This window comes from Streptosporangium sp. CA-135522 (assembly GCF_050949235.1).
Taxonomy (GTDB): Bacteria; Actinomycetota; Actinomycetes; order Streptosporangiales; family Streptosporangiaceae; genus Streptosporangium.
This window is the reverse complement of record NZ_CP192026.1, coordinates 8,563,116-8,675,829: the sequence shown is the minus strand read 5'-3', so window position 1 is coordinate 8,675,829 and position 112,714 is coordinate 8,563,116. Positions and strand designations below refer to the sequence as shown.

At 70.2% G+C, this 112,714-nt stretch carries 103 protein-coding genes, 1 tRNA gene and 1 pseudogene (2 of these 105 only partly in view); 63 read left to right on the top strand and 42 right to left on the bottom strand.

The window, feature by feature from the left end:
* On the top strand, positions 1-588 hold the 3' portion of the coding sequence (locus ACQPYK_RS40880; protein WP_433244006.1) for an SGNH/GDSL hydrolase family protein. It extends 282 nt beyond the left edge of the window; the window shows 588 of its 870 coding nt (coding positions 283-870); its start codon lies off the left edge, out of view; its stop codon occupies positions 586-588.
* A gap of 70 nt (positions 589-658) precedes the next feature.
* Here ACQPYK_RS40880 and ACQPYK_RS40875 read toward each other — a convergent pair whose 3' ends face one another.
* Both ACQPYK_RS40875 and ACQPYK_RS40870 read right to left on the bottom strand, forming a co-directional pair.
* Complete coding sequence (locus ACQPYK_RS40875; protein WP_433244003.1) at positions 659-2,404, bottom strand: hypothetical protein; 1,746 nt, start codon at positions 2,402-2,404, stop codon at positions 659-661.
* A 51-nt stretch (positions 2,405-2,455) separates the two neighbouring features.
* Positions 2,456-3,172, bottom strand: a complete 717-nt coding sequence (locus tag ACQPYK_RS40870) for an IclR family transcriptional regulator (RefSeq protein WP_433244000.1) — start codon at positions 3,170-3,172, stop codon at positions 2,456-2,458.
* A gap of 70 nt (positions 3,173-3,242) precedes the next feature.
* On the opposite strand from ACQPYK_RS40870, the gene leuC reads away from it, so the two are divergent.
* The 4 genes from leuC to ACQPYK_RS40850 all read left to right on the top strand — a co-directional run bounded on the left by leuC (position 3,243) and on the right by ACQPYK_RS40850 (position 5,897).
* Positions 3,243-4,622 (top strand): 3-isopropylmalate dehydratase large subunit, encoded by a 1,380-nt coding sequence (gene leuC, locus ACQPYK_RS40865; RefSeq protein ID WP_433243997.1) that lies wholly within the window; start codon positions 3,243-3,245, stop codon positions 4,620-4,622.
* A 12-nt stretch (positions 4,623-4,634) separates the two neighbouring features.
* A complete protein-coding gene (gene leuD, locus ACQPYK_RS40860) occupies positions 4,635-5,222 on the top strand; it encodes a 3-isopropylmalate dehydratase small subunit (protein WP_433243994.1) in 588 nt (195 codons plus the stop codon).
* The gene (locus tag ACQPYK_RS40855) at positions 5,201-5,455 is read left to right on the top strand and encodes a hypothetical protein (RefSeq protein WP_433243991.1); all 255 of its coding nucleotides are present in this window, start codon (positions 5,201-5,203) and stop codon (positions 5,453-5,455) included. The genes leuD and ACQPYK_RS40855 overlap by 22 nt, the downstream gene beginning before the upstream one ends.
* A gap of 142 nt (positions 5,456-5,597) precedes the next feature.
* Positions 5,598-5,897, top strand: coding sequence for an HU family DNA-binding protein (locus ACQPYK_RS40850; RefSeq protein WP_306865021.1), 300 nt, complete (start codon positions 5,598-5,600; stop codon positions 5,895-5,897).
* A gap of 259 nt (positions 5,898-6,156) precedes the next feature.
* On the opposite strand, the gene ACQPYK_RS40845 is transcribed toward ACQPYK_RS40850, so the two are convergent.
* Positions 6,157-6,348 carry a hypothetical protein gene (locus ACQPYK_RS40845; protein ID WP_433243988.1) on the bottom strand — a complete coding sequence of 64 codons (192 nt, stop codon included), beginning with the start codon at positions 6,346-6,348 and terminating at the stop codon, positions 6,157-6,159.
* Between the two features lie 79 nt (positions 6,349-6,427).
* Between ACQPYK_RS40845 and ACQPYK_RS40840 the strand changes: the two genes are divergently transcribed.
* Positions 6,428-7,654 (top strand): MFS transporter, encoded by a 1,227-nt coding sequence (locus ACQPYK_RS40840; RefSeq protein WP_433243985.1) that lies wholly within the window; start codon positions 6,428-6,430, stop codon positions 7,652-7,654.
* On the opposite strand, the gene ACQPYK_RS40835 is transcribed toward ACQPYK_RS40840, so the two are convergent.
* Positions 7,602-8,375: a TetR/AcrR family transcriptional regulator gene (locus ACQPYK_RS40835; protein WP_433243982.1), complete on the bottom strand. Its 774-nt coding sequence runs from the start codon at positions 8,373-8,375 to the stop codon at positions 7,602-7,604. The two genes, ACQPYK_RS40840 and ACQPYK_RS40835, sit on opposite strands and share 53 nt — an antisense overlap.
* Positions 8,376-8,598: 223 nt before the next feature.
* Between ACQPYK_RS40835 and ACQPYK_RS40830 the strand changes: the two genes are divergently transcribed.
* Complete coding sequence (locus ACQPYK_RS40830; protein ID WP_433243979.1) at positions 8,599-10,044, top strand: MFS transporter; 1,446 nt, start codon at positions 8,599-8,601, stop codon at positions 10,042-10,044.
* A gap of 106 nt (positions 10,045-10,150) precedes the next feature.
* Here ACQPYK_RS40830 and cofC read toward each other — a convergent pair whose 3' ends face one another.
* Positions 10,151-10,822, bottom strand: a complete 672-nt coding sequence (cofC, locus tag ACQPYK_RS40825; RefSeq protein WP_433243976.1) for a 2-phospho-L-lactate guanylyltransferase — start codon at positions 10,820-10,822, stop codon at positions 10,151-10,153.
* Between the two features lie 78 nt (positions 10,823-10,900).
* On the opposite strand from cofC, the gene ACQPYK_RS40820 reads away from it, so the two are divergent.
* The 4 genes from ACQPYK_RS40820 to ACQPYK_RS40805 are packed head-to-tail and all read left to right on the top strand — an operon-like array spanning position 10,901 to position 15,023.
* A complete protein-coding gene (locus ACQPYK_RS40820) occupies positions 10,901-11,614 on the top strand; it encodes a lysophospholipid acyltransferase family protein (RefSeq protein WP_433243973.1) in 714 nt (237 codons plus the stop codon).
* Positions 11,615-11,634: 20 nt separating this feature from the next.
* Positions 11,635-12,645, top strand: coding sequence for an NAD(P)H-dependent glycerol-3-phosphate dehydrogenase (locus tag ACQPYK_RS40815; protein WP_433243970.1), 1,011 nt, complete (start codon positions 11,635-11,637; stop codon positions 12,643-12,645).
* Positions 12,642-13,862, top strand: coding sequence for a trans-sulfuration enzyme family protein (locus tag ACQPYK_RS40810; RefSeq protein ID WP_433243967.1), 1,221 nt, complete (start codon positions 12,642-12,644; stop codon positions 13,860-13,862). Before ACQPYK_RS40815 ends, ACQPYK_RS40810 begins: the two co-directional genes overlap by 4 nt.
* Before the next feature lie 51 nt (positions 13,863-13,913).
* On the top strand, positions 13,914-15,023 hold the full coding sequence (locus ACQPYK_RS40805) for a D-alanine--D-alanine ligase family protein (RefSeq protein ID WP_433243964.1): 1,110 nt from the start codon (positions 13,914-13,916) through the stop codon (positions 15,021-15,023).
* Here the strand turns inward: ACQPYK_RS40805 and ACQPYK_RS40800 are convergent.
* Together ACQPYK_RS40800 and ACQPYK_RS40795 are read right to left on the bottom strand one after the other, a co-directional pair.
* Positions 15,015-15,452: a DUF3515 domain-containing protein gene (locus ACQPYK_RS40800; RefSeq protein WP_433243961.1), complete on the bottom strand. Its 438-nt coding sequence runs from the start codon at positions 15,450-15,452 to the stop codon at positions 15,015-15,017. The genes ACQPYK_RS40805 and ACQPYK_RS40800 overlap by 9 nt on opposite strands.
* 17 nt (positions 15,453-15,469) lie before the next feature.
* The gene (locus ACQPYK_RS40795; protein WP_433243958.1) at positions 15,470-15,703 is read right to left on the bottom strand and encodes an Lrp/AsnC family transcriptional regulator; all 234 of its coding nucleotides are present in this window, start codon (positions 15,701-15,703) and stop codon (positions 15,470-15,472) included.
* A gap of 51 nt (positions 15,704-15,754) precedes the next feature.
* Between ACQPYK_RS40795 and ACQPYK_RS40790 the strand changes: the two genes are divergently transcribed.
* The 3 genes from ACQPYK_RS40790 (at position 15,755) to thiD (ending at position 18,663) form a co-directional block, all read left to right on the top strand.
* Positions 15,755-16,711 (top strand): thiamine-phosphate kinase, encoded by a 957-nt coding sequence (locus tag ACQPYK_RS40790; protein WP_433243955.1) that lies wholly within the window; start codon positions 15,755-15,757, stop codon positions 16,709-16,711.
* Between the two features lie 97 nt (positions 16,712-16,808).
* The gene (locus tag ACQPYK_RS40785; protein ID WP_433243952.1) at positions 16,809-17,834 is read left to right on the top strand and encodes a hypothetical protein; all 1,026 of its coding nucleotides are present in this window, start codon (positions 16,809-16,811) and stop codon (positions 17,832-17,834) included.
* A gap of 34 nt (positions 17,835-17,868) precedes the next feature.
* Positions 17,869-18,663 carry a bifunctional hydroxymethylpyrimidine kinase/phosphomethylpyrimidine kinase gene (gene thiD / locus ACQPYK_RS40780; RefSeq protein WP_433243949.1) on the top strand — a complete coding sequence of 265 codons (795 nt, stop codon included), beginning with the start codon at positions 17,869-17,871 and terminating at the stop codon, positions 18,661-18,663.
* Between the two features lie 114 nt (positions 18,664-18,777).
* Here thiD and rpmB read toward each other — a convergent pair whose 3' ends face one another.
* On the bottom strand, positions 18,778-18,963 hold the full coding sequence (rpmB, locus tag ACQPYK_RS40775) for a 50S ribosomal protein L28 (RefSeq protein WP_012894387.1): 186 nt from the start codon (positions 18,961-18,963) through the stop codon (positions 18,778-18,780).
* Positions 18,964-19,160: 197 nt separating this feature from the next.
* Between rpmB and ACQPYK_RS40770 the strand changes: the two genes are divergently transcribed.
* From ACQPYK_RS40770 to ACQPYK_RS40725, 10 genes are all read left to right on the top strand, one after another.
* Positions 19,161-20,726: a DAK2 domain-containing protein gene (locus tag ACQPYK_RS40770; protein WP_433243945.1), complete on the top strand. Its 1,566-nt coding sequence runs from the start codon at positions 19,161-19,163 to the stop codon at positions 20,724-20,726.
* A 95-nt stretch (positions 20,727-20,821) separates the two neighbouring features.
* Positions 20,822-22,993, top strand: a complete 2,172-nt coding sequence (recG, locus tag ACQPYK_RS40765) for an ATP-dependent DNA helicase RecG (RefSeq protein WP_433243942.1) — start codon at positions 20,822-20,824, stop codon at positions 22,991-22,993.
* Between the two features lie 542 nt (positions 22,994-23,535).
* Positions 23,536-24,105 (top strand): 16S rRNA (guanine(966)-N(2))-methyltransferase RsmD, encoded by a 570-nt coding sequence (gene rsmD, locus ACQPYK_RS40760; RefSeq protein ID WP_433243939.1) that lies wholly within the window; start codon positions 23,536-23,538, stop codon positions 24,103-24,105.
* Positions 24,106-24,120: 15 nt separating this feature from the next.
* Positions 24,121-24,597 (top strand): pantetheine-phosphate adenylyltransferase, encoded by a 477-nt coding sequence (gene coaD / locus ACQPYK_RS40755; RefSeq protein WP_433243936.1) that lies wholly within the window; start codon positions 24,121-24,123, stop codon positions 24,595-24,597.
* A 67-nt stretch (positions 24,598-24,664) separates the two neighbouring features.
* Positions 24,665-25,219, top strand: a complete 555-nt coding sequence (locus ACQPYK_RS40750; protein ID WP_433259064.1) for a YceD family protein — start codon at positions 24,665-24,667, stop codon at positions 25,217-25,219.
* A 1-nt stretch (position 25,220) separates the two neighbouring features.
* Complete coding sequence (rpmF, locus tag ACQPYK_RS40745) at positions 25,221-25,400, top strand: 50S ribosomal protein L32 (protein WP_068926486.1); 180 nt, start codon at positions 25,221-25,223, stop codon at positions 25,398-25,400.
* 259 nt (positions 25,401-25,659) lie between these two features.
* Complete coding sequence (gene rnc, locus ACQPYK_RS40740) at positions 25,660-26,343, top strand: ribonuclease III (protein WP_433259063.1); 684 nt, start codon at positions 25,660-25,662, stop codon at positions 26,341-26,343.
* 21 nt (positions 26,344-26,364) lie between these two features.
* Entirely contained in the window at positions 26,365-27,231 is an 867-nt protein-coding gene (gene mutM, locus ACQPYK_RS40735) for a bifunctional DNA-formamidopyrimidine glycosylase/DNA-(apurinic or apyrimidinic site) lyase (protein WP_433243932.1), read from the top strand.
* Positions 27,228-27,503 (top strand): acylphosphatase, encoded by a 276-nt coding sequence (locus tag ACQPYK_RS40730; RefSeq protein ID WP_433243929.1) that lies wholly within the window; start codon positions 27,228-27,230, stop codon positions 27,501-27,503. The genes mutM and ACQPYK_RS40730 overlap by 4 nt, the downstream gene beginning before the upstream one ends.
* Positions 27,504-27,691: 188 nt before the next feature.
* Positions 27,692-27,886, top strand: coding sequence for a hypothetical protein (locus tag ACQPYK_RS40725; RefSeq protein ID WP_433243926.1), 195 nt, complete (start codon positions 27,692-27,694; stop codon positions 27,884-27,886).
* 109 nt (positions 27,887-27,995) lie between these two features.
* On the opposite strand, the gene ACQPYK_RS40720 is transcribed toward ACQPYK_RS40725, so the two are convergent.
* Positions 27,996-28,790, bottom strand: a complete 795-nt coding sequence (locus ACQPYK_RS40720; protein ID WP_433243923.1) for a hypothetical protein — start codon at positions 28,788-28,790, stop codon at positions 27,996-27,998.
* A gap of 176 nt (positions 28,791-28,966) precedes the next feature.
* Between ACQPYK_RS40720 and smc the strand changes: the two genes are divergently transcribed.
* Entirely contained in the window at positions 28,967-32,650 is a 3,684-nt protein-coding gene (smc, locus tag ACQPYK_RS40715; RefSeq protein ID WP_433243920.1) for a chromosome segregation protein SMC, read from the top strand.
* Positions 32,651-32,701: 51 nt separating this feature from the next.
* The gene (ftsY, locus tag ACQPYK_RS40710; protein WP_433243917.1) at positions 32,702-33,886 is read left to right on the top strand and encodes a signal recognition particle-docking protein FtsY; all 1,185 of its coding nucleotides are present in this window, start codon (positions 32,702-32,704) and stop codon (positions 33,884-33,886) included.
* 139 nt (positions 33,887-34,025) lie between these two features.
* Here the strand turns inward: ftsY and ACQPYK_RS40705 are convergent, their stop codons facing one another.
* The 4 genes from ACQPYK_RS40705 to ACQPYK_RS40690 form a co-directional block, all read right to left on the bottom strand.
* Positions 34,026-36,056 (bottom strand): glycosyl hydrolase, encoded by a 2,031-nt coding sequence (locus tag ACQPYK_RS40705; RefSeq protein ID WP_433243914.1) that lies wholly within the window; start codon positions 36,054-36,056, stop codon positions 34,026-34,028.
* A gap of 221 nt (positions 36,057-36,277) precedes the next feature.
* Positions 36,278-37,060 (bottom strand): ABC transporter ATP-binding protein, encoded by a 783-nt coding sequence (locus ACQPYK_RS40700; RefSeq protein ID WP_433243911.1) that lies wholly within the window; start codon positions 37,058-37,060, stop codon positions 36,278-36,280.
* A complete protein-coding gene (locus ACQPYK_RS40695; RefSeq protein ID WP_433243908.1) occupies positions 37,057-38,142 on the bottom strand; it encodes a FecCD family ABC transporter permease in 1,086 nt (361 codons plus the stop codon). The genes ACQPYK_RS40700 and ACQPYK_RS40695 overlap by 4 nt, the downstream gene beginning before the upstream one ends.
* Positions 38,139-39,191 (bottom strand): FecCD family ABC transporter permease, encoded by a 1,053-nt coding sequence (locus ACQPYK_RS40690; protein WP_433243905.1) that lies wholly within the window; start codon positions 39,189-39,191, stop codon positions 38,139-38,141. Before ACQPYK_RS40690 ends, ACQPYK_RS40695 begins: the two co-directional genes overlap by 4 nt.
* 115 nt (positions 39,192-39,306) lie before the next feature.
* Between ACQPYK_RS40690 and ACQPYK_RS40685 the strand changes: the two genes are divergently transcribed.
* Entirely contained in the window at positions 39,307-40,296 is a 990-nt protein-coding gene (locus ACQPYK_RS40685; RefSeq protein ID WP_433243901.1) for an ABC transporter substrate-binding protein, read from the top strand.
* A gap of 425 nt (positions 40,297-40,721) precedes the next feature.
* Here the strand turns inward: ACQPYK_RS40685 and ACQPYK_RS40680 are convergent, their stop codons facing one another.
* A complete protein-coding gene (locus ACQPYK_RS40680; RefSeq protein WP_433243899.1) occupies positions 40,722-41,798 on the bottom strand; it encodes a PLP-dependent cysteine synthase family protein in 1,077 nt (358 codons plus the stop codon).
* A 278-nt stretch (positions 41,799-42,076) separates the two neighbouring features.
* On the opposite strand from ACQPYK_RS40680, the gene ACQPYK_RS40675 reads away from it, so the two are divergent.
* Entirely contained in the window at positions 42,077-42,664 is a 588-nt protein-coding gene (locus ACQPYK_RS40675) for a sigma-70 family RNA polymerase sigma factor (RefSeq protein WP_433259062.1), read from the top strand.
* A gap of 106 nt (positions 42,665-42,770) precedes the next feature.
* On the opposite strand, the gene ACQPYK_RS40670 is transcribed toward ACQPYK_RS40675, so the two are convergent.
* Positions 42,771-43,607, bottom strand: coding sequence for an EamA family transporter (locus ACQPYK_RS40670; RefSeq protein WP_433243896.1), 837 nt, complete (start codon positions 43,605-43,607; stop codon positions 42,771-42,773).
* 85 nt (positions 43,608-43,692) lie between these two features.
* Here ACQPYK_RS40670 and ACQPYK_RS40665 point away from each other — a divergent pair, with 85 nt between their 5' ends.
* The 3 genes and pseudogenes from ACQPYK_RS40665 to ACQPYK_RS40655 form a co-directional block, all read left to right on the top strand.
* On the top strand, positions 43,693-44,268 hold the full coding sequence (locus ACQPYK_RS40665; RefSeq protein ID WP_433243893.1) for a helix-turn-helix domain-containing protein: 576 nt from the start codon (positions 43,693-43,695) through the stop codon (positions 44,266-44,268).
* Positions 44,269-44,412: 144 nt separating this feature from the next.
* Complete coding sequence (locus tag ACQPYK_RS40660) at positions 44,413-44,718, top strand: hypothetical protein (RefSeq protein WP_433243890.1); 306 nt, start codon at positions 44,413-44,415, stop codon at positions 44,716-44,718.
* Positions 44,719-44,813: 95 nt separating this feature from the next.
* Positions 44,814-45,275: pseudogene (locus ACQPYK_RS40655) on the top strand (polysaccharide deacetylase family protein); the annotation flags it as partial.
* Here the strand turns inward: ACQPYK_RS40655 and ACQPYK_RS40650 are convergent.
* Positions 45,239-45,433, bottom strand: a complete 195-nt coding sequence (locus ACQPYK_RS40650; protein WP_433259148.1) for a hypothetical protein — start codon at positions 45,431-45,433, stop codon at positions 45,239-45,241. The pseudogene ACQPYK_RS40655 and the gene ACQPYK_RS40650 sit on opposite strands and share 37 nt — an antisense overlap.
* 173 nt (positions 45,434-45,606) lie before the next feature.
* Between ACQPYK_RS40650 and ACQPYK_RS40645 the strand changes: the two genes are divergently transcribed.
* Positions 45,607-46,344: a DUF2461 domain-containing protein gene (locus tag ACQPYK_RS40645; protein WP_433243887.1), complete on the top strand. Its 738-nt coding sequence runs from the start codon at positions 45,607-45,609 to the stop codon at positions 46,342-46,344.
* Positions 46,345-46,414: 70 nt separating this feature from the next.
* Here ACQPYK_RS40645 and ACQPYK_RS40640 read toward each other — a convergent pair whose 3' ends face one another.
* The 3 genes from ACQPYK_RS40640 to typA form a co-directional block, all read right to left on the bottom strand.
* Positions 46,415-47,869 carry a YncE family protein gene (locus ACQPYK_RS40640; protein ID WP_433243884.1) on the bottom strand — a complete coding sequence of 485 codons (1,455 nt, stop codon included), beginning with the start codon at positions 47,867-47,869 and terminating at the stop codon, positions 46,415-46,417.
* A gap of 174 nt (positions 47,870-48,043) precedes the next feature.
* Positions 48,044-48,370, bottom strand: a complete 327-nt coding sequence (locus ACQPYK_RS40635) for a DUF397 domain-containing protein (protein ID WP_433243881.1) — start codon at positions 48,368-48,370, stop codon at positions 48,044-48,046.
* A gap of 421 nt (positions 48,371-48,791) precedes the next feature.
* A complete protein-coding gene (typA, locus tag ACQPYK_RS40630; protein WP_433243878.1) occupies positions 48,792-50,645 on the bottom strand; it encodes a translational GTPase TypA in 1,854 nt (617 codons plus the stop codon).
* Positions 50,646-50,867: 222 nt separating this feature from the next.
* Here typA and ACQPYK_RS40625 point away from each other — a divergent pair, with 222 nt between their 5' ends.
* The 3 genes from ACQPYK_RS40625 to ACQPYK_RS40615 all read left to right on the top strand — a co-directional run bounded on the left by ACQPYK_RS40625 (position 50,868) and on the right by ACQPYK_RS40615 (position 54,904).
* Positions 50,868-51,659 (top strand): alpha/beta hydrolase, encoded by a 792-nt coding sequence (locus ACQPYK_RS40625; RefSeq protein WP_433243875.1) that lies wholly within the window; start codon positions 50,868-50,870, stop codon positions 51,657-51,659.
* A 69-nt stretch (positions 51,660-51,728) separates the two neighbouring features.
* Complete coding sequence (pta, locus tag ACQPYK_RS40620; RefSeq protein ID WP_433243872.1) at positions 51,729-53,771, top strand: phosphate acetyltransferase; 2,043 nt, start codon at positions 51,729-51,731, stop codon at positions 53,769-53,771.
* Positions 53,768-54,904, top strand: coding sequence for an acetate/propionate family kinase (locus ACQPYK_RS40615; RefSeq protein ID WP_433243869.1), 1,137 nt, complete (start codon positions 53,768-53,770; stop codon positions 54,902-54,904). The genes pta and ACQPYK_RS40615 overlap by 4 nt, the downstream gene beginning before the upstream one ends.
* Before the next feature lie 211 nt (positions 54,905-55,115).
* On the opposite strand, the gene ACQPYK_RS40610 is transcribed toward ACQPYK_RS40615, so the two are convergent.
* Positions 55,116-56,549, bottom strand: coding sequence for an aldehyde dehydrogenase (locus ACQPYK_RS40610; RefSeq protein WP_433243866.1), 1,434 nt, complete (start codon positions 56,547-56,549; stop codon positions 55,116-55,118).
* A gap of 300 nt (positions 56,550-56,849) precedes the next feature.
* Here ACQPYK_RS40610 and ACQPYK_RS40605 point away from each other — a divergent pair, with 300 nt between their 5' ends.
* Complete coding sequence (locus ACQPYK_RS40605) at positions 56,850-57,761, top strand: coiled-coil domain-containing protein (RefSeq protein WP_433243863.1); 912 nt, start codon at positions 56,850-56,852, stop codon at positions 57,759-57,761.
* 31 nt (positions 57,762-57,792) lie between these two features.
* Here the strand turns inward: ACQPYK_RS40605 and ACQPYK_RS40600 are convergent, their stop codons facing one another.
* Together ACQPYK_RS40600 and ACQPYK_RS40595 are read right to left on the bottom strand one after the other, a co-directional pair.
* Positions 57,793-58,026 carry an IS110 family transposase gene (locus tag ACQPYK_RS40600; RefSeq protein ID WP_433243860.1) on the bottom strand — a complete coding sequence of 78 codons (234 nt, stop codon included), beginning with the start codon at positions 58,024-58,026 and terminating at the stop codon, positions 57,793-57,795.
* Positions 58,023-58,172 carry a hypothetical protein gene (locus ACQPYK_RS40595; protein ID WP_433243857.1) on the bottom strand — a complete coding sequence of 50 codons (150 nt, stop codon included), beginning with the start codon at positions 58,170-58,172 and terminating at the stop codon, positions 58,023-58,025. The genes ACQPYK_RS40600 and ACQPYK_RS40595 overlap by 4 nt, the downstream gene beginning before the upstream one ends.
* Before the next feature lie 441 nt (positions 58,173-58,613).
* Here ACQPYK_RS40595 and ACQPYK_RS40590 point away from each other — a divergent pair, with 441 nt between their 5' ends.
* Both ACQPYK_RS40590 and prfH read left to right on the top strand, forming a co-directional pair.
* On the top strand, positions 58,614-59,804 hold the full coding sequence (locus ACQPYK_RS40590) for an RNA ligase RtcB family protein (protein WP_433243854.1): 1,191 nt from the start codon (positions 58,614-58,616) through the stop codon (positions 59,802-59,804).
* Positions 59,801-60,460 carry a peptide chain release factor H gene (prfH, locus tag ACQPYK_RS40585; RefSeq protein WP_433243851.1) on the top strand — a complete coding sequence of 220 codons (660 nt, stop codon included), beginning with the start codon at positions 59,801-59,803 and terminating at the stop codon, positions 60,458-60,460. The genes ACQPYK_RS40590 and prfH overlap by 4 nt, the downstream gene beginning before the upstream one ends.
* A gap of 357 nt (positions 60,461-60,817) precedes the next feature.
* On the opposite strand, the gene ACQPYK_RS40580 is transcribed toward prfH, so the two are convergent.
* The gene (locus ACQPYK_RS40580; protein ID WP_433243848.1) at positions 60,818-61,372 is read right to left on the bottom strand and encodes a YceI family protein; all 555 of its coding nucleotides are present in this window, start codon (positions 61,370-61,372) and stop codon (positions 60,818-60,820) included.
* 208 nt (positions 61,373-61,580) lie between these two features.
* Positions 61,581-62,795, bottom strand: a complete 1,215-nt coding sequence (locus ACQPYK_RS40575; protein ID WP_433243845.1) for an MFS transporter — start codon at positions 62,793-62,795, stop codon at positions 61,581-61,583.
* A gap of 85 nt (positions 62,796-62,880) precedes the next feature.
* On the opposite strand from ACQPYK_RS40575, the gene ACQPYK_RS40570 reads away from it, so the two are divergent.
* From ACQPYK_RS40570 to ACQPYK_RS40555, 4 genes are all read left to right on the top strand, one after another.
* Complete coding sequence (locus ACQPYK_RS40570; protein ID WP_433243842.1) at positions 62,881-63,903, top strand: DUF5937 family protein; 1,023 nt, start codon at positions 62,881-62,883, stop codon at positions 63,901-63,903.
* A gap of 903 nt (positions 63,904-64,806) precedes the next feature.
* On the top strand, positions 64,807-65,538 hold the full coding sequence (locus tag ACQPYK_RS40565; protein WP_433243839.1) for a DUF6531 domain-containing protein: 732 nt from the start codon (positions 64,807-64,809) through the stop codon (positions 65,536-65,538).
* A 332-nt stretch (positions 65,539-65,870) separates the two neighbouring features.
* A complete protein-coding gene (locus tag ACQPYK_RS40560; RefSeq protein WP_433243836.1) occupies positions 65,871-67,340 on the top strand; it encodes an AAA family ATPase in 1,470 nt (489 codons plus the stop codon).
* Between the two features lie 520 nt (positions 67,341-67,860).
* The gene (locus ACQPYK_RS40555; protein WP_433259061.1) at positions 67,861-68,646 is read left to right on the top strand and encodes an aldo/keto reductase; all 786 of its coding nucleotides are present in this window, start codon (positions 67,861-67,863) and stop codon (positions 68,644-68,646) included.
* 6 nt (positions 68,647-68,652) lie between these two features.
* On the opposite strand, the gene ACQPYK_RS40550 is transcribed toward ACQPYK_RS40555, so the two are convergent.
* On the bottom strand, positions 68,653-69,966 hold the full coding sequence (locus ACQPYK_RS40550; protein ID WP_433243833.1) for a GH1 family beta-glucosidase: 1,314 nt from the start codon (positions 69,964-69,966) through the stop codon (positions 68,653-68,655).
* Between the two features lie 71 nt (positions 69,967-70,037).
* On the opposite strand from ACQPYK_RS40550, the gene ACQPYK_RS40545 reads away from it, so the two are divergent.
* On the top strand, positions 70,038-70,694 hold the full coding sequence (locus ACQPYK_RS40545) for a TetR/AcrR family transcriptional regulator (protein ID WP_433243830.1): 657 nt from the start codon (positions 70,038-70,040) through the stop codon (positions 70,692-70,694).
* A gap of 302 nt (positions 70,695-70,996) precedes the next feature.
* Here the strand turns inward: ACQPYK_RS40545 and ACQPYK_RS40540 are convergent, their stop codons facing one another.
* Entirely contained in the window at positions 70,997-71,935 is a 939-nt protein-coding gene (locus ACQPYK_RS40540) for an aldo/keto reductase (RefSeq protein ID WP_433243827.1), read from the bottom strand.
* Between the two features lie 79 nt (positions 71,936-72,014).
* On the opposite strand from ACQPYK_RS40540, the gene ACQPYK_RS40535 reads away from it, so the two are divergent.
* Positions 72,015-72,389, top strand: coding sequence for a MerR family transcriptional regulator (locus ACQPYK_RS40535; RefSeq protein ID WP_433243824.1), 375 nt, complete (start codon positions 72,015-72,017; stop codon positions 72,387-72,389).
* 98 nt (positions 72,390-72,487) lie between these two features.
* Positions 72,488-73,954 (top strand): peptidoglycan D,D-transpeptidase FtsI family protein, encoded by a 1,467-nt coding sequence (locus ACQPYK_RS40530; RefSeq protein ID WP_433243821.1) that lies wholly within the window; start codon positions 72,488-72,490, stop codon positions 73,952-73,954.
* A 154-nt stretch (positions 73,955-74,108) separates the two neighbouring features.
* Here the strand turns inward: ACQPYK_RS40530 and ACQPYK_RS40525 are convergent, their stop codons facing one another.
* The gene (locus tag ACQPYK_RS40525) at positions 74,109-75,986 is read right to left on the bottom strand and encodes an ABC transporter ATP-binding protein (protein ID WP_433259059.1); all 1,878 of its coding nucleotides are present in this window, start codon (positions 75,984-75,986) and stop codon (positions 74,109-74,111) included.
* Positions 75,987-76,500: 514 nt separating this feature from the next.
* Between ACQPYK_RS40525 and ACQPYK_RS40520 the strand changes: the two genes are divergently transcribed.
* From ACQPYK_RS40520 to ACQPYK_RS40500, 5 genes are all read left to right on the top strand, one after another.
* Positions 76,501-78,975, top strand: a complete 2,475-nt coding sequence (locus ACQPYK_RS40520; RefSeq protein WP_433243818.1) for an ATP-binding protein — start codon at positions 76,501-76,503, stop codon at positions 78,973-78,975.
* A gap of 504 nt (positions 78,976-79,479) precedes the next feature.
* Positions 79,480-80,253 carry an AMP-binding protein gene (locus ACQPYK_RS40515; RefSeq protein ID WP_433243815.1) on the top strand — a complete coding sequence of 258 codons (774 nt, stop codon included), beginning with the start codon at positions 79,480-79,482 and terminating at the stop codon, positions 80,251-80,253.
* A gap of 346 nt (positions 80,254-80,599) precedes the next feature.
* Positions 80,600-81,889, top strand: coding sequence for an ABC transporter substrate-binding protein (locus tag ACQPYK_RS40510; protein WP_433243812.1), 1,290 nt, complete (start codon positions 80,600-80,602; stop codon positions 81,887-81,889).
* A 52-nt stretch (positions 81,890-81,941) separates the two neighbouring features.
* The gene (locus tag ACQPYK_RS40505; protein WP_433243809.1) at positions 81,942-82,829 is read left to right on the top strand and encodes a carbohydrate ABC transporter permease; all 888 of its coding nucleotides are present in this window, start codon (positions 81,942-81,944) and stop codon (positions 82,827-82,829) included.
* The gene (locus ACQPYK_RS40500; protein WP_433243806.1) at positions 82,826-83,743 is read left to right on the top strand and encodes a carbohydrate ABC transporter permease; all 918 of its coding nucleotides are present in this window, start codon (positions 82,826-82,828) and stop codon (positions 83,741-83,743) included. Before ACQPYK_RS40505 ends, ACQPYK_RS40500 begins: the two co-directional genes overlap by 4 nt.
* On the opposite strand, the gene ACQPYK_RS40495 is transcribed toward ACQPYK_RS40500, so the two are convergent.
* Complete coding sequence (locus ACQPYK_RS40495; protein ID WP_433243803.1) at positions 83,718-84,704, bottom strand: ArsR family transcriptional regulator; 987 nt, start codon at positions 84,702-84,704, stop codon at positions 83,718-83,720. The two genes, ACQPYK_RS40500 and ACQPYK_RS40495, sit on opposite strands and share 26 nt — an antisense overlap.
* Positions 84,705-84,770: 66 nt before the next feature.
* Here ACQPYK_RS40495 and ACQPYK_RS40490 point away from each other — a divergent pair, with 66 nt between their 5' ends.
* Complete coding sequence (locus tag ACQPYK_RS40490) at positions 84,771-85,988, top strand: MFS transporter (protein ID WP_433243800.1); 1,218 nt, start codon at positions 84,771-84,773, stop codon at positions 85,986-85,988.
* 166 nt (positions 85,989-86,154) lie between these two features.
* Here the strand turns inward: ACQPYK_RS40490 and ACQPYK_RS40485 are convergent, their stop codons facing one another.
* The 3 genes from ACQPYK_RS40485 to pcaB all read right to left on the bottom strand — a co-directional run bounded on the left by ACQPYK_RS40485 (position 86,155) and on the right by pcaB (position 89,162).
* Positions 86,155-87,114 carry a LacI family DNA-binding transcriptional regulator gene (locus ACQPYK_RS40485; RefSeq protein WP_433243797.1) on the bottom strand — a complete coding sequence of 320 codons (960 nt, stop codon included), beginning with the start codon at positions 87,112-87,114 and terminating at the stop codon, positions 86,155-86,157.
* 150 nt (positions 87,115-87,264) lie between these two features.
* On the bottom strand, positions 87,265-87,735 hold the full coding sequence (gene pcaC / locus ACQPYK_RS40480) for a 4-carboxymuconolactone decarboxylase (RefSeq protein WP_433243794.1): 471 nt from the start codon (positions 87,733-87,735) through the stop codon (positions 87,265-87,267).
* Positions 87,736-87,824: 89 nt separating this feature from the next.
* Positions 87,825-89,162, bottom strand: a complete 1,338-nt coding sequence (gene pcaB, locus ACQPYK_RS40475) for a 3-carboxy-cis,cis-muconate cycloisomerase (protein WP_433243791.1) — start codon at positions 89,160-89,162, stop codon at positions 87,825-87,827.
* Between the two features lie 338 nt (positions 89,163-89,500).
* Here pcaB and ACQPYK_RS40470 point away from each other — a divergent pair, with 338 nt between their 5' ends.
* Positions 89,501-90,712, top strand: coding sequence for a CynX/NimT family MFS transporter (locus tag ACQPYK_RS40470; RefSeq protein WP_433243788.1), 1,212 nt, complete (start codon positions 89,501-89,503; stop codon positions 90,710-90,712).
* A gap of 130 nt (positions 90,713-90,842) precedes the next feature.
* Positions 90,843-91,940 (top strand): glycerophosphodiester phosphodiesterase, encoded by a 1,098-nt coding sequence (locus ACQPYK_RS40465; protein WP_433243785.1) that lies wholly within the window; start codon positions 90,843-90,845, stop codon positions 91,938-91,940.
* A gap of 18 nt (positions 91,941-91,958) precedes the next feature.
* Here ACQPYK_RS40465 and ACQPYK_RS40460 read toward each other — a convergent pair whose 3' ends face one another.
* The 3 genes from ACQPYK_RS40460 to ACQPYK_RS40450 all read right to left on the bottom strand — a co-directional run bounded on the left by ACQPYK_RS40460 (position 91,959) and on the right by ACQPYK_RS40450 (position 94,909).
* Positions 91,959-93,248, bottom strand: coding sequence for an alkaline phosphatase (locus ACQPYK_RS40460; protein WP_433243782.1), 1,290 nt, complete (start codon positions 93,246-93,248; stop codon positions 91,959-91,961).
* 208 nt (positions 93,249-93,456) lie between these two features.
* Positions 93,457-93,966 carry a cysteine dioxygenase gene (locus ACQPYK_RS40455; protein ID WP_433243779.1) on the bottom strand — a complete coding sequence of 170 codons (510 nt, stop codon included), beginning with the start codon at positions 93,964-93,966 and terminating at the stop codon, positions 93,457-93,459.
* A 52-nt stretch (positions 93,967-94,018) separates the two neighbouring features.
* Positions 94,019-94,909: an amidohydrolase family protein gene (locus ACQPYK_RS40450; protein WP_433243776.1), complete on the bottom strand. Its 891-nt coding sequence runs from the start codon at positions 94,907-94,909 to the stop codon at positions 94,019-94,021.
* A gap of 228 nt (positions 94,910-95,137) precedes the next feature.
* On the opposite strand from ACQPYK_RS40450, the gene ACQPYK_RS40445 reads away from it, so the two are divergent.
* A complete protein-coding gene (locus ACQPYK_RS40445) occupies positions 95,138-96,091 on the top strand; it encodes a LacI family DNA-binding transcriptional regulator (protein WP_433243773.1) in 954 nt (317 codons plus the stop codon).
* 30 nt (positions 96,092-96,121) lie between these two features.
* Here ACQPYK_RS40445 and ACQPYK_RS40440 read toward each other — a convergent pair whose 3' ends face one another.
* The 8 genes from ACQPYK_RS40440 to ACQPYK_RS40405 form a co-directional block, all read right to left on the bottom strand.
* Positions 96,122-97,657, bottom strand: coding sequence for an aromatic amino acid lyase (locus ACQPYK_RS40440; protein ID WP_433243770.1), 1,536 nt, complete (start codon positions 97,655-97,657; stop codon positions 96,122-96,124).
* A 4-nt stretch (positions 97,658-97,661) separates the two neighbouring features.
* Positions 97,662-98,030: a phage holin family protein gene (locus ACQPYK_RS40435; RefSeq protein ID WP_433243767.1), complete on the bottom strand. Its 369-nt coding sequence runs from the start codon at positions 98,028-98,030 to the stop codon at positions 97,662-97,664.
* Between the two features lie 231 nt (positions 98,031-98,261).
* A complete protein-coding gene (locus tag ACQPYK_RS40430) occupies positions 98,262-98,990 on the bottom strand; it encodes an ABC transporter ATP-binding protein (RefSeq protein ID WP_433243764.1) in 729 nt (242 codons plus the stop codon).
* Positions 98,980-99,744 (bottom strand): ABC transporter ATP-binding protein, encoded by a 765-nt coding sequence (locus tag ACQPYK_RS40425; RefSeq protein WP_433258809.1) that lies wholly within the window; start codon positions 99,742-99,744, stop codon positions 98,980-98,982. The genes ACQPYK_RS40430 and ACQPYK_RS40425 overlap by 11 nt, the downstream gene beginning before the upstream one ends.
* An 80-nt stretch (positions 99,745-99,824) precedes the next feature.
* Positions 99,825-100,973, bottom strand: a complete 1,149-nt coding sequence (locus tag ACQPYK_RS40420) for a branched-chain amino acid ABC transporter permease (RefSeq protein WP_433243761.1) — start codon at positions 100,971-100,973, stop codon at positions 99,825-99,827.
* The gene (locus ACQPYK_RS40415; protein ID WP_433243758.1) at positions 100,970-101,938 is read right to left on the bottom strand and encodes a branched-chain amino acid ABC transporter permease; all 969 of its coding nucleotides are present in this window, start codon (positions 101,936-101,938) and stop codon (positions 100,970-100,972) included. The genes ACQPYK_RS40420 and ACQPYK_RS40415 overlap by 4 nt, the downstream gene beginning before the upstream one ends.
* An 84-nt stretch (positions 101,939-102,022) precedes the next feature.
* Entirely contained in the window at positions 102,023-103,207 is a 1,185-nt protein-coding gene (locus ACQPYK_RS40410) for a branched-chain amino acid ABC transporter substrate-binding protein (RefSeq protein ID WP_433243755.1), read from the bottom strand.
* 116 nt (positions 103,208-103,323) lie between these two features.
* Positions 103,324-104,526: an aminotransferase class V-fold PLP-dependent enzyme gene (locus ACQPYK_RS40405; protein WP_433243752.1), complete on the bottom strand. Its 1,203-nt coding sequence runs from the start codon at positions 104,524-104,526 to the stop codon at positions 103,324-103,326.
* A 49-nt stretch (positions 104,527-104,575) separates the two neighbouring features.
* Here ACQPYK_RS40405 and ACQPYK_RS40400 point away from each other — a divergent pair, with 49 nt between their 5' ends.
* The 9 genes from ACQPYK_RS40400 to ACQPYK_RS40360 form a co-directional block, all read left to right on the top strand.
* Positions 104,576-105,217 (top strand): GntR family transcriptional regulator, encoded by a 642-nt coding sequence (locus tag ACQPYK_RS40400; RefSeq protein ID WP_433243749.1) that lies wholly within the window; start codon positions 104,576-104,578, stop codon positions 105,215-105,217.
* A 194-nt stretch (positions 105,218-105,411) separates the two neighbouring features.
* Positions 105,412-106,461, top strand: a complete 1,050-nt coding sequence (locus ACQPYK_RS40395; RefSeq protein WP_433243746.1) for an NADP-dependent oxidoreductase — start codon at positions 105,412-105,414, stop codon at positions 106,459-106,461.
* 54 nt (positions 106,462-106,515) lie between these two features.
* The gene (locus ACQPYK_RS40390; protein ID WP_433243743.1) at positions 106,516-106,791 is read left to right on the top strand and encodes a hypothetical protein; all 276 of its coding nucleotides are present in this window, start codon (positions 106,516-106,518) and stop codon (positions 106,789-106,791) included.
* Positions 106,792-106,865: 74 nt separating this feature from the next.
* Positions 106,866-107,255: an OsmC family protein gene (locus ACQPYK_RS40385; protein ID WP_433243740.1), complete on the top strand. Its 390-nt coding sequence runs from the start codon at positions 106,866-106,868 to the stop codon at positions 107,253-107,255.
* Between the two features lie 522 nt (positions 107,256-107,777).
* Positions 107,778-107,851, top strand: a tRNA-Lys gene (locus tag ACQPYK_RS40380).
* A 278-nt stretch (positions 107,852-108,129) separates the two neighbouring features.
* Positions 108,130-109,491 (top strand): cytochrome ubiquinol oxidase subunit I, encoded by a 1,362-nt coding sequence (locus ACQPYK_RS40375; RefSeq protein WP_433243737.1) that lies wholly within the window; start codon positions 108,130-108,132, stop codon positions 109,489-109,491.
* Between the two features lie 4 nt (positions 109,492-109,495).
* A complete protein-coding gene (locus ACQPYK_RS40370; RefSeq protein ID WP_433243734.1) occupies positions 109,496-110,509 on the top strand; it encodes a cytochrome d ubiquinol oxidase subunit II in 1,014 nt (337 codons plus the stop codon).
* 380 nt (positions 110,510-110,889) lie between these two features.
* A complete protein-coding gene (locus ACQPYK_RS40365; RefSeq protein ID WP_433243731.1) occupies positions 110,890-111,456 on the top strand; it encodes a recombinase family protein in 567 nt (188 codons plus the stop codon).
* A gap of 357 nt (positions 111,457-111,813) precedes the next feature.
* Positions 111,814-112,714: the 5' portion of a family 16 glycosylhydrolase gene (locus ACQPYK_RS40360; RefSeq protein ID WP_433259057.1), read on the top strand. 164 nt of this gene lie beyond the right edge of the window; only the first 901 of its 1,065 coding nucleotides appear in the window; its start codon is at positions 111,814-111,816; the stop codon falls past the right edge of the window.

The window sequence follows — 112,714 nt, the reverse complement described above, 5'->3', positions numbered from 1 at the left end:
CTCGGTGAGTCGACCGCGGCGGGCGTGGGTGCCGCGACCCACGACGAGGGATTGGCCGGCCATCTCGCCCGGGCGGCGGCCGTACGGACGGCAGGGCCCGTGAGCTGGCAGGTGGTGGCCAGGAGCGGGATCAACACCCGGACCACCACCGCCGAACTGGTCCCCCTGCTGGAGCCCGCCGACGTGGTGGTGGTCGTGCTCGGGATCAACGAGCTGCTCGAACTCAACCGGCCGCCCCGGTTCGAGCGTGAGCTGCGCGAGCTGGTCGCGGCCGTGCGCGACAGGATCGCCGACGTGCCGATCCTGATGACGGGGATGCCGCCGGTGGACCGCTTCCCCGCGCTGCCGCAGCCGCTGCGGGCGGTCCTGGGCCTGCGCGCGCGGGCGCTCGACCGGGTGATGCGACACGTGGCGAACGACACCGCCGGTGCGACCCATGTGAGCGTGGACATCCCCCCGGGACGGGACGGGGTCTTCGCCGTGGACGGCTTCCACCCCTCGGCCGCGGGTTACGAAGCCTGGGCCGAGGGGCTGGTCGGCTCTCTGCCGGGCGTTTCGCCCGTCGGGTGGTCCGGACCCTTTCGGTGACGTCCGGCGCCCCAGCGCGGGTCGCGGCGGCGCCGGAGGGGGCCGCACGCCGCGCAGGGGCGGCGCGGCGTCAGTTGTGCGTGGAACGCGCCTTGAACAGGGCCCGCTTGGCGGCCTTGCCGACCTGCTTGTCCGGATGAGCCTCGCCGATCGCCTCCAGCAGCTCCTCCAGGTGCGGGTGCGGCACCTTCCAGATCACGTCGAGCAGGTTGATCAGGTTCGGCGCGTTTCCGATGTCGTCCAGGCTGCTGACGAACTCCGGTCGGCCGAGACCGGCGGAGATGGTGAGCATGTCGAGGATGAGCCAGTGCGTGTCGGCCTGGGTGGGCGGGGGAGTGTCGTCGATGCCGAGCTGGGCCAGGTGGGTGGCCGCGTAGGGGCGCAGGGACGGCTCGTCGAGGGCGTCCCGCCAGGCGGGCACCGCGACCTCGCCGAGCGAGCCGACCATGCTGGCCGCCTGGACCCGGACCAGGGCGTCGGCGTCGTCCTCGGCCGCCGCCTCCAGCAGCTCCTTGGCGGCCTGGTCCGGTTCACGCAGCTCCAGCCAGGCGGCGAACTCGGCGTCCGCCTCCTCCTCGGGCAGCTCCGCGCTGAAGGAGAGCAGGTCCAGGGCCGTCATGGCGTCGATGGCGGGCCGGGCGTCCAGCTCGATGTCGGCCTCGTCGGCCAGATGGACCACGCCCTCCATGCCGAGCGGCGTCAGCCGTACCTGGTCGTGCTCGACCTCGGCCATGCCGTATCCGGCCAGCCAGTTGAGCACGGGGCTGAGCGGGTCACCGTACTGCGCGGTGGCCGCGGCCCAGGCGTCGGCGCCCTGCTCGTCGTATTCGGCGGCGGCCTCCGCCAGCTCGGCGCGGAGCTCGGCAAGCGGCTTGGAGCCGGTCGCCAGCAGCACCCGGACCAGTAGCGCGCGGGTCAGTCCCGACAGCGCGATCGTGGCGTCCTCGTCGTCGAGCTCGGGGTCGCCGTAGTCGATCGACTGCAGGCCGGCCATCCAGACGTCGAGCGCGTCGTCGTCCTCCTCGAAGGGCCAGTCGGCGGTGTCGGCGTCGGCGCTGACGGTGTCCTCGCCCTCGGGCTGGAGGAAGTCCAGGTCGATCGCGAGGTTCCAGATGTTCCAGAGCGCGGGCACGGAGTCGGCCAGCGGCTTGCCGCCCGTCTCGGGCACGGGCAGTCCCAGAGCGCCGAGAGCCTCGACGATCTCGGCGTCGGTGAGCAGGCTCGTCTCGCCCACCTGCCGCTCGGACCCGACCCAGAGCGCGAGGTCGCGCGCCTTGGTGATCAGGGACGCGCTCCGGGTGGCCGTGGCCAGCTCGGCGTCGGGGCGCAGCCGGATCGTCGGCAACTCGGCCAGCTCGTCGGCGAACGGCTCGAAGTCGCCCAGCCCCTCGGCCTCCTCCTCCTCCTCCTCCTCGTCGTCGTATTCGTCCTGCTCGACGACGAGGTCCTCCATCGCATCGACGAAGTCGTCCTCGAGGTCGTCGAGCTCGGCGAGCAGATCCTTGAGCGAGGCGGAGCCCTTGACCAGCCGGTCGGTCTCCGACAGGAAGGTCAGGTAGGCGCGGACCGCGGGCACCATGCCGTCGGCGGCGGCGTCCGGGTCCTCCACCACCTGTGGCATCCGGTCGAGCAGCACCGCGCGCAGATCGGCCTGCCGCCACCGGCCGACGTCGTCGGAGGCGGTCAGCCGATGCCACAGGCTCACCGAACCGACCAGGTTGGAATCGCTGCCGGGCGCGTTCTCGCGTGCCCAGAGGATGAATTCTTGGAGCAGGGGACGCAGTTCAACGGCGGCTGCCTCGATGCGATCTGTCACCTACCCAGCCTAGGGGGCCGCAAGGGTGCTCGCCTCCCCATATCGCACGGTTCAGTTGGCCCGTCGCATCGACTCGGTGATCCGCTCGGCCGCGGTGACCACGGGGGCGGCGTGCAACCTGCCCGGCGTCCGGGTGAGTCGCTCGATCGGGCCGGAGACCGAGACCGCGGCGACCACCTTGCCGCCCGTGCCCCGGATCGGCGCCGAGACGCTGGCCACACCCTGCTCGCGCTCGCCGACGCTGTGCGCCCATCCCCTGCGCCGGACGCTCGCCAGCGTGGCCGCGGTGAACTTGGCCCCGCGCAGTCCGCGGTGCAGGCGGTCCGGCTCCTCCCAGGCCAGCAGGATCTGCGCCGCCGATCCGGCGAGCATGGGCAGGGCCGAGCCGACCGGCACGGTGTCGCGCAGCCCGCTGGAGCGCTCGGCGGCCGCCACGCACACCCGCTCGTCACCCTGGCGCCGGTAAAGTTGCGCGCTTTCCCCGGTGAGATCCCGGAGCTGGGCCAGCACCGGCGATGCCACGGCCAGCAGCCTGTCCTCCCCGGCCGCCGTGGACAACTCCGACAGCCGGGGACCCAGCACGAACCGGCCCTGCGTGTCGCGGGAGACGATGCGGTGATGCTCCAGGGCGACCGCGAGTCGATGGGCGGTGGGGCGTGCCAGACCGGTGGCCTGGACGAGCTGGGCGAGGGACGCCGGACCGGCTTCAAGGGCATTGAGCACGAGCACGGCCTTGTCGAGTACGCCGACTCCGCTAGAGTTGTCCATACACCGATACTGCCGTCTCGACATATGAGAAAGCAAGTGGGGTGCGGAATAGCGATCGCAAGGAGGCGACATGGGCCGCACGCTGGCGGAGAAGGTCTGGGAGCAGCACGTCGTGCGACGTGCCGATGGAGAACCTGATCTGCTCTACATCGACCTTCACCTCATTCACGAGGTGACCAGCCCGCAGGCGTTCGACGGCCTGCGCATGGCGGGTCGCCCCGTCCGGCGACCCGAACTCACGATCGCCACCGAAGATCACAACGTCCCGACCCTGCTCGGCCCGATCAAGGACCCCGTGTCACGGACCCAGGTCGAGACGCTGCGCAAGAACTGCGCCGAATTCGGCATCCGGCTGCACCCGATGGGCGACGCCGGCCAGGGCGTCGTGCACATCATCGGGCCGCAGTTCGGCCTCACCCAGCCGGGCATGACCATCGTCTGTGGCGATTCTCACACTTCCACCCACGGGGCCTTCGGAGGCATCGCCTTCGGCATCGGCACCTCCGAGGTCGAGCACGTGCTGGCCACCCAGACGCTGCCCGCCTACCGGCCCAAGACGATGGCCATCGAGGTCTCCGGCGAGCTGCCGGTCGGCGTCACGGCCAAGGACCTGATCCTGGCGATCATCGCCAAGATCGGCACCGGTGGCGGTCAGGGCTACATCGTCGAATACCGCGGCGAGGCCGTCCGCAAGCTCTCCATGGAGGGCCGGATGACCGTCTGCAACATGTCGATCGAGGCGGGCGCGCGGGCCGGCATGATCGCTCCTGACGAGACGACCTTCGAATACCTGAAGGGCCGTCCCCACGCGCCGACCGGCGCCGACTGGGACGCCGCGGTCGAATACTGGAAGTCGCTGACGACCGACGAGGACGCCGTCTTCGACACGGTCGTGGAGATCGACGCCACGACGCTGACCCCGTTCGTCACCTGGGGCACGAACCCCGGCCAGGGCGCTCCCCTGAGTGCGGCGGTGCCGGCTCCGCAGGACACCGACGACCCGGCCGCGGCCGAGCGCGCGCTGGAATACATGGGTCTGACCGCGGGCACCCCGCTGCGCGAGGTCGAGGTGGACACGGTCTTCGTCGGCTCCTGCACCAACGGGCGCCTGGAGGACCTGCGGGCCGTGGCCGAGGTACTGCGCGGACGCCAGGTCGTCACCCGCACGCTGATCGTCCCCGGCTCGATGCTGGTCAAGCTCCAGGCCGAGCAGGAGGGGCTGCACGAGGTGTTCAAGGCCGCGGGCGCCGAGTGGCGCGAGGCGGGCTGTTCGATGTGCCTGGGCATGAACCCCGACACCCTCGCCCCCGGCGAGCGCAGCGCCTCGACGTCCAACCGCAACTTCGAGGGGCGCCAGGGCAAGGGCGGCCGTACCCACCTGGTCTCCCCGCAGGTCGCCGCAGCGACCGCCGTCACCGGCAAACTGACCGCGCCCGCCGACCTGGTCTAGGAGATCCCGATCATGGAAGCTTTCACCAACCACACCGGCCGGGCCGTGCCGCTGCGCCGTAGCAACGTGGACACCGACCAGATCATCCCCGCGGTCTGGCTCAAGCAGGTCAGCCGGACCGGATTCGAGAAGGGCCTGTTCTCGGCCTGGCGTGAGGACCCGGCCTTCGTCCTGAACGACCCCGCCCACGAGGGCGCCTCGATTCTCGTCTCCGGACCCGATTTCGGCACCGGCTCCTCGCGCGAGCACGCGGTCTGGGCCTTGCAGCAGTACGGCTTCCGCGTCGTCATCGCGGCCCGTTTCGGCGACATCTTCCGTAATAATTCCACCAAGATGGGTCTGCTGCCCGTTGTCCTTCCGGCCGCCACGGTCGAGGCCCTGCAGACGGCGGTGGAGGCCGATTCCACCCTGGAAATCACCGTTGACCTGGGGGAACGCCAGGTTCGCTGGGCCGGGGAGATCGCCGAGTTCGAGATCGACGACTACACCCGCTGGCGTCTGATGGAGGGATTGGACGACATCGGGCTGACCCTGCGCAACGCCGATTCCGTCGCGGCGTACGAGAATGGTCGGCAGCCATGGCTGCCGACGACCGTCTGACGCGTTCAGAGAACGAGCTGGCGTGGCGGCTGCGCGATGCGCACCGCCGCGTCCGTTCGCTGCGCGTGTCCGTCGCGCAGAGGGAGCGCCTGGCCAGGCGCCTGCTTTCCATCTGTGATGTCGCCAAGCGTGATCTCAGCCATGCAGCGGGGCGTCTTGATTTATTCCTTCTAGACCTTGATGCTCTGGTTTCAGATACGCCGAGTGCTGGAAACATTGCGGAAGGTGATTGAGTCGCACGGCTCCGTCCCCTAATTTCAAGCGGGCAAGGGGTTTCTCGTTCTGTTGAGACCTCGTGCCGCGACAAATCGGGTGAGACGGGTTTTCTGCCTCATGACCCACTCCCAGACATCGGTAGCAGGGGGAGCAACCTTAATGAACAAGAAAGAACTCGTCGACGCGATCGCGGATCGGGTGGGCGACAAGAAGACGGCCACAGAGGCCGTGAACGCGGTGCTCGACGCCATTCAGAAAGCTGTCGCCGGCGGAGACAAGGTCTCCATCACGGGCTTCGGCGCCTTCGAGATGGTGCACAAGCCCGCTCGCACGGCTCGGAACCCTTCGACCGGCGCCGAGATCAAGGTCGCCGAAAGCTGGGGCCCGAAGTTCCGTCCCGGCTCGGACTTCAAGGAGCTCGTCAACGTGGAGGGAAAGAAGGCCGCGAAGAAAAAGTAGGGCTCCACACGGGCGGCCCGGATTCCCCTGGGGAGTCCGGGCGTCCGGATCGTCGGAGACGGGGGCGCGGATCGTCGGGGGACGGGACGCGCCGGGTGGCCGCCCCGCCCTGGGGCGGAGGTCTGCCCGGGGGAGGCGCCCACTTCGAGGTGCGGAGCCCGCTCCGAAAGCGGCAGCGCGGCCCGCGCTGCAAACGGAGCGCGAAGGCCCGCGCTGAAAGCGGGATGCCGGGCTCGTGCTGCAAACGGGGGCGCGCGGCCTACTGCGGCAGCGGGAAGGTCGACAGTGTGATGTAGGTGACGTGCCCGCCGTCCACGCTGATGTTCACCCGCTGGCCCGAGCGGAGCAGCCGCAGCGGGCCGGCGTCGAAGGCCGCCGCGCCGAACGGGATCTCGGTCCCGTCGTCCAGGAACACCGACCCCGACCGGGTCGCCGTGTCAAAGGTCCGCACCGTCGCCTGCACCCGCTCAGCGTAGCCCGCGCGAAAAGGGTTTGACCTTCCGGCCGGCCGGCCGACACGATCCCGGATCATGCGGGTTGAGGACAAGAGCGCCGGTATGTGGCGGGACCGATCGTTCCGCCTTTTTCTCGGCGCCGACGTGATCAGCCAGTTCGGCAGCCAGATCACGATCGTGGCGTTGCCGCTGGTCGCGGTGCTCACCCTCGACGCGGGCTTCCTGCAGATCGGCATCCTCACGGCGGCGGAGCTGGCCGCCTTCCTGCTCGTCGGGCTGCCCGCCGGCGTGTGGGTGGACCGGCTGCGCCGCCGTCCCATCCTGATCTGGAGCGATCTGCTCCGCGGCGTCGCGCTGCTGTCGGTTCCGCTCGCGGCCGCCCTGGACGCGCTGACGTTGCCCCACCTTTACGCGGTCGCGCTGCTCATGGGTCTCGGCGCGGTCTTCTTCGACGTCGCGCACATGAGCTTCCTGCCCTCGCTGGTCGGCAGGGACGAGGTGCTCAGGGGCAACGGCACCCTGGAGACGCTGCGCAACACCGCGGTGCTGTCGGGCCCGGCGCTGGGCGGATGGCTGGTGCACACGGTCACCGCGCCGGTCGCGCTACTCGCGGACGCGATCAGCTACCTGGCCTCGGCGCTGTTGCTCGGCGGTGTCCGCGCGCAGGAGACGGCCACGCCGGCCGCCCGGCGTCGCAGGCTCAGGGAGGAGATCGCCGAAGGGGTCCGCTACGTCGCGGGCCATCCGGTGCTGCGGCGCATCGCCATGACCGGCGCGCTCGTCATGCTGTTCAACGGCATCTGGTCCGTCGCCCAGCCGATCTTCATGCTCAAGGTCCTCCACGTCAACCCGGCGATCTACGGCCTGCTGCTCTCCGGCGGCGCCGTCGGCTCGCTGCTCGGTGCGGTCCTGGCTCCGCGCGTCGCGGCTCGTTTCGGAGTCGGCCGGGCCATGTACGGCGGAGCCGCCGTGGCCGCGCTGTCCATCCTGGTCGCCCCACTGGCCGCCGAGGGCCGGCTGCTGGCGTTGTTCCCGCTCGGTTGCGCCCTCAACGGCATCGGCGGCGCGGTCTTCAGCATCAACCAGCTCAGCTACCGTCAGCGGATCACCCCCGAGCATCTGCTCGGCCGGATGAACGCCAGCATGCGCTTTCTGATGTGGGGCGCGGCGCCGGTCGGCGGTCTGCTCGGCGGGGTGCTTGGAGAGGGGCTGGGCGCGCACGCCGCCATCTGGATCGGAGCGGCCGGCGTCACGGCCGCTCATCTGCCGGTTCTGACCTACCGGAAGGTTCTGAGCCTGTAGTCGCCCTGGCCTCCTCGGCGATGGAGGCCAGGCCGCGGACGATGATCTCCATGCCCAGCTCGAACCGGTCGTCGTTGGACCTGTCGACCAGGAAGTCCGAGAGCGCGACCAGGTTGGGGAAGCGGTCGGGCGGCAGGTCCTTGAAATAGCGTGTCATCGCGGTCTGGAGGTCTTTCCAGGTGCCCTCCTGCGACTCGCGGCGGCGGTCGTCCCACATGCTCTCCTCGTAGGCGAAGCCTTCGATGAAGGTGGAGATCACGTCGCCCGCGGCCCCGGCGACCCGGCTGGGGAGTCCCGCCGCGCGGAAGATGGCGAGGATCCGGTCCACCTGCGGCAGCACCTCGGGGTTGAAGGGCAGGACGCCCATGGAGATCCTGGCCATGTCGCGATGCTCGAGCAGTCGGGCCCGGCTTTTCCTGGCGAAGTCCATGATCTGCTCACGCCAGCGTCCGGGATCGGGGTCGGGCAGCTCCCATCCCTCGAACATCCGGATGTACATCAGCTCGAACAGCTCGTCCTTGCCGCTCACGTGGGCGTAGAGGGCCGAGACCGCGACGCCCAGCTCGGCCGCGACCTGGCGCATGCTCAGCTTGTCGTAACCCTCGCGGTCGAGCACCGTGTAGGCGGCGTCGACGATCCGGCCACGGGTGAGCGGGATGCGCGTGGAAGGCGTCCTGCGGCGTGACCGCTCCCAGGGCAGCGCGGGCAACTCGTCACTCATGACGTCAGTGTAACGCCGGAATGAACACTGATCACTCTGTAGAACGCCGCTCATTTTCGCGATATATCTTGTCCAATGGACAGATGCGACATATCTTAAGAACGACGCACGTTCGAGCGAACACTGTTCAGTGAGCGAACATCGTACCTGTAGCATGAACAGTGTTCACTCATGATGAGTGCCATCCCCGCAGACATATGAGGAGTCCCCCATGGCCTTGGACATGACAGCACCGGATCGACCGATCACGGAGCCGGCAGCCTATCGATGGCGCTGGGCCGCCCTGTTCGTGATCCTCGCCGCCGAGGTGATGGACCTGTTGGACGCCATGGTCACCAATATCGCCGCGCCCACCATCCAGGCCGAGCTCGGCGGCACCGCCGCCACGATCCAGTGGCTCGGCGCCGCCTACACGCTCTCGATGGCCGTGGGACTGATCACCGGAGGGCGGCTGGGCGACATCTTCGGCCGCAAGCGGATGTTCCTCATCGGCGCGGCCGGTTTCACCGTGGGCTCGCTGCTGTGCGCCGTGGCCCAGTCTCCCGAACTGCTCGTCGGCGCACGGGTGGTACAGGGCCTGTTCGGCGCGGTCATGCTGCCGCAGGGGCTGGGAATGATCAAGGAGATGTTCCCGCCGAAGGAGATGGGCGCGGCGTTCGGCATGTTCGGGCCCGTCATGGGCCTGTCCTCGGTGGGCGGCCCGATCCTGGCCGGATGGCTGATCGACGCCGACTTCTTCGGCACCGGCTGGCGCATGATCTTCCTGATCAACCTGCCGCTCGGCCTGGCCGCCTTCGTCGCAGGGCTGCGCTTCCTGCCCGAGTCGCGCTCGCCGCACCCGCTCAAGCTCGACGTCCCCGGTGTGATCCTGGCCTCCGCCGCCGGACTCCTGCTGGTCTTCCCGCTCGTCCAGGGCAGGGAGAACGGCTGGCCCGTCTGGTCCTTCGTCATGATGGGGGCCTCGGCCGTCGTCTTCGCGGTCTTCGGGTGGTTCGAGTCACGCAAGAGCCGCACGGGCGGTGACCCGCTGGTCGTGTCCAGCCTGTTCCGCAAGCGGGCCTTCACCGGCGGGCTGCTGACCGGCCTGGTCTTCTTCTCCGCCATGTCGGGCTTCGCGCTGGTGTTCAACCTCTACACCCAGATCGGCCTCGGCTACCCCACGCTCAAGGCCGCTCTCGTGATGATCCCCTGGTCGCTGGGCATGGTCGCCGGTTTCGGGCTGGCCCAGGTGGTGGCGAAGTTCGGCCGCAAGGTCCTGCAGGGCGGCGTCCTGGTCATGGCGCTCGGCACCCTCGGCGTCCTGCTGACGATCACCCTCGTGGGCGCGGCGCCGAACCCCTGGCAGTTCGTTCCCGCCCTGGCGGTGACCGGCATCGGCATGGGCCTGCTGATGGCGCCCTTCTTCGACATCGTGCTGGCCGGGGTCGAACAGCACGAGACCGGCTCGGCCTCCGGCACGATGACCGCCGTCCAGCAGCTCGGCGGCGCCTTCGGTGTCGCACTGCTCGGCACGGTCTTCTTCGACCTGGTCGCCGGCGGGCCGCACCCCGACATCGCCGGTGCGATGCGGGTGGTGCTTTGGGTGGTGTCCGGCATGCTGCTGCTGACCTTCCTCACCGCCTTCCTGCTGCCGAAGCAGGCTCGCGAGGAGGCGCACGCGGGACACTGACCACCGGTGCCATGTGAAGGCCGCGCGGCATACCGGTGCCACGTGAAGGCCGCGCGGCACATCGGGTCGCGTGAAGGCCGCGCGGCGCACAGGCGTCACGCCGCGGTCACACGGAGGGAGTCCCCCCTGCGGGGGACTCCCTCCTGATCTTCTCCGCCATCGCCAGGGTGCGGGGCCCCACACCGAGGCCCAGGGCCGCCCGCAGGTCGTCGGGGGTGTCCACGTCCCTGCGGACCGAGTCGATCCCGTCCAGGCAGATCTCCTTCGCGCCACGCCGCAGGTGACGGTCACGGGACTCGCCGCCGAATCCCGGGGTGAACCGGATGTCGGGCTGCACGCCGTAGAAGGTCGTGCCGACGTCGGCGGCGTCGGGCAGAAACGCCTGGTCGAACTCCGCGGCGGCGGCGAGCACGAGCGCCAGCTCCGCCGGGCGGAGCGCGGGCAGGTCGGCCTGGAGCGCGCCCACGGCGTCGCCGGGCGCCAGCCGTACGGCCTCCTCGGCGCCACGCCGCAGTGCGGCGTTCAACCCCGCCTCGGGGTCGCCGACCACGTGGGCGCCCACCCCGCCGAGGGCCTCGGCCGCCACCGGGTCGCCCGTCACCACCACGACCCGCGCGACGAGCGCGCAGCTCAACGCGGCCTCCACGGTGTCGCAGGCGATCGCGACGGCCAGCGCGGCCCGGTGCGGGCCCGCCGCCTGCGCCAGGCGGGTCTTGGCGGCGACCAATGTCTTGACCGGCACGACGATGGTCCAGTCGGAGCTCTCCGAAGCAGGCATAGCCTTAGCATCCCGCCTCGACATCCCGCAGAGCCAACCGGGACACTTAGGGCGCATCCCGCTTACATGGAGGAGCTCATGAGCCGCCCTGGATGGCCTTCCCGGTTCTGGGTCGCCGTGGCCGTCGCGATCGTCAAACCGATCTCATGGCTCCTGGTCAAGAAGGACTGGCGCCGGGCCGACCGTCTGCCGAGAACCGGCGGGATCATCCTGGCGACCAACCACCTGTCCTGGGTGGACCCCGTCCTGCTGTCGCACTACCTCTACGACAACGGGCGCTGGCCGACGATCCTGGCCAAGTCGGGGCTCTTCTCGGTGCCGGTGCTCGGGCACATGGTCAGGTCGCTGATGGCCATCCCGGTCTACCGGGGCAGCGCCGACGCGATCCGCTCGCTCAGGGAGTCGGAGCAGAGGATCGCCGACGGGGCGTGCGTGCTGTTCTACCCCGAGGGCACCTGCACCCGCGACCCCCGTCTCTGGCCGATGGAGGGCAAGACCGGCGCGGCCCGGCTGGCCCTGACCACCGGCGCGCCGGTGATCCCGGTCGCCCACTGGGGCGCCCAGGAGATCCTCCCCTACGGGAGCAAGAGGCCCAGCCTCCTGCCGCGCAAGACCTTCCACGTGCTCACCGGACCACCGGTCGACCTGTCGAAATACGAGGGGCGGGAGCTTCACACCGACGTCCTGCGCGAGGCCACCGCCGACATCATGGCGGCGATCACGGCCCTGCTCGCCGAGCTGCGCGGGGAGAAGGCGCCCGAGGCGCCGTTCAAGAAACCTTCCGACGACTGACTTCAACGTACGGTGATGACATGACCAAGGCGGCTGTATTCGGCACGGGATCGTGGGGCACCACCTTCGCGATGATCATGGCGGGGGCGGGGACCCGGACGACCCTGTGGGGGCGGCGCCCGGAGATCGTGGAGGCGATCGACCGCCGCCACGAGAATCCCGACTACCTGCCCGGTGCGACTTTGCCCGAGACCCTGCGGGCCACCACCGACCCCGCCGAGGCACTCGACGGCGCCGACTTCGTGGTGCTGGCGGTCCCCTCCCAGACGCTGCGGTCCAACCTGATCACCTGGAAGCCCGACCTGCCGTCCGGCGCGGTGCTGGTCAGCCTGATGAAGGGCATCGAGCTCGGCACCACCAAGCGGATGAGCGAGGTGATCTGCGAGGTCGCCGAGGTGCCCCAGGAGCGGGTCGCGGTGGTGTCGGGCCCCAACCTGGTCGGCGAGATCATCCGAGGCCAGCCCGCCGCGACCGTGGTCGCCTGCACCGACGAGCGGGCCATGGAGCGCCTTCAGGAGGCCTGTCACCTGCCGCCGTGGTTTCGTCCCTACACCAATCCCGACGTGGTGGGGGTGGAGCTCGGCGGGGCGGTCAAGAACGTGATCGCCCTGGCGGTCGGCGTCGCGGCCGGGATGGGGCTCGGCGACAACGTCGGGGCGATGCTGATGACGCGCGGCCTGGCCGAGATCTCCCGGCTGGGCGCGGTGCTCGGCGCCGATCCGCACACCTTCGCCGGGCTCGCCGGAATGGGTGATCTCATAGCGACCTGCACCTCCCCATTGTCCCGCAACCGTACTTTCGGTAAGAATCTCGGTCAGGGCATGACTCTGGCCGAGGTCATCGCCGCGACGAAGCAGACCGCCGAGGGCGTCAAGTCTTGTGAGTCGGTCCTCGAGCTGGCCAGAAAGCACGATGTGGAGATGCCGATCACCGAGGTGGTGGTGGCCGTCGTCCATGACGGGATGCCCCCCAGCGAGGCGGCGATGCTGCTGATGTCGCGGACCCCCAAGCCCGAACGGTACGGCGTGTGAGCCGACGCGCGCGCAGACGGCAGGGCGAGAACACCCGATCGGTGCATCTGCCCGCCTCGCCGATGCCGCAGCAGGCTCCCCTCGGCCTTCCGGTGTGGCGCAGTTCGGCGTGGGGCTTCGCCGACTCCGCCCGGCAGGCCGAGGTGTTCGGGGACGGGAAGTCCGCTCACGGCCGGATCGACAACCCCACCACCGCCGCCTTCGCCGCTGCGGTGGCCTCGCTGGAGGGGGCCGCGGCGCCCGAGGACGTCGCCGGGCAGGCGTTCGCGTCGGGGATGGCCGCGATCAACGCGGTCCTGATGACGTTCCTGCGCGCGGGGGCGCACATCGTCGCCCCCACCCCGCTGTACGGCGGGACCCATTCGCTGATCACCAACGTCCTGTCCAGATTCGGGGTCGAGGCCGGCTTCGCCGACTACGGTGATCTCGCCCGGGTGCGGGCGGCGATCCGGCCCAACACGAAGATCATCTACGCGGAGACGCTGTCCAGCCCCACGATGGCCGTCGCCGACATCCGGGGTCTCTACCGCATCGCCCGCGGCGCCGGGGCGCTGCTGGTGGTCGACTCCACCTTCGCCACCCCGGTCGTGTGCCGCCCTCTCGAACACGGCGCCGACCTGGTGGTCCATTCCGCGGCCAGATACCTCGGCGGTCATGACGACTGCGCCGGCGGCGTCGTGGTGGGCCGTCCCGACCTGATCGCCCGGCTCCGGGAGGTGCGCATCGACACCGGGGGCACGCTCTCTCCCGACGACGCGTTCCTGCTCCGCCGGGGGCTGGAGACCCTGCCGCTGCGGGTGCGCCGGATGTGCGCCACCGCGATGGTGTTCGCCGCGGCCGTGGCCAAGCATCCCGCCGTGCGCAGGGTCGACTATCCGGGCCTGCCCGGGCACCCCGGACACCAGCTCGCCAGGCACCTGTTCGACTCCGGCCCCGAGGGCACCAGATACGGCGCCTGCGTGACGATCACCCCGTACGGCGGCCACGGCGCCGGCGTGGCACTGACCGACGCCCTGAAGCTCGTCTCGATCGCCACCTCCGCCGGAGGCACCCGCACCAAGGCCACGCGTCCGGCCTTCGCCGGCGACCGGCCGCCGGGCGGAGGCTCCGGGACCGGTGCGGCGGCCGTCCGGTTCTCCATCGGTCTGGAGGATGCCGAGGATCTCATCATGGATGTGACCCAGGCCCTCGACTCCCTTCCCGAATCGGACGGATAGGGCGCGTCTGACAGGCGGGTTGACCCCTCAGAGGGGGTAGATTCGGTCATCATGAGCGAGCAGCACGAAACCCGGCCGAGGGTCGCAATCGTCTTCGGTGGCCGTAACTCCGAGCACGCCGTCTCCATTCTCGGAGCCGGAAGCGTGCTGGAGGCCATCGACCGGTCCAAGTACGACGTGGTCCCCATCGGGATCGCCCGGGACGGACGGTGGGTGCTCGCCTCGGGCGATCAGCGCTACGCGATCGAGGGCGACGAGTTGCCGTTCGTCGACGCCCAGGGCGCGGGCCTGGCACTGCCCTCCGGCGGCGGCTCGCTGGTGGCCTACGACTCCGGCAGCATCCCGGTCGAGCTCGGCCAGGTGGACGTCGTCTTCCCCGTCATGCACGGGCCGTTCGCCGAGGACGGCACCGTTCAGGGCCTGCTGGAGATGGCAGGGGTCCGCTATGTCGGCTCCGGGGTGCTGGCCAGCGCGGTGGGCATGGACAAGGCCTACATGAAGATGGTGCTCGCCGCCTCCGGGCTTCCCGTCGGGCCGTACGTCGTGATCCGCGACCGCGATTGGCGGACCGACCGCGAGCGGATCCTCAAGGAGGTTCAGGAGCTCGGCTGGCCGGTCTTCGTCAAGCCGGCCCGGGCCGGGTCGAGCCAGGGCATCTCCAAGGCCCACGACCTGGAGGAGCTGGAGCGGGCCGTCGAGTTCGCCCGCGAGCACGACCCCAAGGTGCTGGTCGAGGCCGCCATCGTGGGCCGCGAGATCGAATGCGCGGTGCTGGAGTCCCTCGGCGACGAGGCCGCGCGGGCCAGTGTGCCCGGCGAGGTGCTGGTCCGCGGCGACCACGAGTTCTTCGACTTCGAGGCCAAGTACATCGGCGACGACATGTCCCTGTCGGTGCCCGCCGACATCCCCGCCGACGTGGCCGAGAGCCTGCGGGCGATGGCCGTGCGCGCGTTCGAGGCGCTGGGCTGCGAGGGGCTGTCCCGGGTCGACTTCTTCTACACTCCCGACGGCCGGCTGATCCTCAACGAGATCAACACGATGCCGGGCTTCACCGCTATGTCGGTCGCGCCGCAACTGTGGGCCGCCACCGGTCTGCCCTACGCCGACCTGGTCGACCGGCTGATCCAGCTGGCGTTGCACCGCTTGCCCGGACTACGGTAGCGCCGCCTTGATGGGCGCCGCGAGGTCGACGAGGACGTCCTCCGGGGTGTGCTGCCGGGAGATCGTCACCTCCACGTAGGCGGCCCTGCCGATCGAGGTGAACAGAAGAGGTCTGGCGGGGTCGGAGAACCACGCCACCCCGTCGATCTCGGGCACCTGCTCGGTGGCCGTCATCGTCGCGGGCCGCTCCACCCCGCAGCGCAGCGCGATCCCCGCCTCGCCCCAGACCGCGACGTACGGCGAGGCGGGGGTGGTCTCCACTCGGGTGACGCCGTCGAGTTTCCGGGGGAGCCGCTCGCCGAGTGCTCTGCACGCGGCGGCGGCCGTACCCTCCGGGGTGGGGGGATCCACCCGGACCGTGCTGCTGCATCCCGCCAGGATCAGCAGGGTGCAGGCACAGCCCGTCCAACGGGCGAACCGGAGTGACATCGCATGTTCCTGAAGGGTCAAATATGGACGATGGGACACGTAAGGGTACGTGTGATTCCCTCGACCGCTTGAATCTGGGCCACCACAAGCTTGCCTAGCTCATCCACGTTCCGCGCCTCGGCGCGGACGATCACGTCGTAGGGGCCGGTGACGTCCTCGGCCTGCGTGACGCCGGAGATCTTCGAGATCTCACCGGCCACGTTCGCCGCCTTACCGACCTCGGTCTGGATAAGGATGTAGGCCTGCACCATAACGTCCTCCCGGGCGATTGGATCAGTGCCGAAGGGCCACCGTACCCTGTGATGAACGGGAGGTGTGTCATCGCAGTCGGAGATCTCGGCGAATTCGGAGTTGTTGCACGTATTACTGGACGTTTGCCTCAAGGTAGAGCGGTATTGCTCGGTCCTGGAGACGACGCCGCGATGGTGAGTGCTCCCGATGGCCGGGTCGTCGTGACGACGGACTTATTGATCGAGGGTAGGCACTTTCGGCGCGATTGGTCCAGCGGCTATGACATCGGTCGTAAAGCCGCAGCGCAGAATCTGTCCGACGTCGTGGCGATGGGCGCCGATCCCACCGGCATCGTGGTCGGCCTCGGCCTGCCTCCCGAGACCGCCACGCAGTGGCTGGACGATCTCACCGACGGCTTCCGTGACGAATGCGACCTGGTCGGCGCCAGCGTGGTGGGCGGCGACATCACCCGGTGCGACCTGGTCGTGATCGGCGTCACCGCCCTCGGCGACCTGGGCGGGCGCGCGCCCGTCACGCGTTCGGGCGCGCGACCGGGTGATGTGGTGGCGGTGGCCGGGCGGCTCGGGCACGCCGCGGCCGGTCTCGCGCTGCTACACGGCGACCGGACGGAGCCGGCGGAGCTGATCGACGCCCACCGTCGCCCGCGACCGCCCTACGCCCGCGGCCCGGAGGCGGCCGGGCTGGGCGCGACCTCGATGCTCGACGTCAGCGACGGCCTGCTCCAGGACCTCGGCCACGTCGCCAAGGCCAGCGGGGTCGGTCTCGTGCTCGCACCGGAGGCCTTCACCGTCCCTCCCGCGCTGCGGGAGGCCGCCCGGTCGCTCGGCGCCGACCCCCTGGACTGGATGCTCTCCGGCGGGGACGACCACGCCCTCGCCGCGACCTTCCCCGAGGGCCTTCGGTTGCCACCGGGATGGACCGTGGTCGGCCAGGTGATCGAAGGCAAGGGTGTGCAGGTCATGGGCCGTTCGCCGGAGCACAGTGGCTGGGATCACTTCCGGAAGTGACGTTTCCCACTCATGTGACATCAGTGAAATTTGCGACAAACGGTTATTAAACTGGTATGAAGATGGGCGGCCGATATTCCCTAGAGAAAGGGGCACCATGGGCCGCCACGGTGGACATGGCGAAGACGCCCCCCGTAACCGGGGTAAACGCGAGCCGGCCCCGGCTCCGGAGCCTGACTATCTCGACGAGCCGATCGGGCGCCGGCTCCGTCCCGAAGAATCGGCGGTCACCGAACCCCGGACCGGGTTCCTGGGATCGGGATGGTCGAACACGACCGAGCTGTCCGACCCGGTATGGCCCGAGGAGAAGCGCCGCTCCGGCGGGCGGGTCAAAACGGTGGTGCTGGCCATCGCGGCGGTGGCCGTGGTGCTCGGCGGGACCGTGGCAGGCGTTCAGCTGCTGAGCAGCCCGGCGGGATCGACCGCCGACTGCCCGGTCGGCGGCTGCCTGGCGGAGACGCCCGGCCGGCCGAACCCGTATCCCACCGACCAGCCCGACCCGGCCGAACAGAGCGAGGAACCCGCGCCGAGCGAGGAACCCGACAAGGCCGGGAAGAAGACGGCCACACCCGTCCCGACGCCGACGATCACCCGCCGGCGGACCGGCCGTACCTTCACCGCCAGGCCGACCCCGACGCCGGAGCGCACCCGCGCTCCCCGGCGCACCCAGCCGCCGCGGCCCACCGAGGAGCCGGAGCCTCAGCCCGACCCGACCGACCAGTCGGCCGTCACCGACACCCGGACGCAGGACCCGGCGCACACCCCGACCGCCACCGAGCCGCCCTCCCAGCCCTCCCCGACCGCCCCGGAGACCCCGGCCGCCGGCGGCGCGCCCGTCACGGTCGGCTACGACCTGGTGAAGGAGAGGCAGGAGGTCTACACCGCCAAGCTCGTGGTCACCACGGGAGACAGGATCACCGGCCTGACGCTGAGCCTGCCGGTCGGCGGCGAGGTCACCTCCCTGACCGGAGCCGAGTGGAAGCAGGACGGTGACACCCTGATCCTGGAGCCGTCAGGCGGCCTGGAGGCCGGCGAGGACCTGGTCCTCACCTTCACCGCGTACGGCAGGGCGCAGGCCCCCCAGACCTGCCGCAGCACCCGGGGAGAGTGCACGGTCCTCTGATCGAGGGCAGGCAGGGGACTGGTTGGATGGAGACATGACCGATTCGATCCCTCCTCGCGTGCTGACCGTCGCCGGCTCCGACTCCGGCGGGGGCGCGGGCATCCAGGCCGACCTGAAGACCATGCTGGCCCTGGGCGTGCACGGCATGAGTGTGATCACCGCGGTGACCGCGCAAAACTCGATGGGCGTCCAGGGCTACTGGGAACTCCCGCCGGAGGCGGTGCGGGCCCAGCTCGGCTCGGTGCTCGGCGACATCGGCGCCCAGGCGATCAAGACCGGAATGCTGGCCTCGCCCGTGCTGGTGGAGGCGGTCGCCGAGGTGCTGGCCGGGGTGGACGCGCCGGTCGTGGTGGATCCGGTGGGGGTCTCCAAACACGGTGACACGCTGCTCGCCCCCGAGGCCGTGGACACGGTGAAGTCCCGACTGCTGCCGACGGCCACCGTGGTCACCCCCAACCTCTGGGAGGTCCTGCAGCTCACCGGGGTGAAGGTCGAGGACGAGAGAGACCTGCGCCGCGCGGCCGACGCGGTCCTGGAACTGGGCCCCACCTGGGCGTTGATCAAGGGCGGTCACCTGCCCGGCGCGCCGGTGGACCTGCTGACCGACGGCGTCCGGGAGTTCCGCTTCACCGCCGAGCGCCACGACAACCGCCACACCCACGGCACCGGCTGCACCCTGGCCTCGGCGATCGCCTCCTACCTGGCTCTCGGTGAGGACGTCCCGGCCGCGGTGGAGAAGGCCAAGGCGTACGTCACCGGCGCGATCGCCCGGGGGTTCCCGCTCGGCGAGGGCATCGGCCCGGTGGACCACGCCTGGCGCTGGCGCTGAGACGCGCTCGGCGGATCCTCACGCGGAAGGGGTTCTCACGCGGAGGGGATCCTCACGCGGAAAAGCGACAGCCCGCCGTTCCCTTCCGGGACGACGGGCTGTGCGGAGGTCCGACTAGCGGGTGACCTTGCCGGCCTTGATGCAGGAGGTGCAAACGTTCAGCCGCTTCGGCGTGCCGTTCACCACTGCGCGCACGGGCTGGATGTTCGGGTTCCAGCGGCGGCGGGTGCGGCGGTGCGAGTGGGAGACGTTGTTGCCGAAGGTCGGCTTCTTAGCGCAAACGTCGCAGACGGAAGCCACGGTTCGCTCCTTAGATCAGTCGAGAGGCTCGATCCGCCGCACAAGCAGGCGGTCATCGGGCACGCCGGGACAACCGGCTGGCCATACGAGGGTATCCGATGTCCGGCCATGCATGCCAACACGGGCCGCCATGACTGGTCGAACGGGGATAATCTCCAAGGCAACCGTAGCGCATCGTCGAAGGGCGGAGGGCAGGCATGCTGCAGGTTCTCGACCCGTCCGCGGTCCGGCAGTGGTCGCGGCTGGCCGCCGAGACGCTGGGGAAGGCACGCGAGGAGATCGACGCGCTCAACGTCTTCCCCGTGCCCGACGGGGACACCGGCACCAACCTGCACCTGACCATGCTCTCCGCGGCTGAGGCGCTCGACGGGCTGCCCGGCGACGCCGACGCCGCGACCACCTGGCAGACGCTCGCGCAGGGCGCGCTGCTCGGCGCCCGGGGCAACTCCGGCGTCATCGTCAGCCAGGCGCTGCGCGGCCTCGCCGAGGTGCTCAGGGCCGCCGAGGGGCGGGGCGCCGACCTCGGGCGTGGCCTGGTCAGAGCCGCGGAGCTGGCCTGCGACGCGGTGGCCAGGCCGGTCGAGGGCACCGTGCTCAGCGTGCTCACCGCGGTCGCCGGAGCGGTGCGCGACCTGCCGGGAGATCTCGCCGCGGTGGCCAGGAGGGCGGCCGACGAGGCGCGCTCCGCGCTCCGCCGCACTCCCGACCAGCTCGACGTGCTCGCCCGCAGCGGCGTCGTGGACGCGGGCGGCGCGGGGCTGACGATCATCCTGGAGAGCCTCGCCGCGGTGGTCACCGACTCCTACACCGGGCGGGTGGACATCCCGGCGCCGACCCGCAGGGTCACCCCCGAGCCGGAGGAGGGCCCCGGTTACGAGGTCATGTATCTGCTGGACGCCGATGAGACGGCGGTCGACGCGCTGCGCCGGGAGCTGGACGCGCTCGGCGACTCCCTGGTGGTCGTGGGCGGCGAGGGCCTGTGGAACGTGCACGTCCACGTGGACGACGCGGGCGCGGCGATCGAGGCGGCCATGCGGGTGGGACGACCTCACCGGATCCGGGTGACCTACCTGGTCGGCTCCGGCCGGACCCACCCGGTCGCCCGGGGACGGGGCGTGGTGGCGGTGGCCGCCGGACCGGCGCTGGGCGCGGTGTTCGAGCAGTCGGGGGCCGTGGTGGTCCGCAGGGAGCCCGGTTCCAGCCCGCCCCTGGCGGCGGTGCTCGCCGCGATCCGCGAGGCGGGCTCGGAGGTCGTGGTGCTGCCCAACGACGGCGGCACCCGCGAGGTCGCGGCGGCCGCCGCCGAGATCGCCCGCGAGGAGGGGCTGGTGGTCAGCGTGCTGCCCACCAAGGCCTCGGTGCAGGGCCTGGCGGCGCTGGCCGTCCACGATCCGCTGCGGCGCTTCGACGACGACGTGGTGGCCATGACCGATGCCGCCGCGCACACCCGCCACGGGCACGTCTGGGTGGCCGATCGCGAGGTGATGACGAGCGCGGGCCTGACCGCGCGGGGAGACGTCCTGGGCGTGATCGACGGCGACGCCGCCGTGATCGGCACGGACCTGGTGGCCACCGCCCTGGAGATCACCCGCCGCATGGTGTCGTCGAGCAGCGAGCTGGTGACCATGCTGGAGGGCGTCAACGCCCCGCAGGGGCTGGCGCGGGCCGTACAGGACCACCTGGCCGAGACCCGGCCCGATGTCGAGGTCGTCCTGTACGAGGGCGGCCAGGGGGGCTACCCGCTGCTCATCGGCGTCGAGTGACCGCGGGCCCCGCGCCGCCGGCGAGATGGGCGGCGAGTGGTGAGCGGGCGGGGCGCCGAGTGAATTCTGTCGTCCGGACGCGGTAGAAACTTGGGGTGACGAGCTTTGACGAGCCGCTGACGAAGGCACTCGACCCGAAGACGGCCAAGCTGCTGGAGAGCGTCCTCGACCTGCGCACCGTCGGCGACCTGCTGCGGCACTATCCCCGGCGTTACGCCGAACGGGGCGAGCTGACCGATCTCGACGACCTGCAGGTGGACGAGCACGTCACCGTGGTCGGTGAGGTCACCAGGGCCATGCGCAAGCCGATGCGCAACAAGGGCGGCACCTGGCTGGAGGTCGAGGTCGTCGACGGACGGCGCAGCAAGATCTATCTGTCGTTCTTCGGTAAGGCGTCGCACATCGCGGAGACGCGGCTGAGGCCGGGCACCAGGGGCATGTTCGCCGGCAAGGTGGGAGCGTTCGGCCAGGGCGACAAGCGCAGGTGGCAGCTCTCCCATCCCGAGTTCGAGATGTTCGACGAGACCGAGGCCAGGGCCGAGGAGTTCGCCGCCGCACTGGTGCCGATCTATCCCGCGGGCAAGGACATCACCCCCTGGGCGATCCGCCGCGCGCTGGGCGTCGTCCTCGACACCATGGGCCCTCTCGACGACCCGCTCCCGGCCGAGCTGCGGGCCCGGCACAAGCTTCCCGGCCTGGCCGAGGCGCTCCTGGCGATCCACCGGCCGCGCGACCACGGCGACGTGACCCGGGCGCGCAAGCGGCTGAAGTTCGACGAGGCGTTCCTGCTGCAGGCCGTGCTGCTGCAGCGCCGGATGGCCGCCGCCTCCTGGCCCGCCACGCCCCGGCCCCCGCGCGGCGACGGGCTGCTGGCCGACTTCGACGGGCGCCTGCCGTTCCAGCTCACCGAAGGGCAGCGGAGCGTGGGGGAGGAGATCTCGGACGACCTGACGCTCGCCCATCCCATGCACCGGCTGCTGCAGGGCGAGGTCGGCGCGGGCAAGACCGTCGTCGCGCTGCGGGCCATGCTCCAGGTCGTCGACGCCGGAGGGCAGGCCGTGCTGCTGGCGCCCACCGAGGTGCTCGCCCAGCAACACCACCGGTCGATCTCGGCCATGCTGGGCGACCTGGCCGCCGGCGGCATGTTCGGTGGCACCGCGGTCGCCCTGCTGACGGGCTCACTGGGCGCGGCGGCCCGCCGCTCGGCCATGCTCGACGCGGCCTCCGGGGCGGCCGGGATCGTGGTCGGCACCCACGCGGTGCTCCAGGAGCGGGTGCAGTTCGCCGACCTCGGCCTGGTCGTGGTGGACGAGCAGCATCGCTTCGGCGTCGAGCAGCGTGACGCGCTCCGCGAGAAGGCCGGAGGCGGGCGCCCGCACGTGCTGGTCATGACCGCCACCCCGATCCCGCGCACGGTGGCCATGACGGTCTTCGGCGACCTCACGGTCTCCACGCTCTCCCAGCTGCCCTCCGGCCGCGCGCCGATCACCACGCACGTGGTGCCCGCCGCGGAGAAGCCGCACTTCCTGGACCGCACCTGGACCCGGCTGCGCGAGGAGGTCGAGCTCGGCCGGCAGGCCTACATCGTGTGCCCGCGCATCGGCGACCTGGAGGGGGACGAGGGCGACCTGTCGAAGGACGACAACGAGCGACGCCCGCCGCTGGCGGTGCTGGACGTGGCCGAGATGCTGTCGGAGGGGCCGCTGCACGGGCTCCGTACGGCGGTGCTCCACGGCAAGCTGCCGCCGGAGGAGAAGGACGCGGTCATGCGGTCCTTCACCCGGGGCGAGATCGACGTCCTGGTGGCGACCACGGTGATCGAGGTCGGCGTGGACGTGCCGAACTCCTCGGTGATGGTCATCATGGACGCCGACCGGTTCGGGGTCTCCCAGCTCCACCAGCTGCGCGGCCGGGTCGGCCGTGGCGGCCTGCCGGGGCTGTGCCTGCTGGTGAGCGAGTCCCTGGGCGGCACCCCGGCCCGCCAGCGGCTCGACGCCGTGGCCGCGACGCTGGACGGCTTCGAGCTGTCCCGGGTCGACCTGGAGCAGCGCCGCGAAGGTGACGTGCTGGGTGTGGCCCAGTCGGGCCGCAGATCGTCGCTGAAGATGCTCCAGCTCCTTCGCGACGAGGACGTCATCCACGCCGCCCGCCAGGACGCCGAGGCCATGCTGACGGCCGATCCCGACCTCGCAGAGCACTCCGTCCTCCGCATGGAGATCGACAGGCTCCTCGCCGACGAGCGCGCGGAGTATCTGGAGAAGACCTGAGAGCGGGGCGTCCGGAGAGGGCCGGCCGGTTCGCGAGGGCCGGCCGCTGCGAGGCGCATGGAGATGCGAGGCGCATGGAGATGCGAGGCGCACGGAGAAAGGCGGCGAGGACCGAGGCGAGTGCTGAGGCGGGGCCAACGCCCAACTGCGGGGACGGCCTCCCCCCGAATGCCGTCCCCGCTTGGGCCCACTCTCGGGTCAGGTGCCGAGAGCACCGGCGTGCGGAAGGGCTCACGATCACGCCGGTCGGCCTCCCCCTGGGTCACTTGGAGGCCGCAGGACTCATCATGCAAGGCGTCGGGACCGGGTGGAACGACCCTTGCGCTTTCGTCGCCACTCCTTGCCCACTCTTGACCTAGATCACCTCCCCAGACCCTTTTGACCTGCGGTTATGTGATCCGCCGCGACACGCCGTGCCTGCCTGGGCGCGCCGGCGCGCCGCTCTTCGTGCCGGTCGGCGCCTTGGCCGGCGCCCCGATCGGCGTGAAGGCGACGTCTCGCTCGACACGGGGACACTCGATCGGCACTGAGACAATGGGGCGGTGAGTCGAGTCATCGCGGGAAGCGCAGGGGGACGACGGCTGGCCGTGCCGCCGGGGCGGGGGACCCGCCCCACGAGCGATCGGGCCAGGGAGGGGATCTTCTCCACGGTGGGTTCGCTCCTCGGCTCGCTGGACGGGGCGAGGGTGCTGGACCTGTACGCCGGCTCCGGCGCGGTCGGGCTGGAGGCGCTGTCGAGGGGGGCGGCTCACGCCCTGCTCGTGGAGTCCGACGCCAAGGCGGTCCGGACGATCAGGGCCAACATCGCCACCCTCGGGTTGCCGGGCGCCCTGCTCGCCGCCGACCGGGTCGAGCGGGTGCTGGAGCGGGGCACCGAGGAGCCGTACGACCTGGTGTTCGCCGATCCGCCCTACGCGGTGACCGACGAGGCGGTGGACGCGGTGCTCGGACGGTTGAGAGACCACGGCTGGCTGGCGCAAGACGCGCTGATCGCGGTGGAACGGGAGAGCCGGGGGAAAGACCTGGTGTGGCCCACCGGATACGAAGAGGAGAGGGTCCGTCGATACGGCGAAGCGTCCGTTTGGTACGGTCGCGCCGCCGGGAATCCATAGAGCAGGGGGTTCACCTTGCGTCGCGTTGTCTGTCCGGGATCGTTCGATCCCGTTACCAACGGTCATCTGGACATCATCGGCCGGGCTTCCCGGCAGTACGACGAGGTCGTCGTGGCCGTCCTGATCAACATCGAGAAGAAGAGCCTGTTCACGGTCGAGGAACGCATCGAGATGCTACAGACCGTGACCAAGGAGTACGGCAACGTGCGCGTGGACAAGTTCCACGGCCTGTTGGTGGACTACTGCAGGCAGCAGGAGATCCCCGCCATCGTCAAGGGGCTGCGCGCCGTCAGCGACTTCGACTACGAGCTCCAGATGGCCCAGCTCAACTACCGGATGTCCGGTGTGGAGACGCTCTTCATGGCCACCGGCCCGGAGGTGTCGTTCCTGTCGTCCAGCCGCATCAAGGAGATCGTCCGATACGGCGGGAACGTGGCCGGCCTGGTCCCCGATCTCGTGCAGGAACTCCTGGTCGAACGGCTCAGGGGTTAGCTCCTGGTATTCTCTTGTTTTGGCCTTGCACAACGGCGGTTTATTCGCCATGCCTGATGAGAGCGGAATGACTCTGCGTAGCCTCGATCCTCGAGCCCCCTGGGTGATCTCTACCCATGATCTGGGCAGGCGACCGGGTTCGATGCTTCAGATCACCCGCACTCTCCCGGCACCGGCGGAGATCGGCGTAGACATGATCGGTGTCCCCAAGGACGCCGATGTCGAGCTGGAGATCCGGCTTGAGGCGGTCATGGAAGGTGTGCTCGTCACGGGCACGGCGCACGCCCCGCTGCGGGGGGAGTGTGCACGGTGCCTGGAACCGGTCATCTCGGAAACCGAGGTGGGCTTCCAGGAGCTGTTCTTCTACTCGGCAGAGGATGCTGCCGAGGGTGACCTGCTCCTCGATGGTGAACTTCTCGATCTCGAGCCCACGTTCCGCGACGCGGTGGTTCTCACACTGCCGCTGAGCCCGGTCTGCAGTGAAGACTGCGCGGGGCTCTGCGTGGAATGTGGGGTCAGGCTGGCCGATGCCGAGCCCGGTCACAAGCACGAGGTGATCGACGCTCGCTGGGCCAAGCTGCAAGGTCTGATTCCGGAACATAACAACGATCAGGAGAGCTGACGTGGCTGTCCCCAAGCGCAAGATGTCGCGGAGCAACACTCGCTCCCGCAGGTCGCAGTGGAAGGCCGCCGCGGTTTCGCTCGTGAGCTGCCCCCAGTGCCGCTCGCCGAAGCGTCCGCACATGGCGTGCCCGACCTGCGGCACTTACAACCGCCGTCAGGTGATCGAGCCCTCCGCCTGATCGCATTCTGACTGACGGATGCCGGCCGGGTCCTTCTGGCCCCGGCCGGCGTCACCGTCTGCACACCCCATGCGATGGCGGTCCGCCCGCGGCTGTGGTGGACGCCGGGGTTCGCGGTAACGCGTACCCTCCCGGCGCCCACCACGTCTTCGGGCACTTCTCGTCCCCCTTCGCCATCGCGCATTCGCTGAGAGAAGTGCGAGGAGAAGACGTGGGTACGAGCGTTAAGCCGGTGGCCGTCGAGTTCGTCCGGGACGAGCTGGAGCGGCTCCTTTCCGTGCGGCTGGAAATCGCGATCCTGGAGCGGGCGATGACCCACCGCTCCTACGCCTACGAGAACGGCGGCCTGCCCACCAACGAACGCCTGGAGTTCCTGGGCGACTCGGTGCTGGGCCTGGTGGTCACCGACACCCTCTACCGCAACCACCCCGACCTGCCCGAGGGGCAGCTGGCCAAGCTCAGGGCCGCGGTGGTCAACATGCGCGCCCTCGCCGACGTCGCCCGCTCGCTGGGCCTGGGCCGCTTCCTGCGGCTCGGCAGGGGCGAGGAGGGCACCGGAGGCCGCGACAAGTCCTCGATCCTGGCCGACACCCTTGAGGCGCTCATCGGTTCGATCTATGTCGACAGGGGCCTGGACGAGGCGTTCCGCGTCGTCCACCTGCTCTTCGACCCCCTCATCACCCGCTCGGCCTCGCTGGGCGCCGGACTCGACTGGAAGACCTCGCTGCAGGAGCTCACCGCGTCCGAATCGCTCGGCGTGCCGGAGTATCACGTCGAGGAGAGCGGCCCCGACCACGCCAAGTCCTTCACCGCCGTCGTCCGCCTCGGCGGCGAGGACTACGGCTCCGGCTCCGGCCGTTCGAAGAAGGAAGCCGAGCAGCAGGCGGCCGAGGCGGCCTGGAACCGGATCCGCCAGGACCGGGACCGGCGCGAAGCCAGCTGATCCACCGAGGAAGGGGGCCGCATGCCCGAGTTGCCCGAGGTCGAGGTCGTACGGCGAGGCTTGGAGCGCTGGGTGGCCGGGCGGGTCATCGCCCACGCCGAGGTGCTGCACCCCAGGGCGATCCGGCGGCACGTCCCCGGCGCCGACGAGTTCTCCTCCCGCCTGAAGGGACGCACGATCGGTTCCGCCGAGCGCCGGGGCAAATACCTCTGGCTGCCGCTGGACGGCTCCGACGCGATCCTGGCCCATCTGGGGATGAGCGGCCAGCTGCTGGTGGTCGAGCCCGACTCGGCCCCGGAGAAGCATCTGCGCGTCCGGATCGGCTTCGCCGACGGCGGACCCGACCTGCGCTTCGTCGACCAGCGGACCTTCGGCCACGTGCTGGTGACCGCCATGGCCCATGCCGGCGGCCGGCCCGTGCCGGAGCCGATCACGCACATCGCGGCCGACCCGTTCGAGGAGCACTTCGACGAGAAGCTGTTCGGCCTCCGCCTGCGGGCCCGGCAGACCGAGATCAAGCGGGCGCTCCTGGACCAGTCGCTGATCAGCGGTGTCGGCAACATCTACGCCGACGAGGCGCTCTGGCGGGCCCGGCTGCACGGCGCCCGGCCCACCGGGGCGCTGACCCGACCGAAGATCGCCGAACTGCTGGGCGCCGCCCGTGAGGTGATGGCCGCGGCGCTGTCCGAGGGCGGCACATCCTTCGACAGTCTCTACGTGAATGTCAACGGCGAGAGCGGTTACTTCGACCGGTCGCTGGCCGTGTACGGCAGGCGGGACGAGCCCTGCCCGAGGTGCGGCACCCCGATCGTCAGGGAGTCGTTCATGAACCGCTCCTCCTACAGCTGCCCCCGCTGCCAGCCTCGCCCGAGGAGGGCCGGCTCGTGACGGAGATACGGCTGACCGCATGGGCCAGGGGCCGGGTCCAGGGCGTGGGTTTCCGCTGGTGGACGCGGGCGCGGGCGCTGGAGCTCGGCCTTGCCGGCTGGGCGAGGAACACGCCCGACGGCCGGGTGGAGGTCGTCGCGGAGGGCACGAAAGAGTCTTGCGCCATGCTGCTCGACCTGCTCCGCAGCGGTGACGCTCCGGGCCGGGTCGACGGCGTCGTGGAGCGCTGGAGCGAGGCCAAAGGCGGCCTCTCCGGTTTTGTCGAGCGCTAACCGTTCCTTTAGCCCCCCAAAATGAGGTATATTTTACCGTTGGGAGTGCCCACAGGTGCATCCGAGCGGAGCGTTCAACTTGACCGTCTCCCTCACCAGTGCGACTCTTGATAAGAACCACGCGCACCCCTCCCGCGGCAAGAAGTGCGCGAACCAGTCTGGTCACTCAGCGTGGAGGACCCTTAACCATGGCGAAGGCTCTACTCGGCCACGTCGGCGGTCCTGACCCTCGTATGGTCTCGGAAATGCGCCGTCTCCAGCAGCGCATCCGTGATCTCGAGGCAGAGCTCACCCGGCTCCAGGCCCAGAACGACGAACTCGCGGCCAGCACCCGTGATGAGACGTTCAGTCGCCTGCAGGATCGCGAGCCGGCCCTCACCTAAAGGGTCGGTGCGAAACCACACTGTCCAGGGACGCTCTTCGGGGCGTCCCTTGTCATAGGGACACCTCACCCGCCGTGCTCGAGTCCGTGCACGGCCGCCGTACACGGCGTCACAGGTGGCGTGAGAAGAAGGCCAGCTGCTCCGGAAGAACCCGGCGGCGATAGGCCGTGTTCCGGCATCCGCCGGAGACCCCGCCCTCGGCCGTGGCACCCAGTGCCTTCAGGCCCTTGAGCATCGTCTGCGTCTGCGGAGCCCAGGTGTCGCGTTCGCCACAGCCGAGCCAGATCGGGATGTCCACCAGATCCTGGAGCGGTGCCCTCGCGGCGGTGACGGCCGGTGCGGTCGCGGCGACCGCCCACACCCGGTCGGGGCCCAGCTCCGCCGCCAGCCTGAGCGCTTCCGCGCCTCCGGCCGACCAGCCCAGCAGCCCGATCCGCTCGATGTCCAGGCCGCACTTTCGCAGGTAGGGAAGCAACTGCCCGGCGATGTCGGCGGAGGGCCAGTCGTCGACGGCGGCCACCGCGAAGCGCCCGCCGCTGGCGGCCAGGTGCCGGGCGACCGCGTAGCGGTCGAACGGGGTGCGCGCGTGGCCGGTCGCGCTGTGCAGCATGACCACGACCGACAGCGTGCCCCGCGCCTGCGGCGGTAGCCCGATGACCACCCGGCGACCGTCCACCCTGCTGCGTTGGAGCGTTCCCGGCGGCGCCGCCGGAGGTTCCGGGATCGCGCCGCAGACGATCTGCGTGTACGCCTCCCGGACGCCGTCCGGCCCGGCCGCCAGCGCGGTGCCGCCGAGGCCCAGAGCGGCCAGCCCGCCGGCTATGAGAAAAACGCGCCGGTTGAGGGGATCGTTCCCGCTTTCCCGGGGCGCTGGAATCCCATCCTCAGCGCGTTCCGCATCCATGGAGGGCACCATAGGCGGTGTACGGGCGAGCGCGGGGGAAGAACGGTAGTCTTCGCAGGCGGGGCGGACCGGCTGAGGGGCACGGGGCGCGACGGGGCGAGACACCGGCCGCCGGTCCCTGGCGGCGCGGCGTGTGGCGCCACGGTCAACGCGGGCACATCGGCGAGGGGGTTCACATGTATCTGAAGACCCTCACCCTGCGCGGGTTCAAGTCCTTCGCCTCGGCCACCACCCTCCGTTTCGAGCCGGGCATCACCGCGGTCGTCGGCCCCAACGGGTCCGGCAAGTCCAACGTGGTCGACGCCCTGGCCTGGGTCATGGGCGAGCACAGCGCGAAGTCGCTGCGCGGCGGCAAGATGGAGGACGTCATCTTCGCCGGGACCTCCTCGCGGGCCCCGCTGGGCCGCGCCGAGGTCACGCTCACCATCGACAACAGCGACGGCGCCCTCCCGATCGATTACACCGAGGTCACGATCAGCCGCCTGATGTTCCGGGCGGGGCAGAGCGAATACGCCATCAACGGCGACACCTGCCGCCTGCTCGACATCCAGGAGCTGCTGTCGGACTCCGGTATCGGCCGCGAGATGCACGTCATCGTCGGGCAGGGCCAGCTCGATCAGGTGCTGCACGCCGGGCCCGAGGACCGCCGGGCGTTCATCGAGGAGGCTGCGGGAGTCCTGAAGCACCGCAAGCGCAAGGAGAAGGCGCTGCGGAAGCTGGACGCGATGCAGGCCAACCTGACCCGCGTCCAGGACCTCGCCACCGAGCTGCGCCGCCAGCTCAAGCCGCTGGGGCGCCAGGCCGAGATCGCCCGCAAGGCCGCCGTGATCCAGGCCGACCTGCGCGACGCCCGGCTCCGGCTGCTCGCCGACGACGTGCTGACCCTGCGGACCACGCTGGAGCGGGAGACCGCCGACGAGGCCGCCGTGCTCGCCCGCCGTACGGCGGTGGAGGCCGAGCTGGAGCAGGGCCAGCTCGCCGAGACCGAGCTGGAGGCGGCCGAGGCCGAGGCCCAGCCGCGCCTGGCCGCCGCCCAGGAGACGTATTTCCGGCTCTCCTCGCTGCGTGAGCGTCTCAGAGGCCTGTCCGGACTCGCCGCCGAGCGGCACCGGCACGCCACCGACACCGCCGTGGAGCGGCGGGGGCGTGACCCGGAGGATTTCGAGCGCGAGGCCGAGGAGATCCGGGAGCAGGAGCGGGTCCTCGCCGAGTTGCTCGCCGAGGAGCAGGAGTCGCTCGCCCGGGCCGTGGCCCGGCGCACCGAGACCGAAGGAGCGCTCGCGGCCGAGGAGCGGCGGCTGGCCGTCGCGGCCCGGGCCGCCGCCGACAGGCGTGAGGGGCTGGCCAGGCTCCGGGGCCAGGTCGGCGCCGTGCGCAGCCGCGCCGGGGCGGCCGAGGAGGAGATCGGGCGGTTGGCCCGATCTCTGGAGGAGGCCGAGCAGCGCGCCGAACGCGCCCAGGCCGAGCACGACAGCCAGGAGCAGGCCGACCCGGCCGCCGATCCCGCCCTCGCCGAAGAGCTGGAGATCGCGCTGGAGGTCGTGGAGGAGGCCAGGCAGGCCGTCGAGGCGGCCAGGGCCGTGGTGGAGGAGGCCAAGGCGGCCGTCGCGGGCCCGAACGCCGCTCTCGGCGCGGCCAGGGCCGCCCTGGGCGCGGCGCGCAAGGCCGACCAGGAGGCGCAGCGCCAGGTCGCCGCGCTGGAGGCCAGGTTCGAAGCGCTGGAGCTGAGCCTGGCCAGGGGCGCCGACGGCGGCGCGGCGCTGCTGGCCGCCGACCTGGCCGGGGTGCTGGGCCCGGTGGCCACCATGCTGACCGTGCGGCCGGGCGCCGAGGTGGCCGTCGCCGCCGTGCTGGGCGCGGCCGCCGAGGCCGTCGCCGTGGAGTCCCTGCAGAGCGCGGCGGACGCCATCGAGTTCCTGCGGAGCGAGGGCGGCGGCCAGGCGGCCCTGGTCGTCGCCGCCGACGGCGCGCGGAGCCCGGCCGGGCCGGTGCCGATGGCCGGTGCCGAGTGGGCGGTCGATCTGGTCACCGTCCCCGCCGAGCTGCGGGCCGCCGTCGCCCACCTGCTGGCGGGCGTGCTGGTCGTCGACGATCTGACGACCGCCAGGAAGGTGGTCGAGCAGCAGCCGGAGCTGCGGGCCGTCACCCGTGCCGGCGACCTCATGGGCACCTATGCCGCCAGGGGCGGTTCGACCGGCGGCACCTCGGCGCTTCAGGTGCGTGTCGCGCTCGACGAGGCGGCCGCCGACCTGGCCACGGCCGGGGTCGCCGCCGAGCAGGCCGCGACGGTGATGGAGGAGGCCGCCGAGGCCGAGGGGGAGGCGCAGCTCGCGGTCGAGGCGGCCCAGGCCCGGGTGACCGAGGCGCAGACGGGCGTGCAGACCGCGCAGGCCGGGGTCAACGCCGCGCAGGCCGCGCTCGACCAGGTCCGGACCCGCCAGCGCGACGCCGACCAGCGGGTCGCCGCTGCGGCCCGGCGGCTCGCCCAACTCGGTGCCGCGGCCCAGGCGGCCCGGGACGAATGCGAGCGGCTGGCCCGGGGCGTGCAGGCGGCACGGGAGGCACGCGACCGCGACGCCGCCGGGCTCGCCGAGCTCGAAGAGCGGCTGGCCGCCGCCGAGAGCACCGAGGAGCTGGAGTCCGAGCCCACGACCGAGCTTCGCGACGAGTTCGCCGAGATCTGCTCGACGGCCAGGCAGGCCGAGATGGAGGCCCGCCTCGCCGTACGGACGGCCGAGGAGCGGGTCAGGGGCCTGGAGGGCAAGGCCGAGGAGCTGGTGCGCGCCGCCGAGAGGGAGCGCGAGGAGCGCTCCCGGGCCGCCGAGCGGCGCGAATGGCGACGCAGGCAGGCGCTGGTGGCCCAGGCGGTGCTCCGGGGGGCGGAGCTGACGCTGCGGACGTTGGAGGCCTCGCTGGCGGGCGCCGCGACCGAGCGCGACGAGGCCGAGCAGGCCCGCGGGCAGATCGACGCCTCGCTCAAGTCCGTCCGGGTCCGGGTCCGGGAGCTGTCCGGAGAGCTGGACAAACTGGTCAACCGGGCGCACGGCAGCGAGGTGGCCAGAACCGAGCAGCGGATGCGTCTGGAGCAGTTGGAGACACGGGCGGTGGAGGAGTTCGGCGTCGAGACCGACACCCTCATCGCCGAATACGGCCCGGACGAGCCGGTGCCCACGGTCGACGGCGACCCGGTCCCCTACGTCCGGGAGGAGCAGCAGAAGCGGGCCAAGGCGGCCGATCGGCAGATGGCCCAGCTCGGCAAGGTCAACCCGCTCGCGCTGGAGGAGTTCGCCGCGCTGGAGGAACGACACGCCTTCCTCACCTCGCAGCTGGAGGACCTGAAGAAGACACGCCGCGACCTGATGCTCGTGGTCAAGGAGGTGGACGAGCGGGTCGAGCAGGTGTTCACCGCCGCCTACCACGACGTGGCCCGCGAGTTCGAGACGATCTTCACGCGGGTGTTCCCCGGCGGCGAGGGCAGGCTGCTGCTCACCGACCCCGAGGACATGCTCACCACCGGTGTGGAGGTCGAGGCCCGGCCGCCGGGCAAGAAGGTCAAGCGGTTGTCGCTGCTGTCCGGTGGAGAGCGGTCGCTGACCGCCGTGGCCTTCCTGGTGGCCATCTTCAAGGCACGGCCCTCGCCGTTCTACGTCATGGACGAGGTCGAGGCCGCGCTGGACGACACCAACACCCAGCGCCTGCTGACGCTGTTCGAAGAACTGCGACAGACGTCACAGATCATCATCATCACCCACCAGAAGCGCACGATGGAGATCGCCGACGCTCTGTACGGCGTGTCGATGCGGGGAGACGGCGTCACACAGGTCATCAGCCAGCGGCTGAGAGAGAACGAGTCCGTCTGACGGCCCCCGGGGGGTCGGAGCATCCCGGGCCGTCTGGAAAACTGTGGTCTTGTGGAAGCCTATCTCGGCATAATCGCGATCATCGTCGTCGTCGCCCTCCTGGCGGCAGGCGGCATGTTGCTGCTGTTCAGGCGGCCGGGGGGTAAGGCGGCTCCGCCGGTCGAGCCGCCCGAGGTCCTGCCGATCCCCAAGGAGGGGGAGCAGGCGCCTCCCCGGGGGGCCACCGACGACGACGCGGCGACCACCACGCTCCCGCCTCCGCCGGTCAAGCCCGCCGAGCCCATGGTCGTCGGCCCGGTCATCGAGATCCCGCCGCCGTCCGCCGGCCGGATGGTACGGCTGCGCGCCCGGCTGGCCCGGTCGCAGAGCACCCTGGGCAAGGGGCTGCTCGACCTGCTCTCCCGGGACCGTCTCGACGACGACACCTGGGACGAGATCGAGGAGACCCTGATCACCGCCGACGTCGGCGTCGCCCCCACCCGGGCGATGGTCGAGGATCTGCGCACCCGCGTGAAGGTGCTGGGCAGCCGGACCCCAGAGGAGGTGCGCGGCCTGCTCAAGGAGGAGCTGCTCACCCAGCTCGGCGCGGACCTGGACCGCACCCTGCACGTCAAGCCGCACGGCGAGCGTCCGGCCGTGGTGCTGGTGGTCGGCGTCAACGGCACCGGCAAGACCACCACCACCGGCAAGCTGGCCCGCTCCCTCATCGGCGACGGCAACAAGGTCGTGCTCGGCGCGGCCGACACCTTCCGCGCCGCCGCCGCCGACCAGCTCCAGACCTGGGGCGACCGGGTCGGGGCCGAGGTCGTGCGCGGTCCGGAGGGGGGCGACCCCGCCTCGATCGCCTTCGACGCCGTGGCCAAGGGCATCGCCGACAACGTCGACGTGGTGATCGTGGACACCGCCGGGCGGCTGCACACCAAGACCGGCTTGATGGACGAGCTCGGCAAGGTCAAGCGGGTCATCGAGAAGAAGGCCACGGTGGACGAGGTCCTGCTCGTCCTCGACGCCACGACCGGCCAGAACGGCATGCGCCAGGCTCAGGTGTTCGCCGAGGTCGTCGACGTCACCGGCATCGCCCTGACCAAGCTCGACGGCACAGCCAAGGGTGGCATCATCATCGCCGTCCAGCGGGAGCTGGGCGTCCCGGTCAAGCTCGTCGGCCTCGGCGAGGGCCCCGACGACCTGGCCCCCTTCGACGCCGAGGTCTTCGTCGACGCGCTCCTCGGAGACTGACCGCCGCGAGGAACACCCCTTTCCGAGGGGTGTTCCTCCGAGATTCCCCGCCCCTCACGCTCCCGGATCGCCACCGGCGTAGGCAGCGCCCGGCTGCGCGGACTGCCGGATCGTCTGTCACCGGCAGGCGACACCATGCTCACCGCAGGGTGATCGCATCGGCGTATATCGCTGATTGACCGCCGGCTCCGGCAGCCGGTGCGAAGTGCACCCCGATCTCCCGGACGTCGTTCAGGCCGGATGATCCGACGAGGTTGAACCAGAGCTTCACGCCGTCGGAGCCGACCACGACGCTGCCGCTGTCACGCCAGGTCAGCCCGTCGCCGGTCCGGACATAGAGTTTGGCGGTGGTGCCGCCGGCATGGTTTCCCCACGGCGCCGTCCGGATCGTCGCCGACAGCGCCGTGTAGCCGCTGAGGTCGAGGTGGCCGCGGTGCAGCAGGTAGGACTCGGGGGTGCCGAGGTCGATGTCGGCCTTGAGGGAGTGCGTGCCCTGGGCGGCCCACTCGGTGACCGACCAGGGGCCGTTCTTGACCTTGTAGCCGGTCCACTCCTGGGTGCCGGACTCGAAGTCGGCCAGTGGCATGGCGGGCCGGACGAGGGAGACCTGGTCGAGATAGATCGATGTGCCGCCGCCGGCCCCGTCGCCCGCGGCGAAACGTACTCCGATCTCCCGGACGTCGTTCAGGCCGGAGATTCCCGCGAGCGGCAGAGTCAAGGTCACCCCGTCGGGGCCGGCGACCGCCGAGCCGCTGTCACGCCAGGTCAGCCCGTCGCCGGTCCGGACATAGAGTTTGGCGGTGGTGCCGCCGGCATGGTTTCCCCACGGCGCGGTGCGCGCGAACGCGGTGATCGCCGTGTAGCCGCTGAGGTCGAGGCGGCCGCGGTGCAGCAGGTAGGACTCGGGGGTGCCGAGGTCGATGTCGGCCTTGAGGGAGTGCGTGCCCTGGGCGGCCCACTCGGTGACCGACCAGGGGCCGTTCTTGACCTTGTAGCCGGTCCACTCCTGGGTGCCGGACTCGAAGTCGGCCAGCGGAGTCGACGGTCCGGTGATGGGGGTTCCGCCGGGTTCGGTCCGGGCGGCCAGGTCGATCTCGCCGCGATTGACGGTCCATGAGTCGTTCATCAGCTCTGTCGCGTACTGGTTTTTCACGGGGCTCCATACGCTGTCCCACGTCAAGAAGTACGCGGTGGCCGGGAACCTGGTGCGAATCGCTTCGATCCAGGCGCGGAAGTCGAAATCGCCGGTTGTGCCGACTCCCATCTCGGTGAAGGCGAACGGCTTGCCGAGGGTGAGCAGTTCGTCATAGCCGTTCAGGCTTGCCGGGGTGTCGGTGTAGCAGTCCAACCCGACGACGTCGGTGACGTCCGACCCGGGATAGTACGCCGTCCGTTGCTGCGGCCCGCAGTCCGGCGCGTACACCCACAGCAGGTTGTGCAGGCCTTTCGTCGTCGTCAGGTAGTCGAACATGGCTCGCCACACCCGTGTGAACGCGCTCGGGCTCTGGCCGCCCCACCAGAACCAGGCGCCGTTCATCTCGTGCATCGGGCGGAACAGCACCGGCACGCCCGCTTCGTCGAGTTCTCGCAGTCCCGCGGCGACCTGATCCAGCTGGTCGCGCCAGCGGGAACCCAGCGCGGTGGACGGATCGGACAGTTGGGCGAAGTCCGCCAAACGGCTGTGAAAGTCCTTCGGGTCGGCCGGGTTCGGCCCGTGCACGCTGACGGAGACCAGCCCTCCGGATTTCCACCACGCGATCAGAGAGGGGTTGCACGAGTGGTCGATCGTGGTCGGATAGTTGTCGTGCCAGTCGGCAGGCGTGCCGTTGTCGTTCCAGCCTCCCGCGTAGTCGCAGGCGAGCACGCCAGGGTACTGGCCGGTCCGGTCATGGAGCGTCTCGATCTGGCCGAGGGCGAAGGTTCCTCCGCTGTAGCCGCCGAAGTGGCCGGACACGACACGGTTTCCGGCCCGGTGCCGCAGGTGGGCCAGCCAGTCCGCGACGGCTCGCGTCGAAGCGGAGGCCGAGGGGTCGGCGGCGACATCGGCGTGAACGCGGGCCGGAGCGACGACCAATGACAACACGACGGCGACGAGTGCCGCCAGGACGAAGACGTGACGACGGCGAACCACGTCTGGAGCGGCGCCTCCGGTGACCCCAGGATCTTTCATCGCATCCCCACTCGACGGTGAACATAATGATCATGGAAAAGCGAGGAAAGCATAGCCGCCCGGGCTCCGGTGTCCGCACGGAGACCCGGGAACGGAAACCCGAGATCCGCCTGACGCGCCACAGCGTTGAACATGCCTCAGCGTTGGACATGCCTCAGTCCCAGACATGCCTCAGTGTTGGACATGCCCCGGTGTTGGACACGCCCCAGAGACGCAGCGCCTCAGTGGCGCACGCCGATCGGGACGACCAGCGGGGTTCCGGCGACGGGGTCTTCGATCACCTTGGCGTCCAGGTCGAAGACCTCCGCGAGGAGAGACTCGGTGAGCACCTCGTGCGGCGGCCCGGCGGCGATGATCCGGCCGTCGCGCATGGCGACCAGGCGGTCGGCGTAGCGGGCGGCGAGATTGAGGTCGTGCAGGACCATCACCACGGTGCGGCCGAGCTCTCCGTGGAGCCTGCGGACCAGCTCCAGGACCTCGACCTGGTGCGCCAGGTCGAGGAAGGTCGTCGGCTCGTCGAGCAGCAGCAGGTCGGTGCCCTGGGCGAGGGCCATCGAGATCCACGCGCGCTGGCGCTGGCCGCCGGACAACTCGTCCAGCGGGCGCTGACCCAGCTCCAACAGGCCGGTCATGGCCAGAGCCTCGTTGATCGCCGACTCGTCGCCCGCCGACCACTGCCGGTACCACGTCTGGTGCGGATGCCGCCCCCTGGCCACCAGATCGGCGACCGTCAGCCCCTCCGGGGCCGTCGGGGCCTGCGGCAGCACGCCCAGGACCTTGGCGACCTCCTTGGTGGGCATCCGGTCGATGCGCTTGCCGTCCAGGAGCACCTCGCCGCCCGACGGCCTGAGCAGCCGTCCCAGGGCGCGCAGCAGCGTGGACTTGCCGCACCCGTTCGGTCCGATGATCGTGGTCACCGTTCCGGCCTCGATCCCGAGGTCGAGCCCGTCGACGATGACGCGGTCGCCGTATCCGAGTGTGACGTCGACGGCCTGCAGCCTCACGAACGTTCCTTTCTGCGCACACGGATCAGGAGATAGATCAGGTAGGGGGCGCCGAGGACCGCGGTGACCACGCCCACCGGTAGCTCGGCGGGGCTGAACAGGGTCCGCGCGAGCAGGTCGGCCGCGGCGGTGAGGACGGCTCCGACGAGGGCCGAGACGACCAGCGGCGGCTGGGCTACCCTGGCCAGGCGCAGCGCGATCTGCGGGGCGGGCAGGGCGACGAAGGCGATGGGGCCCGCCGCCGCGGTGGCCACCGCGGCGAGCAGGACGGCGGCGAGGATCATCAGGCTTCTGGCGAGGTTCATCCGTACGCCCAGACCGGTCACGGTGTCGTCGCCGAAGCGCAGCGCGCCGAGCGAGCGGGTGCCGACCAGACTCGGGGGGATGAGCACGGCGAGCGCGATCGCCACCGGGACGACGTGCTCCCAGCCCCGGCCGTTCAGGGAGCCGCTGATCCAGACCATGGCGCGGCTGCTGTCGGTGACGTCCCCGACGGTCAGCAGCCAGTATTTGACGTTGGTGAACACCGCGGAGACGCCGATGCCGACCAGCACCAGGCGGTAGCCGTCCAGGCCCTTGCGCCAGGCCAGCAGGTAGACGGTCAGCGCCCCGGCCAGGCCGCCGAGCAGGGCCGTCAGGGGGATGCCCACCTGGGCCAGGGCGCCGCTGGCGCCGCCGGCGGTGCTTCCGGCGGCCACGATGATCGCGACCACCGCCACGCTGGAGCCGGTGGTGACGCCGAGGATGTCGGGGCTGGCCAGCGGGTTACGGGCGATGGCCTGGGTGATCGCGCCGGCCAGGGCCAGCGCCGCGCCGACGAGGACACCGGTCAGCGCCCGGGGGAGCCGCAGCTCCATCACGACGAAGTGATTCGAGCCGTCGCCGGCGATCGCCCGGAAGACCTCGGGAACGCTCATCGGGATGTCGCCGATGCGCATGCCGAGCGCCATCAGCAGCACCGTGGCGGCCAGCAGGACCAGGGTCACGGCGATCGAGCGCAGGCGGAGCGGCCAGGAGGCGGGACCGATCCGCAGCGGCCGTTCGCGTGCGAGCCGTACCGGGAGGGCGGGAGGGGAGCTCACAGGCGGACCGGCTTTCTGCGGCGGACCAGGAAGACGAAGAACGGCGCGCCGATCAGGGCGAGCACCACGCCGACCTCCAACTCGCCGGGACGGGCGACCACCCGGCCGATCACGTCGGCGCCGAGCAGGGCGGCGGCGCCGATCAGGCCGGAGTAAGGCAGCAGCCGGCGGTGGTCCGGGCCGGACAGTGGGCGGGCCAGGTGCGGGACCATCAGGCCGAGGAAGGCCAGCGAGCCGCAGGCCGCGACGGAGGCTCCGCTGAGCAGGGTGATCGCGGCCACGCCGATGGTGCGGACCAGGGTGACGTTCTGGCCGAGCGCGCGGGCGACGTCCTCGCCGAGGGAGAGCGCGTTGAGGCCGGGCGCGTTGAGCGCCGCCAGGACCAGGCCGGCGGCGACGAACGGAAGCACCTGCCAGACGACGTCGGCGCCCCGGCCGGCGATCGAGCCCGCCTGCCAGAAGCGGAAGACGTCCATGGCCTGCTGGTCCATCAGGACCAGTGCCGAGGTGAGGGCGTAGAGGAAGGCGCTGACCGCGGTGCCCGCCAGGGCCAGGGTCACCGGGGTGGGCGCGCCGCGGCCACCCGCCATGCCGAGTGCGAAGACGCCCACGCTGGCGATCAGGGCTCCGGCCAGGCCGAACCAGATGTAGCCGGCCAGGCCGGTGACGCCCAGGACCATGATGCCGAGCACCATCGCGAACGCCGCGCCCTGGGTGACGCCGAGCAGGCCGGGGTCGGCCAGCGGGTTGCGGGTGTGGCCTTGCATGAGCGCGCCCGCGACGCCGAGCGCGACCCCGGCCAGGACGCCGACGGCGGTCCGGGGGATGCGCAGCGACCGGATGACGATGTCGTTCTCGGTGCCGGTCGGATCGGTCAGCGCGTGCCACACGTCGGACAGCGGGACCGGCTTGGCGCCGATCGTGACGCTCAGCATGATCGTCACTGCCAGAGCTCCGAGCAGCCCGGCGGCCACGAGCAGGCGCCGGCGCCGGATCGCCCCGGTCGTGCCGGGCGACGGTGGCCGCGCGGTGGCCACGGCTGTGCTCACCTTTGCTCCTCTCGCGTTTGCCGGATCCCGTACGAGTATGTCAGCTTAGGTATGCCTAAGCTGATTTAGGCCAGCCTTACCTTGAAGGGAACCCTTGATGAGAGCGTTGCGGGCTTTGACCGCTGGTGTTGCCGGAGCCGTACTCGCCCTTGGTCTTGCCGCCTGCGGGTCGAGCACCTCGGGCACGACGGCCGACGCCGGTGCGAGCGCCCCCGCGCCGGCGGCGAGCGACGCGGCGTTCCCTCGCACGATCAAGCACGCCATGGGCGAGACGCGCATCCCGGCCCAGCCCAAGCGGGTCGTGGCGCTCGACCAGAGCTTCGTGGACGCGGTGCTGACCCTGGAGACCGACGTCGTCGGCTTCACCACCTACCGGGCGATCGACGAGAAGCTCCCCGACTACCTGACCTCGGTCCTCGGCCACGCCAAGGAGGCCAGGTCGGTCGGGACGCTGGAGCAGCCGAGCCTGGAGCAGATCGTCGCGCTCAAGCCGGACCTGATCGTCTCGGCCAAGGTCCGCCATGAGGCGCTGTACGAGAAGCTGGCGCAGATCGCGCCGACGGTGTTCAGCGAGACCACGGGCGCCATCTGGAAGGAGAACCTCAAGCTCATGGGCCAGGCCCTGGGCAAGGAGGATCTCGCCGAGAGCACGATCAAGACCTATCAGGACCGCGCCGCCAGGATCGGCGAGTCGATCAAGGCCAAGGACGGCGAGCTGCCCACCGTCTCCGTCGTCCGCTTCGCCGGTGAGCCGACCGTCCGCCTCTACGTGGAGAACTCCTACTCCGGCCTGGTGCTGAAGGACGTCGGCTTCCCGCGTCCCAAGGACCAGCCGACCGTCAAGGACACGATCGCGGTGGACGTCAGCCAGGAGAACATCTCCCAGCTCGACGCCGACCACATCTTCGTCGCGGCCTATCCCGATCCCTCGGTCGAACCGGTCAAGAAGAAGTTCGAGGCCAACCCGCTGTGGGGCAAGCTCAAGGGGACCAAGCACGACGTCACCGACGTCACCTGGATGAGTGCGGTCGGCATCCAGGGCGCCCACGCCATCTTGGACGACATCGCGAAGTTCTTCCAGGTGGACCCGGCCAAGGCCGCCTGACCCCCGGTGGCGCGGCGCAGGGCCGGCCTTCGGAAGATCCTTGACCACTTTGCCTGGGCAACCGGTCAAAGCGGACTAAAGTCAGGACCATGGTGACTCACCGCTCAGCGGTCCTGCCGGCAGACCCGGAATTCCCCAGCACATGCCTGTGCGGGTACCCGGCAGACTTCGTGATCCAGACCTCGTGGTTCTCCGGCCGGCGCTCCCTCGACCCCGTGTGCGGACCCCACGTCTCCGAGGTGGTCGACGCCATCGCCAGGAAGAACGCCCAGCGGGACGGCGGGGCCTGACGGCGGTGACACACCCCCGCGGGAGCCTCCCGCGGAAGGCCCCGGTCCTGCCGGGGGTCGCCCTTCCCGTGTTCCGCCCGCCGGGGTTCCGCGAGACTCCGCGGGTTCCGGCGGGGAGGGCACGGGCACGCGGGGTCAGGGGCGGGTGAGGAAGGACCTCAGCTCGCGCAGGTGAGGGGCGATGTCCAGGCCGCGTTCGGTGAGCCAGGCGTCGTTGTCGTAGGTGCCCCGGTAGCGCTCGCCGCCGTCGCAGATCAGGGTGACGACGCTGCCCCGCTCGCCCGCCTCACGCATCTCCTGCAGCAACTGTACGGCCGCCGCCACGTTGGTGCCGGTGGAGCCGCCGACGTCGCGGCCGGTGACCTCGCGGACCCAGCGCATGGCCGCGATGGACCGGGCGTCGGGGACCTGGATCATGCGGTCGATCACGGTGGGCATGAAGGACGGCTCCACGCGGGGGCGGCCGATGCCCTCGATGCGGGAGCCGGGGGCGGTGGCCGCGGCGTCACCCGAACACCAGGAGGGGTAGAACGCCGAGCCTTCGGGGTCGACCACCGCCAGGCGGGTGGCATAGCGCCGGTAGCGGATGTAGCGGCCGATGGTGGAGGAGGTGCCGCCGGTGCCGGCGCCGACCACGATCCAGGTGGGCTCGGGGTGGGGCTCCATCTCCATCTGGCTGAAGATGCTCTCGGCGATGTTGTTGTTGCCGCGCCAGTCGGTGGCGCGCTCGGCGTAGGTGAACTGGTCCATGAAGTGGCCGCCGGACTCGGCGGCCAGCCGGCGGGACTCCTCGTAGATCGTTCCAGGGTCGCTCACCAGGTGACACTTGCCGCCGTAGAACTCGATCAGCGAGATCTTCTCGGGTGAGGTCGAGGCGGGCATCACCGCGATGAACGGCAGGCCGATGAGGCGGGCGAAGTAGGCCTCGCTCACCGCGGTCGAGCCGCTGGAGGCCTCCACGACCGTGGTCGTGGGACCGATCCAGCCGTTGGCCAGGCCGTACAGGAACAGCGAGCGCGCGAGCCGGTGCTTCAGTGAACCGGTCGGGTGGACCGACTCGTCCTTCAGGTAGAGGTTTACCCCCCACCGCAAGGGAAGCGGAAAGACGTGGAGATGAGTGTCGCAGCTTCGATGGGCGTCGGCCTCGACTCGGCGGATGGCCTCGGCCACCCAGGAGCGGGTCTCGGGGTCATGTCGGTCCACGTATTTCATAGGCCCAAAGGTATCGCTAGCTGGGCTTATGTGATGATAGACACATGTTCGGCCAAATCGAAGGAGGGATGTTACGATAATGAGACTTGTCCGGCTGTAGGGCGTGTTGTACCCGCCATTGGCCCAGCCACTGATGAACCCCCTGATCAGGCACGACTACTCTTAACGGCACCTTTACGGAGTGCCTGCGAGCATGCCGTAAGCCGTCGGGATGGGTGCGTCGCTCTCGCGCCGGACGGTAACGGGGGGAACAGTACGAGGGGGATCACGTGATCACGATGACCGAAGAGCAGCGCCAGGATTGGTTCGAACGCGACGTTGTGCCGGTCACCAACCAGCTCTACGCGTCGGCGATGCGGTTGACCCGCAACTCCGCCGACGCCGAGGACCTCGTGCAGGAGACCGTCACCAAGGCGTTCACCTCCTACCACCAGTTCCGTGAGGGCACCAACCTCAAGGCATGGCTGCACCGCATCCTCACCAACAACTTCATCAACGACTACCGCAAGAAGCAGCGCTCGCCCAAGCTCTCGGCCACCGAGGAGATCGAGGACTGGCAGCTCGCCGCCGCCGAGTCCCACATGTCCTCCGGGCTCAAGTCCGCCGAGACCGAGGCGCTGGAGCAGCTGCCCGACAGCGCGGTGATGAACGCGCTGCGTTCCCTGCCCGAGGACTTCCGGGTGGCCGTCTACCTGGCCGACGTGGAGGGCTTCGCCTACAAGGAGATCGCCGAGCGGATGGGCACCCCCATCGGCACGGTCATGTCCCGCCTGCACCGCGGCCGTCGCCAGCTCCGGACGATGCTCGAGGACTACGCCGTCGAGGAGGGCGAGTTCCGGCTGCCCGCCCAGCGGCAGGCCGCCTGACCGCCCGGCCGCGTAGCCGTCCGGGCACTCTTCCTCACGTCGCCGCGGTTCGTCCCACACGGGGCGAACCGCGTTCCCTTGTCCGGGCCGCCGCGGTCGCGGTCCGTCAGGCCGCCGCTATCAGCGCGACGGCGGCGAGGGTGAAGCCGATGCCCACCAGCTGGACCGCGTTGAGCCGTTCTCCCAGCACGCGCCGGGCCAGCAGCAGAGTGCTCGCCGGGTAGAGCGAGACCAGGACGGCGACCAGGCTCAGCATGCCGCGCTGCTGGGCGAGCATGAACAGCACGTTGGCGACCATGTCCAGAGCCCCGGCGGCGACGATGATGTGCAGCGCGCCGCGACCCGGGCGCAGCGTGCGGCGGGTGACCAGGGCCAGCAGGGCGATGAGGGTGATCGAGGCCAGCCGCGCGCACAGCAGCGGCCACATGCCGCTGTCCTGGGGAGCCTGGGCCAGCAGGACGAAGAAGCCGCCGAAGCCCGCGCCCGCCGCCAGCGAGGTCAGGATCGGGCCGTACCCCCGCTCGGCCGCCGCGGGCGAGGAATCGCGGCTCACCATCAGCACGGCGACCAGCGCGAGCAGCACGCCGCCCAGCGCCACCGGCTCCGGGCGTTCCCCGGCGGCCAGGCCGAACAGCACCGGCAGCGCGGCCGAGGTGGTCGCGGTGACGGGCGCCACCACCGACATCACCCCGGTGGCGAGCGCCCGGTAGAACAGCACCAGCCCGGCGGCCCCGGACACCCCGGCCGCCATGCCCCAGCCCAGCCCCTCGGGTGTGAGGACCCCCGGCAGGAACGGCAGCAGCGCGGCCACCAGGGCCAGGCCGGTCATCTGGGAGAGCACCACCACGGCCAGCACCCGTGATCGTCGGGTCGCCAGGCCGCCGAAGAAGTCCGCCGTGCCGTACACCACCGCGCAGACCGTCGCCAGCACCACAGCGGTCATTCTTCACCTCGGTTCAATGAGTTGCACCACAAGTACAACACATAAGGTGCACTTCACTGCAAATCGGGTTCACTACACTGAACTCATGGATCCAGAGACGATCACCGCGGCGGTCGCCAACAACGTGCGGGCCCAGCGGGCGCACCGGCAGATGACGCTCGACGAGCTCGCCGCGCGCTCGGGAGTGAGCCGGGGCATGCTCGTCCAGGTGGAGCAGGGGCGGACCAACCCCAGCATCAACACGCTCACCCGCATCGCCGACGCCCTCGGGGTGACGGTCGCGCGGATGGTGGAGGTCTCCGACACCCCGGTGGTGCGGGTGGTCCAGGCGGCCGACGTCGTCACCTTCTCGCACGGCCGGGCGAGCTCCGCGCGGCTGCTGGTCGGCACCGACGCGCCGGCCATCCTGGAGCTGTGGGACTGGCGGCTGGGCCCGGGAGAGCACCACGACGGTGACGCCCACCCGCCGGGCACCCGCGAGATGCTGACTGTGCTGGAGGGGGAGCTCACCCTGTCGGTGTACGGCAAGAGCCATGTCGTCCGGATGGACGACGCCGTCGTGTTCAGCGCCGACCGACCGCACAGATACGCCAACGAGACCGATGCGCCATTGCGCTTCACGATGGTCGTGACCGAGCCTCAGGAGACTCCTGACCAATAGTGGCGAACGGCTGTCCGATGACAAGCCGGAGCCGCATCATTACACTATGTCGCTTTCGGTCTCCTGCATCGGCGTGCCGACCCCGCCGGATCACGGGCGCGTGCCCGGCCGTTCGCCTTTCCCGCTCCCTCCCGGAGGCCGTGGATGAACGACTCGCGAGTGGCGATAGACGCACTCCGCGCCGAACTGAAAGAACTCGGCGTGACCAGCGTCTACGAAGTGGGGGACGACGGAATCCTGTCGGTGTGGATAGGTCTGGTCATACGTTTCAGGGATGGTTTATACCGCTGGCAGGAAGGCCAAGTGAAACGTCGCCATCTGGGTGCGGATCCGGGTGGATGTGCCATTCGAGTGGCGCGTCGATACGCCGAATTACAGGCCGATGTCCCATCCTGGTGGGAGGACCTGGCCAAGATCTTGCGGGGGGACGCGGCTGAGGATTACCCGTAGCCTCGCATTGCTTTCTTGGGGGAAGCGTGCGGCTGTGGATCGTCTTCCTGGCCTTGATCCTGGGCGTCGGAGGGTGCGCCGCTCCGGTCGCCCGGATGAGGTCCGGGGGTGCGCCGACCGCCACCCCCTCCGCCCCCGCACGCACCCCCGCGCCGATCACCCCCAGGGCGCTGGCCGAGAAGCTGATCGCGATCCAGCCGCAGTGGCCGAAGAACAGATACCCGATCCCGCCCGCCGCGCGCCACGTCAACTGCCGGCGGGTCAGCTGCGTGGCGCTGACCTACGACGACGGGCCGGGTGAATACACCGGGCGGCTGCTCGACATCCTCGCCGCCCACCACGCCAGGGCGACCTTCTTCGTGATCGGGCAGAAGGTCGCGGTGGACGGTCCGCACAACCTCCTCCGGATGGTGACCGAGGGACACGAGATAGGCAACCACACCTGGAGCCACGCCCAGCTCACCGCGCTGTCGGACGCGGGCATCAGGGGGGAGCTGTCCCGCACCCAGCAGATCGTCCACTACGTGACCGGGCGCTGGATGACCCTCCTGCGCCCGCCGTACGGGGCCACCAACAGACGGGTCGCGGCCGAGGCCCGCCGCAAGGGGCTCGCCCAGGTCCTGTGGGACATCGACACCAACGACTGGCGCGACCGCGACAGCCTGATCGTCACGCAGCGCGCGACCAAAGCGATGCCGGGATCCATCGTGCTCATGCACGACATCCACGCCACCACGGTCGAGGCCGCCCCCCACGTGCTGGAGCAGCTCGCCGCCCGGGGCTACACGTTCGTGACGCTCTCCGAGATGTACGGCAGGGCGCTCGTTCCGGGTGGCGAGTACGCCGGGGGCAGGATCCCGGACGGCCGGGTCTCCGTCGGTCGTGTGGATGACGGGCGTCGGTCGCCGGGTGTCGGTCGTCTGGACGACGGGCGTCGGTCATCGGGCGTCGGTCGTCCGATTGTCGGTCGCGGGTGGAAACATGGACGCCATGAGCTTCAGCGGTTTCCCCGACGACGCCTTCCTGTTCTACGAGGGGCTGGAGGCGGACAACTCCAAGACCTACTGGACCCGCTACAAGCACCTCTACGAGCAGACGGTCAAGGCGCCCATGGCGGCGCTGGGGGAGGAGCTGGCCGCCGAGTTCGGCCGGGTGCACCTGTTCCGCCCGCATCGGGACGTCCGCTTCGCCAAGGACAAGACGCCCTACAAGACCCACCAGGGCGCCTACACCGCCGTCGGTGAGGCCATCGGCTACTACGTCCAGCTCGACGCCGCGGGGCTGCACGCCGGAGCGGGCCTCTACTCGGCCCAGGGCGGCCAGCTGCTGCGCTACCGCCAGGCGGTCGACGAGGAGATCAGCGGTGTCCCGCTGGAGAAGATCGTGGACGAGCTCCGCGTCGCGGGTTACACGATCGGAGGCGACCGGCTGAAGACCCGCCCCCGAGGCACGCCGGAGGATCATCCCCGGCTTGACCTGCTCCGGCACAGGTCCCTGCACGCCGGCCGCCGCTTCGACCCCGAACCGTGGATCCACACCCCCGAGGTCGTCGATCGCGTCCGCGTGGTCTGGCGCGACCTCACCCCGCTCGTCGAGTGGCTCGCCGTCCACCTCCCGACCGACTGACCACGCTCGCCCGCTCGCCCGGGCCGTCCGTCCCGTGAGGGGCCAGGTCTCGACGGGCCGTCGCCGTCGGTCATCGGAAGATCCCCGTGTGACCGAGCGAGTAGCGCCCGGGCTGGGGATAGACGGTCAGGCCGCGCGGGCCGGCACCGACGTCGATCTTGCGGATGAGGTGGCCGCTGACGGTGTCGAAGACATAGACGACCCCGTCGTAGCGTCCCGACAACCACAGGCGCCCGCCATCGGCTGACACCCCGCCCATGTCCGGTGAGCCGCCGCCCGGGATGCGCCAGGTGTCGATCGGGCGGCGAAGGGCGAAGGAGACCACCGTGACCGACCCGGCGGCGCGGTTGGACACATACAGCACCTTCGAGTCCCGGCTGACGTAGAGGCCGCGGGCGCCCGCGCCGGTCCTGATGAAACCGGTGATGCGGAACCTCCGGGCGTCGACCAGCCACACACCGCCCCTGGCCATGTCGGCGACGTAGAAGACGGTGCCGTCGGGGGAGAGCTTGACGTCCTGCGGCATGTTCCCGTACGCCATGCGGCCGTGCCGCAGGGCGCCGTGTCCGACGGTGCCGTGCCCGATCGCGCCGTGTCCGACGGTGCCGTTCTCCCGATGGCGCCGCAGGCCGGACCGCAGGCCGTGGTCCAAGCCGGTTTCCGGGCCGTTTTCCAGGCCGGGTCGCAGGCCGTGCTCCAGGCCGCTGTCTCGTTCGCCCGCGTGCGGAAGGTCACCGCGCCGCGTGGTGCCGTCCGCCAGATCGACGACGGCCCGGAGCTTGCGGGCCTCGACGTCGACGACCACCAGTTGGCCGGAGGACTCGCAGCTGGCCAGCAGGAGGGTCCCGTCGGCGGTGAAGTCCGCGTGGCTGATTCCCCTGCAGGGCACCTGCAGCGAACGCCGAAGCCGCATGGTGCGCGGGTCGCGGAAATCGAGCCGGTTCTCCCGTTCGGCCATCACCAGCGCGGTTCGGCCGTCCAGAGTGAAGTACAGGTCGTACGGGTCCTCGACGTGCACCGGCCTGCCGGCCTTGCCGGTCATGGGGTTGATCGGGGTGAGGGAGTCGCCGTCGTCGTTGCTGACCCAGAGCGTCTTGAGATCCCACGACGGGATCACATGCTGGGGGCGCCGGCCGACCTTGACGGCGCGCAGCACCCGGTAGGTGTGCGGGTCGATCATGGTGACGGTGTCGCTCTCGCCGTTGGGCACGTAGATCCGTTCGGGGAAGCGCGCCACGACGGGGCTGAGCATGCCGGGCCGGTCGTGTGCGTAGAGGTCCACCTTCGCGGTCCCGGAAGCGAGGGCGCCGGGAAGCGTGAAGGCCCTGCGCGGCGCGGCCGCGCCGACGGCCGGCGGGCTCGCCGTACCGGCCGGTGGCGCCTGGCCGTCCGCCACGGCCACCCGGGCGGGTGGGAGCGAGCCCGGCACCGGCCCGCCGCCGCACGCGGACAGGGCGCACGCCGCCAGCCCGATCAGAGGAATGGCCGCGACGTGCCGTTGCCGCTTACCCGTCAGCCGCTGCATGGCCCGCTCCCTCGATCTGCCCCCGGCCGTCCGGCCGATCCCCGAAACGCTAGGAGCAGACGGGTCAGCTAATGCTCAACCCGTGGTTAGGGCGGTGTTCGCCTTTCCCCACGATCCGCGAGCCGTGTGCTTTTTCCGCGCAGGGACCGGCCGGCCTCTCGGGGAAATCAAGAGCTATGTAGTGGTCGGCCCCATAAGGTCGAATTCAGATGATTTGATGCTATTGAGGAAGGCATTCCATTCGGTGAGGGTGAAGTAGAGGACGGGGCCGCAAGGATCTTTGCTGTCGCGGACGGCGTGGGTGGCGTCCCGCTTGTGCTCCGGGCGGTGGAAGGCGTTTGCGAGCTCGGCCACCTCGACGCAGTCGCCGCCGTTGCTGCTGCTGAAGCTCGATTTCCGCCACATGAGATTGCTCGGTTCCATCTCTCCTCCGCCGTTCTTCAGGTGAGCGCCGTTGATCCATGGACGAGGTCCGTCGGCCCGGTCGGAAATATCGGACATGGGCCGTCATTAATGGCCGTACTGTCTTCTCGGTCTCCGGCTGGTCGCCGGTGATGAGGCGGCGAGCAGCCGTGCCTGAATACGCTACCTCGTAATCATTTCAAAGCGGTGAGAAACCTCATTTGATTCATGTTCGGCGTGCTAATCCGCTCATTGACGTCTTGCCGTACGGCCGGCGACTCCCGGCCCGTCCGGCCCGCGTCACCGTGTTCGTCGAGAGCCGTCACCGTGTTCGTCGAGCGCCGCCACCGTCCTCGTGGAACGCGCGTCGGCCCGGCACGCCGAAAGCCGGCCGGACCCTGTCAGGGTCCGGCCGGCTTTCGGTGGAAGGTCGGTCGCCACGCTCGGTGAGGCGGCGGCGTGGGCCTGATCGCGGTCTGACCATGGTCAGACCGCGATCAGGCCGCGGTCAGACGGCGGGTCAGCTGCCGCGCTTGGCCCGAGCGGCGGAGCGGCCACGGATCGCGGCGTCCAGGACGACCTTGCGGATGCGCACGTTCTCCGGAGTGATCTCCACGCACTCGTCCTCGCGGATGAACTCCAGCGCCTGCTCCAGCGAGAGCTGGCGCGGCGGGATCAGGGTCTCCGTCACGTCCGCCGTGGAGGAGCGCATGTTGGTGAGCTTCTTCTCCTTGGTGATGTTCACGTCCATGTCGTCGGAGCGCGAGTTCTCACCGACGATCATGCCCTCGTAGACCTCGGTGGTCGGCGAGACGAACAGGATGCCGCGCTCCTGCAGGTTCGTCATGGCGAAGGCGGTGACCGGGCCGGGACGGTCGGCCACCAGCGAGCCGTTGTTGCGGGTGCGCAGCTCGCCGAACCAGGGCTCGTAGGCCTCGAAGACGTGGTGCACCAGGCCGGTGCCGCGGGTCTCGGTCAGGAACTCGGTCCGGAAGCCGATCAGGCCGCGGGCCGGGACCACGAACTCCATCCGGATCCAGCCGGTGCCGTGGTTGGTCATGTGCTCCATGCGGCCCTTACGGACGGCCAGCAGCTGGGTGACGGCCCCGAGGTATTCCTCCGGACAGTCGACGGTCAGCCGCTCGACCGGCTCGTGCACCTTGCCGTCGATGACCTTGGTGACCACCTGCGGCTTGCCGACGGTCAGCTCGTAGCCCTCGCGGCGCATCTGCTCGACCAGGATGGCCAGCGCCAGCTCGCCACGGCCCTGGACCTCCCAGGCGTCGGGACGGTCGGTCGGCAGCACGCGCAGCGACACGTTGCCGATGAGCTCCTTGTCGAGCCGGTCCTTGACCATACGGGCGGTGACCTTGGAACCCTTGACCTTGCCGACCAGCGGCGAGGTGTTGGTGCCGATGGTCATCGAGATGGCGGGCTCGTCCACCGTGATCAGCGGCAGCGGACGCGGGTCCTCGGGGTCGGCCAGGGTCTCGCCGATCATGATGTCCGGGATGCCGGCGATCGCGATGATGTCGCCGGGGCCCGCCTGCTCGGCGGGCTTGCGCTCCAGCGCCTCGGTCATCAGCAGCTCGGTGATCTTCACCTTCTGGATGCTGCCGTCGGTGCGGCACCAGGCGACCTGCTGGCCCTTCTTGATGGTGCCCTGGTGGACGCGGCACAGCGCGATCCGGCCCAGATAGGAGGAGGCGTCCAGGTTGGTGACGTGCGCCTGCAGCGGGGCGGACGGGTCGTAGGTCGGGGCCGGGATCGTGTCCTTGATGACCTGGAACAGCGGCTCCAGGTCCTCGGAGTCGGGCATCCCGGCGTCGGCCGGACGGTTCAGCGAGGCGCGGCCGGCCTTGGCCGAGGCGTAGACGATCGGGAAGTCGATCTGCTCCTCGGTGGCGTCGAGGTCCATGAAGAGCTCGTAGACCTCGTCCACGACCTCCTTGATCCGGGCGTCGGGACGGTCCACCTTGTTGATGCACAGGATGACCGGCATCTTGGCGGCGAAGGCCTTGCGCAGCACGAACCGGGTCTGCGGCAGCGGGCCCTCGGACGCGTCCACCAGCAGGACGACGCCGTCGACCATCGACAGGCCGCGCTCGACCTCGCCGCCGAAGTCGGCGTGGCCGGGGGTGTCGATGATGTTGAGGGTCATGTCACCGTGCTTGACGGCGGTGTTCTTCGCGAGAATGGTGATGCCCTTCTCGCGCTCGAGGTCGTTGGAGTCCATGACACGGTCGTCCACGTCCTGGTTGGCCCGGAAGGCGCCGGACTGCCAGAGCATGGCATCCACGAGAGTGGTCTTGCCGTGGTCGACGTGCGCGATGATCGCGATGTTCCGCAGGTCGTCGCGGCTGTTCAAAGGCATGATGGAGTCTCACTCTGTGATCGTGGAGGCTGGCCGCGGACGGTGCGGCCCTACCATTTTAGTTGATCCGCACAATCGCTCTCACGTCCCTGCCACATGAAGCACGCCAATTCACCTTCCGGACACCCTTTCGCCGCCCGATCCACGCCCGTTCTCCTGTAGGCGGAACTGGGGGAACCTCCCGGGCCCGGGAGGCGACGGCGACCGTCCTAAGCTCGGCACATGTCTTCAGTCCCATCGTTCGCCGCGATGCTCGTCACCGAGGACGGTGTCCGCATCGACGCCGCGCACACCCCGCCGCGCGAGGCGGGCGACCTGGGCATCGTGCTGGCGCACGGGTTCACCGGATCGTTGCGGGAACGCCCCACGCGGCGGATCACCCAGGTGCTCAGCGGGTTCGGCGGGGTGGTCTCGTTCGACTTCAGGGGGCACGGCCGGTCCGGGGGAGAGTCGACCGTGGGAGATCTGGAGGTCCTCGATCTGGACGCGGCGGTGCGGCACGCGCGGGCGATCGGTTACTCCCGGGTCGCCGTCGTCGGCTTCTCGATGGGCGCGGCGGTCGCCGTACGGCACGCGGGGTGGCGCGGGCGGCGCGAGGACTGGGACGAGGGCGGTCACCGGCGCGGCGAGGTGGACGCGGTGGTCGCGGTCAGCGCGCCCGCGCGGTGGTACTACCGGGGAACCCGGCCGATGCGCCAGGTGCACTGGGCGATCGAGCGGCCGCTGGGACGGTGGGCCGCGCGGGTGGGCAAGAGGACGCGGATCAGGAAGGGCGTGTGGGACCCGGTGCCGCTGGCGCCCCACGAGGCGGCCGCTCGCATCTCGCCGACGCCGTTGCTGGTGGTGCACGGCGACGCGGACGGCTTCTTCCCGCTCGACCACGCCCACCAGATCTACCGGGCCGCCCGCGAACCCAAGGAGCTGTGGATCGAGCCCGGGTACGGCCACGCGGAGTCGGCGGCCACACCGGGGCTGATCCGCCGGATCGGGGAGTGGGTCAGCGCCAACTCCTGACGCCGGGGAGGTGTTTACTCCTTCTGGTGAGGGATGACGAAGGACGTGTCCGGACGAGGAGTAGCACGTATGCGCAGCATCTATGTGGCCGGTCTCGGGCGTGGTGACGGCAGGCAGATCGTCGAGCTCGGCCTGATGGAGCTGCTGACCCGCCACGTCGACCGGGTCGGGGTGTTCCGGCCGATCACCGGGGAGGGGGACGACCGCACGCTGGAGCTGCTCAACGCCCGCTACCGTCCCGCGGCCTCGGCGATCGGCGTCACGGCCGAGGAGGCCGCGGAGATCTACGCGCGGCAGGGCATCGAGGAGCTCGTCGCCCGGCTGGTCGCCCGCTTCCACACCCTGGAGCGGGAGTGCGACGCGCTGCTGGTGCTGGGCAGTTCCTACGACACCGGCGACCTCCCGCGCGAGCTGGCCCTCAACGCCCGCCTGGCCGCCGAGTTCGGCGCCCCGGTGATCGTGGTGGTGGGCGCGCACGGCGAGCAGGCCGCCGAGGTCGCGATGGAGATGCGAACCGGCTACCAGGTCTTCTCCGACCTGGGCAGCACGGTGCTGGCGGTGATCGCCAACCGGGTGCCGAAGGGGACGGTCGTCGAGCCGGAGCTGCCGGTGCCCCGCTACGTCATCCCCGAGCATCCGTCGCTGTCGGCGCCGACCGTCGGCCAGGTGCTGCAGGCCGTGGCCGCCAAGCAGATCCAGGGGGACGAGGACGGCCTGCTCAGAGACGTGCTCGGCTTCGTGTTCGGCGGGGCCACGCTCCCGGTGTTCCTGGAACACCTGGCCGACGGCGCCCTGGTGATCACTCCTGGCGACCGGGCGGACCTGCTGCTCGTCTCGGTGGCGGCCGACACGACCGGTACGGCCAGGCCGTCCGGCGTGGTGCTGACGCTGGGGGAGGAGCCCACGGAGGCCGTCAGGGCCCTCACCGCCCGGCTGGCGCCCGGCATGCCGGTGCTGTCGGCCGCCGCCGACAGCTTCACCGTGGCCACCACGCTGGGCGGGCTGGAAGGACGGCTCACCGCCGACAACCCGCGCAAGATCGACACGGCCCTCGGTCACTTCGCGGCTCACGTGGACACCGCCGACCTGGCCGACCGGATCGAGCTGGCCCGCTCCGACCGGGTCACCCCGATGATGTTCGAGCACACCCTGCTGGAGCGGGCGCGAGCCGACCGCCGGCACATCGTGCTGCCCGAGGGCGAGGAGGACCGGATCCTGCGGGCGGCCGACGTCCTGCTGCGGCGCGGCATCGTGGACCTCACCCTGCTGGGACGGGAGGAGGTGATCCGGCGGCGGATCGGCGACCTGGGCCTCGACCTGTCCGGCGTGACCGTCGTCGACCCGCTGACCTCCCCGCTGCGCGACTCCTTCGCCAGGGAGTACGCCGCGCTCCGGGCGCACCGGGGCATGACCCTCGAACGGGCCCAGGACGTGCTCACCGACGTCAACTTCTTCGGCACGATGATGCTGCACCGGGGCGCCGTGGACGGCATGGTCTCCGGCGCCGCGCACACCACCGCCGCCACGATCCTGCCCGCCTTCCAGATCATCAGGACGGTCCCGGGCACCTCGATCGTCTCCTCGGTGTTCTTCATGTGCCTGGCCGACCGGGTGCTCGTCTACGGCGACTGCGCGATCAACCCCGACCCGGACGCCGAGCAACTCGCCGACATCGCCGTCTCCTCGGCCCGTACGGCACAGCGCTTCGGCGTCGAACCGCGGATCGCGATGCTGTCGTACTCCACCGGCCACTCCGGCAGCGGCGCCGACGTGGACAAGGTCCGCGAGGCCACCGCCCTGGTCATGGAGCGGGCGCCGGACCTGCTGGTGGAGGGGCCCGTCCAGTACGACGCGGCGGTGGACGCCCGGGTCGCCGCGACCAAGCTGCCCGGCTCCCGGGTCGCGGGCCGGGCGACCGTGCTGATCTTCCCGGACCTGAACACCGGCAACAACACCTACAAGGCCGTGCAGCGTTCCGCCGGCGCCGTCGCGGTCGGGCCCGTCCTGCAGGGGCTGCGCAGGCCGGTCAACGACCTGTCGCGGGGCGCGCTGGTCACCGACATCGTGAGCACCGTCGCCATCACCGCCATCCAGGCCCAGGAGACATCGTGAGTCGCGTACTGGTGCTCAACAGCGGATCGTCGTCGGTGAAGTACCGGCTCCTGGCCGGTGACGAGCGGCTGGCGTCCGGGGCGGTCGAGCGGATCGGCGAGGCGGGTTCCCCGGTGGCCGACCACGAGGCGGCCCTGAAGGTCGTCGCGACCGAGCTCGCCGAAAGGGGCTTCGGGCTCGACTCTCCCGAGCTGACCGCGATCGGCCACCGGGTGGTGCACGGCGGCAGGACCTTCACCGAGCCCACGCTGATCACCGAGGAGGTGATCGAGAAGATCGAGGAGCTCGTCCCGCTCGCCCCCCTGCACAATCCGGCCAATCTGGCCGGCATCGAGGTCGCCCGGCGGCTCCGTCCCGACCTGCCGCAGGTCGCGGTCTTCGACACCGCCTTCCACTCGACGATCCCCGCGGCCGCCGCCACCTACGCCATCGACCGCGAGGTCGCCGAGCGGCTGGGCATCCGCCGCTACGGCTTCCACGGCACCTCCCACGCCTACGTCTCCCGCGAGGCGGCCCTGGCCGTGGACCGGCCGCTGGGCAACGTGATCGTGCTGCACCTCGGCAACGGGGCGAGCGCCTCGGCGGTGTCGGCCGGGCGGTGCGTGGAGACCTCCATGGGCATGACCCCGCTGGAGGGCCTCGTGATGGGCACCCGCAGCGGCGACCTCGACCCGGCGGTGGTCCTCTACCTGGGACGGACCGCGGGGATGTCCCTTGAGGAGATCGACACGCTGCTCAACCGGCGCGGTGGCCTGCTCGGCCTGTGCGGTGACAACGACATGCGCGCGGTGCAGGACCGGCTGGCCGCCGGGGACCCGGACGCCGAGCTCGCCTTCGCCGTCTACTGCCACCGGCTTCGCAAGTACGTCGGCGCCTACTACGCCGTGCTCGGCACGGTCGACGTGATCGCGTTCACCGGGGGCGTGGGAGAGAACTCGCCGCTGGTCAGGCAGCGCGCGCTGGCCGGCCTGGAGGCGCTCGGCATCGCCGTGGACCCGGCGCGCAACCAGCGCGGGGACCGGCTGATCTCGGCCGGCGACGCGGCCGTGAAGGTGGCGGTGATCCCCACGGACGAGGAGCTGGAGATCGCCCGGCAAACTCTTGAGGTTATTTCGCGAACCAATCGCGGATAAACGTCGTCTACCTACAGCGGATGGATGAAATCCGCCGGGAGAAGTCCACGGGACACCGATCGCCGCCAGGCGGTGGTCGGTGGGACATACTTCACGTAGTCAGGCGGTGGCCCAGCGTCGCGGGGGCGTGCTGGGCCGTCCATCCACCGTCGTGCTCGTACGGCCGCGGCCCGTACGGCTGCGCGCAGCCGTACGGGCGCGACGGGGACTCTCAGCCCAGGCGGGCGATCGACTTGTACTCCAGGTAGGCCGACAGGCCTTCGGGGCCGAGTTCGCGACCGAGACCGCTGCTCTTGAACCCGCCGAACGGCGAGCTGGGCTCGATCATGAGGAGGTTGACGCCGTAGGTGCCGGTGCGCACCCGGCGGGCGATGTCCATGCCGCGCTCGGCGTCGGCGGTCCACACGGTCCCGGCCAGGCCGTAGTCGTTGTCGTTGGCGATCCGTACCGCGTCGGCCTCGTCCTCGTAGGGGATCACGGCCAGCACCGGGCCGAAGATCTCCTCGCGCGCGATGCGCATCTCGTTGGTCGCGCCGGCGAAGACGGTGGGGGCCACGTACCAGCCCCGGTCGTGGGGGCGGTCCAGGCCGCCGACGACCGGCTTGGCTCCCTCGTCGATACCGATCCTGATGTAGTCGCGGACCCGGTCCTGCTGCCGCTTGGCGACCATCGGGCCGATGCCGGTGGCGGGGTCGGAGGGGTCGCCGACCGGCATGCCCCTGACCATCCCCGCCACCGCGTCCACGACCTCGTCGTAGCGGTTGCGCGAGGCCAGGATGCGGGTCTGGGCGATGCACGCCTGGCCGCTGTTCATCAGCGAGGCGATCGACAGGAAGCCCATCGCGGAGGACAGGTCGCAGTCGTCCAGGATGATCGCGGCCGACTTGCCGCCGAGTTCGAGGGTGCACCGCTTGAGCTGCTCGCCGCAGATCGCGGCGATGCGGCGGCCGGCCGCGGTGGAGCCGGTGAAGGCGACCTTGTCCACGTCGGGATGGGAGACCAGGTGCTCGCCCGCCTCGCGCCCCGCCGCCACGATGTTAACGACGCCGTCGGGGATGCCCGCCTCCTTGACCATGTCGGCCAGGAGGTAGGCGTCGAGCGGCGTCTCGGGCGCGGGTTTGACGACGACCGTGCAGCCCGCGACGAGGGCGGGGGCCAGCTTGATCATGATGACGAACTGGGGGACGTTCCACGGGACGACGGCGGCGACCACACCGACCGGCTCCTTGCGGACGGTCACCGGGCCGAAGGTGCCCGCGCGCTCCTCCTCGACGGGGAACGTCCTGCCGAGCTCGGCGTAGTACTGCAGCATGCCGAGCGGCTGCGGGGCCTGGGCCATCCTGGAGAAGGTGATGGGGCAGCCCATCTCCAGTGTGATGATCTCCGCCATCTCGGACTGGCGGGCCGCGTAGATCTCGGCGAGCCTGTCGACGACGGCGGCGCGCTCGGCCATCGTCATGCGAGGCCAGGGGCCGTGGTCGAACGCCTGGCGCGCGGCGGCCACCGCGCGGTCCATGTCGGCGGGGGTCCCGTCGGGAACGCGGCCGACGACCTCCTCGGTGTGCGGCGAGATGACGTCGATGGTCCCGGTGCCCGCGGGAGCCACCCAGTCGCCCCCGATGAACAGCGTGTCGTGCTGGCGCATGATGTGTCGCCTCCTGGTGGGCGGGCCGGAGTCATGATTTGAACTAGTGCTTGTTTGGATAGTGTCGTCCGCCGTGGTGGGCTTCACAAGGCCCACCGCCGTTGAAACCGAATCATGTTCTGCAGATGATGACAAGGGGTACCATGCGGGAACCGCCCTGCTGGGCATTTGTTTAAAGCACCGCAGACTGGTAGATAGTTCGTCAATGGTGCATGGGTTCCACCGTTCCGGTGGCGAGCATCAAGATCGTCTTCTATAGTTTCGCTCCGTCCACGAGGGGGCTCTGGAGGTGAGCGAAGCGTGAGATCGACTCGTTCGGCCACGCTCGGCGTTCTGCTCGCCGCACTCCTGCTCACTCCCGTCATGGCCGGGGCCGCCACCCAGCGCGCCGCCAAGCCCGATCCCGAGGCCGAGCTGCGCAGGCTCACCCGCGAGGCGAGCCAGCTCAACAAGAACTACCGCGGCCAGGTGCAGAGCCTGGAGGAGACGCGGGTCCAGGCGAGCAATGCCGCCGCCAACGCCAAGAGCCTGAAGAAGGCGCTGGCCACCGCTGAGGTCGACGTCGTCCGCTTCGCCCAGACCAGCTACATGGGCGGCACGTTGGACGGCATCAACCTGCTGAGCTTCGACGGCGACGCCGCCCGCGTCCTCGGCCAGGCCTCCACCCTGTCCTACCTGGCCGGCCAGCGGGCCACCCAGCTCAACCGGATCCAGGAGCTGATCAAGAAGGCCAAGGTCGCCGAGAAGGCCGCCGCGGCGAAGGTCGTCAGCCTCAAGAACGACATCGCCAAGCTCAAGAAGGACCGGGTCCGGATCGAAGGGCTTCTGGCCAAATACGGCTTCCAGACCCCGTCGGGCAGCGACGGCCTGACCGCCCGCACGGTCGCCATGCGCAACCTGGTGTTGCAGACCTTCCCGATGCCCTACGGCTACGGCTGCCTGCGCCCCGGCGACCCCGGTGACCACGGCAGCGGCCGGGCCTGCGACTTCATGATGAGCACCGGCGGCCGGCTCCCGACCGCCGAGGCCAAGGAGCGCGGCGACCGCCTCGCCCAGTGGGCGATCACCAACGGCCCCCGGATCGGGGTCATGTACATCATCTGGCAGCAGCGCTACTACGACGTCCGGACCGGCACCGGCTGGAGGCTGATGTCCGACCGCGGCGGCAACACCGCCAACCACATGGACCACGTCCACATCTCGATGTTCTGAGCAGCAGGGTCGCCGACCTGCGGTGATCTCGTCATTTGGGACCCTCAGGGCACATCCAGGGCACTTGGCGCGCTTCCCGCTTGATGATCTTCGGCCGCCCGGGCAGGTGCTTGACGTCACGAGCGTTGACCGGCCACACCTCGAACCCTTGGGCCTCCAGCAGGTGGAACACCGGCTTCCGGTAATCGGAGGTGGCCTCCATCACCACGTGGGTGACGCCCAGGCGGCGCAGCCGATCGGCCATCGACGGCAGCGACCGTGTCATGGTCGTGTAGGTCCGCGCCTCCTGCAGCCGCCTGCCAGGTTTCTCGTCATCGGGACGCGGGCGCAGCACACCAGGGTGGCCTTGCCGACGTCCAAGGCGGCGACCCTTTCGGTGATCTCTTCGGTGTCGTGGGTCTGGGCGAGCATCGGGCCTCCTTACCGCCGGGGAGCGCCGTCATATGCAGCCGTGGGTCAAAGGTCACGGGACAAGCGCGGGACGATCTTGGAGATGTTTCGCCAGGTCGTCACCGGCAACTCAGCCATTAGCGGTACGAGTCGACGCCTTCCGCCGGCGCGACTCAACCATGAGGTCGCGGCATGAGAGTGCGCGCATCCGCCGTGTTCTCCAGCGTGCCGACCGCAGCAATGCACACGTCATGAGATGGCGGTGAGTGCAGGACATACAGGCCCGTACGACCGAAAACCGCTTGCCTCGCGTGGTGGGCTCAGGGAACGTGGTGTCCATGACGCTCTGACGGACAGCACCCCGCCACTCCGAGATGCCACGGCGCCGACGCGCCCCGCAACGCTGTCAGCCCATACCCCTTTAGCTGTCAGCCCATACCCCTTTATGGGAAGAGAGCCTTTTTGTCTCAGCAACACTCCCGGCAGGAGTCCCCGCTGCCGTCCACCACGGCCATGGGTCCGGCCACCGTCACCGTGTTCGCCTCTCCCGCGAGCTGGATCGAGTCCGACGCCCTCGCGCAGTGCCACCAGGTGGCCGCCCTCGATGGCATGATGCACGTCGCCGCCATGCCAGACCTGCACCCTGGCAAGGGCGCCCCCATCGGCGCCGCCATGGCATCGACCGTGCTGTACCCGTTCCTGGTGGGCTCCGACATCGGTTGCGGCATCGCGGTGTTCCCCATGAAGCTCAAGCGCGCCGTACCCGAGAAGCTCGCCGCCCGCTTCCCCGACCTCGATCGCGCGCTGGATCCCGAGCAGGATGCCGACGACCCGACCTGGGCCGTTGTGAAGGGCGATATCCCCGCCGGTCACGTCGAGGGCCTCGGGACGGTCGGCCGGGGCAATCATTTCGTCGAGTTGGCGCGGATCGGGACCGTCTTCGAGCCGGGCCACGCGAGCCGTCTCGGACTCGCCGACGGCGACCTGGTTCTCATCGTCCACAGCGGTTCCCGGGGGCTGGGCGAACGGATCCTGCGGGCGCATACCGCGGTCCACGGCGCGGGCCCCGCCCCTGATGCCGGCGCCTACCTGGCGATGCATGACGACGCCGTACGCTGGGGATCGCTCAACCGGCGGTTGATGGCCGCCCGGGTCGCCCATGCCCTGGGGGCCGAGCCCGCCGAGCCGCTCGTCGACCAGTGCCACAACCTGGTCGAGGTCCGCGACGGGGTCTACCTGCACCGCAAGGGGGCGGCGCCGGGTGACGGCCGCGACGTGCTCATTGCCGGTACGCGAGGCACTCCCTCCTACCTCGTGGCCGCCCACGCCGGGCCGGACGCCAACCATTCCGTCGCGCACGGCGCGGGCCGCAAGATGTCGCGTGCGGACGCCCTGCGCCGGGGCCGGGCCAAGCACACGGTCGAGGAGCTGCGCCGCACGCCGGTGGGCTCGCTGGTGGTGTGCGGAGACCGCCAGCTGCTCTTCGAGGAGGCGCCGACGGCCTACAAGCGCGTCGAGCAGGTGATCGCCGACCTCGTCGACCATGACCTGGCCACGCCCGTGGCCACCACGGTCCCTCTGGTCACCTACAAGACACCCGATCTCGGATCCGCACCCCAGCGGGACCAGCGCCGCAAGCGAGGCCGGCAGTGAGCGTCCACCTGCTCCTGTCGGCCGGGCGTGGCCCGCAGGAGTGCGCCTGGGCGCTGGCCCGGCTGCTGCGCCGCCTGGAAGCCGATGCCACCCGGCAGAACCTGGAAACCCATCGGGCCCAGACCGTTCCGGGTGACCGGCCCGATACCTATCGATCGGTCCTGATCCAGATATCGGGAGCCGGTGCCGAGGCGTTCGCCGCCTCGTGGACCGGAACCCTGTGCTGGCAGGCCCCCAGCCCATACCGGGCTGGCACAGGCCGGAAGAACTGGTATGTCATCGCCCAACCGTGCCAGGTCGACACCCCGTGCACGACGTTCGCGGAGGCGGACGTCGACATCGTCGCCTGCCGTACCGGCGGCCCCGGCGGTCAACATCGAAACAAGGCCAGTACGGCGGTACGGGCGACCCACCGGCCCTCGGGGATCGTCGTCGTGGTCGACACCGAGCGGCAGTTCAGCCTCAACCGCCGCATCGCCATGCGGCTGCTGCGACAGCGCATCGAGGACGGCGACGAGACGGCAGGGCGTGCCGTCACCACCGCCCGCTGGCGCGTCCACGATGAGCTCGTACGCGGCAACCCCACCCGTATCGAACGTCCGGAAATGCCGAAGCAGGACCTGGCTTCGCGGGAACAGACGCGCCGACGACCGTGACAGTCCACCCGACCATGCCCTACCGCGGAAGGAGAATCGCACCCGACAGTATGAGAATCGCCAGAGCAAAAGCACGTACGGTAAGAACCTGCCGGCACGATCGCGGTACCCCGCGCCGTGAGCAGCCCAAGGAAGCTCACCGAGAGCGGTGATCGTGTCACGGGTGGCTCTCAGGGCACACCCGCCGGCAAAGGGCGCCGCCACTTTCGTCTTTGATTCCTGTGCTGCCGCCGGCCGTCACACGGATCCGGGCGCTGCCGTACCGCGACCTCGCCCGTTGATCCTGGCCTGCGCGCTCAGGCCGCGGTTCGCGCCTCTTACGGAAGCACACGCGGACCGGGCTTCGCGTGGCCGGGGTCACCGCTTCGGCGTGAGACCGACGTCGAACCACACCTTGACCTCGTCGCTGAGTTTGAGCGCGCCGAAGAGCGCCGAGTAGGGCCGGATCCCCCACAGGGACTGCACGATGGCCGCCGAGCCGCGCACGCGGCCCTCGGCCACCAGGCCATGTATCGTGACGGGCCGGGTGACCCCGAGGAGGGTGAGATCGCCCTCGATGAGGAACGACTCCGCGGTCCCGTCGACCCGTGTCGACCGGAACGTGATCGTCGGATGACGCTCGACGTCAAGGATCTTCTTTCGAATGGTCTTCTTGATCTCTTCGCGGTCGGAGTCCCCGAGCGGTTTGACCCCGCCGCTTCCTTCCCGGACTTCGAGCGATCCGGCGTCGACCTCGACGGTCACCGAGGAGCCGGCCGGGTCGGCGACGTCGATCGTGGCGTCGCCCCGCCAGCCGGTGACCTCGATGGTGAGATCATGGCCGGCCTTCGCGCCCAGCCCGGTGCGGGTCGTGTTGACGAGGAGCCGGCCGGACTCGGGCCCCAACGTGTGGCTACCAGCGCTGATACCCATGCCACCAGGCTAGCTCGCACCCGAAGGGCCCGCGGTGGTACGTACCGGTGGCTGACGAATCCATCGAGTCCTCATCCGAGCCGACCCCTTGACGTTCCTCGCCGGGCCACGGCTTCGCCGGCGCTTCTACGAGTTCAGCGTCCGGCATCACAGACGTCGCAATTGACGAACTTCACCTCGTCGCATGACCTATGACACAGCCCGGCGGTCAGGCGTTCCAGCGGAGCAGGCTGGGCCAGGCGAGGGCACTGACGAGGAGGCGGAGGACGGCGCCGGCGACCCAGGGGGCCACGAGACCGTAGGAGTCGGCGATCAGGCCACCGCACAGGGCGCCGAGCGGGATGGTGCCGAAGGTGATCATACGGCCGGCGCCGCTGACCCGGCCGAGGAGCTCGGCGGGGATGAGGCGCTGGCGCGTGGAGGCGGCCATCACGTTCCACAGGGCCACGGCCAGGGAGAAGACGGTGAACAGCGCGACCACGGTGACCGCGTTCCTGCCGACGAGGGCGATGCCCACCCAGCTCAGCGGGATCAACAACTGAACACCGAGAGCGACGGGCCTGCCGCCCAGGCGGGTGACGACGCGCTTGCTGATCAGCCCCCCGACCACGCCGCCGATCGCCATGGCGGCCACCAGCAGACCGTAACCGTCCTCCCCGACGTGCAGCACGTCACGGGCGAACAGCACCAGCGTGGACAGCGCCATGGTCTCGCAGAAGTTGCCGCCCCCTGCGATCAGCGTGAGCGTGCGGGGCAGGCGGTTGCGGACCAGCCAGCGCAGGCCCTCGCCGATCTCGGTGAGCATGGCCCGGCGCGGAGCCGTACGCCCGACGGCGCCGGAAGCCCGAATCCGAGTGATCATCACAAGGGCCAGCAGGAACATGACGGCGTCCAGCCAGAACGGCAGCGGCATCGCCAGCGCGAACAGCGCGGCACCCAGCGGCGGGCCGCCGAACTGGCGGAAGACCGCCTCGGTCGCGATCCTGCGCCCGTTGGCGACCTCCAGTTCCGCCCGGGGCACGACGGAAACGATCAGCGCCTCGCCTGCACCGGTGACCAGCAGCCCCGCCGTACCCACGCCGAAGGCCAGGACATAGAGCATCCAGATCCGGGCGGCGCCGAGGGTGACGAGCAGCGCCAGGACGGCGATCAGGGTCACGTGCACCGCCTGGGCGCCGATCATCAGCCGGCGCCGGTCGAAGCGGTCGACGTAGGCGCCGAACGGCAGGCTCAGCACCAGCCACGGCAGCGTGGCGGCCGCGGCCACGCCCGAGACGAGCGCGGGGTCGTCGGTGGTCGAGGCGGCCAGCAGCGGCATCGCGGCGACGAGGGCGCCGTCGCCGACGGTGGACAGAGCCCCGGCTCCCCACAGATGAAGCCAGTCCCTGCCCAGTCCCGACGTGGGGGAAACGGTGGTGGTCATGTCGGACAGAGTCCGGCGAAGCGGGCGGCCGAAGCTATTGTTTAGCCAGAACTACAGCGTGATCCACAGCGCGGGAGGGCCGGGGATGGCGGTCAGGATCACCCTGTCGCGGGCGGAGGTCGCCCGGGTGCGCTTCGCGATCTCGCCCCTCGCCGAGACGGTTCTCGCCGTCAAGCTGCTGGGCAGGCCCGGCTCCAACGCGGTGCACGACTCCTGGGTACGGCGGGCCAGAGGCGTCGTGGCCGGCGACCCCGACCTGCCGCTGCTGGCCTCCCTGACCGCCTTCGGAATCCCGGCCTTCCTCCTGCCGCCGCCGGACGGACCGGCCCCCGCCTTCGCCGACGAGGTGGAACGGGTGCGGGCCGCGCCCCACGACTTCTTCCTGTCCGAGCTCGCCGAGGCGGCGCGGGAGCAGACCCTTCCCGAGCCACGGGGGCACCGTGGGCTCGGCGAGTCGGGCGAGCCCCGTGAGCTTCTCCGGATTCAGGAGCTCCGCACCGACCCCGCCGCCGCGCTCGACCGGCTGGCGACCACGCTGGAGCGCTGTCACGCGAAGCTGGTCGAACCCCACTGGGGACGGATGCGGGCGATCCTGGAGGCCGACATCGAACACCGGGCGCGGGTCCTGGCCGGGCACGGGGTCGAGGGCCTGTTCGCCGCGCTGCACGAGGACATCACCTGGCGGGAGGGTGACCTGCTGGTGAGCGGGCGGCGCGGGCCGGGCTCCTTCACCGTCCACGTCGGCGGCCACGGCCTGGTGCTGTTCCCCACCATCTTCGGCTGGCCGTACATCAACATCGACCTGGCGCCGCTGGGCGCCGGATCCCTCCGCTATCCGGCACGCGGGCTCGGCACGCTCTGGGAGACCCCGGGACCGGTGCCCGAGGGGCTGGCCGCCGTGCTCGGCCGTACGAAGGCGGCGCTGCTGGAGGCGCTCAGCGAGCCACGCTCCACCAGCGAGCTCGCCGCGCGCCTGAACATCACGGCCAGCGCCGTCTCCCAGCACGTGGGGACATTGCGGGACGCCGGCCTGGTGACGACCCGCCGCAGCGGGCGTACGGCCGTGCACCTGCGCACCGAACGCGGAACGCGACTCACGCAGACCTGAACGTGGAAAAGCGCGCCCGTCCCGCCGGTAGCCGTATCAAATCAGAAAGTAATTGTTGGCCGTATTTTCCCCTCTTACGTCGACTCTAAACTCATTATTTAAGTAAGTGGGCGTGCGGGAATTCGGAGTTTTCGACGCCTATGTGATGGCTTGATTTATTTATTTCTTGCGCGGATCTTGTGGATGTGGGTGGCCGATGTGTAATTTCTGATCGTTTGCTTGAATAGCGCGCTCTGAACCGCCGGTCCTGGCCCTGCCATGGCTTCGGTGCGGGATGGGGCAACGCGATGGCCTCGGCTGTCGCGCTGACGGTTCGGAGGGTGACGGCGTATGCGCCGGAGTTCGTCATGGTCGCGTTCGGCCGGCCGTAAGGCTGGGATGACGGTGGCACTCACGACGGCGCTGATGCCGGGATTACCGTTGTTCCAGGCGCTTCCGGTGACCGCCGCGGTGCAAGCGGCCGTATCGGTTCAGGGCGCCGCTGATTCGCCGAAGCAATTGACCGGTTCGGCGGCGGGTCTGCCGTCACTTGTGGGGGCGGACCGCACGTCGACAACGACGCAGACGAAGGACTCCTCGCCATAGGTCAAGCCGCCGGAGAAGGCCCTGCCGCTCGAAGGCCGGTTCGTGAAGGAGCCGGCGCCTCGCCGGACGGCGCCCCCGCCCTCGTCGAAGACGAAAAGTCAGGCCAAGTCACAGGCGCAATCAGCGGTGACGGCATCGGCGACGGCGACGTCATGGCCGGGCGGCGTTGTCGGCTTCAACTTCCAGGTCTGTGACAGCCCGTCAATGTCAGGGAATTGTTTGTCCTCCGACGACTACGGTCAGAGCTGTTGCGGATTGTCCGGCCAGTGGAAGTCGCCCGAAGGAATGTTGGCATGGGGCCAGGAGTACCGGTGGCGGGTGTATGCCACGGACGCTCCCACCATCGGCGGGCAGGGAGCCCACTCCTCGATGCGTTCGTTCATCGTGGGAGTGCGTCAGCCGTCGATCACCTCGAACCTGTCGGCACGGGGGATCGACGGTCAGGAGTTCTTTCAGTCCACCGGCAACTACACGACCGCCTTCACCGATGTCTCGGTCAAGACCGCGGGGCCGCCTCTGTCGGTGCGCTCCTACAACACCATGGACCCGTGGCGGGACAGCGCGTTCGGGGCGGGCTGGTCGACCCGCTTCGACATGCGGATCGTGCCGGAGACGATCCGCGGTTTTGAGGCTCTCCTGGTGATCTACCCGGATGGGTACACGGTGCGGTTTGCCGACAAGAAGGACGGGACCTTCCAGTCACCGCCGGGCATGTACGCCACCGTGGCCAAGGTTGTCGAGGGCGGCTGGCGGCTGATGGACAAACCGGCCACCTCGCCTATCGTCTCGGCCGACTCCAGCTACGACGGCGCCGGGATCGGCCTGTGCATCCCTGTCCGGCAACCCGCCGACGGCCGGCCCCTTGACATCGACACCCGCACCCGCAACATGCTGCTACGCGCGCTGCGCTGCCGGGGAGAACGCGGCTTCGCTCTCCTCACGCAAGGTTGGCGCACCCTGCAGGGCATCGCCGTCGGCCCCAGCAAGATCGGTGACATCGCCCGCGCCGCACTTGTCCTCACCCGTTTCGAGCAGGGCAGACTCATTTAAAAGTCGCTGAGATCACCTAGGTGACCATCCGGGTTCATGCCGCTGCGGACTGGGCGCTATGGGCCACGCCGGGGAAGCTGCACGATACGGGTGTTCGACAACCGCATCGACGTCGCCGCCCTGTTGAGGTGTCCTTTGCGTGGCATGTCGGGAAAGGCTGGATCGTTGAGTCGTTGCGGGCGGATGGTGCACGGAATCAGAATCCAGGCCTCCACGTCATGACGCCTGATGCTTGCGTCATGACGTGGAGTGGGCCTTGAGCCCATCGCAGGCCGTCGAGTTAATGATGATCTGGCTTATAATAGGTTTCCTCATCATTGATGGAGGCCTGTGTGGACAAGCCCGCGGAGATGTTCGACCGGGACTACGAGTGGTCCGAGCTGACACGCTTCGTCGGCTATCCGGGACCGGAGGCCGCGCTCGGCGTGGTGTCCGGGCGGCGGCGCCAGGGCAAGACGTTCCTGCTGGACGCGGTCTGCCGGGCGGCGGGCGGGTTCTACTTCGCCGCGACCGAGGCGACCGAGGCCGAGTCCCTGCACCAGTTCGGTACGGCGCTCGCCCGCCATCTCGGCGAACCGGCCCCTCGCAGGTTCGCGCACTGGGACGAGGCCGTCGAGGTGCTCATGACCATCGCCACCGCCGGGCCGATCCCCGTGGTCCTCGACGAGTTCCCCTACCTGGCCAAGGCCTCCCCACATCTCCCCTCTCTCATCCAGCGTGCTCTGGGCCCGCAGGGGCAGCGTCATGGCAGCCCGGTACGGCTGCTGCTGTGCGGGTCGGCGCTGTCCTTCATGGGCTCCCTGCTCGCGGGAAACGCCCCACTTCGCGGCCGTGCGAGCTTGGAGCTGGTCGTGCCCACCCTCGACTACCGGCTGGCCCGTGACTTCTGGGACATCGCCGACCCCGCTCTGGCGCTGCTCGTCAACGCCGTCGTCGGCGGCACCCCGGCCTACCATCGCGAGTTCACCCTCGGCGACACCCCCGCCGGCGTCGACGACTTCGGCCCGTGGGTGATCAGGAACGTGCTCAACCCCGGCCGTCCTCTGTTCCGCGAGGCCAGATTTCTCCTCGCCGAGGAGTCGGAGCTACGGGACACCGCCCTGTACCACGGCGTTCTGTCGGCGATCGCGAACGGCGACCACACGCGCGGTGGCATCGCCGGCTACCTGGGCCGTAAATCCACCGACCTGAGCCATGCCCTGACGATCCTGGAAGACGTCGGGATGATCGCCCGGGATCCCGACGCCTTCCATGGCAAGCGCTCCGCCTACCGCATCACCGAACCCATTCTCAGCTTCTACCACGCGATCATGAGGCCGGAATGGACGGACCTGGAACGCCCCGGTTACGCCCAACAGGTCTGGGACCGTTCGCAGACGACGTTCCGCAGCAAGGTCCTCGGCCCGCACTTCGAACACCTCGCCCGTACATGGGCCCGCTGGTACGCCGCCGCCGAGACCCTCGGTGGCCTGCGCACCCGCGTCGCCTCCGGCGTCCTGCCCGACCCGGCCGCCAAGGCCAGCCATGAGATCGACGTCGTCGTCTTCGGCCGTGACGACGACGGCCGAGAGGTCATCCTCGCGATCGGCGAGGCGAAGTGCGGCGACGTGATCGGCAGTGGTCGCCTCGAGCGCCTTGAGCGTCTCCGCGAGCTCCTCGTCCAGCGTGACGACCGGGCCACTCCGCAGACCCGGCTTCTGCTGTTCAGCGCAGCCGGTTTCATGCCCCAGATGCGGGAGATCGCCCAGGGTCGTGCGGACCTGCAGCTCGTCGACCTCGACCGCCTCTACGGGGACTCCTGAGGGCCACTGCTAGGCGAATCGCAGATGCACGGCAAGGCGGCGGCCGGGACCGGCGGCCTCGGCTCGCTCTGCGGCTGCCGGGAGTCCTGCCGGCGCGCTGCGGATCTCTTGCTCATATCGGTGGCGAGGCAAGACGCCGCCGGGTCGCGGACCGGCGCGCCGGAGCCGTCACCGGCTGGACCATTTCGGCGGAGGGGTGTTTCGCGATGGGCGACTCGGTGCAGGTTGTCCTGTGACGGCGGTCGCCGACAGGCCGCCCGGCCCGATGGACCGCCCGGTCTGACAGCTCGCCCGGTCTGACAGGCCGCCCGGTCTGGCGGGCCGTCCGACCCGACGGTCGAGATGCCGTACGGCGCGGCCGGAACGCGTGTCGCCCGCGTGATCCGCGTTCCCCGCTTTGGCGTCATCCGAGGTCATGTGCTCAAATATTAGGCGTTTGCAATTATTGCATTCGCGCATATTTGTCGAAGCCATCCAAGGGGGAGAAGTGCAGACGATCACTCTGAACAACGGGATCTCCATGCCGCAGCTCGGCTTCGGCGTGTTCCAGGTGCCCGAGGACGAGACGGCGCGGGCGGTGGCCGACGCGCTCGAAGCCGGTTATCGCAGCATCGACACCGCCGCGATCTACGGCAACGAGCGCGGCGTGGGCCAGGCGCTGGCCGCCTCCGGCCTGCCCCGCGACGATCTGTTCGTCACCACCAAGGTGTGGAACTCCGACCAGGGCTACGACTCCACCCTCACCGCCTTCGACACCAGCCTCGCCAAGCTGGGGCTCGACCATCTCGACCTGTATCTCATCCACTGGCCCACGCCGGCCAGGGACCTGTACGGCGAGACCTGGAAGGCGATGGAGAAGCTCCTGGCCGACGGCCGCGTCCGCGCCATCGGCGTGTCCAACTTCCAGCCCGCGCACCTGACGCGTCTCATCGAGGCGGCCGGGGTCATCCCGGCGGTCAACCAGATCGAGCTCCACCCGAACCTGCAGCAGGCCGAGCTACGTGAGTTCCACGCCCGGCACGGCATCGTCACCGAGGCGTGGAGCCCGCTGGCCCAGGCGGGCGTGCTGGAGGACCCGGTGGTCACCGAGATCGCCGGGCGGCATGGCAGGACCCCGGCCCAGGTCGTGCTGCGCTGGCACGTCCAGCTCGGCAACGTCGTGATCCCCAAGTCGGTCACCCCGGCACGGATCAGGGAGAACATCGACGTGTTCGACTTCGCCCTCACCGACGACGACATGAAGGCGATCGCCGGGCTGAACAAGGGTGCCCGCATCGGCCCGGACCCCGACACCTTCAACGCATGACTGGCCCTACCGCCCGTCGCCCTCCTCCGTGATCCGCTTGGCCAGCCAGTGGTAGGAGGCCTTCGGGGTGCGCTCGCCGGTGGTGAAGTCGACGTGCACCAGGCCGAAGCGCTGGTCATAGCCCTCGGCCCACTCGAAGTTGTCCAGCAGGGACCAGACGTAGTAGCCGCGCACGTCCACGCCCTCGGCGCGGGCCCGCTGGACGGCCTCGATGTGACCGTCGAGGTAGGCGATCCGGGCCTGGTCGTCGACCGTTCCGTCCGGGCCGGGCACGTCAGGCTGGGAGCAGCCGTTCTCGGTGACGTAGACAGGCGGGAGGGCGTCGCCGTACCGCGCCTTGAGGCCGGTCAGGAGCTCGCGCAGGCCGTCGGGGACGACGGGCCAGCCGAAGGCGGTGGTGGGGTGGCCGGTGACGCCGGCGTCGGTGAAGGGGAGGCCCTCGTCGGCTGGGGCGGCGATCCGGGTGGGGTTGTAGTAGTTGATGCCGATGCCGTCGAGGCGGGCGCCGATCAGGTCGAGGTCGCCGTCCCGGACGCAGTCGAGGGTCACGCCGTATGCCGACAAATCTGGATACCTTCCCAGAAGCACCGGGTCGTTGAACAGGCGGTTGTGCAGGGTGTCGTAGGCGTCGGCGGCGGCCAGGTCGGCGGGGTCGTCGGAGGCGGGCCAGACGGGGGTGCAGTTGTTGGTGATCAGCACCTTCTCCGCGCCCCGCTCGCGCAGCGCCGCCGTGGCCAGGCCGTGCCCGAGCAACTGGTGGTGGGCCACCGGGAGCGCGTCCAGGAACAGCGTCCTGCCCGGAGCATGGGTCCCCATGGCGTAGCCGAAGACCATGTGCACGAAGGGCTCGTTCAGGGTGATCCACATGGGGATCCGATCGGCGAGACGGTCGGCCACCACGGCGGCGTACTCGGCGAACCGGTAGGAGGTGTCGCGGTTGAGCCAGCCGCCCTCGTCCTCCAGGGCCTGCGGCAGGTCCCAGTGGAACAGCGTGGCCGCCGGGACGATCCCCCGGTCGCAGAGCGCGTCCGTCAGCCGGTCGTAGAAGTCCAGACCCGCCTGGTTGACCGGGCCCCTGCCATCGGGCTGGACGCGGGGCCAGGCGATGGAGAAGCGGTAGGAGTTCGCTCCCAGCCCGGCCATCAGCGCGACGTCCTCGGGCCAGCGGTGGTAGTGGTCGCAGCTCACGTCGCCGGTGTGCCCGTCGCGGACCCGGCCGGGCTCATGGGCGAAGGTGTCCCAGATCGACGGGCCCCGGCCGTCCTCGGCGACGGCGCCCTCGATCTGGTAGGACGCGGTAGCCGTACCCCAAAGGAACATCCTGACCTCCAGATTGTATGAGTGCGGCTCATGTTAGCCCCTGGCGGTCTTGTGTAGGGGATGATGGAGCGATGACGAACGTTTCCGGGGGGACGCTGCGCCGCCGCCCCGCCCAGCGGCGCAGCCTGGAACGGGTCGAGCGCATGCTGGACGAGTGCGCGCGGCTGCTGGACGAGGTGGGCTACGAAGCGCTGACGACCAAGGAGGTCGCGCGGCGCGCGGAGGTGCCGATCGGCACCTTCTATCAGTTCTTCCCGGACAAGCAGGGGCTGGTGCGGGCGCTGGCGCTACGCAACCTGGAGGCCTTCCTCGGCCGGGTGACCGCCCGGCTGTCGGCCGTGCGCCTGTCGGAGTGGACCGAGGTCGTGGACCTGGCGATCGACGAGTTCGTCGCGATGAAGCGGTCCACGCCGGGCTTCGCCGTCGTCGACTTCGGCGAGGTGTTGCCCTCTCCGGGCGGTCCGGCGATCAAGGGGACCGAGCGGATGCTCGACGCCGCGCTGGAGAACAACGTCATCGTCGCCGACCGGCTCCGCGCGATCACCATCGAGCTGCTCGGCGCCCCCATCGGGCCGAGCCTGGACCGGGCGCTGGTCGTCGCGGTCGAGGCCGCCGACGCCGTGCTCAAGCTCGCCTTCCGCGCCCGGCCCGACGGCGACCCCGAGCTGATCGCCGAATGCAAGCTCCTGGTCCGCCGCTACCTGTCCGACCACCTGCCCCCGGCCTGAACCGCCCGGCCGGAGGCCATCCGTCCGACCATCCGCCCGCCGGCCCCCGGCCTGAACCGCTCGGCCGATCACCTTCGAGCCGCTCGGGCGTCACCTGCCCGATCATCTTCGAGCCGGCCGGGCGTCACCTGTCCGACCGTCCGCCCGACCGTCCGCCTGTCCGGCCGCCCGCCTGTCTGCCCCGAGAGCGAGCCGCCGCCTCGGTGACCCGCCGTTCCTCCCGGCCCCGCGCCGCCGGGCGTCGGCGAATCGCCACACCCCCAGGGGCGTGGGCGTCAGGAACCACAGTTCCCCCATCGGTGTCATCGGACCGCGTCCAGACGGGCGCGGAGCTCGTCGTCGAGCTTGAGGTCCACGGCGCCGAGGGCCTCCTCCAGCTGGGCGAGGGAGCTCACGCCGACGATCGGGATCGTCGGGAGATCGCCGCCGATCAGCCAGGCCAGCACCACCTGGTTGACGGTCGCGCCGAGCTCACCCGCCACCTCGCGCAGTACGGCGAGCCCATGGGTCGTGCCCGGGTGGTCGTAGCCCTCCGGGATCGGCCGGTCCCGGCGGGTGTAGGCGCCGGCCATGAGCGTGTTGTACGCCCACAGGGTCACGTCCGGCTCGGAACGCAGATAGTCGATCATCTCGTCCTGCACGAGGACGTGTCCCGACTCCGCCAGCCTTACTCCCGGACGGGGCCTGAGGTAGGTGTGGCGCAGCTGCACCCTGGTGTAGGCGGGCCAGCCGTTGGCCCGCGACAGGGCGCGGGCCCGCTCCAGGCGCCAGGCCGCGACGTTGCTCGCGCCGATCTCGCGGACCTGGCCCGCCCCGACCAGCTCCGCGAAGGTGCCGAGGGTCTCCTCCAGGGGTACGGACCGGTCCTCGACGTGGGCCCAGTACACATCGACGTGGTCGGTCCCGAGCCTGCGCAGGCTGCCCTCGACGGCCGACCTGATCGCGACGGCGGACAGCCCCTCGGCCGAGTCCAGGGTCCGGTCGCCGGGGACCGTCGGCCGGGCGCCGCACTTGGTGCTCAGCACGACCCGGTCCCGGTTGCCACGGGCGGCCAGCCAGCGGCCGATGGCCAGCTCGCTCTCGTCGCCGGTGGCGCCCTCGTTCCAGAAGGGGTAGTTGTTCGCGGTGTCCAGCAGCGTGCCGCCGGCGTCGACGAACCGGTCCAGGATCGCGAAGGTCGTCTCGTCGTCCAGGGAGGTGCCGAAGGGGATGGTGCCCAGGGCCAGGGGAAGATCGGTCATGGGATCAACCCTGCAGTCTGGAGCCCACTCCAGGTCAAGCCGGAGCATTTCGCTTGACCTGGAGTGGGCTCCAGGTGGGATGCTGCCACGCGTGAGCGTCTACACACCGGGACAGGTGGCCGAGGAGACCGGATTCAGCCTCGACACCCTGCGCTACTACGAGCGGATCGGGTTGCTGGAGCCCATCGGCCGCAACGCGGCCGGGCAGCGACGGTTCACCCAGGACGACATCGGCTGGCTCGGCATGATCCGCTGCCTGCGGGACACCGGGATGCCGATCGCGGAGATGATCCGCTTCGCGGAGCTGGTCCGGACGGGCGAGCACACGATCCGTGACCGGATCGCGCTGCTCGACGCCCACGACCGGCGGGTCGAGGCTCAGGTGGCGAACCTGCGCGAGAAGCAGAGGGCGATCCGAAACAAGATCAATTACTATCGTGCGGTGGTTGATTAGAAGCCGTACGGCCGCTTTGCCCCAGGACAGCCGCCCCTTTTCAGTCCTGCTGTTAGACCGGTGGACAGTGACCGGCAGCAGGATCGGGGGAGGGGCCCATGGCCGCCGCACCACGGGCGCGCCGGATCAACATTCCACTCCGGCGTGTCGCTCTGGTGTGCGGGGTGATGCTGTTCGCCCTGCTCGCGAAGGTGTCCTACCTCCAGACGTTCGGCGCCGACCGGCTCAGCGCGGACCCGCGCAACCACCGAAAGATGATCACACGCTTCGACGACCCCAGGGGCGAGATCCTGCTCCGCGACGACACGGTCATCGCGACCAGCGAGGAGAACGAGGGCGGCGCGTTCCGGTATCGGCGGGTCTACCCTCAGGGCCCGCTCTACGCTCCGGTGACCGGGCACATCTCGATCTACGGCGAGAGCGGCATCGAGGCGGCCGAGGACGCCGTGCTGGTCGGCGCCGACGCCGGGGTGAAGGTGTGGTCGCTGGTGAACGGCGCCGAGAACGGGGCCACGATCAGGCTCACCATCGACGGCCGGGCACAGCGGGCCGCCTACGAGGCGTTGCGCGCCACCGGGCTGCCCGGGGCCGCCGTGGCGATCAACCCCAACACCGGCGCGATCCTGGCGATGGCGTCCTTCCCCTCCTACGACCCCAACCTCTACACGACCTTCGACGGCGCTCGGCTCGACAAGGTGGACAGGCGGCTGCAGGGCGATCCCGGCAACCCGCTGCTGAACCGGGCGATCCAGCGGAACTACCCACCGGGATCCGCCTTCAAGATCGTCACCAGCGCGGCGGCACTCGGCTCGGGAAGATACAGCCCGACCACCAGGGTCGACGCGCCCACCACGCTCCGCCTTCCCGGCACCGGCACCTACCTGCGCAACTCGGGCGGAGCGGCCTGCGGCGACGGCAACCCGCCGCTGGCCTACGCCTTCAAGACCTCGTGCAACACCCCGTTCGCGAAGATCGGCCTCGATCTCGGCCAGGACGCGCTGCGCGAGCAGGCCGAGGCGTTCGGCTTCGGCGCCGACGACCTCACCGTCCCCATGCCCGTGGCCAGGAGCGTGTATCCGTCGAGAATGGACCGGGCACAGACCGCGATGTCGGCGCTGGGACAGTTCGACGACCGGGCCACCCCGCTCATGATCGCGATGATCTCGGCGGCGGTCGCCAACGACGGCCTGCTGATGCGCCCGTACCTGGTGCAGGAGGTCCGCCTCTCCGACGGCACGACGGTCAGCGAAGCCGATCCGTCGTGGTATCGGCGCACGCTCGACGAGGACGCGGCCAACCGGATCACCGCGATGATGGTCACCGTCACCCAGCCCGGTGGCACCGGTACGGCCGCCGCCATCCCGGGCATCGACGTCGCGGCCAAGACCGGCACCGCCGAGAACGCCGCCTCCGGGCAGGATCACGCCGTCATCACCGCCTTCGCCCCGGCGGCCAACCCCCGGGTGGCCGTGGGAGTCCTGGTCGAGCGCGGCGGATTCGGCGGCCGGGTGGCGGCGCCCATCGCCAAGGCCGTCCTGCGGGCCGTACTGGAGGATTCGGACTGAGTGGTGCCGGGCTCCACCGGATCCCCGGGGCCGTCCCGCGAGCCGTACCGGAGGATCCGGGGTGAACGGATGGGGCCCCGCCGGATCACGTGGCCCCGTCGCGGACTCGGGTCCGGCGGGAGCGAGCCTCGCCGGGCCGTCGTGTCGCGGGGGCTCAGCCCGCGTAGGCGCTGGCCTGCAGGCCGTAGAGGTCGGCGTAGAGGCCGTTGACCCGGATGAGCTGGTCGTGGGTGCCCTCCTCGGTGACCTTGCCGTGGTCCAGGACGTAGATCCGGTCGGCGTAGCGGACGCTGGCCAGCCGATGGGTGATCAGCAGGACGGTGCGGCCGTCGGCATGCCGCCGGATGCGCTCGAAGAGGGCGTGCTCGGCACGGGCGTCGAGGGCGGCGGTGGGCTCGTCGCAGATCAGCAGGGGGGCGTCCCGGTGAAAGCCGCGAGCGACCGCGATCCGCTGCCACTGGCCGCCGGACAGCTCCTGACCGTCCTTGAACCGCCGGTCGAGCAGGGTGTCGTAGCCGAGGGGCAACTCGGCGACGACCTGGTCGGCGCCCGCCACCTCCGCCGCCGCGGCCAGCACGTGCTCTCCCTTGTCGGCGCCCATGCTGATGTTGTGCCTGGCGGTCAACGGCCAGCGCGTGTGGTCCTGGGCGATGACCGCGATGCGGTGCCGCAGCTGGTCGGGGTCGACGTCGGTGAGGTCGGTGTCGTCCCACCGGACGTGCCCGCCGTCCGGCTCGTAGAGGCCCGACAGGATCTTGGCCAGCGTGGTCTTGCCAGAGCCGTTCTCGCCGACGAGGGCGATCACCTCGCCCCGGTCGATGCGGACGGACACCCCCTGGAGGGCGGGGATGCTGGAGCCGGGATAGGTGAAGACCAGGTCCTCGGCGGTGATCCGTTCGAACGTCTCGGGAGCCCGCCCGGAGGGCCCGGTGTCCATCCGGCGCTCCGCGTCGGCGCAGAAGTCGAGGAAGTCGGTGAAGTAGAGGCCCTCCTCGTAGAGGCGGTTGGTGGCGAACATCAGGTTGGCGAGATACGACTGGCCCGAGCGGATCGCCAGCACGGCCGTGCCCGCCACCGCCAGCGGCACCGCGCCCACCGCCAGCAGGACGCCCAGGGCGACGTAGACGACGGCCGTCCCGACCCCGCCGAGTGCCTCGCCGACGATCCGCGCGAACGTCTGCCGGCGCGCCAGCTTCAGCAGGACGGACTGCTCGGCTGTGGCCACGGCGTCGTACATTCGCATCAGGAAGCCCCGCATGGTGAACGAACGCACCTCGGCGGCCGGCTCGCGCTCCGCCAGCAGCTCCGCGATGATCCACTTGCGGCGGCTGGCGGGGATCAGCGCGTACATCGTGGTGTAGCGCATCCGTGCCGAGCGGATCGCGGCCCACGCGTCCGGCACCACAGCCAGCACCAGCAGCGGCAGGAGCACCGGGTGAAGCACTCCGAGCACACCCGCCGCCGCGATGATCCCGATGATCGCGGTCAGCACGTTGATGGTCGTGCCGACCACCACGTCCGCCATGGCCACCCCGCGTGACCTGGCCCGCTGGAGCGCGTCGTGGAAGTCCGGGTCGTCGAAGGCGGCCAGGCCGACCCGGCTGGTCAGTCCGTACAGCCGCTCCTCGGCGATCCGGCTGACCTGCGGGTCCAGCCGGGACTGCGCCCAGCCCGCGCCCGCCTGCATCAGCGTGCGCAGGGTGCCGGCCACGCCCACCACGATCAGGCTGGGCAGGGCGGCCATCACCCGTTCCGGAGTGGGGCCCGCCGCGAACAGAGCCGACAGCACCCCGGTCGTGGCGAGCAGCCCGAACGCGGTGAAAACGCCGCCGAGCAGGCTCAGAATGATCGCGGTGGCGGTGTCACGGGGGCTGGCCAGCCATGCCAGCCGTACGGCCTGCGACACCAGCGCGGGCAGCCGCCGCGCGATGGCCAGGAAGCCGATTCCGGTCATCTTGCCGACGTGGGCGTGCCATTCGGAGAGGTTGAGCTCGCCGAGCTCGGGAGCGGGTTCGTGGGAGGTGTCCTCCATGGTCGCGGTGCGGGAAACAGGTTTCTGGGGAGTGTCCGCCATGGGTGCAGTGTGAATCGCCGCACTGACAATCCGCCATCGGATGGCCGCGTACGGTCAGCCCCGGCCCGCCATCGGATGGCCGCGTACGGTCAGCCCCGGCCTGCCGCCGTGGGAGCGCTCCGTGCCGCGGGCCGGGCGCGGGTTCGCGGTGGCGAGCTTGGAATACCGGCGGGCCGGCGCGGGTGGCGGCTGGCGGCTGGCCGTACACCTTCCTCGACGTCGCCGCCGCCTCCGGATCCGCCTGACTCGCCGGGCCGCCTGGAACGCCGGCACTCCCATCGCGTGTGAAGGCGACGCGATAACGCGTCGGGCGCGGCCCCGGTAATCCGAGCGCGTGTGAAGGCGACGCGACAACGCGTCGGGCGCGGCCCCGGTAATCCGAGCGTGCGAAATGGGGCTAAGCCTGGGCACGGCACGGTAATTGGTGTCACACTTTCTGTGACGGCTGGCCCGCGACCTCCCCTAAGAGCCGATGACACAGGACACCGCACACGCTTCCCTCACCGGCGGCAACCTTCCCCTCGAACCCAATGCCTTCGTCGGCCGTGAAGGCGACGTGGAGGAGCTGGTCGAGTTGCTGGGCGTCGCCCGGTTGGTGACCCTGTGCGGGGCGGGGGGCATCGGCAAGAGCAGGCTGGCGATCCGGGTGGCGACCCAGGTGGCGGCGGAGTTCTCCGGGGGCGTCTGGCTGGTGGAGCTGGCCGAGGCCGTGCGCGGTGAGCTGATCGCGCCCCGCGTGGCCACCGTGCTCGGAGTGAAGGCCGAGCCGCCGCGCCCGCTGGCGGACACGCTGATCGACGCCCTCGGCGACCGGAGCCTGCTGCTGATCATCGACAACTGCGAGTCGCTCATCGAGGAGTCCGCCCGGTTCTGCCGGGCGGTGCTCACCGTCTGCCCGAACGTGCGCGTGCTCACCACCAGCCGCGAGCCGCTTCGGGTGGCGGGGGAGACCGTGTGGCGGGTGCCGCCGCTCTCGCTGCCCCGCACCGGTGTCGAGGACCTCGCCGGCAGTGAGGCCGTGCGGCTCTTCGTCGACCGGGCCACCGCCGCCTCGCGCGGCTTCGCCGTCACCGAGCACAACGCCGCCGACATCGCCAGCCTGTGCGAGGCGCTCGACGGGATGCCCCTGGCCATCGAGCTGGCCGCCGCGCTGTGCAGGGTGCTGACGGTGGAGCAGATCCACGCCCGGATCAGGGACCGGTTCCGGCTGCTGTCCACCGGTGACAGGATGGCCCCGGCCAGGCACCAGACGCTCCGCGCGACCGTCGACTGGAGCTACCAGCAGCTCATGGAGCCCGAGCGGATCCTGCTGCGAAGGCTGGCGGTGTTCACCGGGGGGTGGACGCTGGACATGGCCGAGCAGGTCTGCGCGGGCGACGGCCTGTGGGCCGAAGACGTCCTGAGCGTGCTGTGCGACCTGGTCGACAAGTCCCTTGTGCTGGCCGACGCCGAGGTCGCGGGCGAGACGCGCTACCGGATGCTGGAGACGATCCGCCAGTACGCCGCCGAGCAGCTCGACACCTCCGGCGAGGAGGCCGCGCTGCGGCGGCGGCACCGGGATCACATGATCGAGATCGCCGGCCGCATTCACCGGACGATCGTCCGGCGTCCCCGCCCGGCCTGGACGGAGATCTGCCCGATGCTGGTCCTGCTGGACGAGCTGCAGGCCAACGTGTGGGCGGCGGTGCGCTGGTCGGCCGAGGCGGGCGACCCGGAGAGCGCCCTGCGCCTGCTGGTCCTGCTCCGCTGGCCGACCATCGCCGGCGGCAGGTTCACCCCCGCCGACGAGTGGCTCGACCGCCTGCTCGCGGTGGAGCCTGCGGAGCTGACGCCGAGCATGCGCGGTGACGCCCTCGCGCTGCGCGGACAGGTCGCCTTCGGGCAGGGCGACCCCGACACCGCACAGGTCGCCTGCACCGCCGCGGCCGAGCTGTGCCGGACGACGGAGCTGCACGGGCCGCTGAGCGGGGCGCTCGCCATCCTCGCCTGGGTGGCCATCTACCAGCGCCGGCCGGAGCGGGCCAGGTCCTTCCTGGACGAGGCGCTGGAGGCGGTGCGCAGGGTCGACGATCCATGGCACGAGATGGTGATCCGTTCCATGGAGGGGACGTTCGCGCTGTCGGAGGGGCGGGCCAAGGAGTCGCAGCGCTCCTTCGAGGCCGCGCTGGCCATCGCGCACGAGCTCGACAACCACTGGGCGGCCCCGGTCGCGCTCATCGGCCTGGCCCAGGTCGCCTGGCTCCGCGGAGACCTGGCGGAGGCCCGCGCCTACTACGAGCAGGCACTCGACCTGCTCCAGGACATCACGGCCCACTGGCAGACCATCACCTGCCTGTCGGGCCTGGGCCGGATCGCCCTGGCCCAGGGCGATCTCGTCACCGCGCGCGTCAGGCTGATAGAGAGCCTGCGGCTGTGCCAGGGGACGGGCCAGCGGCTCGGTGTGGCCCGGCGGATCGAGACGCTCGCGCAGCTCGCGCTGGCCGAAGAGGACGACCGCCGGGCCGTCCGCCTCGCCGGGGCCTCCGCCGCGATCCGCAGCGCGATGAGCGGCGCCATCCTGCCGTCCGGCTTCGGCGCGCGAATGGAGGAGCTGCTCCAGCCCGCCCGGATGCGGCTCGGCGACGCGCTGGTCGCCCAGCTGTGGGCGCACGGCCAGGAGATGTCCCAGGACCAGGCGGTCCGCTACGCGTTGCAGGGCGACGAGCAGTCCGACGCCCCCATGATGGTGGGCAGGCACCCGGTCGCCGCACCGCTCACCACGCTCACCGGCCGGGAGTGGGAGATCGCCGAACTGATCGCCCGGGGGCTGAGCAACAAGGCCATCGCCGACGAGCTGGTGATCAGCCCAGCGACCGCGGCCCGGCACGTGGCCAACATCCTGGCGAAGCTCGGCTTCTCCTCGCGCACCCAGGTGGCCACCTGGGTCATCGAGCAGAACCGCGGCTGAGGCGCCCGCCGATCCCGGCCCTGGACCTGTCCCGCCGTCCGGTGCCCGCGCGACGGTCCCACCACCCGCCGTCCGGCGCCCGCGCGTCGGTTCCGCTGTCCGGTGCCTACACATGGGCCCTACACATCGGGGGCCGCATAGATACATCTCGGGATACGCACTCCGGAGCATGCGCCGTCACCTCTGTCCGCCGTACGTTTCCATCGTGTTCGACCGACGACGCCCAGCCTTCCGCACCGCCCCCGCCTCGGCGGCGGTCCGGTACGGCAGGCCCACACCATCCCCGGCGTCTCGGTCGAGCACACCGGGAACGTCGCGTGTCCTTCCCAACGGCCGAGGTCTCCTCGGAGGGGTGGGGACCAAAGGCCACGGGCCACGCGACAGCGGGCCCGAGTCGCGCAGGGCTCGGGCCCGCCTTCCAGGGGGGACCGGGTGCCGAATACACACTCATCTACATACATCTGCCGATGCCCGGGCGAAGAGGCCGGCCGTACCGTCGGCGAAATGAGACCCACCTCGTCCATCAAGGGCACCGTCACCGAGGCGGTGTTCGGTTGCGCGCACGAGCGTGGTGACCGGCCCGCGCTGATCGACCTCGGCGCGGGAGTGGTGTACGGCTATCGCCGCCTGGCCGACGAGGTGACGCGCGGAGCCTCCGGGCTGGTGCGCAGGGGCGCCCGGCAGTGCCAGGTGTCGGGGATCCACGTCGACAACGCCGCCGCGCAGACCCTGGCGGTGCACACCGTCATCGCGGCCGGTGGGGTGGCGGCGCCGATCCCGTTTCCGAGCGGTGAGACGGCCGGGCTGCTGGCCCGGTGGGACGCGCGGCTGCTCATCACGACTCCCGAGCTGGCCGAGACGTCGCTGCAGGCCGCAGAGGCGTCCAGGGTCCGCCAGGTGATCGCGTTCGGCCAGGCGCGCGACACCGTCGACTTCGCCGACCTGCTGCTGCTCGACCCTGGCCCGCTGCCCCTGTTCGACCCGTCCGTCCAGCCCGCGCTGCTGACCGAGGACGAGGGCCTGCTCACCCATAGCGACCTGATCGTGCGAATGCACGAGATGGACAAGGGTGCGGCGTTGGAGAAGTCCGACGTCCTCCTGGTGACCTGGCCCCTGGCCTGCGCCCTGGCGATGACGACCCTGGTCGGACTGGCACTGATGCGCGGCGCGCTGGTGGTGGTGGCTCCCGGCCTGTCGCCCGCCGAGCTCTCGGCGACCATCCATGACTTCGGGGTCACCGTCATGGCCCTGCTCGACGGGACCGTTCAGCGGGTCTAGCCGTACGGCCTGCGCGAGCGCCGTTGCCGGGCGTGGACGCCGGGGATCTGGACCAGGGCGTGTCCCGTGGATCATTGGACCAGGGGCGGGACCGCGAGCCGGAGGCGGGCGGCGGCGCCGCGAGACGTCGCGGGTGATCGCCGGGCGGTCACGGCGGCCGGGGATCCACGAGGTATGGCAGGCGGAGCTGGGCGGGATGCGTGCGCGGCTGGTACGGGATGCGTAGAAGTTATCCGCGCATGCCTTGACGCCGCTCGGTGACAAGTGGGTTGATTGATCTACTGACAACGTTGTCATCGTGCTCGGGGGATTCTGTGGAACCTCGACCCCGAAGGGACGGGAAGCTATGCGACGACGGTGGATGACGGCCGTCGCGGTCACCGTGGCAGGCCTGCTCACCCTGACCGCTTGTGGCGACGGCGGCGGTGGCGCCGCGCAAGGTCCGCAGGCCGACGGAAAGAAGAAGGTCGAGGTCTTCTCCTGGTGGACGGGACCGGGTGAGGCCGACGGCCTGAAGGCCATGAAAGAGATCTTCGAGAAGCGCAACCCCGGCCTGACGTTCTTCGACGCGGCCGTGGCGGGTGGCTCCGGTGACAAGGCGCGTGCGCTGCTGGCCACCAAGTTGCAGGCCGACACCCCGCCGGACACCTTCCAGGGGCACGCGGGCGCCGAGTTGCAGGGCTACATCAAGGCCGGTGACCTGGAGCCGGTCAACTTCCTCTATGACGAGCTGAAGTTGAAGGAGGTCTTCCCGCAGCAGCTGATCGACCAGATCAGTGTGGAGGGGAAGATCTACTCGGTCCCGGTCAACATCCACCGCTCCAACGTGATGTGGTTCAACCCCGCCGTGCTCAAGGAGGCGGGTGTCACCGAGGTGCCCAAGACGATCGAGGAGTTCGTCGCGGCGCTGGAGAAGGTCAAGCAGAAGGGCAAGGTCCCGCTGGCGATCGGCTCCGAGTGGACGATGGTGCACCTGCTGGAGAGCGTGCTGCTCGGCTCGCTCGGCACCGAGGCCTACAACCAGCTCTGGACCGCGAAGTCCGACTGGTCGGGCCCGGCGATGACCAAGGCGCTGAACGACTTCAAGACGATCCTGTCCTACGCCGGAGACCCCGCCGACGACTGGCAGCCCGCGGCCAAGCAGGTGGCCGACGGCCAGGCGGCGTTCACCATCATGGGCGACTGGGCCTACGGCTACTTCCACAACCCGCCGGACGGCGGCCTGGGCAAGAAGTCCAAGGTCGACTTCGACTGGGCGCCCTCGCCCGGCACCGGCGGCACCTTCATGTGGCTGTCGGACAGCTTCACCCTGCCCAAGGGAGCGCCGAACCGGGACGGGGCGGTGGCATGGCTGAAGGTGGCCGCGAGCAAGGAGGGCCAGGACGCCTTCAATCCCAAGAAGGGCTCCATCCCGGCCCGCAAGGACGCCGACACCTCCCTCTACACCGACTACCTCGCCGACGCGCTGAAGGACTGGGGGAGCAACAAGCTCGCCGGGTCCATCCAGCACGGCGTCAACGTCAACGACGCCTGGCGTGTCTCGATCAACGAGGCCGTCGGCCTGTTCCACACCGACAAGGACGTGGCCACGCTCCAGGCCTCGCTGGCCGAGGCCGCCAAGAACTCCGGTCAGTGATGTCCGGTACGGCCCGCGGCACCGCGGGCCGTACCCGCGGGAAGGGGGGTCAGTGACAAGGGTGCGCAGATGGCTGCCGGGGTTGCTGCTGGTCACACCGTCGATCATCGCCATCGCGGTCTTCGTGTACGGCATGCTCGGCTGGAACCTCCGGCTGGCCATGACCGACCAACACGACGAGGTGTCCGAGGGAGGCTTCGTCGGCCTGGACAACTTCGTCGCGATCTGGGATCAGAAGCTCTGGGGCATCTCCGTCAACCACGCCGTCATCTTCACGGTCGTGTTCGTGCTGGGGGCGCTGGCGCTGGGCTGGCTGCTGGCCTTCCTGATGGAGAAGGGGATCAGGGGAGAAGGGACCTTCCGGGCGATCTACCTGTTCCCGATGGCGATCTCGTTCGTGGCGACCGGGATCGTCTGGCGCTGGCTGATGAACTCCGGCCGGCAGGAGCGGGCGGTCGGGCTGAACCGGCTGTTCGACGGCCTCGGCCTGGACTTCCTCCAGTGGGAGTGGTTCCGGAACCCGACCTGGGGGATGGCGGCCATGGCCATCCCAGCAATTTGGCAAATGTCGGGATATGTCATGGCGCTGTTTCTGGCGGGCTTCCGGGGCGTCCCCGAAGATCTCCGGGAGGCCGCCCGGGTGGACGGCTGCACGGAGTGGCAGGTCTACCGGCACATCGTGCTGCCGCTGCTGCGTCCGGTGACGCTGTCCGCGCTGATCATCCTTGGCCACATCTCGCTCAAGGTCTTCGACCTGATCATCGCGGTCTCCGGCAAGCAGACCATCACCGAGGTCCCCGCCGTGTTCATGTGGGTCGCGGTCTTCGACTCCCACGATCCGGCCAAGGGCGCCACCGCCGCGTTCTACATCGTGCTCGCGGTGAGCGTGTTCGTCGTTCCCTACCTGGTCTGGACCCTCCGTAAGGAGAGGCGGTCATGACGGTCACGCAGGCGCCGACCCCTCCCACCCGGGCTCGGGACGCGGGCGGCCGGGCCAGGCGGCGGGCGGGCTGGACGCGCGGCGTCCGGCTGGTGCTGCTGACCGCCTTCCTCGTCGTCTTCCTGATCCCGGTCTACGTGCTGCTGGTCACCAGCTTCAAGCCGCTGACCGAGGCCGACCCGAGCCGGGCCTGGGCACTGCCGGAGGTGTGGACGGCCGAGCCGTGGCGGGTGGCCTGGGAGAAGCTCGCGCCCGGTATCGCCAACAGCGTGCTGCTGGCCGTACCCGGTGCGCTGATCTCCGCGGCGCTGGGCTCCATGAACGGCTACGTGCTGTCGAAATGGCGCTTCCCCGGTGCCGACGTGCTGTTCACGCTGTTGCTGTTCGGCATGTTCATCCCCTACCAGGGTGTCATGATCCCGCTGGTCCAGCTCCTGGTGAAGCTCAACGAGATCACCCAGTCCCTCACCGGGACGCCGGGCGTCTTCTACGGCGCGATCCCGGGGCTGCTCCTGGCACACGTGGTCTACGGCATCCCGATCTGCACGCTGATCTTCCGCAACTACTACGTCACCATCCCGGACGAGCTCATCGAGGCCTCCCGGGTGGACGGCGCGGGGATGCTGCGAACCTACTGGTCGGTGGTGCTGCCGGTCTCCGGGCCCGCCTTCGCGGTGGTGATCATCTGGCAGTTCACCTCGATGTGGAACGACTTCCTGTTCGCCGTCTTCCTCACCGGCCCGCAGAGCTGGCCCACCACGGTCATGCTCAACAACATCGCCGGCGCCCAGACCGTCCCCTACAGCCAGCAGATGGCCGCCGCGCTGCTCGCCTCCATCCCCACGATGATCGTCTATGTCCTGCTGGGCCGGTTCTTCATGCGGGGTCTCATGGCCGGAGCGCTGAAGGGCTGACCAGGGAGTCGCCCAGCGCGGTGCGGTGGTACAGCACGCCGCGCCCGGTGCGGCTGCCGGTGACCAGGCCCGCCCGCCGCAGCGCGGCCAGATGGCCTCCGACGGTGCCCAGGCTCAGCCCGAGCAGGGTGACGAGCTGGCTGGTGGTCGCCGGCCCGGCCAGCTCCAGCAGGACGCGGGTCCGGGTCCGGCCGATAAGCCCGGCGAGGCCGTCCGGCGCCTCGTGCGGGATCCCGGTGCCGCGGGCCGGGTAGCTGATCGCGTACGGCCACGCGCGTTCGAGGTAGGAGCCCACCCCGCAGTCGAAGGGGGACGGCACGAAGAGCAGGCCGCGTCCGTCGAGCCGGTAGGTGTCGTCCGGGCTCTTCGCGCGAACCTCGATGACGCCGTCCGGGCGCCAGCGCACCTGGGGGCTGAGGTCGGCGAGCGCCGCCGCCCAGCCGTAGGTGGCCAGCCGGCCGGCCCGCTGGATCACGTCCCGCTCCAGGATCGCGTGGAAACGCGGCCACGCGGGAGCGATGATCTCCTCCCACGCGGCCTGGATCGCGTCGGCGAACAGGTCCACGACATCCGGTGCGAACAGCACGTCCATGACGGCGTCCGGGGGACGGGCCATGCCCTCCAGGTTCCTGGCGATCTCGTCGTGCGCCTGGGCGGCCGGGGTCGCCCGTACGGTCGTGAGCTCAGCGTCGAAGGGAGTGTTCACCTCGGCCGGCGGCGGCGCCGGGAAGTCGGCGTTGTAGCGCCGGTCCCGGAACAGCGCCACCATGGCGCCCAGCCCGGCCTGCCCGGCCAGCAGGTTCTCGTACGGCCTCCGGGCCCGCTCCACCCATGCCTGCCACACCCCGGCCTCCCGCTTGCCGGACAGCAGCCAGAGCGCGTGCTTGGTCACCATGAGCGGGGAGATGGCGAACCTGCTCGCCACGACGTCCCGCGGGCTGACCTCGATCAGATAGACCATCGGCCGACCTTTCGGATATACCCGAAAGCTTAGCCAGTCATTCCCACCCGCCCGAGCATGATCCGCATGACCCCCACACAAGAGCGCGGCGCGACCTACGCGCAGGTATTCGCGAGCCGGGAGTTCCGGGTGCTGTTCGGGAGCTTCGCGCTCCTGGTGTCAGGCGACCAGGTGAAGATGCTGGCCCTGTCGGCGCTGGTCTACGCGCGGACCGGATCTCCCGGCCTGTCGGCCGCGGCCTACATGCTCGGCTTCCTGCCCTACATCGCCGGAGGGACGTTCCTGCTGTCGCTGGCCGACCGGGTCCGGCCGCGCGCGCTGATGATCACCGGTGAGCTGGTCCGGGTGGCGACCTGCCTGCTGCTGGCCTTCGCCGGGCTGCCCGTCTGGGCGATGCTCGTGCTGGTCCTCGCCACCGGCCTGTTCTCCCCGGTCTTCGGGGCGACCCGCAGCGCCCTGCTGCCCGGCCTGCTGCCGGGGGACGCGTTCGTGCTGGCCAGATCCGTGCTGTCCATGACGGCCGCCGGGTCGCAGATCGGCGGGCTGGCCGTGGGCGGCGGAATCCTCGCCGTCACCGGCCCGGCCGGGGCGCTGGCGGTCACCGCCGCGCTGTCCACGGTGGCCGCGCTGGTGCTCCGGGCCGGCCTGCCCGACCTGCCGGCCCGGGGCGCGGGGGAGGGCGGCGCCGTACGGGAGACCCTGCGAGTCAACCGGGCCCTGCTGAGGGACGGGAAGGTGCGCGGGCTGCTGCTCGCCCAGTGGCTGCCGGTGTCCTTCGTGACGGGCGCCGAGGCGATGCTCGTCCCCTACCTGGGCGGCACGGCCGGGGTCGCGCTCGCCGCCGCGTCCCTGGGGATGGCGATCGGCAACCTCGTCGTCGGCCGGTTCGCCCCGCCCGCGGTGCGGGAACGGCTGGCACTGCCGCTCGCCGTGCTGGCCGGGGTGCCCCTGCTCGGGTTCGCCCTGCGGCCGGGCCTCGTGGGCGCCGCGCTCATCGCCGTGCTCGCCATGATGGGCAGCGGCGGCTACCAGCTCGGACTGCAGCGGCGGTTCGTGGCGGCGGTGCCCGAACAGGTCAGGGGACAGGCCTTCGGGCTGGCGTCGGCGGGGATGATGACCGGTCAGGCGGCGGGCGCCGCGCTGGTGGGCCTGGTCGCCGAGCTGACCGCTCCGCATTCGGCGATCGCCGTCACCGGCGCCGTGACCATCGCCTGCTCCCTCGCCCTGCACCGGTCCCTGCGGCCGGAACCCCTGCACCGGTCCCCGCGGCCGGAACCCTCATGATCTAGCGCCCCGCGAGCGGGAGCCGACGCGGTGGATGGACCGGCACCCCGTGAGTGGGAGCCGACGCGGTGGATGGACCGGCACCCCGTGAGTGGGAGCCGACGCGGTGGATGGACCGGCACCCCGTGAGTGGGAGCCGACGCGGTGGATGGACCGGCGCCTCCGGTTACGGCCGGAGTTCTCCTGAGCCACGGGGGATGAGCCGGATGGGCAGCTTGATCTGACGGGTGGGGGCCGGCTCGCCGGTGATGCGGCGAAAGAGCAGCTCGGCGGCGGTTCGGCCGAGCCTCACCGGGTCCTGGGCCACCACGGTCACTCCGGGTACCAGCAGGTCGGCGAGCTCGAAGTCGTCGAAGCCGACCATGGCGAGCCGGTGTCCGGTGCGCAGCACGGCCACGGTGATCCGGCTGTTGCCGGTGAACACCGCGGTGGGCGGGCCGTCCCCGGAGAGCATCCGGCCCAGGGCGGAGCCGGCCTGCTCTGGCGGCCCCATCGCGATCAGCGACTCGTCGACCGGCAGACCCGCGTCCGCGAGGGCACGGCGGTAGCCGCGCAGGCGCTCGGCGGCGGTGAAGATGGACGCGCTGTCGCCCAGGAAGGCGACGCGGCGGTGGCCGTGCCGGATCAGGTGGGTGACGCCGGTGTGCGCTCCGCCCTCGTTGTCGCAGGTCACGGTGTCCGCGCCCAGGCCGCCGGGCCGGTCGGCGAAGACGGCGGCGATGCCGGCGTCGAGCTCGGGTCGCAGGTATTCGTGGTCGCTCCCGGCCGGGACGATGATCAGGCCGTCCACCCGCCGGGAGCAGAAGGTGAGCACGAGCTCCCGCTCGCGCAGGGGCTGCTCCCCGGAGGAGCCGCTGAGCACCAGCGAGCCGTGCCGGAGCGCCACGTCCTCCACGGCGCGGCTGACCCCGGAGTAGAACGGGTCGGCCACGTCTTCGATCACCAGGCCGATGCTCGCGGTCCGGCCACGGCGGAGCACCCGGGCGCTCTCGTTTCGCCGGTACCCCAGCCGCTCGATGGCGGACAGGACTCGCGCGGCGGTGGCGGGGTTGACCCCCGGCTCGTCGTTGACGACCCGGGAGACGGTTTTGAGCGCCACCCCGGCCGCCGCCGCGACATCTTTCATGGTGGGCCGTCCACGGACACTGTCTGTCACGGCCCGATCATCGCCCAAGTCTCGCCTGTTGACAACGTTGTCATGATCCAGGAGCCGCGTGCGCGGGCGCGGGCCGGCGGCGCCCCGGAGCGGCCCCGCCGCGCGTGGTCGGAGCCGTGGTCAGCCGGTCCGGCCGTCCTCGGCCCTCCCGGCCCCGGCGTCATCCTCCCGCTCGGTACGGCCGTCCTCGGCTTCCCCGGCCCCGGGGTCATCCTCCCGCTCGGTACGGCCGGACTCCAGCGCGGCCTTCGCCACCGCGAACGCGCGGTTGGCCGCGGGCACGCCCGCGTACACCGCGGTGTGCAGCAGTACCTCCTTGATCTCCTCCTCGGTGAGCCCGACGCGGAGCGCCGCCCTGACGTGCATGGCCAGCTCGTGCTCGTGTCCGAGCGCGGTCAGCAGTGCGAGGGTCAGGCAGCTGCGGGTGCGCCGATCCAGCCCGGGACGTCCCCAGATCTCCCCCCAGGCGTATTTGGTGATGAGCTCCTGGAAGTCGGCGGTGAACGGCGTGGCGTCCGCGGTGGCGCGGTCCACGTGCTCATCGCCCAGTACGGCCCGGCGCGTCGCGTCTCCGGCGCTCCATATGTCCATCTGTCGGCTCCCTGTCCTGTGCGCGAGCACCCCGCGAGGCGCGGTGTTCAACTTGACGTTCGCCCGGTTCGACTTGGCGTTCGCCTGGTTCATCTGGGCGTTGGCCCGGGCGGGTGGGCTTCGAGCGCCCGGGCGACGAAGGTCGCGGCGGAGCCGAGGTAACCCGCCGGATCCAGGGCGGCGTCCAGCTCCCGCGGGGTCAGGCGCATGCCGGGGTCGGCCAGCAGAGCCTCCCGCAGCGGCAGGTCCTCCTCGACGGCCCGGGCGCAGGCGGCGTCCACCAGGCCGCGCGCCTCGGGGGTGCCGCCGAGCCGGGCGACGACGTGCTCGGCCATCGGCAGCCCTCTCGTCGCGTCCATGTTGGCCCGCATCCGCGCGGGGTCGACGGTCAGGCCCTCCAGCACCTCGCGGAGCCAGGACGCGGCGCTGCCGGTGAGCCGGAGCAGTTCGCTGAGCGTCTCCCACTCCGCCTGCCAGGGGCCGGCGGCGCGCTCGTGCTCCTGGAGCATGCCGCCGAGCACCGAGGCCACCAGGCCGGGAACGCGCTGGACGCAGGCGAGCGCGGACATCGCGCCCACCGGGTTGCGCTTGTGCGGCATCGCGCTGGAGCCGCCCCGCCCGGGCGCCGACGGCTCGGCCGCCTCCGCCACCTCGGTCTGGGCCAGCAGCTTCACATCGGTCGCGATCTTGCCGAGCGTGCCGGAGGCCATGCCGAGGGCGCAGGCCAGCCGGGCGACCGGGGTGCGGTCGGTGTGCCAGGGAAGAACCGGCTCGGCCAGCCCCAGCTCGGCCGCCAGGCGCGGCGGCACCTCGTGGCCGCGGTCGCCGAGGACGGACAGGGTGCCCGCCGCCCCGCCGTACTGGACGGGCAGGCGCAGCTCCGCCAGCTCCGCCCACGCCCCGTCCAGCGCGCTCAGCCAGCCCGCGGCCTTGAGCCCGAAGGTGATCGGCACGGCGTGCTGCAGGACCGTGCGCCCGGTCATCACGGTGTCACGGTGCTCGGCGGCCAGCCGCGCGCACGCGGCGGCGCAGGCGGACAGATCGGCCAGGAGCGGGGCGAGGGCCCGGCAGGCCACCAGCATCGTGGCCGTGTCGTTGATGTCCTGGCTGGTCGCGCCGTAGTGCACGAACCTTCGCAGCTCGGGCTTGACCCGCTCGCGTAGGGCGGCGACCAGGGGAATCACCGGATTTCCCGTCGGTGCCGCCCTGCTGCCCAGCTCGACGAGGTCGAAGAGCTCCGGCCGGCAGGCCTCCTCCAACGCCGCGACCGCCTCGTCCGGGACGAGGCCGATTCCCGCCTGGGCGGTGGCCAGTGCGGCCTCGACGTCCAGCATCGCGGCCAGCCACGCCGCGTCCGACACCTCGGGCGCGGCCCCGCCCCTGGCGAACATCCCCGAGAACAGTCCGTCGCGTGCCGACGAGGTCATGTTTACCTCCGGTTGTGGTGATGTCGACAGAGTGTCACGTAGGCGGGTAAGCGTCGTGGTAAACGTCGAAGGCCTTTCAAAACGGCACCCAGCCCTCGCATGTTCGCCATGCGGACGAATGTTCCCTAAGCGAACATAATGACCCTTCCGTCGGGAGGTCAATCTCCGGGCGGGCATACCTCGGCAGAGCGCGCCGCGTGCCCTCTTCCCGGGATCGACCGGATGCCGATCGACCGGATGCCGATCGACCGGATGCCGATCGACCGGATGCCGATGAGGAAGATGTCGCGAAGCGGCCTATCTGATCAACTATGTCCGGGCTGTGGGAAAGTGGGGCAATGACTGACCGGGGGCACAGGCTGTCGCGGATCCTGCTGATCGCGGGGTTCGTGCTCGCCTCGCTCAACCTCAGGCCCGCGCTGGCCGGGGTCTCTCCGGTGCTGGGCGAGATCATGGCCGATCTCGGGTTGAGCGCGGCCGGCGGCGGGGCGATCACCACGGTGATGGTGGTCTGCCTGGGCGTCCTGGCTCCGCTCGCCCCACCGCTGGCCCGCCGGTTCGGCCTGGATCGCACGCTGCTGGCCGGGCTGCTGATCGTGGCCGCCGGGGTGGTGCTGCGCGCCTCCGGGAGCGTCCCCGCCCTCTACGCGGGTGCCGCCGTCGCCGGCACGGCGATCGCCATCATGAACGTGGTGATGCCCGCCGTCGTCAAGCAGCACTTCCCCTCCCAGGTCGGCCTGTTCACCTCGGTCTACGTCTCCGGCCTCGTGCTGGGCGCCGCCGTCGCGTCCGGGCTGACGGTGCCGCTGGAGCATGTCACCGGGTACGGCTGGCGTGAGACGACGGCGATGGCCGCGCTCCCGGCCGTGGCGGCGGCCGTGCTCTGGCTGCCCCAGGCGTTGCGGTCCCCGGCGCGCGCCGGGACCGCGCCCCGGCCGTTCCGCGCACTGCTGCGCAACCGGGTGACCTGGTTCGTCACCGCGTACATGGGCCTTCAGTCGTTGACCTTCTACATCATGCTCGCCTGGGTGCCCACGATCTTCCGCGACGCGGGGCTCCCCGCCGACCAGGCGGGCTACATGCTCGGCCTGACCAACCTGGCGCAGATGGCGGCCACGCTCACGGTGCCGGTCCTCGCGGGCAGGGCCCGCTCGCAGGTGCCGCACGTGACGGTCGCGACCGTGCTCACCGTCGCGGGCTACGCCGGAGTGCTGCTCGCGCCGGCGACCGCCCCCTGGCTCTGGATGACCGTGCTCGGCCTGGGGCAGGGCGCCTCGATCGCCCTCGCCCTGCTGATCATCGCGCTGCGCGCTCCCGATCCCGCCTCGGTCACGGCCCTGTCGGCCGTCGCCCAGTCCGCCGGATACGTGCTGGCGGCGCTCGGGCCGTTCCTCATCGGGCTGCTCCGCCAGAGCTCTGGGGGCTGGACGCTGCCACTGCTGGCCGGGCTCGGCGCGTGCGGGCTGCAACTGGTCGCCGGGTTCCTGGCCGGCCGCCCGACGCCGGCCACCGGCTCGGACAGGACACGTCCCGTCATCGCCGCCGAATAGGCCGAACAGGGAGCGATACGACTCCCGGCGCGTCCGGGCACCCCGATGCGCCGCGACGGTCGCGTCGAAGGCATCCCGTGGTCGTGTCGAAGGCACCTGACGGCCACCTCCGGAGCCTACGGTCCATCGCATGATCCGTAGAATCCTGCCCGTGGTGCTGGCCGTCCTCGTGAGCGGTACCGTCGCGACCGTGCTGCACCAACCCGAACCCGCGACGGCCGAGCGCCGTGGTCGCGAACCCATCGTCATCGGCCACCGGGGCGCCAGCGCGCACCGGCCCGAACACACGCTGCTCTCCTACGAGACCGCGATCGCGCTCGGCGCCGACTACATCGAGCCCGATCTGGTCTCCACCAAGGACCATGTGCTGGTCGCCCGGCACGAGAACGAGATCTCCGGCACCACCGACGTCGAGAGCCGCCCCGAGTTCGCGGCCCGCCGTACGACGAAGACGGTCGACGGGCGCCCGGTGACCGGCTGGTTCACCGAGGACTTCACCCTCGACGAGCTGAGGACGCTCAAGGCCGAGGAGCGCGTTCCCGACCTGCGTCCGGACAACACCGTCTTCAACGGCCTGGCGCAGATCCCGACCTTCGAGGAGATCGTCCGGCTCGCGCAGCGCCACGGCGTCGGCGTCTATCCGGAGACCAAGCACCCGACCTACTTCGACTCCATCGGGCTGTCCCTGGAGGAGCCGCTGCTGGAGACGCTCGGCCGGTACGGCTGGCGCGGACGGCACGACCCGGTCTTCATCCAGTCGTTCGAGACCGCCAACCTGCGCGAGCTCAGGAAGAAGACGCGGCTGCCGCTGATCCAGCTCATCACCGCCACCGGCGCCCCCTACGACTGGACGGCGTCCGGAGACCCGCGCACCTACGACACCATGGTCACCCCCGAGGGGCTGCGCGAGGTGGCGGACTACGCCGACGGCATCGGCGTGGACACCCGGCGGATCGTTCCGACCGGTCCCGACGGCCGCCTCCTGCCGCCCACCACGCTCATCGACGACGCCCACCGTGCTCGCCTGATGGTCCACACCTGGACCATCAGGAACGAGAACTCCCAGCTGCCGGTGGACTTCCGGCTCGGCGATCCGACCAATCCCGCCTTCCCGCGTGCCACGGGTGACGTGATGGGCTGGCTGGAGAAGCTCTACCGGCTCGGCCTGGACGGTGTCTTCGCCGACGACCCGGGCGTGGCCCGGGCCGTCAGGGAGCGGGTTCTCTAGCGTCCCGCCGGATGCCGGTCAGCGCCCGGCAGTGAGGATCCGCGCGAGCACGTCGTGGACGTGGGTGTTGGGGTGCTTGCCGGTGAAGAGCTCGGACAGCGGGCCGGTAGCGGTGACGGGGACGTCGACGCCGGTGTGCCCGCTGGTGGTCCAGTCCAGGTTGAACTGAAGGTTGCTGCCCTTGACGGGGAACGGCCCGTCCTCGGTGGACGGGCTGGTCCCCGTCTCGTCGGTGGCGGAGGTGTCCTCCACGGTCAGGCCACCGCACTCGTGGTCGCCGGTGATGACCAGCAGGGTGTCGGGGTGGGCGGCGACGTAGTTACGGGCGACCTTGACGGCCTTCTCCAGGGAGGCCATCGCCTGCAGCATGCGGGTGGCGTTGTTCTCGTGGGCGAACTCGTCGATGCCCTCCTCCTCGACGAGGAGGAAGAAGCCCTTCTTGTTCGTGCTGAGGGTGTCCAGGGCCTTGCCGGTCATGGTGGCCAGGTCCACGGCCGGTGCGTAGACGTCGCCGTCGCCCTCGACCCGCTGCTGGAACATCTCCTCGTTGCTGAACAGGCCGAGCAGCTTGCCGCGCTTGGCGCTCGCAAGGTCGTCGGCGGTGGACACGTACTGGTATCCCGCGCTCTGGGCCTGCTGGATGAGGTTTCCCTTGGTGCCGCGGCTGCCTTCGCTGGGGTCTTCGGCGGGCTTGTCCGGCCAGGCGCCGGCGGTGTCGGCCGGCAGCCACCAGTCCTCGCCGCCGCCCAGGATGACGTCGGGCTTGGTCTCGGAGATGTACTGGCGGGCGATCTCGTCCTGGGCGGAGCGGTTGACGGTGTGGGAGAAGAACGCGGCGGGGCTGGCGTCGGTGACCTGCGCGGTCGTGACCAGGCCGGTGGACTTCCCGGCGGCCTTGGCCTGCTGGCCGAGGACGGGCAACGGCCTGCCGTCCACATCGACGCCGATGGCGCCGTTGTAGGTCTTCTCGCCGGTGGACCACGCGGTGGCCGCCGCGGCGGAGTCGGTGACGGCGGTCTTGGGGTCGCGAGGGCTGGTGGTCAGCTGCCCGGAGACGGGAAGCTGGTCCATGCCGAGCTGCCCGTCGAAGCCGGTCAGGTACAGGCGCGCGGCCTCACGGTGGGCGGCGGCCATGCCGTCACCGTTAATGAAGATCACGCTCTTGGCCCGGCCGCCATGGCCGGGGCCCCCGGCCGTGTCGGCGTTGGCGAACAAGACGGGATTGAGCACCGTGGTGACCACCGCGGAAGCCACGGCCACCGTCGCAACGGGAAGCAGCCGCCGGACGCGGTTACGAGAAGAGCTCACGAAAACCCCTACAAATAGTCCCATACATACATACATTTTTTTAGAGCGAACGGGACGTTACGGGTTGTGGGCTAATCGGCGATGAACGCCGGGGGGCGTGGCGCCGAACAGTACACCGGTCGCCGGGCGCGCTTCGGGCCGCACGCCGGCCGCGGGGACGGTGACCGCGGCCGGGCGCTCCCGACCCGGAGGCATCCGGGGACGGGCCTCAGGCGACGGCCACCTCCTCGTCCATGGGACGCAGCTCGTCGGCGTAGCTGACCGAGACGCGGCGCATCACGCCGCTGTCGCTGATGGAGTACTGGCCCAGGCGCCACAGCGGCGGCGAGTAGGCGTGAATCGAGACGCTGCCGTCCACCGCGCCGGTCAGCCGGTGGATGTGGTCGGGGCCGAAGGAGAACGACTCGCCCGCCGAGATCGTGGTCTCCAGGTGCTCGCCGCCGATGCGGGGGTTGCATTCCAGCAGGGTCCCGGCCACCACCCGGACCGCGCCGGAGGAGATGTCGTGGTCGTGCCAGCCGGTGTCGTCCTCCGGCCGCCAGCACAACAGCCAGACGTCGACGTAGGCGTCCCGGTAGAGGGAGGCGTAGTGGCGGCCTCCCTCTTCGGAGAAGCTCACCTCGTCCTCCCACCGGGACGGGTCCGCGGCCAGTTGGTCGACCAGGTCGCGGAGCTCGCGCCGGTCGAGAGTGCGGGTGGGCAGGGCTTCGTAGCTCATCGCCGGCCTCCTCGGAGCGCACAGCGCTCACGGCCCTGGGACTGGTTCACGTTCACTTGCGCGACTCCTTCCGGTTCAGCAGACGGCTGGGATTGGTGACCGCGACGGCGTGCCGGGCGGCGTCGCCGAGCGCGGGGTCGGGGGCCCTGGCATAGGGCTCGTCGGACCCGTTGACCACGACGTCGATGCCGAGCTCGCGGACGATCGCGTCGATGGCTCGCGGGCCGTAGGAGGAGGTCTCCACGAACATCCCGGGGTCCACCAGTCCCCGGCTCTCACCGCTGCGGTTGATCAGCCGCTCAGAGTGGAGCGGAGCCAGTCCGGCCAGCAGTGCGAAGCAGACTCGCAGGCCGGGGTGGCGGGGGCGGCCGAACGCGGTGAAGGCGTACCAAGAGGCGTGCATCTGCTGCACGTACGGCACGACGGCGGGCCACCAGCCGGGCCCCCCGGGCGTGGCGGCCGGCCCGGGATGGACGAAGAGCGGCAGGTCGCGGTCGGTGAGCGCGTCGAGCAGCGGGGCGACCCTCGCCAGGTCCTCTTCGGTCCGTATGGCGGTCGCGGGCAGCTGGAGCCCGGCCAGCCCCTGGTCCAGGGCCTTGGCGAGCCTGGACGGGTCGATCTCGCTGAGGCAGGTCGCGGCCCAGGCGCCGAACGGGGCGGGCAGGGCGAGGGCGTCCGCATGGTAGGCGTCGATGATCGGCCAGGCGTCGTCGGGTGGCAGCGACTCGATGCCCAGCGGGCTGGACAGCGACACCAGGGCCAGGTCGAGTCCGGCGTTCAGCGCCAGGCGCCCGGTGAGGTCGTGATCGCCGGGATCGACCTCGTAGGGAGGCTCGCCGTCCAGGTGGAGGGTCCAGCCGTCCAGGCGCGGCGAGGTCGTGCGGCGCCGGAGCGCGTCCACGAACGCGGGCGTCCACAGATGCTGATGTACGTCGACGGTCACTTTTCCCCTCCCCCTTTCTAGTATTCCCTACCTAGAATATAGGTAACCAGTCTGACCTTGCTACGTTCTTGGTTACACGTTTCAGTGAACCGTTTCAGTGAACCGCTTCACCTTATATTGTGTCAATGCCCCGAACCGCCGCTATCTGGCGGAGAACGCCCGGAGAGAGGGCCGGAGGCATAGGCTGGCGGGGTGCCCCAGCCCCGAAAACGAGCGACGATACGCGAGGTGGCGCAGGCCACCGGCCTTTCCCCGGCCTCGGTTTCGTATGCCCTGCGAGGCATGCAGGTCTCCGAGGAGACCATGGAGCGGGTGCGCCGGGCAGCCGCCGAACTCGGCTACGAAGCCGACCCCATCGCCCGCGCGCTGGCCAGCGGCCGGACCGGGATGATCGGCCTGCTCTGCGGCTCCCTTGAGGACCTCTGGCAGCAGGCCCTTGCCGTCGGCATCGGCCGCGCGCTGAAGGACAACGATCGCTATGCGCTGATCCTGGACGCCACCGGCGACCCGGGCCGGGAGCGCACACTGGCCCGGCAGCTACGTGACCAGCGGGTGGACGCCCTCATCGTGCAGCCGGTGGATCCGGCGGCGCCCCTGTGGAGCGAGCTGTGCGACAGCCTGCCGGTGGTGGCGATCGGTGACGCGCTGGCCGGAGCTCGCACCGCGGGAGAGGTCGTCTTCGACAACCGCGCAGGTGTGACCCTGGCGCTGGAGCACATGCGCGAGCGGGGACATCGGCGTGTCGCCGTCCTGACCCCCACCCGGGCCAGCACCCCCGACCGACCCGCCGACGTGCACGTCCTGGCCGAGGCGGGACGGCTGGGGTTGGACATCGAGGTGGTCACCGCGCCCCAGGCGCTGACCGCCGCCACGGACGTCGCCCGGCGGATGCTCGCCGACGGGCACCGGGCGTTCTTCTGCTTCTCCGACTCGATCGCCTATGGCGTGTACGCGGCAGCGGCCGAACGGAACCTGCGCATCCCCGCCGACGTGTCGGTGATGGGCTACGACGACCACCCGATGTCGGGGCTGCTCAGCCCGGGACTGACCACGGTCGACTGGGACATCGACGGCATCGTCCGCGCGGCCGTCCGCATGGTCGTGGCCGCCGCCGACGGCAACACCCGCCGCCGCCGGATCGTCCAAGCCCCCGAACTGCGCGAACGCGGCTCGGTGGGCTGAGCGGGCCCCGGTCTCCCGGACCGCCCGCCGTCAGGTGAGGCCGGGCAGCAGCGCGCTCTCCGCCTGGACCTCCGCCTGAGCTGTGGTCTGGGCCACGGTCTGGACCTCCGTCTGAGCTGTGGTCTGGGCCACGGTCTGGACCTTTGCCTGGGCCACGGTCTGGACCTCCGTTTGAGCTGTGCTCTGGGCTCCGGCGTCCGGCCGGAGCCGGTGCACGAGGCCGGGCAGCAGCTCGCGCGCTCTGTCGAGGTCGGAGTCGAGGGGGCGGTCGGCCATCCGGAGGTCCAGACCGACGTCGCAGGGCAGGCCGCGCCGGCGCAGCGCCCGGACGGCCGTGACCAGCTCGCAGGCCAGGACCACCTCCAGGGGCTCGATGGCCGAGAGTGTGGAGCGCGCGGCCTGCGGGGTGAAGCTCGCGTGGTCCTCGGTGCCCAGGGACAGCACAGCGGTGCCCAGGGTGACCGGGGCGGCCAGCTGGCGCAGGTCGGCCAGCGCGGAGTGGGCGACGTATTCGAGGATCATCACACCGGACAGGCCGGGCCGCTCGGCGAGGAAGGGCAGCAGCCCGGTGTGGACGGGGTCGGTCAGGGTGGTGAGCCGGGCGGCGCTCAGCGACGCGGTCTGCACCAGGGCGGCTCGCAGGGCGTCGAGGGCGAGGGCCACCTGGGCGGAGTGGAAGTTGCCGTTGTGCCAGGCCCGGCCGTCGGCGATCAGCGGATTCTCCGGAGCGGCGTTGAGCTCCTCGGTGATGGCCCGCTCCGCCCGGTCGAGGGCGTCGAGGGCGGCGCCGTGGACCTGGGGGAGTGCACGGTAGCCATAGGGGTCCTGGACTCGCCGCGGGGTGGTGGCGCCGATCAGGGTACGCAGCCCGGCCGCGACCGCCGCCTGGTCAGGCCTGCGCTGTACGGCCTGTGCCAACGGTTCGAGTGAGGCGTCGATCGCCCGGAAGGAGTGGGCCGCGACGGCCGTGGTGGCGGTGAGGACGGTTCTCAGACGATGACAGGCGAGCGCCGCGTCCGCCAGGGTCGCCGCGCCCGAGCTGATGAAGGGCAGAGCGTCGCCGGAGGTCAGCGGGAATCGGGGCGCGAGGCCGTCCGCCGGCCCGGCGGGCGACCTCCAGTCGAGCTCGCCGAGGAGACAGAGGGCGGTGGTGGCCAGCGCGGTGAGGTCGCCGGTGCCGATGGCACCGTAGGTGCGGATCGGAGGAGTGAAACCCCGGTTGACGGCGGCGGCGAGCACGGGGAGAAGGCCGGGGTTGAGGCCGGAGCCGCCGGTGAGGAGCTGGTTGAGGCGAACCACCAGGGTGGCGCGGGCGCGCGGTTCGTCGATCAGGGGGCCGGCGCCGCCGGCGTGGCTGCGGAGCAGATCGAGGCCGGTGGCCTCGACCGCGACGTCCTTGTTGGCGCCCACCCCGGTGGTCTGGCCGTACAGCGGGCCGTTGAGTGAACGGGCGGTCCGCCAGGCGATCTCGGCGCGGTCGGTGGAGCCCAGCACGACTCCGGAGCCGTGTGCTGCCCGATGAACCTCCTCACAGGTCAGGCGGGCGCCGTCAAGGACAACGGTCATCGGGTCAGTCGCCGAAGATCAGGTCGAGCAGCCAGCTCACCACGCCGACGATGATCGCGCCCCAGAACGCGGCCCAGAAGCCCTCCACGTGGAAGGACAGGTGGGCCTGGGCGGCGATCCAGCTCGTCAGCAGCAGCAGGCCGGCGTTCACGACCAGGGCGAACAGGCCGAGGGTGAGCACGTAGAAGGCGCAGCCGAAGAGCTTGATGACCGGCTTGAGAACCGTGTTGACGACGCCGAACAGCAGGGCGACCGCCAGGAGCGTGCCGACCTTCTCGGTGGTGGAGGCCGCGGAGACCGTGATGCCGGCCACGAGCTGGGTGGCCACCCACAGGGCGGCCGCCACAGCCAGGATCTTGATGATGATTCTCACGATTCGGGATCCTCGCATGGGAGATCGGACGGGCGATAGATCCGCTCTGTTAAAAGCGGATATATCAGGACACTAAATGCTGTGTGGCCGCCGTGATCGCCAGGACGACGACGGACGGACGCGAAGAACGCGTGAGGCCCCCTCGATGACTACACGTGATCAGAGGGTAAAGCCTTCGCGGGCGGTCCGTCGTCCTCCCTGCGGACGAGGATCCCTCCCGGGATCACCAGGTCAACCCGCCTTGCTCGGCCCCCCATGGCCGCCGCCGAGGTAGGCGGCTTGGACATCGGGATCGTTGAGCAACTCGGCCGCCGGCGCGCTCTTGACGACCTTGCCGGTCTCCAGCACATACGCCCGATGCGCGAGCTTGAGCGCCTGCTGAGCGTTCTGCTCCACCAGCAACACCGTGGTCCCCCGCCGGTTGATCTCCTCGATGATGGTGAAGATCTGCTGCACCATCAACGGCGCCAGCCCCATCGACGGCTCATCCAGCAACAACACCTTCGGCTTGGCCATCAACGCCCGGCCGATGGCCAGCATCTGCTGCTCACCCCCCGACATCGTGCCGCCCATCTGGGTCCGCCGCTCGGCCAGCCGCGGAAACAGCTCATAGACCTCCGCCAGATCGGCGGTGAAGTCACCCGAGCGGGAGTAGGCACCCATCAGCAGGTTGTCGTGCACCGTCATCCCGGGAAACACCCCGCGACCCTCGGGCGCCTGCCCCAGCCCGGCCATCACCCGCTTGTGCCCGGCCATCTTGCTGATATCGACGCCGTCGAAGACGATGCTGCCCGACGACAGACCCCGCAGCCCCGAGATCGTCTTCAGCGTGGTGGTCTTACCCGCCCCGTTGGCGCCGATCAGCGTGACGATCTCGCCCTCGTTCACCTGCGCCGAGATGCCCTTGAGCGCCTCGATCTTGCCGTAGTGGACACGAATGTCGTTGATCTCAAGAAGCATCGGCCGGAGCCCCCAAATACGCCTCGACGACCCGGGGGTCGTTTCGCACCTCATCCGGCAGCCCATCGGCGATCTTCTGGCCGAAGTCCAGCACCGCGATCCGGTCGCTGATGCCCATGATGAGGCTCATGTCATGCTCGATGATCAAAATGGTGCGGCCGGCGTCGCGGATGTCGCGGATCAGCTGCTGCAGCGCGACCTTCTCGGCCGGGTTCATCCCGGCCGCCGGCTCATCCAGCAGCAGCAGCTTGGGCTGGGTGGCCAGCGCCCGGGCGATCTCCAGCCGGCGCTGGTCGCCGTAGGGCAGGTTCTTGGCCGCGTGCTCGGCCCGGTGCGCGATCCCGACGAAGTCGAGCAGCTCCATCGCCAGCTGCCGGCCCTGCCGTTCGGCCTGGCGGTGCCAGGGCAGGCCCAGCGCCACGCTGACCATGCCCGCGCGGTGGTGGGCATCGGCGCCGACCATGACGTTCTCGATCGCGGTCATGTTGTGAAACAGCCGGATGTTCTGGAAGGTCCGGGCGATACCCCGCTTGGTGATCTTGAAGCGTTTGACGCCGCTGATCTTCTCGCCCTGGAAGCGCACCTGTCCCTCGGTCGGCTGGTAGACGCCGGTGATCACGTTGAACACCGTGGTCTTGCCCGCACCGTTCGGGCCGATCAGCGCGAAGATCTCCCCCTCGTTGATGGTGAAGTCCACATTCTTCAGCGCGGTGACGCCGCCGAAGCGCATCACCACGTTGTCCAGCTGCAGCATCGTCCGCCCAGTCGCCGCACCGGCCACCGGGGTGCTGGCGTTGCCGCCGTTGGTCGTGTCGGTCGTGTTGTTGTCGGCGCTCACTTGGAGGCCACCTCCTCGCCCCGTGACTCGGGCCCGGGCACCTCGGCGCCGAGCGTGCCCATCCCGCCCGAGCCCTCCTGCAACTCCGCCTTACGCTGCCGGGAGGGCAGCAACCCCTGCGGACGGAAGATCATCAGCGCCACCAGCACCGCGCCGAAGATCAGCATGCGGTACTCCTGCAGACCCCGGAAACGCTCCGGCAGCCACGCCACCACGAACGCCCCCAGCATCACCCCCGGCAAATTGCCCGCGCCGCCCATGACCACCGCGGCCAAAATCGTCGCCGACAACAGGAACTGGAAATCGTTCGGGTTGATTGAGATGACCTTCGAGGCCCACAACACGCCCATCGTCCCGCCGATCGAGGCGCCGATGGCGAAGGCCAGCATCTTGAACCTAAACGTGGGCACGCCCATCACCTCGGCCGCGTCCTCATCCTCCCGGATCGCCGCCCAGGCCCGGCCGACCCGGCTCTTCTCCCACCGCTTGACCAAAATGATCACGATCACGGCGAGCGCGACCAGCAGGTAGTAATACGGCCGCGGATCCAGCACCCCGTACTTGAAGACCTTGACCCCGAACAGCTCGAAACCCTCGCCCCAACTGGGCGGGTGCGGAATGCCGCGGATACCGTTCGGGCCGCCGATCGCGTCGGTGTTGCGGGCGGTGATCCGGATGATCTCACCGAAGCCCAGCGTGACGATCGCCAGATAGTCGCCGCGCAACCGCAGCGTCGGACCACCCAACGTGATCCCCGACAACGCGCAGATCGCGATGCCCACCACCAAGATGAGCCAGAAGTTCCAGCCCAGCCGGGTCCCGAGCAGTGCCATCGAATAGCCGCCGACCGCGTAAAACGCGACATAGCCCAGGTCGAGCAGGCCGGCCTGACCGACCACCACGTTCAACCCGATGGCCAACACCACATAGGTGCCGATCGGGAAGAACAGGATGCTCGCCCAGTCGGTGTAGGGCGACATGAACGAGCCGATGCTCTCGGAGGGCAGCAGCAGCGCGCCGATGATCAGCGCCACGTACAGCATCCACCGCTGCCAGCCCGGCGTGCTCAGCCACCGCTCATGCAGCACATCGCCGTAGTGGCCGGCCTTGTGCCGGAAGGCTTCCAGGGAGTTTTTGTGGTTCATGCGCGCGCCTGCTGAAGTGATTCACCGAGGATGCCGGTGGGCCGGAACATCAAGACCAAGACCAAGATGGTGAAGGAGATCACGTGTTTCCAGTCGGAGCCGAAGAAGATCGCTCCGTAGTTCTCCACCAGGCCGAGCACGACTCCGCCGACCAACGCGCCCCGCAGGTTACCGATCCCGCCCAGTACCGCCGCGGTGAACGCCTTGATCCCGAACAGGAACCCGATGTAGTAGTTGGTGTTTTCATAGGAGATCAGATACAGCGCGCCGGCCACGCCGGCCATGCCGCCGCCGATCAAGAACGTCATCCGCACGATTCGGTTGATGTCCACCCCCATCAGCACCGCCGCCTCGGGGTCTTGTGCGGTGGCGCGGATGCCGCGGCCGATCTTCGTGCGGTTGACCAGCGCGTCCAGCGCGATCATCATGCCGATCGCGGCCACGATCACCAGGACCTGATCGACCCGCACCGAGTGACCGAACAGTGAAAACAGTTCGGTCTTTTCCATCAGCCGGGGCAGGCCCATCTGGATGCGGCCCTGCTGCGGGCGGTTGAACACCTGCGGGATGACCAGCAGGGCGAACAGTTCCTGCAGGAAGATCGACGCGCCGATCGCCGAGATCAGCGCGGCCAGCCGGGAGGCGCCGCGCCTGCGTAGCGGCCGGTAGGCGATCTGTTCCAGCGCGATCGCGGTGCCGGCCGAGGCCAGCATGCCGGCCAGGATCATCGCGATGATCACACCGACCAGGGCCAGGCCGGTGAGCGCGGAATTGATACCGAGCACGAACGGGACGAACATCGCCCCGAACGTGCCGATCATGAACACTTCGGAATGCGCGAAATTGATCAGCCGCAGCACGCCGTACACCATGGTGTAGCCGAGCGCGATCAGGGCGTAGATCGAGCCGAAGGCCAGGCCATCGATCGTGGCCGGCCAGAACTGGTTGATGAAGTCATTGAGCACTAGGGGCTACCACTTCTAGCGGGGTCGCCCGTACCGCGGGCGGCATCGACTGTCCGATCCCGCCCGCGGACACAGCGGAGACCATTACTTGATCCTGGCCTCGGTCGCCTTGCCGAGCAGCGTGATGGCGCCGTTCTTGACCTGGTACATGTAGATGTCCTTGGCCTCGACCTCGCCGTTGGCCGCGAACTTGACCTGCTTGGAGACACCGGCCAGGTCAACGGTCTTGATGAAATCGTTGATCTTGGCGGCGGTGGTGTTGCCGGCCTTGATCGCCTCGACGAAGACCGTCGCGGCGTCGTAGCCCTCGGCCGCGTAGATCGCCGGGTCGGCGTTGAAGGCCGCCTTGTAGGCGTCGGCGAAGCCCTTGATCTTGGCGTCGGTGACGTCCGGGGTGGCGATGTAGCACGGGCAGCCGACCAGGGCGCCCTCGGCGTTCGGGGCGCCGGCGCCGTCGATGAGGCCCTTGTCCAGCGAGCCGTCACCGGAGAAGAACTTGGTGTCCTTGACGCCCTTGTCGCGCAGCTGCTTGAGCAGGTTGCCGCCCGCGGCGTAGTAGCCGCCGAAGAACAGCGCGTCGGGTTTGACCCCCGCGACCTTGTTGACGACCGAGGAGAAGTCGCTCTCCGACGGGTCGAGCGAGTCGCTGGTCACCTTGACGCCCTTGGTGCCGAGCTGCGCCCGGACCGCGTCGGCCAGCGGCTTGCCGTACTCCGACTTGTCGTCGATCACGAAGACGTTCTTCCCGGCGGCGGCGCCGGCGATGAAGTCGGCGATGCTGGGGCCCTGGACGGCGTCGTTCGGCAGGACGCGGTGCCAGAACTTCCAGCCGTTCTCGGCGAGCTTGGCGTTGGTCGCCGAGGCGGTGATGCTGGGGATCTCCGCCTCCTCCAGCACCGGGCCGACCTGGGCGGACTCGCCGGAGAAGGCCGGGCCGATCAGGCCGACGATCTTGTCGGTCTTGATGGCCTGCTGGGCCAGCGCGACGGCCTTGGAGGCGTCGCCCTGGCTGTCGTATGTCACCAGCTCGATCTTCACGGCCGGGTTGGTCTTGTTGTAGTTGTCGATGGCGAGTTTGGCGCCGTTCCTGGGCGGGATCACGATGCCGGCGTTGGGGCCGGTCAGGTCGCCCATGAAACCGATCTTGACGGTGCTGGGAGCCGCCTGGCCGGCGGGAGCGTCAGAGCCGCCGCCGCACGCGGCGAGACCGAGGGTGAGAGCCGTGCCGATGGCGAGCGCGCCGCCGAGGCGAGCAGTCTTGGGCCACAAGGTTGCCTTCTTTCACCCGGTCCCTGTCAGGACCGGAATCACGCGGTCATCCCCGTCCGGGGATGACCCACAGAGCCGTGACGGTCGGTACGGCCGGGGGACGCCGCGAGATTCGTTCAACGCGAGGTGGCGCTGCGAAGTTGGTCGAGTGCTTTGGCGAGATGCTGGAGTTCTTCTTCGGTGTTGTAATAGTGCACCGATGCGCGGACGACATCGGGCAGACCTCGGGCAGGGAGGTCATACTGAGAGTATTCCCGCAGCGAAACCGAGACGTTGACGCCTGACAGGGAAAGCTCGCTCTGCACTTCCGCCGAGGGCGTCCCCGCCACGGTGAAGGTGACGATGCCGCACTGCCGGGTGCCTTGGTCGTGCACCTTCACCCCGGGTATCTGCCGTAGTTCTTCCCGCAGTTTCCGGCCCAACGCGCAGACCCGCTCCTCGATGGCGTCCATACCCCAGGAGAGGGCGTAGTCCACGGCGGCCCCGAGGCCGAGCGTCGCCGCCACGTTACGCTCCCAGGTCTCGAACATGCGGGCGGAGTCGTGCACGCGGTACCGGTGGGGATCGGTCCAGGTCGCCGAGTGGAGATCGAGCATCGCCGGCTCGACCTTCTCGCGGAGTCGCGGACCGACGTAGAGGAACCCGGTGCCCCGGGGACCGCGCAGATACTTGCGGCCGGGGGCGGTGAGCGCGTCGCAGCGCAACCGCTGCACGTCGAGCTGGAGCTGGCCGGCGGACTGGCAGGCGTCGAGCAGGAAGGTCACGCCTGCGCGCCGGGCGATCTCGCCGACCTTCTCGGCCGGATTGACCAGTCCTCCCTGGGTGGGGACGTGGGTGAGGGAGATCAGCTTCACCCGGTCGTCCAGGCGGCGTTGCAGGTCCGCCACATCCAACTGGCCGCTTTCGTCGTCTTCGACGACTTCGACCTGTGCTCCTGTCCGCGCGGCGACCTGCAGGAACGCGATGGCATTGCTCGCGTACTCGGCCCGGCAGGTAAGAATTCGATCACCCGGGCGGAAAGGGATGGAGTAGAAAATGGACTGCCAGGCCCGGGTCGCGCTCTCGGCCAGGGCGATGTCCCCGGCTTCGGCGTTGAGCAGACGGGCGATCGAACCGCGTACGCCTGCCAGCCGGGGTTCCGCTTCGGCCGCGGCCTCGTAACCGCCGCGCAGCGCTTCGGCGCGCAGGTGGGTGATGACGGTGTCGGTCACGCGGGCCGGGGGCAGTGCGGTCCCCGCATTGTTCAGGTGGTTGACCTGGGTGCAGCCGGGTGTCTCTGATCGCGCTCTGGCCACATCCAGATTCTGAATACTGCTCATACAAACTGAATACAATAAGCTCCAACAATACTCAAGAGGGATGGATTGAATGCCGAAGGACAAGGGGCCGCTGCGCCGTGACATCGCGGAGCAGGTCACGGCGAGGATCTTGGACGGCCGCCTGCCGGCGGCGACCCGGGTGAACGAGGTCCACCTCGCCGCCGAGCTCGGGGTCAGCCGCACGCCCCTGCGGGAGGCCCTGGTGGAACTCGCCGATCGGGGACTGCTGGCCGCCGATCCCGGCCGGGGCTTCTCCGTGCCGCCCATCGACGTCGAGGAGGCCCGCAAGCTCTATCCGCTGGTGGGCGAGTTGGAGTCTCTCGCCCTGCGATGGACCTCTCCGCAGGACCTGCTCAGCATCCTCGGCCAGCTCGAGCGCCAGATCGACGAGATGGAGAGCGTCATGGAGAGCGGCGGCGACCTGGCCGGCCTTGACGACCGATGGCACGCGCTGCTCCTGTCACGTTGCGCCAACACCCATCTGATGCGATTGATCAGCCAGACCAAGCCCTTGGTCAAGCGCTACGACGTGCTCTACTTCGGCGGGATCGACCGGGCTCGCCGCAGCGTCGAGGAGCACCGCGAGATCGTCGCCGCCATCCGGGCGAACGACCTGTTCGGGGCGGCGGGATGGCTTACCCGCAACTGGGTCAACGGCGCCGCCTACCTGGGTCAGAAGCCGGCCACGTGAGAACGGGCGGGTGCGGCCCCCGCCCCGTTGACCGGCGCGAGCCGGGGCATGAATACCTCAGCGGCGAGCCTCTTGGGCCGCCGGCCGATGTGAGCGAGCCGTTCTAGTGCCACGTTCGCGTCGAAGCGCCTATATGCCCGGCCCGGCCCGTCCTGACGGGCAGGTCTGACATAGCACCGCCAGGGGGATTCATCATGTCCGACGACACGTCCAACGCCTCCGGATCCGCCGGCCGTACGGCGTCGCGGGAGATCCGGCTCGCCTCGCGGCCGTCCGGATGGCCGACCGAGGAGAACTTCACAATGGGGCGGGTGGAGCTGCCCGTTCCCGGTGAGGGGCAGGTTCTCGTCCGTAACCTCTATATGAGCGTCGATCCGTACATGCGGGGGCGCATGAACGACGTCGAGTCCTACGTTCCGCCCTTCGAACTCGGCAGGCCTCTAGACGGCGCCGCGGTGGGAGAGGTCGTCGAGTCGCGCACCCGGCATCTCGCGCCCGGCGACCTCGTCCTGCACGGGTACGGCTGGCGGGAGTACGCGCTCGTCGGCGCGGATCAGGCGCGCAGGATCGAGGAGATCCCCGGCGTCCCGATCTCGGCCTACCTCGGTGTGCTCGGCATGCCCGGCCTCACCGCCTACGTGGGCCTGCTCGACGTCGCCGCGTTCCAGGAGGGCGACGCGGTGTTCGTCTCCGGAGCGGCCGGGGCGGTGGGCAGCCTGGCCGGGCAGATCGCCCGGCTGAAGGGCGCCTCACGGGTCGTGGGCAGTGCGGGTTCCCAGGAGAAGATCGCCTACCTGACCGGCAAACTCGGCTTCGACGCCGCCTTCAACTACAAGGCCGCACCGGTCCGCAGGCAGCTCGCCCAGGTGGCGCCCGACGGGATCGACGTCTACTTCGACAACGTCGGCGGCGACCACCTGGAGGCGGCCCTCGACGTGTTCAGGACCTACGGCCGGGCCGCCATATGCGGTGCGATCTCCGTCTACAACGCCGCCGGACCGGTCCCCGGGCCGAGCAACCTCCCCCTGGTCATCGGCAAGCGGCTCACCCTTCGCGGATTCATCGTGACCGACCACCTCGACCGCATGGCCGGCATGATCGACGAGGTGGGCGCCTGGCTCCGCGACGGCGAGATCACTTTCGAGGAAACCGTCGTCGACGGGCTGGAGAACGCCCCCACGGCGTTCATCGACATGCTCCGTGGCGCCAACACCGGAAAGATGATCGTCCGGTTGGCCCGCTGAGCGTGCATGATCGCCACAATCTGGGGGCAGAAGGGGCGAGAGGAGGTGGGTTAGTTGAAAACGGATGAGCTTGAGGCGCTGTCGGCCCAGGAGCTACATGATCGCGCGATCCGCTATGCCGTCCACCACGGGGACTTCGCCTTCCTGTGGGAGCTGCTCAAGGTGATCCCGGCGGCGGAGGCGTCCACCGGGAACGAGGACGAGACGGCGAACGACCTCAGCCGGGTCTCCGCTCTGCTCAGCGACGCCATGGCGTCCGGTGAGGGCCGCCTTGGTGAGGCGTTGCGTCCGTTCTACATTGATTATCTCTCCAAGCATCCCGAAGCCTAGGCGCCCCCGCCCGTGACGGCCGCTTCGATAGGGTGACCGGCAGGCAGGGCTGAGGGAGGAGTGCCGTGGCACAGGTGAGAGTTGAGCGGACCGACGACGGGTTCGTCGCCCGCAACGACCGAGGAGCCGAGGTCGCCATGGGCGGCGGTGACGAGCAGGGGGTGTTCACCCCGGTCGAGCTGCTGCTCGTGGCCCTTGGCGGATGCAACATCGTCACAGTGGAGCCGCTCACCGCCCAGCGTGATCACCGGCTGGTCCGCCTGGCGATGACCGTTCAGGCGGAGAAGATCGAGTCGACGCTGCTCGGACCCATCACGATCACCTACGACGTGGAGTTGCCGGAGGGCGACGAGAAGGCCGACGAGGTCTTCCGGGCGGTGGCCCACCGCGTCGAGGAGAAATACTGCACGGTCAGCCGCGCGCTGCGGGAGAAGACCGAGATCCGGCTCGAACTGCCCGAGTGACCCGTCGTGCCCGGCCGCCCGGAGCGGCCGGGCACGTCCGGCCGTGGATGCCACGTGACCCTGTTGGCAATACCGGGTCAACCCTGGCTGTAGGCCCAAAATCAACCCTCGTATGACGTGCTCGTTACATTTGGTTCTGTACTGTTGAAGCAGGTCAAGGGGTTCTGCGAAGCCCGGGGGGAGCATTGCAGAGACTTTTCACCGGATACAGGACGCGAGGGGGATCGCGTCCCTGAGCGGCGCCGCCGCGGTCTTGGGGGAGGCTGCGGAGAGGCCCGCGAGGAGGCCGGGGCCGGACAGTTGGGGGACTGTCCGGCCCCGAGTCTGTTGACGGGATCGGGGCCGGACGGTCGGGGGACCGCCCGGCCCCGATCGCGTTCACGGGAACCGTCCACCGGTCCGGAAGACGTCCGCGGGAGGTCGTTCGGCATGGACTCGCGGTCACCAGGGGCGCCGGAGGAGTGCCCGGTTTTCTGATGTGCGCCGGCGCCGGGGCTGCTGCTAGAGTTACCTCCGTTGCAAGCGCCGCTAGCTCAGTTGGTTAGAGCAGCTGACTCTTAATCAGCGGGTCCGGGGTTCGAGTCCCTGGCGGCGCACAACCGGAAAAGCCCGGCTCGACCATGGTCGAGCCGGGCTTTTCTCATGTGACGGCCCTACCCGCAAAGTGATTCGCGCCGTGGCGGCGGCAGCCCTCCCGCGTAGGATCGTTTGTGCCCCTCCCTCGCGGGGGAGGAGGCATTCATGCAGGTCAGGGGCGATATCAGCGGCACGGTAATCCGGCCGGCCCCCATCGGGGCCGCCGCCGGGGGAGCCGGTCGCGCCCTCGCCCGGCGCCGCGCCGTACTCACCGCGACGTCCCTGCCGTGACCGTGACATGGACAGGGACAGTGCCGCGGCCATGATCCTGGCCGGCCCGGCGAGCGCGGCGGACCTGGCCGCGGCGCGCATGCAGATGGCCCTCTCACTGGGCTGGCACATCGTGCTGGCCTGTCTGGGGGTCGGGATGCCGGCCCTGCTGCTGTTCGCCGAGTGGCGGGCCGTCCGCACCGGGGACGGCGACGCCATGCGGCTGGCCCGGCGATGGGCCACGGCGATGGGCGTGCTGTTCGCGGTCGGGGCGGTCTCCGGGACGATCCTCAGTTTCGAGATGGGTCTGCTGTGGCCGGGGCTCATGGGAACCTACGGTGAGGTGATCGGCCTGCCGTTCGCGTTGGAGGGCATCGCCTTCTTCGTCGAGGCCATCTTCATCGGCGTCTACCTCTACGCCTGGGACCGGCTCTCGCCCAGGGCGCACCTGCTGAGCGGGGTGCCCGTGCTGATCGCGGGGGTGGCCTCGGCGTTCTTCGTGGTGACCGCCAACGCGTGGATGAACCAGCCGGTCGGGTTCGTGGTGGAAGACGGCCGGGTGCGGGACGTGGCCCCCTGGCGGGCGATGTTCAACCCGGCCACGCCGCCGCAGACACTCCACATGATCGTGGCGGCGTTCATGGTCGCCGGGTTCGCCACCGCGGCGGTGTACGCGGTGGCGATGTTGCGCGGACGGCGGGACCGCTACCACCGCCTGGGCTTCATCATCCCCTTCACGATGGCCTCCGCGTTCGCCCCGATCCAGATCCTGCTGGGCGACTACGCGGCCAAATTCCTCGCGGAGTACCAGCCGACCAAGCTCGCCGCGATGGAGGGCCTCTTCCACACCGGCCCGGGAGCACCGCTCAGCCTGGGCGGCTTCATGGTCGACGGCGAGTTGCGCTACGCGATCGAGATCCCCAGCGGCCTGTCCCTGCTGGTCGGCTACAGCCCGCACACCGTGGTCCAGGGGCTCGACCAGGTGCCGGAGGCCGACCGCCCGCCGATCACCCCCGTGCACCTGGCCTTCGACACGATGGTGGGAATGGGCTTCTTCCTGCTCCTGCTGGGGCTCTGGTACGCCACGGCCTGGTGGCGACGGCGTGATCTGCCTCGCTCCCGATGGTTCCTGCGGCTGGCGGCCGTCTCCGGGGTGGCCGCCGTCGTCGCCCTGGAGGCCGGCTGGGTCGTGACGGAGGTCGGCCGGCAGCCGTGGGTGGTGTACGGCAAGCTGCGCACGTTCGACGCGGTCAACCCGGTGCCCGGCCTGTGGGCCGGATTCGTGCTCGTCTCCCTGGTCTACGTCGTCCTCACCGTCGCCACCGTCTACGTCCTGCGGCGCGTCGCGGGCGCTCACCGGGTGGCGCACGCTCCCCAGGAACCGGAGTGAGCCGATGGACCCGGCGCAGACCCTGCTGGTCGTGATGTGGGTGGGCGTGACGCTGTACGCGTTGCTGGCCGGAGCCGACTTCGGCGGCGGCATCTGGGACCTGGCGGCGGGGCGCAGTGACGCCGGCATGCCGCAGCGACGCCTCATCGAGCACTCCATCGGGCCGGTGTGGGAGGCCAACCACGTGTGGCTGATCTTCGTGATCGTCGTGTTGTGGACCGGCTTTCCGCCGGTTTTCGCCGCGGTGATGTCCACCCTCTACCTCCCGCTGACGCTGGCGGCGCTCGGCATCATCGCCCGGGGCGCCGCCTTCGTCTTCCGCAAGGCCAGCACGGAGTTGTGGCAGCAGCGTCTGTTCGGTGCGGCCTTCGCGACCTCTTCCGTGCTGACGCCGTTCTTCCTGGGTACGGTCGCAGGGGGGATCGCCTCCGGACGCGTCCCTCCGGGGCTGGCGGCCGGTGACCTCGTGACGAGCTGGCTCAACCCGACCTCGCTGCTCGGCGGGGTCCTCGCGGTCGCCGCCTGCGCCTACCTCGCCGCGGTCTACCTGTGCGACGACGCGGTGCGGGCGGGCCTGCCCGTCCTGGCCGAAGGGTTCCGGCGCAGGGCGCTGGTCATGGGTCTCGGCCTGGGCGCCGTCGCGCTCGGGGGCATCGCCGTGATCGGCTGGGACGCCTCGCGGCTGTTCGACGGTCTCACTCACCGGGCGCTGCCGCTGGTCGTGGCCGGGGCCGTGCTGGGCCTGCTCTCCCTGGCGCTGCTGTGGCGACGGCGCTACCTGCCCGTCCGGATCACCGCCGCGCTGGCCGTCACGGCGGTGCTGTGGGGATGGCCGCTCGCGCAGTATCCGATCATGCTCCTTCCCGCTCTCACCGTCGAGGAGGCCGCGGCCGACCCGGCGGTGCTCGGCGCCACGCTCGTCGTGCTCGCGGTGGGCGCGTTGCTGGTGCTGCCGGCCATGGCCTGGTTGCTGCTGTTGCAGCGTCGCTCGCCGTACGACCCGAGCGCGCACGGTTGAGGATCCGCCTTTCCGGCCCGCGTCTTCAGCACCGGAACAATAGTTTTTTGATCATTAAGAGAGCGCTCCCTAGCAAGGGGTGATTCCGTCGGAGTTTCCTGTCAATGGCGCACCCGCCGCTGGACCGCGCCATTGAACGGGCTGGCCGGCCGGAGCCGAGGAGACGCGTCCCCGTCGCTCGAATAGTTCGAGCAGGTCAAGGGGTCCAGCCCACACAAGCCCAAAACCCACATCGAGATGATCTTGACCAGCGTTGTGCCTGATCAGGGCTGGATCCTGGGCTCACCTTCACCCGAATCGTGACGTTGCCCGTTCCTCGGTAAATGTGTCGTTTACTGCGGAACGGCGGCATGCAACCTGCTCGAACACCGCTCGCACGCATGATCAGATACCCGCATTTACTGCGACTGCGGGTTTCGGGCTTGTGTGGGCTGGACCCCTCCACCATCTGCTGGCCGGGCGTGCGGCTCTTCGGCCGGTCCCGACCGCCGCCCGCCAGGCGACGCCCGCGATGGCCTGGTCAGGACACGCTGGTCATCACCAAGCCCGACCGGGTCGCCCGCAGCGTCAAGGAGCTGCTGGTTTTCCTGGAGGACGAGCTCGCGCCGCGCGGCATCAACCTGCACATCCTGACCGGCATCTGCGCCGGCACCCACCGCCCGGCTGGGCAGAGCATCGCCGACAAGATGCTGTTCCTGGTCGCGGCCATGGCCGCGGAGATGGAGCGCGACCTGATCTCCGAGCCCACCCTGGAGGGTCTGGACGCCGCCCGGGCCGGCCGGGTCGGCGGCCGGCCGGCCACGGTCACCGACGACGTGCTGGCCGTGGCGCGGGCCCGGCGCGGGCGTGGCCAGTCAGTCACCCAGATCGCGCGCGAGTTCGGCGTGGGGCGGTCGACGCTGTACCGGGCGGCCCTGGAGGACGGCGACCTGCCCACGACGCCCTGATGTCAGGCCCGGGGATCGTCCCCGGCCTGCGGAGCGAAGAGGAGGGAGCACAGATTCTCAATGGATTGAGGCAAAGGATCTTGGCCTCCGACCCCTCGTCGGCCGCCCTCGATGTGCAGTCTGCGGTCGTCCTCGCACCCTCGGCGAGTTGCACACATTGACCTAACAATATGCAATAATTGCTCTACTTACAGTAATCGGTGCAGGTAGTGCTGGCATGGACACCGATTGAGCCTCGCATCACCCGCCTGACCAGCAGGAAGGTTAGGACAGATGCGCCCACCCTCCACCAGTACCGCAGAGGTGCGCCGGGCCAGTGCCAGTGCCAGTGCCAGCGCCTTCGGCGACCCGCAGTAGATCCAGGTCGACCTCGGAGCCGTCGCCGCCGTCACCCAGGTGACGCTGAACTGGGAGGCTGCCTACGCCAGGGCGTTCCAGATCCAGGTCTCCGGCAACGGCGCGAACTGGACCACGATCCACTCCGCCACCGCGGCGACGGGCGGCACCCAGACGCTGACCGTCAGCGGTTCCGGCCGCTACGTGCGGATGTACGGCACGCAGCGGGCCACCGCGTACGGCTACTCCCTGTGGGAGTTCCAGGTTTACGGCACCGGCGGCGCGCCGATCACCCCGCCCCCGCTCCCGCCCGCTCCCGCCGACCCGCCGAGGCTCGTCTGGAGCGACGAGTTCAACGGAGCCGCCGGAAGCAGGCCCGACGCGGCCAAGTGGCGGCCCGAGACCGGTCCGGGCGTCAACAACGAGCTGCAGTACTACACCGACAACGCCAATGCCGCCATGGACGGCGGCGGCAACCTCGTCATGGAGGCCCGCAGGCAGGTCACGCCGGGCTCCGCCTGTCCGCCGGACCCGTTGAGCGGCGGCAGCACCACCTGCCAGTACACCTCCTCCCGGCTCAACACCTACGGCAGGTTCAGCTTCACCTACGGCCGGGTCGAGGCCCGGATCAAGGTGTCGGGCACCAGGGGCCTCTGGCCGGCGTTCTGGCTGCTCGGTGCCGACTTCTTCGACCAGGCAAGGCCCTGGCCGTACGTGGGTGAGATCGACATCATGGAGCACATCGGCAAGGAGCCGAGCACGGTGTACTCCACCATCCACGCCCCGGCCTACTTCGGCGCCGGCGGGTTCGGCTCGCCGTACACGATCTCCGGTGACTTCGCCGCGGTCTTCCACGTGTTCGCCGTCGACTGGAACAGCAAGGGCATGCGGTTCACGGTCGACGGCAACGTCGTTCACCAGG

What these genes read in the sequence shown, in the direction of transcription:
- ACQPYK_RS40870 (WP_433244000.1), bottom strand. Translation starts at nt 3,172, where the DNA reads ATGGACAACTCTAGCGGAGTCGGCGTACTCGACAAGGCCGTGCTCGTG.
- leuC (WP_433243997.1), top strand. Translation starts at nt 3,243, where the DNA reads ATGGGCCGCACGCTGGCGGAGAAGGTCTGGGAGCAGCACGTCGTGCGA.
- leuD (WP_433243994.1), top strand. Translation starts at nt 4,635, where the DNA reads ATGGAAGCTTTCACCAACCACACCGGCCGGGCCGTGCCGCTGCGCCGT.
- ACQPYK_RS40855 (WP_433243991.1), top strand. Translation starts at nt 5,201, where the DNA reads ATGGCTGCCGACGACCGTCTGACGCGTTCAGAGAACGAGCTGGCGTGG.
- ACQPYK_RS40850 (WP_306865021.1), top strand. Translation starts at nt 5,598, where the DNA reads ATGAACAAGAAAGAACTCGTCGACGCGATCGCGGATCGGGTGGGCGAC.
- ACQPYK_RS40840 (WP_433243985.1), top strand. Translation starts at nt 6,428, where the DNA reads ATGCGGGTTGAGGACAAGAGCGCCGGTATGTGGCGGGACCGATCGTTC.
- ACQPYK_RS40835 (WP_433243982.1), bottom strand. Translation starts at nt 8,375, where the DNA reads ATGAGTGACGAGTTGCCCGCGCTGCCCTGGGAGCGGTCACGCCGCAGG.
- ACQPYK_RS40830 (WP_433243979.1), top strand. Translation starts at nt 8,599, where the DNA reads ATGACAGCACCGGATCGACCGATCACGGAGCCGGCAGCCTATCGATGG.
- cofC (WP_433243976.1), bottom strand. Translation starts at nt 10,822, where the DNA reads ATGCCTGCTTCGGAGAGCTCCGACTGGACCATCGTCGTGCCGGTCAAG.
- ACQPYK_RS40820 (WP_433243973.1), top strand. Translation starts at nt 10,901, where the DNA reads ATGAGCCGCCCTGGATGGCCTTCCCGGTTCTGGGTCGCCGTGGCCGTC.
- ACQPYK_RS40815 (WP_433243970.1), top strand. Translation starts at nt 11,635, where the DNA reads ATGACCAAGGCGGCTGTATTCGGCACGGGATCGTGGGGCACCACCTTC.
- ACQPYK_RS40805 (WP_433243964.1), top strand. Translation starts at nt 13,914, where the DNA reads ATGAGCGAGCAGCACGAAACCCGGCCGAGGGTCGCAATCGTCTTCGGT.
- ACQPYK_RS40800 (WP_433243961.1), bottom strand. Translation starts at nt 15,452, where the DNA reads ATGTCACTCCGGTTCGCCCGTTGGACGGGCTGTGCCTGCACCCTGCTG.
- ACQPYK_RS40795 (WP_433243958.1), bottom strand. Translation starts at nt 15,703, where the DNA reads ATGGTGCAGGCCTACATCCTTATCCAGACCGAGGTCGGTAAGGCGGCG.
- ACQPYK_RS40790 (WP_433243955.1), top strand. Translation starts at nt 15,755, where the DNA reads ATGAACGGGAGGTGTGTCATCGCAGTCGGAGATCTCGGCGAATTCGGA.
- ACQPYK_RS40785 (WP_433243952.1), top strand. Translation starts at nt 16,809, where the DNA reads ATGGGCCGCCACGGTGGACATGGCGAAGACGCCCCCCGTAACCGGGGT.
- thiD (WP_433243949.1), top strand. Translation starts at nt 17,869, where the DNA reads ATGACCGATTCGATCCCTCCTCGCGTGCTGACCGTCGCCGGCTCCGAC.
- ACQPYK_RS40770 (WP_433243945.1), top strand. Translation starts at nt 19,161, where the DNA reads ATGCTGCAGGTTCTCGACCCGTCCGCGGTCCGGCAGTGGTCGCGGCTG.
- ACQPYK_RS40750 (WP_433259064.1), top strand. Translation starts at nt 24,665, where the DNA reads ATGACTCTGCGTAGCCTCGATCCTCGAGCCCCCTGGGTGATCTCTACC.
- mutM (WP_433243932.1), top strand. Translation starts at nt 26,365, where the DNA reads ATGCCCGAGTTGCCCGAGGTCGAGGTCGTACGGCGAGGCTTGGAGCGC.
- ACQPYK_RS40725 (WP_433243926.1), top strand. Translation starts at nt 27,692, where the DNA reads ATGGCGAAGGCTCTACTCGGCCACGTCGGCGGTCCTGACCCTCGTATG.
- ACQPYK_RS40720 (WP_433243923.1), bottom strand. Translation starts at nt 28,790, where the DNA reads ATGGATGCGGAACGCGCTGAGGATGGGATTCCAGCGCCCCGGGAAAGC.
- smc (WP_433243920.1), top strand. Translation starts at nt 28,967, where the DNA reads ATGTATCTGAAGACCCTCACCCTGCGCGGGTTCAAGTCCTTCGCCTCG.
- ACQPYK_RS40705 (WP_433243914.1), bottom strand. Translation starts at nt 36,056, where the DNA reads ATGAAAGATCCTGGGGTCACCGGAGGCGCCGCTCCAGACGTGGTTCGC.
- ACQPYK_RS40680 (WP_433243899.1), bottom strand. Translation starts at nt 41,798, where the DNA reads ATGAAATACGTGGACCGACATGACCCCGAGACCCGCTCCTGGGTGGCC.
- ACQPYK_RS40675 (WP_433259062.1), top strand. Translation starts at nt 42,077, where the DNA reads ATGACCGAAGAGCAGCGCCAGGATTGGTTCGAACGCGACGTTGTGCCG.
- ACQPYK_RS40670 (WP_433243896.1), bottom strand. Translation starts at nt 43,607, where the DNA reads ATGACCGCTGTGGTGCTGGCGACGGTCTGCGCGGTGGTGTACGGCACG.
- ACQPYK_RS40665 (WP_433243893.1), top strand. Translation starts at nt 43,693, where the DNA reads ATGGATCCAGAGACGATCACCGCGGCGGTCGCCAACAACGTGCGGGCC.
- ACQPYK_RS40660 (WP_433243890.1), top strand. Translation starts at nt 44,413, where the DNA reads ATGAACGACTCGCGAGTGGCGATAGACGCACTCCGCGCCGAACTGAAA.
- ACQPYK_RS40650 (WP_433259148.1), bottom strand. Translation starts at nt 45,433, where the DNA reads ATGAGCACGATGGATCCCGGCATCGCTTTGGTCGCGCGCTGCGTGACG.
- ACQPYK_RS40645 (WP_433243887.1), top strand. Translation starts at nt 45,607, where the DNA reads ATGACGGGCGTCGGTCGCCGGGTGTCGGTCGTCTGGACGACGGGCGTC.
- ACQPYK_RS40640 (WP_433243884.1), bottom strand. Translation starts at nt 47,869, where the DNA reads ATGCAGCGGCTGACGGGTAAGCGGCAACGGCACGTCGCGGCCATTCCT.
- ACQPYK_RS40635 (WP_433243881.1), bottom strand. Translation starts at nt 48,370, where the DNA reads ATGTCCGATATTTCCGACCGGGCCGACGGACCTCGTCCATGGATCAAC.
- typA (WP_433243878.1), bottom strand. Translation starts at nt 50,645, where the DNA reads ATGCCTTTGAACAGCCGCGACGACCTGCGGAACATCGCGATCATCGCG.
- ACQPYK_RS40625 (WP_433243875.1), top strand. Translation starts at nt 50,868, where the DNA reads ATGTCTTCAGTCCCATCGTTCGCCGCGATGCTCGTCACCGAGGACGGT.
- pta (WP_433243872.1), top strand. Translation starts at nt 51,729, where the DNA reads ATGCGCAGCATCTATGTGGCCGGTCTCGGGCGTGGTGACGGCAGGCAG.
- ACQPYK_RS40610 (WP_433243866.1), bottom strand. Translation starts at nt 56,549, where the DNA reads ATGCGCCAGCACGACACGCTGTTCATCGGGGGCGACTGGGTGGCTCCC.
- ACQPYK_RS40600 (WP_433243860.1), bottom strand. Translation starts at nt 58,026, where the DNA reads ATGACACGGTCGCTGCCGTCGATGGCCGATCGGCTGCGCCGCCTGGGC.
- ACQPYK_RS40595 (WP_433243857.1), bottom strand. Translation starts at nt 58,172, where the DNA reads ATGCTCGCCCAGACCCACGACACCGAAGAGATCACCGAAAGGGTCGCC.
- ACQPYK_RS40580 (WP_433243848.1), bottom strand. Translation starts at nt 61,372, where the DNA reads ATGGGTATCAGCGCTGGTAGCCACACGTTGGGGCCCGAGTCCGGCCGG.
- ACQPYK_RS40575 (WP_433243845.1), bottom strand. Translation starts at nt 62,795, where the DNA reads ATGACCACCACCGTTTCCCCCACGTCGGGACTGGGCAGGGACTGGCTT.
- ACQPYK_RS40570 (WP_433243842.1), top strand. Translation starts at nt 62,881, where the DNA reads ATGGCGGTCAGGATCACCCTGTCGCGGGCGGAGGTCGCCCGGGTGCGC.
- ACQPYK_RS40555 (WP_433259061.1), top strand. Translation starts at nt 67,861, where the DNA reads ATGCCGCAGCTCGGCTTCGGCGTGTTCCAGGTGCCCGAGGACGAGACG.
- ACQPYK_RS40550 (WP_433243833.1), bottom strand. Translation starts at nt 69,966, where the DNA reads ATGTTCCTTTGGGGTACGGCTACCGCGTCCTACCAGATCGAGGGCGCC.
- ACQPYK_RS40545 (WP_433243830.1), top strand. Translation starts at nt 70,038, where the DNA reads ATGACGAACGTTTCCGGGGGGACGCTGCGCCGCCGCCCCGCCCAGCGG.
- ACQPYK_RS40540 (WP_433243827.1), bottom strand. Translation starts at nt 71,935, where the DNA reads ATGACCGATCTTCCCCTGGCCCTGGGCACCATCCCCTTCGGCACCTCC.
- ACQPYK_RS40535 (WP_433243824.1), top strand. Translation starts at nt 72,015, where the DNA reads ATGCTGCCACGCGTGAGCGTCTACACACCGGGACAGGTGGCCGAGGAG.
- ACQPYK_RS40530 (WP_433243821.1), top strand. Translation starts at nt 72,488, where the DNA reads ATGGCCGCCGCACCACGGGCGCGCCGGATCAACATTCCACTCCGGCGT.
- ACQPYK_RS40525 (WP_433259059.1), bottom strand. Translation starts at nt 75,986, where the DNA reads ATGGAGGACACCTCCCACGAACCCGCTCCCGAGCTCGGCGAGCTCAAC.
- ACQPYK_RS40520 (WP_433243818.1), top strand. Translation starts at nt 76,501, where the DNA reads ATGACACAGGACACCGCACACGCTTCCCTCACCGGCGGCAACCTTCCC.
- ACQPYK_RS40515 (WP_433243815.1), top strand. Translation starts at nt 79,480, where the DNA reads ATGAGACCCACCTCGTCCATCAAGGGCACCGTCACCGAGGCGGTGTTC.
- ACQPYK_RS40510 (WP_433243812.1), top strand. Translation starts at nt 80,600, where the DNA reads ATGCGACGACGGTGGATGACGGCCGTCGCGGTCACCGTGGCAGGCCTG.
- ACQPYK_RS40500 (WP_433243806.1), top strand. Translation starts at nt 82,826, where the DNA reads ATGACGGTCACGCAGGCGCCGACCCCTCCCACCCGGGCTCGGGACGCG.
- ACQPYK_RS40495 (WP_433243803.1), bottom strand. Translation starts at nt 84,704, where the DNA reads ATGGTCTATCTGATCGAGGTCAGCCCGCGGGACGTCGTGGCGAGCAGG.
- ACQPYK_RS40490 (WP_433243800.1), top strand. Translation starts at nt 84,771, where the DNA reads ATGACCCCCACACAAGAGCGCGGCGCGACCTACGCGCAGGTATTCGCG.
- ACQPYK_RS40485 (WP_433243797.1), bottom strand. Translation starts at nt 87,114, where the DNA reads ATGAAAGATGTCGCGGCGGCGGCCGGGGTGGCGCTCAAAACCGTCTCC.
- pcaC (WP_433243794.1), bottom strand. Translation starts at nt 87,735, where the DNA reads ATGGACATATGGAGCGCCGGAGACGCGACGCGCCGGGCCGTACTGGGC.
- pcaB (WP_433243791.1), bottom strand. Translation starts at nt 89,162, where the DNA reads ATGACCTCGTCGGCACGCGACGGACTGTTCTCGGGGATGTTCGCCAGG.
- ACQPYK_RS40470 (WP_433243788.1), top strand. Translation starts at nt 89,501, where the DNA reads ATGACTGACCGGGGGCACAGGCTGTCGCGGATCCTGCTGATCGCGGGG.
- ACQPYK_RS40465 (WP_433243785.1), top strand. Translation starts at nt 90,843, where the DNA reads ATGATCCGTAGAATCCTGCCCGTGGTGCTGGCCGTCCTCGTGAGCGGT.
- ACQPYK_RS40455 (WP_433243779.1), bottom strand. Translation starts at nt 93,966, where the DNA reads ATGAGCTACGAAGCCCTGCCCACCCGCACTCTCGACCGGCGCGAGCTC.
- ACQPYK_RS40440 (WP_433243770.1), bottom strand. Translation starts at nt 97,657, where the DNA reads ATGACCGTTGTCCTTGACGGCGCCCGCCTGACCTGTGAGGAGGTTCAT.
- ACQPYK_RS40430 (WP_433243764.1), bottom strand. Translation starts at nt 98,990, where the DNA reads ATGCTTCTTGAGATCAACGACATTCGTGTCCACTACGGCAAGATCGAG.
- ACQPYK_RS40425 (WP_433258809.1), bottom strand. Translation starts at nt 99,744, where the DNA reads ATGCTGCAGCTGGACAACGTGGTGATGCGCTTCGGCGGCGTCACCGCG.
- ACQPYK_RS40420 (WP_433243761.1), bottom strand. Translation starts at nt 100,973, where the DNA reads ATGAACCACAAAAACTCCCTGGAAGCCTTCCGGCACAAGGCCGGCCAC.
- ACQPYK_RS40405 (WP_433243752.1), bottom strand. Translation starts at nt 104,526, where the DNA reads ATGAGCAGTATTCAGAATCTGGATGTGGCCAGAGCGCGATCAGAGACA.
- ACQPYK_RS40400 (WP_433243749.1), top strand. Translation starts at nt 104,576, where the DNA reads ATGCCGAAGGACAAGGGGCCGCTGCGCCGTGACATCGCGGAGCAGGTC.
- ACQPYK_RS40395 (WP_433243746.1), top strand. Translation starts at nt 105,412, where the DNA reads ATGTCCGACGACACGTCCAACGCCTCCGGATCCGCCGGCCGTACGGCG.
- ACQPYK_RS40375 (WP_433243737.1), top strand. Translation starts at nt 108,130, where the DNA reads ATGGACAGGGACAGTGCCGCGGCCATGATCCTGGCCGGCCCGGCGAGC.
- ACQPYK_RS40370 (WP_433243734.1), top strand. Translation starts at nt 109,496, where the DNA reads ATGGACCCGGCGCAGACCCTGCTGGTCGTGATGTGGGTGGGCGTGACG.
- ACQPYK_RS40365 (WP_433243731.1), top strand. Translation starts at nt 110,890, where the DNA reads ATGATCAGATACCCGCATTTACTGCGACTGCGGGTTTCGGGCTTGTGT.